Source organism: Klebsiella oxytoca NBRC 105695, assembly GCF_001598695.1.
Classification (GTDB): Bacteria; Pseudomonadota; Gammaproteobacteria; order Enterobacterales; family Enterobacteriaceae; genus Klebsiella; species Klebsiella oxytoca.
Map to the genome: position 1 here is coordinate 288,121 of NZ_BCZK01000002.1, position 115,343 is coordinate 403,463.

The following is a 115,343-nucleotide window of genomic DNA, read 5'->3' on the forward strand; positions in this document are numbered from 1 at the left end:
CCGTCCGCTCCGGCAAAGCGATCCGCGAACCGCTTCCCTGACGGCTGTAGAGATAGCCTTCTTCCCGTAGCTGTCCAAGCGCGCTGGCAACCGTAGTACGGCTGATATTCAGCGCCGCCGCCAGCTCCCGTTCGCCGGGCAAACGGGTTTCCAGCGCAAGGCGGCCATCGAGAATCAGCAGGCGCAGCGCTTCCGCCAGCTGACGCCAGAGCGGCATGCGGGAACCGGATTCCTGCCAGTGACCGAGCAGGCGCACCAGCGATTGTGAACCAAAGCGACGAGATGACATAGCAATCCACTTTTTTAAAACTGGCCATTAATTATCAATCCATTTTTACTGATGATGAGGGGAATCGCAATTGTCCTGAGGTGGAAAATGGTACGTCGCTTGCTGCAACTTTATATTGGTCTGGTCCTGTACGGCGTGTCGACCGCGCTGTTTGTTCATGCCAATCTGGGGGCCGATCCGTGGGATGTTTTTCATCTGGGGATCGGCAACCAGTTCAATCTTGATTTCGGAACGGTGATGATTCTGACGGGCGCGGCGGTGCTGCTGCTGTGGATCCCGCTACGACAAATGCCGGGGCTGGGCACGGTAAGCAATGTGATTGTGCTGGGCCTGGCGGCAAACGCCACTCTGGCTATCCTGCCGCCGTTAGAATCGCTGGTGGCGCGTAGCCTGCTGTTGGCCGGGGCTATCGTACTGAATGCGCTGGCGACGGGAATGTATATTGGCGCAGGTTTCGGCCCTGGTCCGCGCGATGGGCTGATGACCGGACTGCATGCACGTACCGGATGGTCGCTGCGCGGCATTCGCACGGCGATTGAACTTTCCGTTCTGCTGATTGGCTGGATGATGGGCGGCAAATTTGGCGTGGGAACCGTACTCTATGCGATAACCATTGGGCCGTTGATTCAGCTCTGCCTGCCGTGGTTTCATCAGTCGGCTGCACGTAAGGCGCTGGCGAAACCGGGCGAGGCCATCTCCTGATATTAAGCCTGCTATCCGCGCTGGAGACTAAACTTATCACTGCAGATACGGCCGGATTGTCCGGCGGTACTGTTCACTTCGGAGAGCATACTCATGAAGTACGTTGATGGTTTTGTTGTTGCCGTACCGGCGGAAAATAAGGAGGCATACCGTGCGATGGCGGCAAAGGCGCTGCCGCTATTTAAAGAGTTTGGCGCCATACGCGTGGTCGAGTGCTGGGCGGATGATGTCCCGGATGGCAAGCTGACCGATTTTCGTCTGGCGGTAAAAGCTGAAGATAATGAGGAGGTGGTATTCAGCTGGATTGAATACCCCTCTAAAGAGGCGCGCGATGCCGCCAACGCTAAAATGATGGCTGACCCGCGGATGAAAGAGTTTGGCGAAAATATGCCATTTGATGGAAAACGAATGATATACGGCGGGTTTTCCCCGCTCCTCGATGAGTAATTCATCTTTGCCATCCCCATAGTCGGTGGGGATGGCGATAGAAGCCCTACAGATTACGCCAGCCGTGCAGCAGCATATAGCAACCCACCACAATAATCAGCGCACCGGAAATCCACGGCGCTTTCCGTGAGAGATCGTTTAGTCCCGGCCAGCGGTTGGCGACGTGCTTCAGGCTCAGGGCGGCAATTGCGCCTGAAGCCACTAAGGTGAGCGCCAGCCCAACGCTAAAACTCAGCACCAGCGTGGCTCCCAGCGAAACCTTTTTCAACTGGAGGCAAATAAGCAATACGGTAATTGATGCCGGGCAGGGGATTAGCCCGCCCGTCAGCCCAAACAAAACGATCTGTCCGGTGGTGACCCGCTGTCCGTTAAAGCGGCGGTTGATCTCCTCCGCATGCGCGCGCTGATGGGCGTCCTGCCACTCTGCGGTGGCCACCAGCGGATGCGCGTGAGGATGGTGTTGATGCGGATGATGGTGTGCATGATGGTGTGCATGATGGTGGTCGTGGTTATGGTTATGGTTATGGTTATGGTTATGATCACGATCGCGTTGGTGTGTACGAGATTCGAGCCAGGTACGCCGCAGCATCCAGCAGGCAATCAGCACAATAAGGATCCCTGAGATCAGCTGAAACCAGGGTTCTGACGTTTGCGCATCCCAACCGCGGCCAAACCACAGGCCTGCCATCGCTACCAGCCAGACCACGGCCGTATGCGATACCGTCGCCGCTAGCCCCAGTAGTACAGCCTGCTTCAACGTTCCGCGCACTGCCACAATAAATGCCGCCATCATGGTTTTCGAGTGTCCGGGCTCCAGACCGTGCAGCGCGCCGAGCAGGATCGCGCTGGGAATGAATAGCCAGGCATTCCCCTGTTGCAGCAGTGAAGTGAAATCGTTCATAACGTGGTCCCTTGCCAAAAGTGATCTCATGCTACTCCCCCCTAGTATATAAATACTACCCCCTGGTAGAAAAATACTCCCGGGGAGTAGAGCATGGTATGCTGGCCTTGTTACATACGGGGGTCGTTAATAGAAACGATCGAGTCATCAAAGAGTGGAGCGCGTAATGTCACATACTGTTCGTCACAAGAAGATGTTATTGACACGACTGAAGAAAATTCAGGGGCAGAGCGCTGCGCTGGAAAAAATGCTCAACCGCGAACATGAATGCGCAGAGGTTCTCCAGCAGCTGGCCGCCATTCGCGGTGCGGTAAACGGCATGATGATGCAGGTTATTCAGGGGCATTTAACGGATCATGTCGTCAAAGAGCCGGAAGAAGGCCAGCGTGAAGCTGACCTTGAAGTGGTCATGCAGGTGATTAAATCTTATCTGAAATAGGCTCAGTAGGTATTTTTCGCAGGCGGCGTTGAATACGCTTTCAGGTTGTTTTCAGCCCACAGGATAAATTTCTCCTTTGGCAGCGCTTTGCTATAAAGCCAACCCTGGGCGTACTGCACGCCGTGAACGCGCAGCCAGTCGCGCTGGCTTTCGGTTTCGACGCCTTCGGCGACGGTCGCCAGATTAAGCGCTTTCGCCATTTCAATAATATGCGGCGTCAGCGGTTTGTACTCCAACGTATCGACAAACGATTTATCGATTTTCAGAGTGTCGACGTCCAGTTTTTGTAAATAGCTCAGGCTGGAGTAGCCGGTGCCGAAGTCATCAATTGATATACGGTGTCCGGCCTGACGATAGCCGGCGATGACGGGCAGAGTGGTTTGCGGGTCAACGAAGCCGCGCTCGGTAATTTCAAGGATGATCTGCTGAGCGCTGATACCCCAGTGCTGGAGCTGCTCCTGCAGGAGTATCGGCAGCGTTGGCGAACGCAAATCATCGACAGATAAATTGATCGAAATATGCACTTCCGGGCGCTGGCGCAGCCAGGTTCCGAGATCGGCGAAAATTTTCCGCACGATATCTTCGGTTAACCGGGTTATCAGCCGGGTCTGTTCGGCAAGCGGGATAAAAATATCCGGCGATAAATAACTACCGTCAGGCTGCCTCCAGCGGGCAAGTGCTTCCGCGCCGGCGATTTTGCCAGTCTGTAGCGAAATAATAGGCTGATAATAGACCTGTATAGCATTGGAGTTCAGCGCGTCCAGCATCCCGTAACGCGGAGAGCGCAGCCTTCGCAGCAGGCGAAGAAGCAGGAATGAGGCCAGCAGGCTGGTGCATAAACCAATCGGCAACCACAGCATTAGCTGTTGATGTAATTTTTGCTGTAGCGGTAATGTTGATGACCAGGCCGCGATCGCCAGCCCTAGTTCAGGGATGCGGCGGAGGCGATAAACGGTGCTATCAAGCGTCAAGGTTTCGACATCCAGACGCTTGATGTGCTCCCAGGCGGCGGCCTCGAGCGGTTTACTGCTGATGATAATTTGATCGCGCTTCGTGCCAAACAAGAGAGTGTGAATCTCTTCCTGGCCTGACGGAATCACATCAATAAATGAAACCGGATCGATCATCACCACATGATGTTCGCTGCCCATTGCCGTCATTTTATGCTGTAGCCCGAGATCGCTAACCGAGGTGAGCCAGGTACGATAGCCGTCGGCAGTAATATGGTCGGGAGCAGGAAACGTTACTGATACCCGATGATCTTCAAGAGAAGAGCATTGCGGAATACCTCCATGTAACCACAACACTTCCTGCACGTAGCGGTGGGTGTAGGCAATCCGCCGCATATTAAGCAGATGCTGCGGACTGCAGGTCGCGGCGGTATCGGCATCCGCTTCGTTCAGCGCCTCTCTTGCCTGATCGGCTACCTGCTGAACGCGAGCCAGTACCCGAACGGAAAAGTTGTCCAGTCCGGTATAAAACTGCGCTTTGGCCTGCTGCATTGCCAACCAAATACTCAGCGCCACCGGCAAAATAATGGCCAGTATCAGTACCCCTGTAACCAGGCTCACCTGATGCCGGGTCGTCATGAGCATTTCCTAAATTTATTAAGGGGTGCGATGAGTATACGCGAAAGATAAAAAGGACGATTAGGTAAACGGGATAAAAAGGCCCGAACCGCGAGAGAGCAGCGAATTCGGGCTAACAGTGGATGATCCGCGACGCCCGAAGCTGTAAACGGCGCGGAGAAAAACGAGGGCTGGTATGCTGGCGGCCAATAAGCATCGCCAGCACAGGTTCATATTCTAAAGCGCAATCATGACAGCCAGATGTTGCGTTTAGTGGGCATCCGGCGCGGCGATGTCGGCGCTAATCCGCAGGTCGTTTTCGTCGAACACCATGCAGTAGCGATCGTCGAAGGCAACGCTGATTTTCTGCCAGGGGCGAAAGTGAACGTCGCCTGGCAGCAGAATTTTGACGTTATCGTGGCCGTAGCACTGGCCAAATAGATAGGTGTTATTACCCAGTCTCTCGACCACTTCACATTGAAACTCAACCACGGTACCGATATTCACATCGGTAGAGAGATGTTCAGGACGAATACCGAGGGTGACGGCAGCGCCGGGCTGCAGCGGTGAGGTGGTGATATTGAGCGTCAGATTATGATCTTGCGCCATCTTCACGCTAAGCTGGCCCGGCTGCCATGCGGTAACCGTCGCGGGAAGGAAGTTCATTTTCGGCGAACCGATAAATCCCGCGACGAATTTATTCACCGGGTTGTAATACAGCGACATCGGCGATCCCATCTGCTCAACTTTGCCGTAGTTCATCACCACGATTTTATCGGCGAGAGTCATCGCTTCAACCTGGTCATGAGTAACATAAACCATGGTCGTTTTGAGCTCGTGATGGAGTTTGGCGATATGCAGGCGCATCTCAACGCGCAGTTCGGCATCGAGGTTAGAAAGGGGTTCATCAAACATAAACACCCGTGGATTACGTACAATAGCGCGGCCGATGGCAACGCGCTGACGTTGACCGCCAGAAAGTTGCTTAGGCTTACGATCCAGCAGATGAGAGAGCTGCAGCGTTTTCGCCACCATTTCAACCTGACGGCGAATTTCATCTTTTGGTACTTTGTTCACTTTCAGGCCATAGCCCATATTTTCCGCCACCGTCATATGCGGATAGAGCGCATAGGACTGGAATACCATAGCGACGCCGCGATGGGCAGGAACGACATCATTCATCACCTCATCGCCAATTAGCACTTCACCTTCGCTGACCTCTTCAAGACCGGCAATCATCCTCAGTAGCGTCGATTTACCGCAGCCGGACGGGCCGACGAACACCGCAAATTCACCATCTTCAATATCAAGATTTACCTGATGCAGCGTCACCGTACTGCCGAACCGTTTGGTGACATTCCTCAGTCGTATATTGGACATCAACACTCCCCGGATTGTTAGCCATTTTTGCCGTTGGGATTTGGGCTGCGATGCGGAATTTGTATAACGTGTAACAATTCAGCCGAACGATGCTCAACGACACTAAAATCATGCAGCGACTATAACTTCCACGGTTTTAGCGCCATACAACGATGTTTCATTTCTGCAATGATGATCACACAACGAGTAGCTTCCAGTAGTTTTATCAGCCTTCAAAGCGTAGCGTATAACAAATCAAACATGACGGATGTTTTGTTTATGAACTGCCGTTAATCAACTTGCTAAGAGATTTGCTGAAGTCACATTACTTAATAAAAACCATTAAATTGTTATACCTTCACATGAGGTTGATAATGAAAAAGAACACTCTTGCTGCACTGATCCTTACCACTCTGGCTGCCGGGCAGCTAACGAGCCTGCAGGCGCACGCGGCCGGGCAGCTCAACGTTTGGGAAGACATCAAAAAATCCGCCGGCATCAAAGCCGCAGTCGGTGATTTTGAAAAGCAGTTCAACGTTAAGGTGAACGTGCAGGAGATGCCGTACGCCCAACAGCTGGAAAAGCTGCGTCTTGATGGTCCGGCGGGCATCGGCCCGGATGTCCTGGTGATCCCTAATGATCAGCTAGGCGGAGCGGTTGTCCAGGGATTGCTATCTCCATTGACTCTGGATCAGGAGAAGCAGGAGGCGTTTACGCCTGCGTCAATCAGCGCTTTCCATATGGATAACGTGCTTTACGGCGTACCTAAAGCGGTGGAAACCCTGGTACTGATTTACAACAAAGATCTGATCGACCAGCCGCTGGATAGCCTGCAGGCGTGGTTCGACTATTCGAAGAAGCAGCGCGAAGAGGGGAAATACGGTCTGCTGGCGAAGTTCGACCAGATTTATTACAGCTGGGGCGCTATCGGTCCAATGGGCGGCTATATCTTTGGCAAAAACGATAAAGGGGGCTTCAACCCGCAGGATGTCGGTCTCAACAAACCCGGCGCAGTGGAAGCAGTCACTTTCCTGAAAAAATTCTATACCGATAAGGTTTTCCCGGCAGGGATCCTCGGTGACAACGGGTTGAACGCCATCGATTCCCTGTTCACCGAGAAGAAAGCGGCGGCGGTGATTAACGGCCCGTGGGCTTTCCAGCCATACGAAGCGGCAGGCATTAATTATGGTGTTGCGCCTCTGCCGACGCTGCCGGACGGCAAACCGATGAGCTCCTTCCTCGGCGTGAAGGGCTACGTGGTTTCGACGTGGAGTAAAGATAAAGCGCTGGCGCAGCAGTTTATTGAGTTTATTAACCAGCCTCAGTATGTGAAAGCACGCTATGTGGCGACCGGCGAAATCCCGCCGCTGAAGGCAATGATTGACGATCCGCTGATTAAGAATGACGAGAAGGCCAGCGCGGTGGCGGTGCAGTCAGCACGGGCGACGGCAATGCCAGGAATACCGGAAATGGGGGAGGTATGGGGCCCGGCGAACGCAGCCCTGGAGCTGAGCCTGACCGATAAACAGGAGCCGAAGGCGGCGCTGGATAACGCCGAGAAGCAGATCAAGATGCAGATCGAAGCCATGCAGGCCAGCAATCAGTAATCAGGTGAAGTAACAGAACGGGAGGAGGCCCTCCCGTTTTCAGAAGGAGTCGTGTGTGATTATCAATCCCAGCGAAAATATTGCCGAAGCGCGTGGCGCAGGACGCCACGCGTGGTGCGGCCTGCTGCTGGCTATCGTGCCGGGTTTTGGTCAGTTTTATCACCGCCAGTGGTTGAAGGGGATTGTCTTCCTGGTGCTGCTGAGCAGTTTTATGAGCATTTTCTATGACTTTCTCAGCGAAGGCCTGTGGGGGTTATACACCTTAGGCGAAGAAGTCCCGCGGGATAACTCTATCTTCCTGCTGGCGGAAGGAATAATCAGCGTGCTGATTATCGCTTTTGGTTTGTTAGTCTATTTCCTCTCGCTGCGCGATGCCTGGATTAACGGTAAAAAGCGCGATGAGGGTATGGCGCTGAACAGCGTACGCAAGCAATATCAGATGCTGCTCAGCGACGGTTTTCCCTATTTGATGATTACGCCGGGCTTTATTCTGCTGGTGTTTGTGGTCATCTTCCCGATTCTGTTTGGCTTTGCGATCGCCTTTACTAACTACAACCTTTACCACACGCCGCCCGCGAAGCTGGTCGATTGGGTGGGGTTCAAAAACTTCATCAACATCTTCACATTATCCATCTGGCGCTCGACCTTTTTTGATGTCCTGCAGTGGACGGTGGTGTGGACGCTGCTGGCGACAACCCTGCAATGCACCGTTGGTGTGTTGCTGGCGATTCTGGTTAACCAGAAGGATTTGCGTTTCAAGCCAATGATCCGCACGATTTTTATTCTGCCGTGGGCGGTGCCGGGGTTTGTGACGATTCTGGTTTTTGCCGGGATGTTCAATGATTCATTCGGGGTCATTAACAACGCCATTTTGTCTTTCTTCGGCATCAGTCCGAAGGCCTGGCTGACCGACCCGTTCTGGACTAAGACGGCGCTGATCATGATGCAAACCTGGCTGGGCTTCCCGTTTGTTTTCGCCATGACCACCGGCGTACTGCAGGCGATTCCGGACGATCTCTATGAAGCGGCCACGATGGATGGCGCCAGCGCGTTTACCCGGCTGCGGACCATTACTCTGCCGCTGGTGCTGTACTCGATTGCGCCAATTATTATTACTCAGTACACCTTCAATTTTAATAACTTCAATATCATCTATCTGTTCAACAACGGCGGGCCTGCGGTGGCGGGGTCGAATGCCGGCGGTACGGATATTCTGGTGTCGTGGATCTACAAACTCACCATGTCGTCTTCGCAATACGCTATCGCGGCCACTATTACGATCCTGCTATCGATTTTCGTCGTCGGCCTGGCGTTGTGGCAGTTCCGCGCCACAAAATCCTTTAAAAATGACGATATGGCGTAAGGGAAGCAACATGGCTAAATCACCGAGTATTAAACGCGAAAAGTGGATTCGCCTGTCACTCACCTGGCTGGTGGTCATCTTTGTCTCGACGATCATTATTTACCCGCTGGTCTGGACGGTAGGGGCGTCGCTGAACGCCGGGAACAGTCTGCTGAGTACGTCGATTATTCCTGAAAACCTGTCGTTCCAGCATTACGCGGATTTGTTCAACGGCAATGTGAATTATCTCACCTGGTACTGGAACTCGATGAAAATCAGCTTCATGACCATGCTTCTGACCCTAGTCAGCGTGAGCTTCACCGCCTATGCGTTCTCCCGCTTTCGTTTCAAAGGGCGGCAGAACGGACTGATGCTGTTCCTGCTGTTGCAGATGATTCCGCAGTTCTCGGCGCTGATTGCGATCTTTGTCCTTTCTCAGCTGCTGGGGCTAATCAACAGTCATCTGGCGCTGGTACTGATCTACGTGGGCGGCATGATCCCGATGAATACCTGGCTCATGAAGGGGTATCTGGACGCGATCCCCAAAGATCTGGATGAATCCGCGCGGATGGATGGTGCCAGCAGCTTCCGTATCTTTTTCGAGATCATTATGCCGTTGTCGAAGCCTATTCTGGCGGTGGTGGCGCTGTTTTCATTTACCGGTCCGCTGGGGGATTTCATTCTCTCCAGCACCATATTGCGTACCCCGGATAAGTACACGCTGCCGATTGGCCTGTATAACCTGGTCGCACAGAAGATGGGCGCCAGCTACACCACCTACGCGGCGGGAGCGGTATTGATTGCCGTCCCGGTGGCGATTCTCTATCTGGCGCTACAAAAATACTTTGTTTCCGGCCTCACCTCAGGCAGTACAAAAGGATAACCCCATGAAAAGATTAACACCCGCGTGGCTTGCTGTTTCTCTGGCATGCTGTTTTTCCGCCGGTACGCTGGCGGCAGATGCGCTGCAAACGCAGGCGTTTAGCAATATGCCCGCTGATTTTATTAAAGGCGCGGATATCTCTACGCTGCTGGATGCGGAAAAACACGGCGCGAAGTTCTTTAATCACAACAATCAGCAGCAGGATCCGATCGCGATCCTCAAGGCCGATGGCGTGAACTACGTTCGTCTGCGCCTGTGGGTGGATCCCAAAGATGCTAAAGGCCAGCGCTACGGCGGCGGCGATAACGATCTGGCGACGACGCTGGCGCTGGCGAAGCGGGCAAAAGCGCAGGGGATGAAGCTGCTGCTTGATTTCCACTACAGCGATTTCTGGACCGATCCGGGTAAGCAGTTCAAACCGAAAGCCTGGGAGAAGCTGGACTATCCGCAGCTGAAAACCACGATCCACGATTATACCCGCGACACGATTGCCCGCTTTAAGCAGGAGGGCGTGCTGCCGGATATGGTGCAGATCGGCAACGAAATCAACGGCGGTATGCTGTGGCCGGAAGGTAAAAGCTGGGGGCAGGGCGGCGGCGAGTTCGATCGTCTTGCTGGGCTGCTGAATGCCGCCATCGATGGACTGAAGGAAAATCTCACCGGCGGTGAGCAGGTTAAAATTATGCTTCATCTGGCCGAAGGCACGAAAAACGACACCTTCCGCTGGTGGTTTGATGAAATCAGCAAGCGTAACGTCCCTTACGACATCATTGGTTTGTCGATGTACACCTACTGGAATGGCCCGATTAGCGCGCTGAAAGCCAATATGGACGATATCAGCCAACGCTATAACAAAGACGTGATAGTGGTGGAGGCCGCTTACGCTTATACCCTGGATAACTGCGACAATGCGGAAAATAGCTTCCAGGCGAAAGAAGAAAAAGATGGTGGTTACCCCGCCACCGTCCAGGGACAATATAATTATATTCACGACTTAATGCAGGCCGTTGCCGATGTTCCGCAGCATCGCGGTAAAGGTATTTTTTATTGGGAGCCGACGTGGATTGCCGTGCCGGGAAATACCTGGGCGACGCCTGCCGGAATGAAATATATCCACGATGAGTGGAAAGAGGGTAATGCCCGGGAAAATCAGGCGCTGTTTGATTGCCAGGGAAAAGCATTGCCGTCGATGAAGGTATTTAATTAATTATTCAGTTTTACACTTCAGGATGTTTATTATGAAAAAATTTGCGCCTTTGAGTCCGAAGGTTAATACGCTATTGCATGGCGCCGACTATAACCCGGAGCAATGGGAGAATTATCCGGATATTATCGACAAAGATATTGCCATGATGCAGCAGGCAAAATGCAATGTGATGTCGGTAGGGATATTCAGCTGGGCGAAGCTTGAACCTCAGGAGGGCGTATTTGAGTTTGGCTGGTTGGACAGTATTCTGGAAAAACTGTATACCGCCGGAATTCATGTCTTTCTTGCTACGCCAAGCGGTGCGCGCCCGGCGTGGATGTCGCAGAAATATCCTGAGGTGCTGCGCGTTGGTCGCGATCGGGTGCCAGCCCTGCACGGCGGACGGCATAACCACTGTATGTCGTCGCCGGTCTATCGTGAGAAAACCCTGAAGATTAATACCCTGCTGGCGGAACGTTACGCGCAGCATCCGGCGGTGCTGGGCTGGCATATCTCCAACGAATACGGCGGGGAGTGTCACTGTAGCCTGTGTCAGGAGCGTTTCCGCGACTGGCTGAAAGCGCGCTATGAAACGCTGGATAATCTCAATCACGCCTGGTGGAGTACCTTCTGGAGCCACACCTATAGCGACTGGTCGCAGATCGAATCTCCGGCGCCGCAGGGAGAAGTCTCAATTCATGGTCTCAACCTTGACTGGCATCGCTTTAATACCGCCCAGGTGACCGACTTCTGCCGCCATGAGATTGCTCCGCTGAAAGCGGCGAATGCCGAACTGCCGGTGACCACCAACTTCATGGAGTATTTCTACGATTACGACTACTGGCAGCTGGCGCAGACGCTGGACTTTATCTCGTGGGACAGCTACCCCATGTGGCATCGCGATAGAGATGAAACCACGCTGGCCTGCTATACCGCGATGTATCACGACATGATGCGCAGCCTGAAGGGCGGTAAGCCGTTTGTATTAATGGAATCCACTCCCAGTGCGACTAACTGGCAGCCAACCAGTAAGCTTAAGAAGCCGGGAATGCATATTCTCTCCTCTTTGCAGGCGGTGGCGCACGGCGCGGATTCGGTGCAGTATTTTCAGTGGCGTAAAAGCCGCGGTTCGGTGGAGAAGTTCCATGGCGCGATTATCGATCATGTCGGTCATCTGGATACGCGCGTGGGCCGCGAAGTGACGAAGCTCGGCGAGATGTTAAGCCAGCTGCCTGGCGTCGTGGGCTGCCGGACGGATGCGAAAGTGGCGATTATCTTCGATCAGCAAAATCGCTGGGCGCTGGATGATGCTCAGGGGCCGCGTAATCTCGGCATGGAGTATGAAAATACCGTCAACGAACATTACCGTCAGTTCTGGGAGCAGGGGATTGCGGTTGATGTTATCGATGCTGACGTTGACCTGAGTCCTTATCAACTGGTCATTGCGCCAATGCTGTATATGGTTCGTGAGGGATTTGCCGAACGCGCCGAAGCGTTTGTGGCTAACGGCGGTCATTTAGTTACAACATACTGGACAGGGATAGTGAACGAGTCCGACCTCTGCCATCTCGGCGGTTTCCCGGGCCCGCTGCGTAAACTGCTGGGCATTTGGGCGGAAGAAATTGACTGCCTGAACGACGGCGAACGCAACCTGGTACAGGGGCTGGCGGGTAATGAAGCTGGCTTGCAGGGGCCGTACCAGGTACGCCATTTGTGTGAACTGATTCATGCTGAAAGCGCGCAGCCGCTGGCTACCTATCGCGATGATTTTTATGCAGGAAGACCGGCGGTCACCGTCAATCACTTTGGTAATGGCAAGGCATGGCACGTTGCGTCGCGCAACGATCTGGCCTTCCAGCGGGACTTCTTCTGCAGCCTGATGAAAGAACTCTCTCTGCCGCGCGCGGTTGAGGCTGATTTCCCGCCGGGCGTAGTAGCGACCGCACGCACGGACGGTGAAACCGCCTACGTTTTCCTGCAAAACTACAGCGCGCAGCAGCATAGCGTGGTTTTGCCGCAAGGCTATCTGGACTGTCTCACCGGTACGGCGCTGAATACGCCGCTGGTCTTAAATGCATGGGATTGCCGTATCCTCAGTCGTCGCGCGTAATTTTTCTCTCCCCGCGCCTGCTCCTGCGAGCAGGCGTTTTTTTATCTGCTAATCAGGAGTCTGGTATGGTGAGTTTAAAATCCTTTCTGAATTACTTCTCGCAGCCTCGTGCGGCGGTACCTTTAAGTCATGCGGAGCAACAACAGATTGATTATTTAATTCAGGCGTTTGGTGGTGAAGGCAATATTATTAACGTTGACGCCTGCATTACCCGCTTACGCGTCACGGTGAATAATCTATCGATAGTTGATTCTCAGGCCTTACAGCAGCAGGGAGCGCTTGGGGTTATTATCCTGGGGCAGCAGGTGCATGCTATTTTCGGTAAGCAGTCGGATGCTTTACGGCAATTACTTGATGAGCACTTTGCCAGCCGGAAATAAAATAAAACGGGATAACGCAATAATGAGTTATCCCGAAAATATAACAGGCATTCAATGGCAATAATCATTACCGGAGGGTAATTAACAACTTTACAGTTGGCGATAAAACAGTTAAACGGCTATTACCACCAGGCTTCGACCTGTACACCAAAGTTCCATGTATTATTGGCGGTCCGATCTTCGAACGGCTTACCATTTTCGGAATCATTCAGGTATGAAGCGAAAATTCGTAGTTCCGGGCGCGACATAAAGTCAGGTCCATCGGCCAGGCCCAGCGCAATGGTGTATTTCTCACCGGCTTGTTTGTAATCGGTATTATTTTTGTAGCTATCTTTTTGGTAGAAGCCGCCCACTTCGCCAATCAGGCGCACATATTCGGTGAACTGATACTGCCCGCGCGCCACCAGCGACAGCATGCGTGTTTTATCCGTGTAATCGGTGATGTTATCCGCGGAGCCCCAGGTCAGGACGTGGTTAATAGAGAACTTTTCAGTAATCGGAATTAAACCGGTATTGATAACGCGGTAGCCGGTGGCGTCATTGACGTAGTTCCACATGTCATACCAGCCGCCCCCCTGGGACACCATGTTCTGCGCCAGTCCTTTGTTTGCGTATTGCAGAACCGTTTTGTTGTAACCGCCCAGCATATCCTGGCTGATTTCACCGGTTAGCATGACGCCGTTTTCAGCATCATAGAGTCCGCCGTAGGTATCCTGCTTTTTAGTGGTATTCGGCATCGCGTAGTCGATACCAAATTCGGTCCAGGATCCGGCCCACGGCTTCCAGCCCGCATAGCGCAAATCAAGATAGTTAATATTGACGTTGCTATCGCCATCGACGCGGTAGTCGACGTCATTGGCATCCCCGCGGATCCAGGCAAATGAAACGGCGCCCGGACCGAGCGTATAGTTTTCGATCCCGGCGCCGGATCCGGAAATATTCCAGTATTTCGTATCGATAATGTGCAGATCGTGGCGCTGATAGTAGCGTTTGCCGCCCCAGATGACTGCATTTGGATCGCCGGGGATCAGACCTTTAATTTGCAGGTTTAGCTGCCGCAGGCCGAACTGCGCATCGTCATCAAGCGTGGTTTCATTATCGTTTGAGCCGTCAGATACCATGCTGACCATACTATCGAGGTAGAAGCTAACGTCATTCTTCTTGTAGACCTCCGATCCCAGCTCCAGCTCGCCGTAGGTATCAGATTCGTTACCCAGACGGCCAATTTTATTTTTTTGCCATTCGGCCTGGCTACCGTCGCCGGAGACCCCAACCCCGGCGCGCATATAGCCATGAAAGTCGATACCCGGGAGGGTGGCGGAAGCAGCAAACACGGATGGTGAAATCAGCGCAGCGGCCAACGCAACGGAAAGTGTGCGCAGCGTAGTGTTCATGTCTATCCTCTTATTGTTTTGTATTACGTTCACATAACCGATGTCATAAAATGCCTAAACCTGAAATCAGGCAATTGAATGATCGCCATAGTGTGATTAACTGCAAATAAAAAGGCGGGTTTTGTTACGCAAAGTGAGTCCATTCACAATTTGTAGTATTGTGAGCGTAATACTTTTTATGGCTATGGTTGGAGGAGGAATACGGCAATGAGCGTTTTTTCACATTGCCCCTGTTACAATTCAGGGATAACAACACAAGGAACCGGACCATGAAGTCTAAAAGCGCGACCTTAGAAGACGTTGCACGCCATGCGGGCGTCTCCTATCAGACCGTGTCCAGGGTACTGAACAAATCTGCTAATGTATCCAAAGCCACGCGCAGCAAGGTGGAGAAATCCATTGAGGAGCTGCGCTATGTCCCGAACCGCCTGGCGCAACAGCTGGTAGGTAAGCAAAGTCGTACCGTGGGCCTGGTCACAATTTCCCTTGCATTGCATGCCCCATCCCAGGTGGCTGCGGCGGTAAAACGCTATGCGAACGTGGAAGGTTATCAGGTGCTCATCTCCATGATTGATGAGAGCGTCAACCAAAGTATCCAGGACTCTATTAATGAACTGAAGTCTCAACTGGTGGATAAGGTCATCATCAACGTGCCGCTGGAGACTGAACAGGCCCAAAAAATAGCCGCTGATAACGATGACATCGTCTGTCTTTTTTTAGATGTCGACCCCTACAGCTCGGTGTTTAACGTTTCGTTTAATCCGGCGGACGGTACACGGGCCAGCGTCAAGTATCTCTATGAGATGGGCCATCGGGAAATCGCGTTGCTGGCCGGCCCTGAAAGTTCGGTATCGGCCAAACTGCGTTTGAAAAGCTGGATAGAAACCCTGGAGGGTTACGGGCTGGAGCCGGTAACGGTGATTCGCGGCAACTGGGACGCGCAAAGCGGCTACGCTGGCGCGCTGCAAATGCTGCGGGAGACGCCAAACTTTACCGCCGTTTTGGTAGGTAACGATCAGATGGCATTGGGCGTACTGAGCGCATTTCACCAGCACCAGGTACCGATTCCGGGAGAAAAGTCGGTTATTGGTTATGATGACACTTATGAGAGTTCGTTCTTCTACCCGGCGCTAACCACGGTTTCGCTGGATCTTGATCTGCAAGGGAAGGAGGCCGTTCGGCGCATTCTCGACAGCGGCGATAACGAAACATCACATACGTCTTCTATCCTTCCGGCTCGTCTGGTTGTACGCCATTCTACCGGGCCAAAAACGGAGCCTGGCAAAAATCTGCAGTCTATTGCTGAGCAACTCCGGGCTCTGGCGCATCAGCTAAGTCCTTAATCTGCAAAGGGCGCTCTCGCCGCCCTTTCATCCTTCTCATTCTCAGGGTTGATCTTTGTCTTTACACGGTGTACGGTATTGTTATGTTATAACATAATGATTGAGGTCGCTATGAAACCCAATATTCATCCGCATTATCGTACGGTGGTTTTTCACGATACCAGCGCCAACGAATACTTCAAGGTCGGTTCTACTATCAGAACCGAGCGTGAGATCGAACTGGAGGGCGAGACGTACCCCTACGTGACGCTTGATGTATCGTCCAAATCGCATCCGTATTACACCGGTAAGCAGAAGGCCTTCAACAATGAAGGTAGTACCGCGCGTTTCCGTCAGCGCTTTGGCGGCTTTATTGATGCGAAGAGGGACAAATAATGCAGGTGCTAAACTCATTGCGTAGCGCGAAACAACGCCACCCGGATTGCCAGATCGTGAAGCGCAAGGGGCGGCTATACGTGATTTGCAAAAGCAATCCCCGCTTTAAAGCCGTGCAGGGACGCAAGAAAAGACGTTAACGAAAGCTCCCCAGCGTACGTAACTGCTGGCCGTCGGCGCTGAAGTTGTCGGCGGCCAGCCATTGCTGCATTGCCCTGTCTATCTGTGGCCACTCGGAATCAATAATGGAAAACCAGTCGGTATCGCGGTTGTGGCCCTTTATCACCAGCGCCTGACGAAATTGCCCCTCATACTGAAATCCCAACCGCAGCGCCGCCCGGCGTGACGGTTCGTTGAGACTGTTACATTTCCACTCGTAGCGCCGATAGCCGAGCGTATCAAAGACGTAATCCATCAGCAGCCAGTGGGCCTCGGTGGCCATTGCAGTCCGGCTCAGTAAAGGCGAGAAGTGAACGTGGCCGACTTCAACAACGCCGTTGTTAGCGTCAATTCTCATCAGCGCCAGTGAGCCCACGGGCTGGTCTGTTTGCTTATCGATCACCGCGAAGTGAATGGGGTCGTTCTGCCCGGAAACGCTCTCAATCCATGCGCGGTACTCCTCTACGCTGCTGTCCGGTTCGCGCAGCAGCCATGTCCAGCTTCGGGTATCCGGGGCTAAGCGGTGGGCGTCAAACAGCGCGCCGGCATGCGTGGAGCGCAAAGGCTCTAGCCGACAAAAGCGGCCCTGCAGGTTCACCCTTTCAGGATGTGGACAGGGCTGCCAGTCGGGCAGGGCGGTGCCAACGGGCTGATCGTATTGATTAAGATGGCTCATCAGGATTTCCTTCTATGGACGAATGCTGTGAGATTAAGCGCTTATTGGTTCCATAAAAAAGGGCCATAAGAGTATATTTTCGTAGTACCACGAGGAGCCAAAATGAATATTCCTGATGATGCTTTTTTTACTCTGTTGGAGCAGGCGCTGTGCGACAGAGGGCGTGAAACCCTGCAGCGCACGCTCTATCTCCGTCTGCGAGCGGCCATTTTGCAAGGTACGCTGGCGGGCGGTAGCCGCCTGCCAGGTTCACGGGCTATAGCGCAGCGTCTGAAGCTATCGCGCAATACCGTCAACGGCGCGCTGGAGCAGCTGGCGATGGAGGGGTATCTGCTGCGTAGCCGCCAGGGGACATACGCCGCGCTTTTGAAGTCGCAGGGTGAAGAGGAGGTTGCGGCGCGCGTGATTGTGCTCCCTGAGTACCTTCAGGGATTACCCGCCGCCACGCGTCGTGATTCGCCCACGCTGCTCTTTACGCCGGGAATGCCTGCGGTTAACTACTTTCCTCTTGCTATCTGGCGTCGACTCCTTGACCGGGTATTGCGCGAGGAGAGAAGCGCATTGCTGGGCTACGGCGATGCGCAGGGGGAACTTGCATTGCGCAAAGCGATTGCCCGTCATCTGGCGCTCTCCCGGGGCATTCGCTGCGAAGCCGGGCAAATTGTGATTACGGAAGGAGCGCTGGAAGCCGTTGATTTATGTACGCATCTGCTGAGCGTTGCCGGGGAGACGGCATGGGTGGAAGAACCCGGCTATTTAGGGGCAAAAAGCATGTTTCTTAAAGCCGGGCTTCACATCAAGGGTATACCCGTCGATCGAGAGGGTATGCGGTTCGATACCGATGATGATAGCGCAGCACCGCGATTAATCTTTACTTCACCGTCCCATCAATACCCCTGCGGTTCGGTGATGAGCGCCGGGCGGCGACTGGCTTTACTGGAATATGCCCGCCGTCATGATGCCTGGCTTATCGAGGATGATTACGATAGTGAATTTCGTTATAGCGGCGAACCGATTCCCGCCATGCTGGGAATGGTCAGGCAGGCGCCGGTAGTTTATCTGGGGACATTCAGCAAAACGCTTTTTCCCGCGCTGCGTATTGGCTTTATGGTGATGCCGGAGGGGCTGGCGGATGCCGCAAGAGGCGCGATTGGTTCACTGTTACGCGGCGGTCATCGTGCTGAACAGCGGGCGCTGGCGCTGTTTATCGAAGAGGGGCACTACGCGCGTCATCTTGCCGCTATGCGCCGCTTGTATCGCAAACGCCAGCAGCAGCTGCGGGAAACGCTGGCGGCAGAGCTTACTCACCCTTATGAAATATCAGGCGGCGAGGGGGGGTTACACCTGACTGTCGTCGTCGAAGACGTTGATGATGAAGCTATTGTGCAGCAGGCCCGGCGGTTTCAGCTCGCGCCCGGCGCATTAAGCCGTTTTTATCTGAATGAAAAAAAGGCGAGAAGCGGCTTTGTTCTGGGCTACGGTAATACGTCCGCATCACGCTTTCCTTCTGCGATACGGACGCTGGATCGCCTTATTGCGCAGCACCGATGCGGGTAAGGGAAAAGACATCGTAAAATGAGAGTTCGCCTTTGGTGGCGATCATTTTTTGCAACTGAGCTTTCTGCTCGCCATCGACGCGCGGCGACTGCAGGATTCGGTCGATGAGCTGACCGGGAACAAATCGAGTGTTGTACCACTCCCCGTTATAACAAACGCGGAAGTCCAGAACATCAATGTCTTCATAGCGATAGCGCGGGTAAACGTCAAAGAAAAAGAAGCCGTTCAGCAGAACAAATAGTACGATTAATAGCCAGACCGAATCTACCAGCGTTTCAGAACGCAGCATCACGATGAGTGTTGCCAGGAAAGCCGCATACATCGCGACAAAAAGCCATGGATGGTTGCGAATAAAGCTTATGCTAAAGCGCGGACGGTTATCGCGCTTCTCTTGCACATTAAGCTCATCAATGGTGCTTTTCAGCAGCCGCTGTATTTCTGTCATTTTATTCCCCAAATTCTGCCATGAGCCCCTATGCAGACGCGACGAACAGATGCGCGTTGGGCTCAGCCTGAAGGCTATTTTATGTTGCGTAAATCCGTGGGAAAAGTAACAGATTGGTTGCGGAAAAGCATAACAGTTACCGTTTTTCGCTCTCCACCATTTTTATGATTTGAGCCGGGTTTCCGCCGACGACGGCGTTGGCTGGCACATTTTTCACCACTACGGAACCGGAAGCCACGATGGCATTGTCGCCGATAGTCACGCCAGGATTAATTACGGCCCGGCCGCCAATCCATACATTGTGGCCAATAGTGACGGGTTTTCCGTACTCTTTACCGCTATTTCGTTCAACAGGGTCAAGGGGATGCGTTGCGGTATAAATATGCACACCCGGCGCCAGCATGCAGTTTTCGCCAATATGTATCGGACACACATCCAGCATCACGCAATCAAAGTTGGCGTAGAAATTTTTCCCGAGGAAGATATTGTAGCCGTAATCGCAGCGAAAAGTGGGTTCGATATAAGCGTCGCCTGCGTGGCCTAGCAGTTCCGTCAGTAATGCTTTTCTTAATTCACGCTCTTCAGGCGCTGAATGATTGTAACGATGCAACAGTTGTCTGGCCAGTAGACGGTCGGCCTTTAGCTCAGCGTCACCTGACACATACAGTTCACCGGCAATCATTTTTTGTTTTTCTTCACTCATGGAGGCTTCCCTTATTTCCTCATTGTAGGCCGCCACAGTATAAAAAAGAAACCGGTTTCATATAGGTACGGAAACAGCTTCTGTGACCGGTGTCGCATTTATTAGCAGCATGAGGGAAGGGCGTTTTCGGCACAAGAGTTCGGGCTTTCATTTGAAATAATTAGCGGATGAATTTCCAGACCGATGGCGGGATCTTGTCATACAGTTTATTCATCGTCAGTTCAGCAAGACGATGATCGGCTGCTGAGTAAAATACCGCCAGTTCATTATCAGAAAGTTCATATTTATTTTTTTCAATTACGCGCTCCAGCGTATCAATTGTCTGACAACGTCGTAAGCGCATCAAATAGTCTATTTTGGTTAATGTTTTATCAGACATAAATTCACCTTTTGATTGTAATAATATTAACAAGAAAGACTGGCCGGGTTTTCCCGACTGGCGTTCACAAAGCAGCGGAATAACCTGTTGCCTGATTTACGCCATTTCTGCAGATCTGCAGTGTTAATGCCGTAGTTGCTGAACAACACGAAAGTGTCATCCAGATATTCGTCAAGCTGAGTCACCAGCTTATTATCCTCAGCATACTTAATTTTATAATTAAGTGCGAACGCGGCAATGTGCTCGATCAATTCATTAAGCTGAAGATTGACAGCAGAGGTTGGGTCATTAACCCAGCCATGGTTGCTCTCTTCCAGGTTTGCAAGACAGTCATGATACAGGGTTTCGCAGAGAAATTTAAGCTGCGCAATATCATGTCTTTTTGGCGAGTATTCGTCCATAACGCATCCCCCTTTTTAGTGGTTTAACGACGACTATCGACACCGTTGTGGGATGAACACGACTAACAGACCTGACACATACATTGTAATCTTGCTCTTTAACTATAATCCACTCTTAAAAAGATTTCATCGTGCTATTACGAAAAATTACAATTAACGCGGTCAATTTATCTTAAATGCCTCGGTCTTTATTATATCGTGCCTTTAACTACAACGGAAAAATCGAAGACTGACCTTATATATCATCGGGTTAGCCCGTGCGTTTAGCTGATACGTTGATACAACCATACATAATGTCAGTGATTGAGAATATTCTTAGTGTGGAGTTGAGGGAGTAAAGTCAGTGAAAAAAGGTCATAGATAAGCAGCGGTAATCATCATTAAATATTATATCTCAGGTTATAAAATAAACAATCACAATCCGTGCGTTTTAAAGTGAGACAAAGTGAAAGGGCCGCGAATGCGGCCCTTAATGGAGAGATTAATGATGCTCAACCGGATGGCTGTGCTCAATATCCTCATTTTTCCTACTGAAGCGGCGACGCACGACCACGAAGAATACCGGCACGAAGAAAATCGCCAGAACCGTCGCGGTAATCATCCCGCCCATTACGCCAGTACCTACGGCATTCTGCGCGCCGGAGCCTGCGCCGGAGCTGATAACCAGCGGCATTACGCCGAGGATAAACGCCAGGGAGGTCATCAGAATCGGACGCAGACGCATACGAACGGCTTCAAGCGTTGCCTCAATCAGGCCTTTGCCTTCTTTATCCATCAGGTCTTTGGCGAATTCAACGATCAGTATCGCGTTCTTCGCCGACAGGCCGATAGTGGTCAACAGACCAACCTGGAAGTAAACGTCGTTAGTCAATCCTCGGAAGGTGGCAGCCAGCAGCGCCCCCACAACACCGAGCGGAACGACCAGCATGACCGAGAATGGAATTGACCAGCTCTCGTACAGCGCCGCCAGACACAGGAAGACGACGATCAGCGAGATAGCGTACAGCGCTGGCGCCTGGTTACCTGACAAACGTTCCTGATATGACATACCCGTCCAGTCATAGCCGATACCGGCAGGCAGTTTACCCGCCAGCTCTTCCATCAGGTTCATCGCTTCACCGGTACTCTTACCCGGTGTCGCCTGGCCGAGGATTTCCATCGATGGCAGACCGTTGTAGCGCTCCAGACGCGGCGAGCCGTATTCCCAGCGCGAGGTTGAGAAGGCGGAGAACGGTACCATCTGTCCATCGCTACCGCGTACGTACCAGTTGCCAATGTCTTCCGGCAGCATGCGGTATTTCGCTTCGGACATGATATACACTTTCTTCACGCGGCCACGGTCAATGAAGTCGTTGACGTAGCTACCACCCCATGCCGCGCCAAGCGTCGTGTTGATGTCGCTGATAGACACGCCAAGCGCCTGCGCTTTTTCCTGATCGATATCCACTTTGAACTGCGGAGTATCTTCCAGGCCGTTTGGACGAACCCCGCTCAATACGTCAGGGTGCTGCGCAACCATTCCAAAAAGCTGGTTACGTGCCTGGGTCAGTTTTTCATGGCCCAGGCCAGCCTGGTCGATCAGCTGGAAGTCAAAGCCCGTTGCGGTACCGAGTTCAACAATTGCCGGCAGGTTAAAGGCGAAGACCATTGCATCTTTGATCTGCGAGAAATAGCCCATCGCGCGGCCGGTAATCGCCTCAACTTTGTTCTCTTCGCCTGGACGCTGGCTCCAGTCCTTCAGAGAGACGAACGCGATACCGGTGTTTTGTCCACGACCAGCGAAACCAAAACCGTTTACGGCGAATACCGATTCAACGTTATCTTTCTCTTTGGTGAGATAGTAATTGGTCATCTCATCCAGTACTTTCTGTGTACGCTCCTGAGTTGCGCCTGCAGGGAGCTGGGCCATGCTCAGGAATACGCCCTGGTCTTCGTCTGGCAGGAACGAACTTGGCAGACGAACGAACAGCCAGGCCATTCCCACAACGATGATCAGGTACAGCACCAGATAGCGACCGGTACTACGCAGGATGTTGCCTACGCTGTCGGTATAGTGATGCGTGCTCTTATCAAACATGCGGTTAAACCAACCGAAGAAGCCAGTGGTTGCGCCATGGCTGCCTTTTTGGATTGGCTTCAGCATCGTGGCGCAAAGCGCCGGGGTGAGAATCAGAGCGACCAGCACCGACAGCGCCATCGCGGAGACGATGGTGATCGAGAACTGGCGGTAAATCGCACCGGTGGAACCACCAAAGAAGGCCATCGGGATAAACACCGCAGAAAGCACCATCGCGATGCCTACCAGCGCGCCCTGAATCTGGCCCATCGATTTACGCGTGGCTTCCTTCGGCGGTAGCCCTTCCTCTGCCATTACACGTTCGACGTTTTCCACCACCACGATGGCGTCATCCACAAGCAAGCCTATGGCGAGCACCATACCAAACATGGTGAGCGTGTTTATCGAGAAACCGAACAGCGCGAGGATGGCGAACGTCCCCAGCAGTACGACCGGCACGGCAATCGTCGGAATCAAGGTGGCGCGGAAGTTCTGCAGGAACAGATACATTACCAGGAACACCAGGATGATGGCTTCAACCAGCGTTTTTACCACTTCGTGAATGGAGATCTGCACGAATGGAGTGGTGTCATACGGATAAACAATCTTCAGGCCAGAAGGGAAGAAAGGCTCCATTTTCTTCAGTTCGGCGCGAATGGCGTTTGCGGTATCCAGCGCGTTCGCGCCGGTCGCCAGTTTAATACCCAGACCAGAAGCTGGCTGACCGTTAAACTTCGCGATAACGTCATAGTTTTCACCACCCAGCTCAATGCGCGCGACATCGCGCAGACGAACCTGGGAGCCATCCTGGTTAACCTTCAGCAGAATGTTGCCAAACTCTTCAGTATTGGTCAGACGAGTCTGCGCCACGATGGAGGCATTCAGCTGCTGGCCTTTCACCGGGGGCGTACCGCCTAACTGTCCTGCTGCAACCTGGGCGTTCTGCGCTTTCAGGGCGCTGATAACGTCAACTGGCGTCAACTGGAAGTTATTAAGTTTGTTTGGGTCCATCCAGATACGCATAGCGTACTGGGAACCAAACAACTGCACGTCACCAACGCCGCTGGTTCGGCTAATCGCATCTTTCATGTTGGCGGCAACATAGTCAGAAATGTCATCCTGATTCATGGTGCCGTTAGTATTAATAACGCCGACAACCATCAGGAAGCTGCTGGATGCCTTTTCAACGCTAATACCCTGCTGCTGTACTTCCTGCGGCAGCAGCGGTGTCGCCAGCGCCAGTTTGTTTTGAACCTGTACCTGAGCAATATCCGGATCGGTACCGGATTCAAAGGTCAGAGTGATGGTTGCTGTACCGGTGGAGTCGCCATTTGAAGACATGTACATCAGGTGATCGATACCGTTCATGTTCTGTTCGATAACCTGAGTCACGGTGTTCTGCACGGTTTCTGCGTCGGCACCGGGGTACATGGCCGTGATGGAAATTGCCGGCGGCGCAATCGTCGGATATTGCGCTATTGGCAACTTGAGGATCGAGAGCCCCCCAGCCAGCATAATGATGATGGCGATCACCCAGGCAAAGATGGGGCGATCGATAAAGAAATTAGGCATGTCTTAACGGCTCCTGTTTAAGTTAAGACTTGGTTTGTTCTGACTGAGCGTTGCCTGCGGCTTGCTGTTTTTCATCAGAAACGACTTCCTGCGCTTTTACCTGTACGCCTGGTTTGACTTTCTGCAGACCGCTAATAATGACGCGATCGCCAGTTTTCAGCCCTTCGGTGACCAGCCATTTATCGCCAATCGCCTGAGTGGCGGTAATCTGGCGAACTTCGACTTTATCGCCTTCGCCGACAACCATCGCGCTGGCATCGCCGCGCGGGGTACGGGTTACGCCCTGCTGCGGAACCAGAATCGCATCAGGATTTACGCCTTCTTCCAGGCGCGCGCGAACGAACATGCCGGGCAGCAGAGTGTGATCCGGGTTCGGGAAAATCGCGCGCAGCGTGATAGAACCGGTAGTCTGATCAACGGTAACGTCGGAGAACTCCAGCGTACCGTTCTGCGGATATTTCAAACCGTCGTTAGTGACCAGTTCAACCTTCGCTTTACCGTTCTCCTGCTGCAGTTTGCCGTTAGCCAGCTCTTGTTTCAGACGCAGAAAATCGTTGCTCGATTGAGTCACATCCACGTAGATAGGATCAAGCTGTTGCACGGTCGCCAGGGCAGTAGTCTGGCCGTTCTGCACCAGCGCGCCTTCCGTGACCGCGGATTTACCAATGCGGCCGCTGATCGGGGAGGTCACCTTAGTGTAGGCCAGATTGATGCGCGCGGTTTCAACCGCGGCTTTAGCGGCGACGACGGCAGCGTTGCTCTGCTGAGCCGTGGCTACGGCAGTATCGTAATCCTGTTGGCTAATGTACTTAGTGCCTAACAGTTTCTGGTAACGTTTAACCGTCAGCTGATCCATATTGGCGGCAGCCTGCGCTTTTGCTAAATCGCCTTTCGCGCTTTCATAGGTGGCTTGATAGGTTGCCGGATCGATTTGATAAAGAGACACGCCAGCCTGGATATCGCTGCCTTCGGTGAAGTTACGTTTCAAAATAATGCCACTGACCTGAGGACGAACTTCCGCAACGCGATAGGCGCTGGTACGGCCCGGCAGTTCAGTAGTAATTTGTAGAGGAGCGGATTTGAGCGTCACAATACCGACTTCCGGCATTTGCTGGGCTCCTTGCTGAGCCGGTTTGTCGTCACATCCTGTTAGCGCTAAGCTGCCTGAGAGCATCAGAACGACCGCCAGAGGCGTTAACCCTCTGTTTTTGTTCATATGTAAACCTCGAGTGTCCAATTTCAAATTGTTCAGTGGCTCAATCGACCACAAACCCACTGCTGTGTTTCTATTATGGTCATGCTATGGTACATACATTCACAAATGTATGTAAACGTAACCTCTGTAAACTCATCGACCTATGGCACGAAAAACCAAACAACAGGCGCTTGAGACCCGGCAACATATTCTGGATGTTGCTCTGCGTTTGTTTTCGCAGCAAGGCGTATCATCCACCTCGCTGGCCGCAATTGCAAAAGCTGCCGGTGTGACGAGGGGGGCTATCTATTGGCATTTCAAAAATAAATCGGACTTATTTAATGAAATATGGGTACTGTCAGAAGCCAATATTAACGATCTCGAAGTTGAGTATCGGGCAAAATTCCCCAACGATCCACTGTCAGTTGTGCGAGAGATCTTAGTGTATATCCTTGAAGCCACTGTGACAGAAAAACGCAGACGGCTGATGATGGAAATCATCTTTCATAAATGTGAATTCGTCGGTGAGATGGTCACGCTGCAAGAAGCGCAGCGCATTCTTTGCCTTGAGAGCTACGACCGTATCGAACAAACATTAAAGGAGAGCATTGTCGCGAAGATGCTACCCGCCAATTTATTAACCCGCCGGGCGGCGATCCTCATGCGCAGCTATCTTTCCGGCCTGATGGAGAACTGGCTTTTGGCGCCGAACGCCTTTGATCTGCAAAAAGAAGCGCGGGATTATGTCGAAGTCCTGCTGGAAATGTATCAATTTTGCCCCTCTCTGCGCAGTTCTGAAGGACTGGACGCTTAACCCGGCTAGCGGACACCAGAGGAATGATTCCTGCTGTCCGCCGCTATTTTAGTGATAACAGAAGTGCTATTCTTCGCGCTGCGACGACCCCCGGTATTCTCCGGCTTTTGCAATCACTCATGTTAACACTATGCTGCATACTATCCGTTGGCGAAATGCCCTCTCTGCTGTAGTTCTTACCCTGATGCTTTTTATCGGCTGTATTAGCGTTAATTCGGCGCTGGCGGCTGATTTACCTGAACGCTCCGAGGTCCAGAGCCAGCTCACGACCCTGAACAAGCAAAAAGATTTGACTCCCCAGGACAAGCTGGTTCAGCAGGACCTGACTCAGACGCTGGAAACGCTCGATAAAATTGAGCGCATAAAGTCGGAAACGACGCAGCTGCACCAGCAGGTCGCTCAGGCGCCTGCGAAAATGAATCAGGCTATCGATAGCCTGAACGCGCTAAGCGATGTCCCCAACGACGAGGCGACGCGTAAAACGCTGAGCACCTTGTCGCTGCGCCAGCTGGAATCGCGCGTCTCTCAGACTCTGGACGATTTGCAAAACGCGCAAAACGATCTGGCGACTTATAATAGTCAGCTTGTTTCGCTACAGACGCAGCCGGAACGCGTGCAGAATGCGATGTATTCCGCCTCTCAGCAGCTGCAGCAGATCCGTAATCGTCTGAATGGCACGACTACGGGCGAAGAGGCGCTACGTCCTACCCAGCAGAATTTGCTGCTGGCGCAGCAGGCCTTGCTGAATGCACAGATAGATCAACAGCGTAAAAGCCTGGAAGGCAACACGGTGCTGCAGGATACCCTGCAAAAGCAGCGTGACTACATCACCGCTTACAGCAATCGACTGGAGCATCAGCTTCAGCTGTTGCAGGAAGCGGTGAATAGCAAGCGCCTGACGCTGACGGAAAAGACGGCTCAGGAAGCGGTTTCTCCGGACGAAACGGCCCGTATTCAGGCAAACCCGCTGGTCAAGCAGGAGCTGGACATTAATCACCAGTTGAGCGAAAGGCTCATTTCGGCAACGGAAACGGGTAATCAGCTGGTTCAGCGCAACATCAAAGTGAAGACCTGGCTCGATCGTGCTCTGCAATCCGAGCGCGATATTAAAGAGCAGATTTCCGTGCTGAAAGGCAGCCTGCTGCTGTCGCGTATCCTTTATCAGCAACAGCAAACGCTGCCCTCTGCGGAGGAGCTAAGCGACATGACCAACCGCATCGCCGACCTGCGCCTTGAGCAGTTCGAGGTCAACCAGCAGCGCGATGCGCTATTCCAGAGCGATGCGTATGTCGCGAAGCTGGAGGAGGGGCATAGCAGCGAGGTGAATCCCGAAGTGCATGATGCGCTTCTTGAGATTGTTGATATGCGCCGGGAACTGCTCGATCAGTTTAATAAACAGCTCGGCAACCAGCTGATGATGGCGATTAACCTGCAAATCAATCAGCAGCAGCTAATGAGCGTGTCAACCAACCTGAAAGCCATCCTGACGCAGCAGATTTTCTGGGTAAATAGCAACCGCCCGATGGACTGGGAGTGGTTTAAAGCCTTCCCGGAGGCGCTGAAAGGACAGTTTAAGGCGATGAAAATCACCGTAAACTGGGAAAAGGCCTGGCCTGCGGTATTTATCGCTTTTCTGGCCGGCCTGCCGCTGCTGCTGATTGCCGGTCTGATTCGCTGGCGTCTGAACTGGCTGAAAGCGTATCAGGCTAAGCTGGCGTCGCAGGTGGGGCAACTGCGCAACGATACGCAGCTCCACACGCCGAAAGCGATTCTTATCGATCTGATTCGGGCGCTGCCGGTGGTGCTGGTCATACTCGCCGTCGGTCTGATTCTGCTGACGATGCAGCTGAATATTAGCGACCTTCTGTGGGCCTATAGCAAGAAGCTGGCGCTATTCTGGCTGGTGTTTGGCCTGTGCTGGAAAGTGCTGGAAAAAGACGGCGTGGCGGTGAGCCACTTTAATATGCCGTCACAGCTGACCAGCCACTGGCGGCGGCAGATTGTTCGCGTGAGCCTTGCGCTGCTGCCGCTCAACTTCTGGTCGGTGATGTCGGAACTGTCGCCGCTGCACCTGATGGATGACGTTCTCGGGCAGTTCGTTATTTTCCTCAACCTGTTGCTGATCGCGGTGCTTGTCTTGCCGATGTGCCGCGAAAGCTGGCGTGATAAAGAATCTCACAGCCTGCGCCTTATCACCGTTACCGTGCTATCGATCGTTCCCATCGCCCTGATGGTGCTGACGGCAACCGGCTATTTCTATACGACGCTGCGTCTGGCCGGCCGCTGGATTGAAACCGTTTATCTGGTGATGCTGTGGAACCTGTTGTATCAGACCGTGCTGCGCGGCCTGAGCGTGGCCGCGCGGCGTATTGCCTGGCGCCGCGCGCTGGCGCGTCGTCAGCATCTGGTTAAAGAGGGGGCTGAAGGAGCCGAGCCGCAGGAAGAACCGACAATTGCTCTGGAGCAGGTTAACCAGCAAACGCTGCGTATTACGATGCTGGTGATGATCGCGCTGTTTGCGGTCCTGTTCTGGGCGATTTGGTCGGATCTCATCACCGTCTTCGCCTATCTCGATAGTATTACGCTGTGGCATTACAACGGTACCGAAGCCGGGGTCAGCGCCGTGAAAAGCGTTACCATGGGGAGCCTGCTGTTCGCGATTGTCGCTTCGATGGTTGCCTGGGCGTTAATTCGCAACCTGCCGGGACTGCTGGAAGTGCTGGTGCTGTCCCGACTAAATATGCGCCAGGGGGCGTCTTATGCCATTACGACAATCCTTAATTACGCCATTATCGTTATTGGCGCGATGACGGTATTTGGCGCTCTGGGCGTCTCATGGGATAAACTACAGTGGCTGGCAGCGGCGTTGTCGGTTGGTTTAGGTTTCGGCTTACAGGAAATATTCGGTAACTTTGTTTCCGGTCTGATTATTCTCTTTGAGCGCCCGGTGCGCATTGGCGATACGGTGACCATTGGCACCTTCTCCGGCACCGTCAGCAAAATCCGCATTCGCGCCACGACCATCACCGATTTTGACCGTAAAGAGGTGATTATCCCCAATAAGGCCTTCGTGACTGAGCGTCTGATTAACTGGTCGCTCTCCGATACCGTCACCCGCGTTGTCATCCGCCTTGGCGTAGCGTACGGTTCTGACCTGGATAAGGTTAAAGAAGTGCTGCTTAAGGCTGCGCACGAGCATCCGAAAGTGATGCAGGAGCCCGCGCCGTCGGTTTTCTTTACCACTTTCGGCGCCAGTACGCTCGATCATGAACTACGACTATACGTGCGCGAACTTCGCGATCGCAGCTATGCAGTGGATGAGCTTAACCGGGCGATCGATCGTTTGTGTCGTGAGAACAATATTGATATCGCCTTTAACCAGCTGGAGGTTCATCTTCGCAATGAGAAGGGCGATGAAGTCACCGAGGTGAAGCGGGATAAAGGCGACGATGCCACTCCGGCGATGAGCTAAGCATGGCGGGGCGGTAAATACCCGCCCCGCAGATTTTAATGGCTGAGCGAGGAGAGTTCTTCCTGGCTCAGACCCGTCAGCTCCATCACCATCTTAGGATCCTGCCCGCTGGCGAGCATTTTCAGCGCAATGCTGTGCGAGATTTCTTTACGGCCTTTCTGTCGACTCTCCAGTCTGCCTTCTCTTCTCCCTTTTTTACGACCTTTCTCTTCCAGCCATTCGGCAATCGCCAGCAGCGCAACCAGTATCGGTTGCAATTCGGCCAGATCGCGCTGGCGGATATGCTTTTGCAACAGTTCCAGCATCGCCATACGCTGGTGGAGGATGAATTGATTATCTGGCATAACGGTCAGGTCCATCAGTGGAAAATCACCGCCGTACAGCGCGCTGGCAAGCTCAGGATGGTTAAAGAGATGATGCCAGTTGAGCGTATGCGGCCAGGGACTGACGGCGCCGTGATAAAACAGAATGGGGACCACAAGGGGCAACGTATCGTGGCCAGCATCAAGGTGACGCTGTATGGCTACGAGCGTATAGCGCATCAGGCGAAAAGCCATGAACTTGTCCGGAGAGCTTTGATGTTCAATCAGCGCATAGATATATCCGGCGCCGTGCCGCGTTTGCAGAGAGTAAAGTATATCTGAGTAGCTGGAGCGCAGGTCTTCTTCGATAAAACTGCCTGAAGCCAGCTGCAGCGTACTAAGATCGCAGATACTTAAAAACTGCGCCGGGAGGTAAAGCTGTAAAAAATCGCGGGCGACCTCTTTCTGAGTCAACATTTGACGAAAAATGGCATCGTGCGGCGTACGTGAGAATCTTTCCATGAGCATTTATCCGTTTTGGTAAGGGCAGGCGATGACTCTGCCACCCCCAACGATCCGGCAACAGGCTACTCCGGCGCGTTTTGCGAGGCCTCTTCCGCACTTTTTACTTTGTTTTCATAATCGCGACGGATAATCTCCAGCGCAGCTAGCACGGTTTGCGCAGGGACATTATTTTCCTCAAGCAGCATGATTAAATCGACGGCCAGCTTGACCTCGTCAGGCGCATTTTCCAGCGACATCTTTCTTCCTCCACTTAACGTGTTAATCGGGCCAGCCTGTTTTCAATTTTTTCCAGCGCGTCGCGACAGCGGGCAAGGCGTGCGGCGTAGGCGTCAACTTCTTTTGCCAGCCGCTGCTGTTCATCAAGAGATGTGACTTGCGCCAGCTGTCTTTGGCGATCGTTGCGCATGGCCAGCAGACGCCGCTCATATTCCTGATGCTGGATACGCCGGCGCTGCCAGCGGCTAAGCGTCGGCGAAGCGCTATCCCAGGCGCGTAACGACCAGGTGGCCGTTTCCCGGCTAATGGCGGCGATTTGGGCCACAAGATGTTCCGCCAGCCAGGCAACCTGGGGGAGCTGCTGGCGTTCGACCGCCAGCTTTAACTCCGTTAAACGATCGCTGGCCTCATTGAGATAAGCCTGCATCTGCGTGCTGCGGGTCCGAAACAGCTGGCGATCGAAACGCGGGCTGAGGGTCGCGTGATTCGCCATTGGCGCTACCCGGACGGCCAGCTCCGCAAGCTGATTTTCCAACGAATGTAAAAGCCGGGTGGTTTTCAAATAACTCCTCCATCCCCTGATAAGCAACTGTGCTACATTAGCGTTATCTTCTTGATAACGATTCGCATTATGCCACGTATTATTTTGATCATCATTGGCTGGCTGGCGGTAGCGCTGGGAACGCTGGGCGTATTTTTACCGCTACTGCCGACGACGCCTTTTATCCTGCTTGCCGCCTGGTGCTTTGCGCGCTCGTCGCCGCGTTTTCACCACTGGCTTTTGTACCGCTCATGGTTTGGCGGTTACCTGCGTCACTGGCAGAAATACCGCGCCATGCCGCCGGGAGCGAAGCCGCGCGCGATAGCGATGATTTTGCTGACCTTTGCTATTTCCCTGTGGCTGGTTAATCTTACTTGGGTGCGCATCTTGCTGCTGATCATTCTGGCCTGTCTGCTGATATTTATGTGGCGCATTCCGGTGGTTGATGCAAAGCAACAAAAGCACTGATGCGCAATAATGATGGTTGCAATTGTCGCTGACAGCCAGTAAATTCTGGCGTTTTCGAGCGCGGGTAAGCCTGGTCAAAGGTTAAACAAATGTTTCTTTGGCCCATTTGGCATGCCCGTGAGTAATACCGTTTTAATCAGGCATACACTTATGACCGCAACAGCACAGCAGCTTGAATATCTGAAGAACAGCATCCAAAGCATCCAGGACTATCCGAAACCTGGCATCCTTTTCCGTGATGTCACCAGCTTGCTGGAAGACCCGAAGGCCTATGCGCTCAGCATTGAACTGCTGGCCGAGCGTTATAAAGACGCGGGTATTACCAAAGTGGTGGGCACCGAAGCGCGTGGCTTCTTGTTTGGCGCACCGGTTGCGCTGGCGCTGGGCGTAGGCTTTGTTCCGGTACGCAAGCCGCGTAAGCTGCCGCGTGAGACCATCGCAGAAAGCTACGAGCTTGAGTACGGCACCGATCAGCTGGAAATCCATGTCGATGCGATCAAAGAAGGCGATAAAGTCCTGGTGGTTGACGATCTGCTGGCAACCGGCGGCACCATCGACGCCACCGTGAAGCTTATCCGTCGCCTGGGCGGTGAAGTGCACGATGCGGCTTTTATTATCAATCTGTTCGATCTGGGCGGCGAGCAGCGTCTGGAAAAACTGGGAATTAACTGCTATAGCCTGGTCCCTTTCCCGGGTCACTAAGCAAATCCCTCCACATAGCCTCGCTGATTGAGCGGGGCTGTGATAGCATGACCCCCTCGTGATTTCACCTTCCAGCGTTTCAGAGCCAGCCCATGAGTTATCAGGTCTTAGCCCGTAAATGGCGCCCACAAACCTTTGCTGACGTCGTCGGCCAGGAACATGTGCTGACCGCACTGGCGAACGGCTTGTCGTTAGGGCGCATTCATCATGCCTATCTCTTTTCCGGCACCCGCGGCGTGGGTAAAACCTCTATCGCACGCCTGCTGGCAAAAGGATTAAACTGTGAAACCGGTATTACCGCCACGCCATGCGGCGTCTGCGATAACTGCCGTGAAATAGAACAGGGGCGCTTTGTCGATCTGATAGAGATCGATGCCGCTTCGCGCACCAAAGTCGAAGATACCCGCGATCTGCTGGATAACGTGCAGTACGCGCCGGCCCGCGGTCGCTTCAAGGTCTATCTGATCGATGAAGTCCATATGCTTTCGCGCCACAGCTTCAACGCGTTGTTAAAAACGCTGGAGGAGCCGCCGGCGCACGTAAAATTTCTGCTGGCGACCACCGATCCGCAGAAGCTGCCGGTGACCATTCTTTCCCGCTGCCTGCAGTTCCATCTTAAGGCGCTGGATGTCGAACAGATTCGCCATCAGCTTGAGCATATCCTCGGCGTCGAGCAGATCGCTTTCGAACCGCGCGCGCTGCAGCTGCTGTCGCGCGCGGCGGATGGCAGCCTGCGCGATGCATTAAGCCTGACCGATCAGGCTATCGCCAGCGGCGACGGCCGTCTGACGGCTGAATCCGTTAGCACCATGCTCGGTACGCTTGACGACGATCAGGCGCTCTCGCTGATTGAAGCGCTGGTGGCCGCCGATGGCGAACGCGTCATGGCCGGCGTCAATGAAGCTGCCGCTCGCGGCGTGGAGTGGGAGGCTTTGCTGGTGGAAATGCAGAGCCTGTTGCACCGCATTGCAATGGTTCAGCTGTCGCCGTCGGCGCTGGGGGCGGATATGGCCGCGATAGAGCTACGCATGCGCGAGCTGGCGCGGACGGTGCCGCCTACCGATGTTCAGCTGTACTATCAAACGTTATTAATTGGCCGTAAAGAGCTTCCATACGCGCCGGATCGCCGGATGGGCGTTGAGATGACGCTTCTGCGTGCGCTGGCGTTCCATCCGCGTATGCCGCTGCCGGAACCGGAGGCGCCGCCGGCGCAGGCTATTCAGGCCGCCCCTGCACAGCAGTCCGCCCCGGCATCCGCTCCACCGCCGCCGCCGCCGCAGAATTTGCCGCAGACCACCAGCCAGGTGCTGGCGGCACGCAGCCAACTGCAGCGCAGCCAGGGAGCGCCCACCCCAAAAAAGAGTGAACCGGCAGCCGCTTCCCGCGCGCGGCCGGTGAATAACGCTGCGCTGGAACGACTGAGTTCGATTACTGAACGCGTACAGGCGCGTCCGGCTGCTGCTGCGCTGGAAAAAGCGCCGGCGAAAAAAGAAGCTTATCGCTGGAAATCGACGACGGTTGTTGAAACCGTGAAAGAAGAAGTGGCGACGCCGAAGGCGCTGAAAAAAGCGCTGGAGCATGAAAAAACGCCGGAACTGGCGGCAAAACTGGCTATTGAAGCGGTCGAGCGCGATAGCTGGGCGGCGGAAGTCAGCCGGCTTGCGGTGCCAAAGCTGGTGGAGCAGGTCGCCCTCAATGCCTGGAAAGAGCAGGAGGGCAACCGCGTCTGCCTGCATCTTCGCCCGAACCAGCGGCACCTGAATTCGGCGGGCGCGCAGCAAAAGCTGGCGGAAGCGCTCGGTATTTTGTACGGTACGCCGGTTGAATTGACCATCGTGGAAGATGATAATCCCGCGATGCGCACGCCGCTTGAGTGGCGGCAGGCAATTTATGAAGAAAAGCTCGCGCAGGCGCGTGAAGCGATTATTGCGGATAATAACATTCAGACGCTGCGTCGATTTTTCGATGCGGACCTGGATGAAGAGAGTATTCGCCCCATTTGATTGCAAGTCTGACTTGCGGTCAGCATCCTTAACGATGACCTACTGAGAGAGAAGCCTATGTTTGGTGGAAAAGGCGGTCTGGGTAACCTGATGAAGCAGGCCCAGCAGATGCAAGAAAAAATGCAGCAGATGCAGGAAGAAGTCGCTCGACTGGAAGTGACCGGTGAATCCGGCGCAGGCCTGGTCAAAGTCACCATCAACGGTGCGCATAACTGCCGCCGCGTTGAGATCGACCCGAGCCTGCTGGAAGACGACAAAGAGATGCTGGAAGATCTGGTGGCCGCTGCGTTTAACGATGCCGCCCGCCGCATCGAAGAGACGCAGAAAGAAAAAATGGCGTCTGTGTCCGCCGGTATGCAGCTGCCGCCAGGCTTTAAGATGCCGTTCTGATGCAAACCAGTCCGCTGTTAACGCAGCTTATGGAAGCACTGCGCTGCCTGCCGGGCGTCGGCCCGAAGTCGGCGCAGCGCATGGCGTTTACCCTGCTGCAGCGCGATCGCAGCGGCGGGATGCGCCTGGCGCAAGCGCTGACGCGCGCGATGTCGGAAATCGGCCACTGCGCCGATTGCCGCACATTCACCGAGCAGGAGGTATGCAATATTTGCAGCAACCCTCGGCGGAAGGAAAACGGCCAGATCTGCGTGGTAGAGAGCCCAGCGGATATCTACGCTATCGAGCAGACCGGGCAGTTTTCCGGTCGTTATTTTGTGCTGATGGGCCATCTGTCGCCGCTTGACGGCATCGGGCCGGATGACATTGGGCTCGATCGCCTGGAGCAGCGTCTGCGTGACGAATCGATGCAGGAAGTGATCCTCGCAACCAACCCAACGGTTGAAGGGGAGGCGACCGCGAACTATATCGCCGAGCTTTGCGCGCAGTATGGCGTAGAGGCGAGCCGTATCGCTCATGGCGTACCGGTCGGCGGCGAGCTGGAAATGGTTGACGGCACAACGCTGTCACACTCTCTTGCCGGACGGCATAAGATTCGTTTTTAATCAAACGGAGGCGCTTTTCGGGGCCTCCGCTTGAAAACGTCTTCCTCTGTCCCCATCTCACCCTCAACGGTTTTTTTACCATTAACAATGGCATTGTTGAGGTTGATTTAGATGAAAGGACAAGAAACTCGTGGTTTTCAGTCAGAGGTTAAGCAGCTTCTGCACCTGATGATCCATTCTCTTTATTCCAACAAAGAAATTTTCCTGCGTGAGCTGATTTCCAACGCCTCCGATGCGGCCGACAAGCTGCGCTTCCGCGCCCTGTCCCAGCCGGATCTGTATGAAGGCGACGGCGAACTGCGCGTGCGTGTTTCATTTGATAAAGACAACCGCACCCTGACCATTGCCGATAACGGCATTGGTATGAACCGCGATGAAGTGATTGACCATCTCGGCACCATCGCCAAGTCCGGCACCAAAGCATTCCTTGAGTCCATGGGCTCTGACCAGGCGAAAGACAGCCAGCTGATTGGCCAGTTCGGCGTGGGCTTCTATTCAGCGTTTATTGTCGCCGATAAAGTCACCGTACGTACCCGCGCGGCGGGAGACAGCGCAGAAAATGGCGTATTCTGGGAGTCCGCCGGCGAAGGCGAATATACCGTTGCCGACATTAACAAAGCCGATCGCGGTACCGAGATCACGCTGCACCTGCGCGAAGGCGAGGATGATTTCCTCAACGACTGGCGCGTGCGTTCGATCATCAGCAAATACTCCGATCACATCGCGCTGCCGGTGGAAATTGAAAAACGCGAAGAAGTGGACGGTGAAACCGTCATTACCTGGGAGAAAATTAACAAAGCCCAGGCGCTGTGGACGCGCAATAAGTCGGAAATCAAAGACGACGAGTACAACGAGTTTTATAAGCATATTGCCCATGACTACAGCGATCCGCTGACCTGGAGCCACAACCGCGTTGAAGGCAAGCAGGAGTACACCAGCCTGCTGTATATCCCGTCGCAGGCGCCATGGGATATGTGGAATCGCGACCATAAACACGGCCTGAAGCTGTACGTACAGCGCGTTTTCATCATGGATGACGCTGAGCAGTTTATGCCGAACTACCTGCGCTTCGTCCGCGGCCTGGTCGACTCCAACGATCTGCCGCTGAATGTGTCGCGTGAAATCCTTCAGGACAGCAGCGTGACCCGCAATCTGCGCACTGCGCTGAGCAAGCGCGCCCTGCAGATGCTGGAAAAACTGGCGAAAGACGACGCGGAAAAATATCAGACCTTCTGGCAGCAGTTTGGCCTGGTGCTGAAAGAAGGCCCGGCGGAAGATCACGCTAACCAGCAGACCATTGCTAAACTGCTGCGTTTCGCCAGTACCCATACCGATTCCGCCGCGCAGACCGTGTCGCTGGAAGAGTACGTCTCCCGCATGAAAGAAGGGCAGGAGAAGATTTACTACATTACCGCCGACAGCTACGCCGCCGCGAAGAGCAGCCCGCATCTGGAACTGCTGCGTAAGAAAGGCATTGAAGTGCTGCTGCTTTCCGATCGCATCGACGAGTGGATGATGAGCTATCTGACCGAGTTCGACGGTAAGCCGTTCCAGTCGGTGGCGAAAGCCGATGAGTCGCTGGATAAGCTGACGGACGAAGTGGATGAAACCACAAAAGAAGCTGAGAAGGCGCTGGAGCCGTTCGTTGAGCGAGCCAAAACGCTGCTCGGCGACCGGGTGAAAGAGGTTCGCCTGACCCATCGTCTGACCGATACGCCGGCCATCGTTACCACCGACGCGGATGAAATGAGCACCCAAATGGCGAAACTGTTTGCCGCTGCGGGCCAGGCCGCGCCGGAAGTGAAGTACATCTTCGAACTGAACCCGCTGCATCCGCTGGTAAAACGCGCGGCGGACACTCAGGATGATGCGCAATTCGGCGAGTGGGTTGAGCTGCTTCTCGATCAGGCGCTGCTGGCCGAGCGCGGTACGCTGGAAGATCCGAACCAGTTTATTCGCCGCATGAACCAGCTGCTGGCGTCGTAATCTTTCCCCTCAGCCTCACCCTCTCCCTGTCAGGGGAGAGGGGACTTGCCCGGCATTGACATGCTGGCGCGGAGGCTGTCATCGTTTAGCCTGCTTCTCCCTGTTCCCCTGCTGGCTCCGGCGCGTGTTTTCTTCCTTGCCCTGCGGGAGAGGAGCGGAATGAGGGCAACAAAACGCACTCTACGTAAAATATCTCACCATTAACCGTTTCAGCCGCCCCGCCTTCCTTGAGCCATCCGCGTTCTGGTGGTATGGTTTAGCGTTTTTTGAAATATTGAATCAACTTTTGAGGGGATTTTCGTAATGCGTATTATTCTGCTTGGCGCTCCGGGCGCGGGTAAAGGAACTCAGGCTCAGTTCATCATGGAGAAATACGGTATTCCGCAAATCTCCACCGGCGACATGCTGCGTGCCGCGGTGAAGTCAGGCTCCGAGCTGGGCAAAAAGGCGAAGGATATTATGGACGCCGGTAAGCTGGTCACCGACGAACTGGTTATCGCCCTGGTCAAAGAGCGTATTACTCAGGAAGATTGCCGCAACGGATTCCTGCTGGACGGCTTCCCGCGCACCATTCCCCAGGCTGACGCCATGAAAGAAGCGGGCATTGCCGTAGATTACGTACTGGAATTCGATGTTCCTGATGAACTGATCGTTGACCGCATCATCGGCCGTCGCGTTCACGCTGCTTCCGGCCGCGTTTATCACATCAAATTTAATCCGCCGAAAGTCGAAGGCAAAGACGACGTGACCGGCGAAGAGCTGACCACCCGTAAAGACGACCAGGAAGAGACCGTGCGTAAGCGTCTGGTTGAATATCATCAGATGACGGCTCCGCTGATCGGCTACTATCAGAAAGAAGCTGAAGCGGGCAATACCCAATACGCGAAAGTTGATGGCACCAAAGCGGTTGCGGACGTTCGCGCCGAACTGGAAAAAATCCTCGGTTAATTCCGTTAGTTCTCATCCCGCAGCGGCGGGGTGAGAACTCCTCTCATTTTACCTTTTTCTATGATTGGTTCCGTTTAGCGCCATTTCAGCTACAATTGTCAGCGATTCAAATGGTTAAGAGGCGGTAATGCATCAGACGAAAACAGGTATCTTATTAGCCAATTTAGGCACTCCCGATGCGCCCACGCCCGACGCGGTTAAGCGCTATCTACGACAGTTTCTTAGCGATCGGCGCGTGGTGGATACCTCCCGTCTACTGTGGTGGCCGTTGCTGCGCGGCGTGATACTGCCCCTGCGCGCCCCCAGGGTCGCTAAGCTCTATCAGTCCATCTGGATGGAAGACGGCTCGCCGCTGATGGTCTATAGCCAGCAGCAGAGGCAGGCGCTGGCCGCGCGGCTTCCGGATACGCCGGTGGCGCTGGGGATGAGCTACGGCTCGCCGTCGCTGGAGAGCGCGGTGGATGAACTGCTGGCGCAGGGTGTGGACCACATCGTGGTGCTACCGCTCTATCCGCAATACTCCTGTTCTACCGTGGCGGCGGTCTGGGATGAGCTGGGGCGTATCCTCGCCGGAAAGCGCGCGATTCCCGGCATCTCTTTTATTCGCGACTATGCCGATGATGTGGACTACATTCACGCGCTGGCCGCCAGCGTACGCGCTTCGTTTGCGGTGCACGGCGAGCCGGATTTACTGCTGCTCTCCTATCATGGGATTCCACAGCGTTACGCTCAGCAAGGGGATACCTATCCTCAGCGCTGTCGCGATACCACTCGTGAGCTGGTTTCAGCCCTTGGTCTGTCGCCTGACCGGGTCATGATGACTTTTCAGTCGCGCTTTGGTCGTGAGCCGTGGCTGACGCCCTATACTGACGAAACGCTGAAAATGCTCGGTGAGAAAGGGGTGAAGCATATTCAGGTTATCTGCCCCGGCTTTGCTGCCGATTGCCTGGAGACGCTGGAAGAGATCGCGGTGCAAAACCGGGAAATCTTCCTTGAAGCCGGCGGCCAGCAATATGAGTACATACCGGCGCTTAATGCGGACACCGCGCATATTGAAATGATGGTCAACCTGACGGCGAAATATCGCTGATCGCGCGTGCGGCGGGGAGTATGCTACTATTCCCCGCTTGTTCACTGTCAATAAATCGCCACTATGAAATTTCCCGGTAAACGCAAATCCAAACACTATTTTCCCGTCAACGCTCGCGATCCGCTGCTGCAACAAATTCAGCCGGACAATGAGTCTAACGTCGCCTGGGTCGTCGGCATCGATCAAACCCTGGTCGATATCGAAGCGAAAGTGGATGAGGCGTTTATCGTACGCTACGGCCTGAGCGCCGGGCATTCGCTGGTGATTGAGGATGATGTCGCCGAAGCGTTGTACCAGGAACTGGTCCGCAACGATCTGATTACCCACCAGTTTGCCGGTGGTACCATCGGAAACACCATGCACAACTACTCGGTGCTGGCGGATGACCGCTCGGTTCTGCTTGGCGTCATGTGCAGCAATATTGAAATCGGCGGCTACGCCTATCGCTACCTGTGCAACACCTCCAGCCGTACCGATCTGAACTACCTGCAAGGCGTGGATGGCGCGATTGGTCGCTGCTTTACCCTTATTAGCGACTCCGGCGAGCGCACCTTTGCGATCAGCCCCGGCCATATGAATAAGCTCCGCCCGGAAAGCATTCCGGAAAGCGTGATCGCCGGCGCTTCCGCGCTGGTGCTGACCTCCTACCTCGTCCGCTGCAAGCCGGGTGAGCCGATGCCGGACGCGACGATGCAGGCCATCAAATATGCGAAAAAGCACGATGTACCGGTGGTCCTGACCCTGGGGACTAAATACGTTATCGCTGATAATCCGGCGTGGTGGCAGGCGTTCCTCAAAGAACACGTTTCTATTCTGGCGATGAACGAAGAGGAGGCGGAAGCGCTGACCGGACTATCCGATCCGCTGCTGGCTTCCGACAAGGCGCTGGAGTGGGTTGACCTGGTACTGTGCACCGCCGGGCCCGCCGGGCTGTATATGGCCAGTTTTACCGAGGATGAGGCTAAGCGCAAAACGCAGCATCCGCTGCTGCCTGGCGCGATTGCCGAGTTTAACCAGTATGAATTCAGCCGCGCGATGCGCCACCAGGACTGCGAGAATCCGCTGCGTATTTATTCGCATATCGCACCCTATATGGGCGGGCCGGAGAAGATCATGAACACCAACGGCGCCGGCGACGGCGCGCTGGCGGCACTGCTGCACGACATCACCGCTAATAATTATCATCGCAATAACGTGCCGAACTCCAGCAAGCACAAATGCAAATGGCTGACCTATTCCTCGCTGGCGCAGGTGTGTAAATACGCTAACCGCGTGAGCTATCAGGTGCTGAACCAGCATTCACCGCGTCTGACCCGCGGCCTGCCGGAGCGTGAAGATAGTCTGGAAGAGGCCTACTGGGATCGTTAAGCCGGTAAATAAAGTCGGCCCCGGGGAGTCGGGGCCGGAAGCATTAACCGGTAATAAGCTCGCCGGCTGGCGGCGTTTCAAGCAGCTTAAGCATGGCGCGGGCGATTTCTCGCTCGCCCATCACTACCTGGTTGGCGCCGCGTTCAACAATATATTCCACCTCATCGTCGTAATGCGCGCGCGCGATGATCTCGATATTCGGGCACTTCTCGCGCGCTGAGGCCACGATCTCTCCGGCCTCGTAACCGTTAGGGATGGTGAGCAGTAGCCAGCGCGCGCAGTCCAGATGCGCCAGATTCATTATCTCTTCATTGGCGGCGTTACCTAAAACTGCGCGAATACCCCGCGCGCGCAGTTCGTCAACGCGGGTGCGCGATGTTTCGATAACTACCAGCGGTATCCCCTGAGCCATCAGTTTTTCACCAAGCAGGCTCCCGACGCGACCGAAACCGACCAGCAGCGCATGGTTACAGATATCAACGGGGATCTGTTTCTCATCTTCCAGCACTTCTTCCAGCGTCTGTTCGTCCAGCGTCTCCGTTTTATCGAGGTATTTTTCCAGCAGGGTAAACAGGACCGGGTTGAGCATGATGGAGATAATGGCGCCGGCAAGCACCAGGTTCTGCCCGGCCTGCGGCAGCAGATCCAGCGCCATTCCCAGACCAGCAAGAATAAAGGCGAATTCACCGATTTGCGCCAGACTGGCGGCAATGGTCAGGGCAGTGCGCGGCGAGTGGCCGAACATCCGCACCAGGAAGAAGGCGGCAGCCGATTTACCGAAAATGATGATAGCCAGCGTCGCCAGTACTGCCAGCGGCTGCTCAAGCAGAATCATCGGGTCGAACAGCATTCCGACGGAGACAAAGAACAGCACGGCGAAGGCGTCGCGCAGCGGCAGCGTATCGTGGGCCGCGCGATGGCTGAGCTCGGATTCATTGAGCACCATACCGGCGAAAAAGGCGCCGAGGGCGAAGGAGACGTCAAATAGTTCAACGGCGCCGAAAGCGATGCCGAGCGCTAACGCCAGTACCGACAGTGTAAACAGCTCGCGTGAACCGGTTGCCGCGCTGCGCGACATAATCCACGGCACCAGGCGGCGGCCGACGAGCATCATAATGGCGATGAAGGCGACGACTTTGCCGATGGTAATACTCATATCGAGGGCCAGAGAAGCCAGGCCCACGTCGCCTTTCTCGGTCATGCCGGCAACCGCCGGCAGCAGCACCAGCGTCAGAACCATCACCAGATCTTCAACAATCAGCCAGCCGATGGCGATTTGCCCCCGCTGGCTATCAATAAGCTGCCGTTCTTCCAGCGCGCGCAGCAGCACCACGGTACTGGCGGTAGAAAGACACAGACCAAAAACGATACCGGTCATTAACGACCAGCCCAGCATGGCAGAGAGCGCCATACCCAACAGGGTCGCTACGGCTATCTGGGCGATAGCGCCCGGGATGGCGATGGCCTTAACCGCCATCAGATCTTTTAAGGAGAAATGCAGACCCACGCCGAACATCAGCAGGATCACGCCGAGCTCGGCCAGTTCCGGTGCCAGCTTGGTATCAGCAACAAAACCTGGGGTAAAAGGTCCGGCCAGCACGCCCGCTAATAGATATCCCACCAGAGGAGAAATACGTAGCTTATTGGCAATCATGCCGAGAATAAAGGCGAGCACAAGGCCGCCGACAATGGTGGTGATTAGCGGTGTTGCGTGGTGCATTCCGTCTCCTTGCAGTGGTGAGCTGATCCATTTTCGGTACATACCCGTCATGCTTCAATTTGCATGGGCGTAGGCTTTATTACTTAGCTCATCCATGAGCCTCGCCCTTGGGGGCCAGCGCCAGCGCTGTTCAAGGCACAAGTGGCTTGTCCTGCAACTTGAATGAATTAGGGTATAAAACCAAAAAACCGAATAATAGTTTATGACACTTTCAGCGGTTTTGTTTATGAATAATCGTTGAATTTTGCAGAAAAATGCAATTGACGTGCAAAAAAGCACGGAGCGCAAAATGGCAGCAGCTTATGCGGGGTAATGCTGGTGGGGTAAGGGATTGTGGTAGCCAAAGTTACACTTTGGCTACCGAAGAATCATGACTTTTGATGGTTGTTAGGTAGAAATATCGTCAGGATGCCGATTAGAGGCAGGAAAGCGCAGATTTTATAGACCAGTTCGATGCTGGTATGGTCAGCTAAGAGCCCCAGTACCGCGGCGCCAAGGCCACCCATGCCAAAAGCAAAACCGAAGAACAAACCAGAAACCATGCCGATCCGCCCCGGTAATAGCTCCTGGGCATAGACCAGAATGGCGGAAAAGGCTGAGGCAAGGATAAAACCAATTATCACCGTTAAAATCCCGGTCCATTCCAGGGATGCATAGGGTAAAACAAGGGTGAACGGCGCTACGCCAAGGATAGAGCCCCAAATAACATATTTGCGCCCAATCTTATCGCCGACAGGCCCGCCAATCACCGTTCCTGCCGCGACGGCAAAAAGAAAGGCAAACAGATGAAACTGGGCATTTTGCACCGACAATCCGAATTTTTGCATCAGATAAAAGGTGTAATAGCTGCTGATGCTCGCCATATAGAAGTATTTCGAGAAAATCAGCAGTAACAGGATACTGACCGCCAGAATAACTTTGTTTTTTGGCAACGGATTTACAATCAGCGCCTTCGGTTTACCTTTATTCATCCGATGCTGAGCGGCATACCAGCGGCTGATTTGCGCCAGCACGACGATCGCCAACAGCGCTGCCAGGACAAACCAGCCAACGTTACCTTTACCGTAAGGAGCGATAATCAGGGCCGCAAGCAGCGGGCCTAACGAGCTGCCAAAGTTACCGCCGACCTGAAATATCGACTGCGCCAGGCCATGGCGACCGCCGGAAGCCATACGCGCCACGCGTGAAGACTCCGGATGAAAGACCGAAGACCCGGTGCCGACCAGCGCGGCTGCCAGCAGAACCATACCAAAGCTCCCCGAGATCGCCAGCAGCACCAGACCGCTCAGGGTAAAGCACATGCCTATCGGCAGCGACCACGGCATCGGATGTTTGTCGGTCAGATAGCCGACGACCGGCTGCAATAGCGATGAGGCCAGCTGGAAGGTGAGGGTAATCATACCTATCTGCACAAAGGTCAGCGAAAACTCGGCCTGCAGCAGCGGGTAGATAGCCAGAATAAGCGATTGGATCATATCGTTTAGCAAATGGGAGAGGCTGATGGCGCCGAGAATGCGAAACGAGGTGCGTGCTTTTTGCTGCGCAGCAGCAGGGCCGGATAAGGGTTGTGCGGTCTGATTCATTGCCATAGGTTCACTTAAGTGTTTTTTATAGAGGATGCAGGTGGAATTATTATCTGCCTAACATACCTGCCCCTAAGGTTTGAAGGAAGTCGCAATTCTGAAAACATATTTGTCTAATCGGCCAACTCGCTATACTTTCGGCAGTTGTTACTTCGTCAGGGAGAGAAATATGCACTTTATGAAGCAAGGCGTTGCGCTGGCGCTATTTACGGCGCTATCGCTGGGGAGCCTGTCAGCGCAGGCTTATGAGCAGGATAAAACTTACAAAATAACCATCCTGCATACTAACGATCATCATGGCCACTTCTGGCGTAGCGACTACGGCGAATATGGGCTATCCGCACAAAAAACGCTGGTTGACGGTATTCGCAAAGAGGTGGCGGCAGAAGGCGGCAGCGTGCTGCTGTTATCCGGCGGCGATATCAACACCGGCGTGCCGGAATCCGATTTACAGGACGCGGAACCTGATTTCCGCGGGATGAACCTGATTGGCTACGATGCAATGGCGGTGGGGAATCATGAATTTGATAATCCGCTTAGCGTACTGCGTCAGCAGGAAAAATGGGCGAAGTTCCCTTTCCTTTCGGCGAATATTTATCAGAAAAGCACCGGCGAGCGTCTGTTTAAGCCGTGGGCGCTGTTCAAACGCGGCGGGCTGAATATTGCGGTTATCGGTCTGACGACCGACGATACGGCTAAAATTGGTAATCCCGAGTTCTTTACCGATATCGAGTTCCGTAAACCGGCGGAAGAGGCCAAACTCGTTATCCAGGAGCTGCAGCAGAATGAAAAGCCGGACGTGATTCTGGCTACTACCCACATGGGCCATTATGACAATGGCGCTCACGGTTCGAACGCGCCGGGCGATGTTGAGATGGCACGCAGCCTGCCTGCGGGAGCGCTGGCGATGATCGTCGGCGGTCACTCGCAGGACCCGGTATGCATGGCGTCGGAGAACAAGAAGCAGGTGGATTACGTTCCGGGTAGCCCGTGCGCGCCGGACAAGCAGAACGGTATCTGGATTGTGCAGGCCCATGAGTGGGGTAAATATGTTGGCCGCGCCGATTTTGAATTCCGCAACGGCGACATGAAGCTGGTGCGCTATCAGCTGATCCCGGTCAACCTGAAGAAAAAGGTCACCTGGGACAACGGCGAGAGCGAGCGCGTGCTCTATACGCCGCAAATCCCCGAAAATCCGCAGATGCTCTCCCTGCTGACGCCGTTCCAGAATAAAGGCAAAGCGCAGCTACAGGTGAAAATCGGTAGCGTAAACGCGCATCTGGAGGGCGATCGCAGCAAAGTTCGTTTCGTGCAAACCAATATGGGACGTTTGCTGCTGGCGGCGCAGATGGCGCGCAGCAATGCTGATTTCGCGGTGATGAGCGGCGGCGGAGTGCGTGATTCGATTGAAGCGGGTGATATCACCTATAAAGATGTGATGAAGGTCCAACCCTTCGGCAACGTGCTGGTCTATGTCGATATGAGCGGTAAGGAAGTGACCGAGTATCTGACCGCCGTGGCGCAGATGAAGCCCGATTCCGGCGCCTATCCGCAGTTTGCCAACGTCGGTTTTGTGGCTAAAGACGGCAAGCTCAATAATTTGACTATCAAAGGCGAACCGGTCGATCCGGCAAAGACCTATCGTATGGCGACCCTGAGCTTTAACGCCACCGGCGGCGACGGCTATCCGCATATCGATACGAAGCCCGGCTATGTTAATACCGGCTTTATCGATGCCGAAGTGCTGAAAGAGTATATCCAGAAAAACTCACCGTTGGATGCGGCAGCTTATGAACCGAAAGGCGAGGTAAGCTGGCAGTAACGTTTGAGCCAAACCCCGGTTGCGTAGCTACCGGGGCTACAGGTCTCAGCGGTTTTGGATTTTGTAGCCCGGACAAGGCGCGTCAGCGCCGCCTCCGGGATAATCCTCTGACGCAAAACCGTCAATTAATCGCGCCGCGCGATATCGGCGAATTTTGCCTCAAGGATCTTCGCCAGATCGCTGGCCGCCAGCTCAATATCCAGCCCGCGTTTGCCGCCGGAAATATAGATGGTGGCAAACGCCTGGGCCGGTGCGTCAATCACCGTCGGCAGACGTTTTTTTTGCCCGAGCGGGCTGATACCCCCCACCAGATAGCCGGTAACCCGCTGCGCGACCATCGGGTCTGCCATATCCACTTTTTTTGCGCCTAAGGCCTTCGCCACTTTTTTCAGATCCAACTGACCCGCAACCGGGGTCACTGCAACGGCCAGATGCTTCATGTCGCCGTTAACGGCAACCAGCAGCGTTTTGTAGACCTGGTCGGCGTTCAGTCCCAGCTTACGCACCACTTCGTCACCAAAATTGGTTTCGTTCGGATCGTGATCGTAGCTGTGGATTTGAAAACTAATTTTGTTTTTTTCGAGTAATTTTACGGCGGGAGTCATCGTTATCCTTCTTACCAACCGATTAAATGTGACATAAGCATACGCCCGACGGCTGTCTAAAAAATAGTATCATCTTGCGCAATAGTATTGGCAGTGATGGTCACTTTGAGCGACAATCAGACGATCCGGGGCGCGAACCCCGGAATAATAATAATGATGAAATTCCTCTTTGACGGGCCAATAGCAATATTGGCCATTTTTTTACGTCAGCATGTCCGGCAGATTCCCTTCGCCGTATAAATGCAGCGCCCCGACGGCAACCACGTAGCGTCCCGGCGGCAGCGCCAGCAGCGTTTCCCGCCAGGCGAGGTTGCGCTGGTGCATCAGAACGTCATACAGCGACTGGCTAAAGGTTGTCGGCAGCGAGGTAGCCCCTCTTGACGGCGGCTGATCGAGCCACCAACCGATCATCACCTGCAGCAGACGCGCATTTGTGCGCCAGTGGGTGAGGGTATCCTCCAGCAGCGCCAGACCGCCATCGGGCAGATCCCGCAGCAGCGCAATCTGGCTGTCGGCTCCCTCCAGCTCCATCACGCGGATATGGCTCTCGCGCGCCGCCATCAGCAGTTGATAATCAATGCCGTAATCCGCCCTGAGCCCCAGTTTTTGCGCCTGAGTTGCCTGCAGTACCATCGCTACCTGCCACAGCGGTTGACTGTCGAACAGCGCGACAGACAGGCCCATTTCTGCCGCTCGCTCTTGCAGTGCAGCAAGCTGGGGGGCGTTCAGGCGTTCCGCCAGCGGCGGACAGGAGGGGAGGTTGCTGAATGGCGTTTCGCTGCCGCTAATATCCGCTTCCACAATCAGCGCATCGGCCTGACGGATCTTTTTTAACAGCCGGGCGGGCGGCGGCGACATATCGCGGGTGCCCATATGAATACTGCCGACCAGGTGCAGATGGCGTTCCCCGGGAAGGGTGATATCCAGCGCGGGCCAGGAATAAGACGAGCCGAGGGCGGCTTGCCACAGCATTTTTATTCGGTTTAACAGGCCCATACGTGCTCCGTAGTGTGAAGCTTTCATGCTAGCGCCTGGGGAAGAACGGCGCAAGGAAAGTCCTGGGAAAGCGTCTGCGCGCAGGCACTGGTTTATCGGCTGGAGCACTCACCGGAACGAGCAGAATGACTGAACGTCGGCGTCTGGTTATTTTCTCGCACGGGTACACGGTCATCTGCGGTTGTGCTCCCGGCTAAGGCGTTGACGCCGCCAGCCGGGAATCCAACCGCACGGCGGCTGAAACGACAGGAGCTTAGGCTTCCGGCTTAGGATTTTGGCTTAAAGCGCAGCAGGCGGTTGGCGTTGCTCACGACGGTAATCGAAGAGAGCGCCATGGCTGCGCCCGCCACCACCGGATTGAGCAGCGTTCCGGTTAGCGGCCACAGGATCCCGGCGGCAATCGGAATGCCCAGCGAGTTATAAACAAATGCCCCCAGCAGGTTCTGCTTCATGTTGCGCAGCGTGGCTTTGGCGATCTCCAGCGCATCGGCGACGCCGTTCAGGCTATGGCGCATCAGGGTAATCGCCGCTGTCTCAATGGCGACATCGCTGCCGCCGCCCATGGCGATCCCCACATCGGCCTGCGCCAGCGCGGGCGCATCGTTGATACCGTCGCCGATCATCGCCACCTGATGTCCCTGGCCTTGCAGGCGCTTAATCGCATCGGCTTTACCGTCCGGCAGAACCCCGGCAATCACCTCATCAATGCCCGCCTCTTTAGCGATAGCGTTGGCGGTGGTTGGGTTATCGCCGGTCAGCATGACCAGACGATAACCCTGGCGGTGCAGCCTGGCTAATGCCGCCACGCTATCTTCACGCAGCGGATCGCGGATGGCGAACAGCGCCGCCGCCTGACCATCTACCGCCAGTAGCACCGGCGTCGCGCCCTGCGACGCCTGGGCGTTCATTTCGCCTTCTATTTCAGCCGTTGCTATCTTTTGCTCATTAAGCAGCGCCTGGTTGCCGAGCAGCAGACGGTGGCCTTCGGCTTCACCGCTGACCCCCAGTCCGCGTAGGGTGCGGAAATTATCTACCGCAGGCAGGCGTTGATCTGCGGCTTTGTCGAGGATGGCGCGCGCCAGCGGGTGGCTGGAGCCTTGCTCCAGTGACGCCGCCAGACGCAGTGCGGTGGTTTCATCGATGGCGGCAAAGGTTTTTATCGCCACCACCTGCGGTTTACCCTCGGTGAGGGTACCCGTTTTATCAAAGACCAGCGTATCCAGGGTGCTGGCGCGCTGCAGCGCATCGGCATCGCGCACCAGAACTCCGTACTCCGCCGCGCGGCCCACGCCGGAGATAATCGACATCGGCGTTGCCAGCCCCAGGGCGCACGGACAGGCGATAATCAGCACCGTGGTGGCGATCACCAGGGTATAGACAATTTGCGGCGCCGGACCGAAAAAGTACCAGATCGCGGCGCTGAACAGGGCTATCGCCACGACCGCCGGGACGAACACGGCGGAGATTTTGTCCGCCAACTGGCCGATTTCAGGTTTACTGCTCTGCGCCTGACGCACCATGCGGATAATACGCGCCAGGGTGGTCTGGCTGCCGACGGCGCTGGCGGTAAACAGTACGCTGCCGTCCTGCACTACGGTCCCGGCATGCACGGCGTCACCGTCGCCTTTTTGCTGCGGCACCGGCTCACCGGTGAGCATCGCTTCATCGAACCAGGCCTCGCCCTGGCTAATGATGCCATCGACCGGAACGCGATCGCCGGTGGTCAAACGCAGGGTCATTCCCGCCTGAACTTCCGCCAGCGGCAGATCTTTTTCGCCTTCGTCGGTGACCACCCGCGCTGACGGTGGGGTTAAATCGAGTAGTTTTTCCAGCGCTTTCGAGGAGCGCTGACGTGCACGGGCTTCCAGCATATGGCCGAGGTTAATCAGACCGATAATCATCGCGCTGGCTTCATAATAAAGGTGGCGGGCTTCCAGCGGAAACCACTGCGGCCACAGATTGACGCTCATCGAATAGAGCCAGGCGACGCCGGTACCCAGCGCCACCAGCGTATCCATCGTCGCGGTGCCGTTTTTCAGGCTTTTCCACGCGCTGCGGTAAAAATGGCCGCCGGCAAATACCATCACCGCCAGCGTGACAAGGCCGATAACCAGCCACAGGGTACGGTTATCATCGCTGACCATCATGTTGTCGCCGATCATCCCCCAACCCATCACCGGGATCCCGACCAGCAGGGCGACGATAGCCTGCCAGCGGAAGCGCTTCATTGTGGCGATGGCGGTTTCCTGCTGACGCTCGCGGCGTTCGAGGTCGTCTTCGATAGCCTCCGCGCCGTAGCCCGCTTTCTCTACGGCCTGGACTAATTCTGCGGCGGACGCGCTGCCCAATACCAGCGCAGTGCGTTCCGCCAGGTTGACCCGCGCCTGCGAGACGCCCGGCACCGCGGCGAGCGCGTTTTGTACCCGGGATACGCAGCTGGCGCAGCTCATGCCGTTGATTAACAGCTGCTGGCTGTCATCTACGTCACGGGCTGCCGGAAGCTCAGTGGTGGCCGCTGTCAGTGCTTCCGGCGGGATTGATGATTCTGCCAGCGGTTTAGCCTTTGGGTGGCTGAGCTCCGCGCCGTATCCGGCTTGTTTAATGGTCTCAATCAGCGCTTCCGCGCTGGCGCTGCCCGTGACGTGGGCTTCGGTAACGGTAACTTCCGCCTGCTCAACGTCGGGACGCTGCTCCAGGCTCTCTTTCACCCGTTTAACGCAGTGGCCGCAGGAGAGGCCATCAAGCGCGAGGTCGATAGTGTTAGACATAAATAACTCCTGAATAAATTTCCGGTTAATGATTGACCGAACACACTCTTTCATCGAGTATTAGCAAGGTTAAACCTTCCAGCAAGGGGAAGGTCAAGGGGGAAACATGAATATTAGCGATGTGGCGAAAAAAACCGGCTTAACCAGTAAAGCGATCCGTTTTTACGAAGAGAAGGGACTGGTAACGCCGCCGCTGCGTAGCGAAAACGGCTACCGCAGCTACAGCCAACAGCATCTGGATGAACTGACCCTGCTGCGCCAGGCGCGTCAGGTGGGGTTCAATCTGGAAGAGTGTCGCGAGCTGATATTCCTGTTCAACGATCCGTCGCGGCACAGCGCCGACGTGAAGCGCCGGACGCTGGAGAAAGTCGCGGAAATTGAGCGCCACATCAGCGAACTGCAGGGGATGCGTACGCAGCTGCTGGCGCTGGCGGACTCCTGTCCCGGCGATGACAGCGCGGACTGCCCGATCATCGATAATCTCTCGGGCTGCTGTCACCGCAAAGTCCAGGCCTAGCGGCCGTTAGGGAGCTCCCTGACCCGCAGCGTAATCCCCTCGACGGCGACGACTTCAACCTTACTGCCCGCCATGAGGTCGTCATCGGCTATTACCGGCCATGAACTGTCGCCCACGCGGACGTGTCCTCGGCCGTTAACCAGCGCCGTTTCCAGCGTAAAGCGGCGGCCAAGCAGCTGCTGTCCCCGCTGATTAAGCTGAGCGTCCGTCGGCTTCTGGCGTTTTACGCGGTTACGCAGCCAGCGCGACCACAGCCAGGCCGCCAGCAGGGTCAGCACGGCGAACAGCGTGCCCTGCCACTCCCAGCTAAACGGTAGCATCCAGACCAGCAGCCCGGTTACGACGCCGGCAATGCCGCTCCACAGCAGATAGCCGTTGCCGCCGAGCATTTCCGCCGCCAGCAGCAGCCCGCCAAGGCTGAGCCAGAAAATATGTGGGTGGGTGAGAATCAGCGCGATCATGATTTTTTCTGGGCGCCAGCCCCTTCCTTAATCAGTTCGCTGATCCCGGCGATGGAGCCCATCAGGCTGCTGGCATCCAGCGGCATCAGCACCACTTTACTGTTGTTCGCCGCGCCAATTTGCTGCAGCGCATCGGTATATTTCTGCGCGACAAAGTAGTTGATGGCCTGAATGTCGCCGGAGGCGATAGCGGACGACACCATCTGGGTAGCGCGCGCTTCCGCTTCCGCAGAACGTTCGCGCGCCTCTGCCTGTAAAAATGCCGACTGGCGTTCGCCCTCGGCTTTGAGGATCTGCGACTGTTTCTCGCCTTCGGCTTTGAGAATTTCCGCCTGACGTATCCCTTCGGCTTCCAGAATATAGGCGCGCTTAGTTCGTTCGGCTTTCATCTGGGCGTTCATTGAGGCGATCAGCTCCGCCGGCGGGCGTACGTCGCGGATCTCGACGCGGGTAATTTTGATGCCCCACGGGTTGGTCGCTTCATCGACAATATGCAGCAGACGGGTGTTGATGCTGTCGCGCTGGGAGAGCATTTCATCCAGTTCCATGGAGCCCAGCACGGTACGAATGTTGGTCATGGTCAGGTTGATGATCGCCAGCTCGAGGTTGCTGACTTCATAGGCGGCTTTCGGCGCATCGATAACCTGAATAAAGCACACCGCATCAATGGTGACGTTGGCGTTATCGCGCGAAATCACCTCCTGTGAAGGGATATCGAGCACCTGCTCCATCATATTAATTTTGCGCCCGATCCGATCCATAAAGGGAACCACAAGGCTCATACCCGGCTGCAGCGTTTGCGTATAGCGGCCAAAGCGCTCTACCGTCCACTGGTAGCCCTGAGGAACAATTTTTACCGACGCTCCGACGATAACCAGCGCGACGAAAATAAGAATGGGGATAAAAATCAGCATCAAAAACCTCCTGTCTTGTTGCCTGTTGATGCGCCGGGAGAGTGGCGCGCGTTTAACCAGAGTATATCTTTCCGCGCATCCGGGTGAAAGGAAAGTGGAGTAAACTAGAGGCGTTGTTGAAAAACTGGGAATAATAATGACCGAAAGTAACGCTATTTTGCGCCTGGAGAACGTGGGGTTTCAGGCCGATGATGTCACCATCCTTAATGAGATAAGTTTTCAGCTCAGGGCAGGGGAATTTAAGCTAATTACCGGCCCTTCCGGGTGCGGGAAAAGCACCTTATTAAAAATAATCGCTTCGCTGCTGAGCCCGACGTCGGGAAAAATTCTCTTCGCGGGTAAAGATATCAACACGTTGACGCCGGAAACCTATCGCCAGCAGGTTTCCTACTGCGCGCAAACCCCGGCGCTGTTTGGCGATTCGGTGTATGACAATCTGATCTTCCCGTGGCAGATTCGTAATAAACAGCCTGAACCCAAAGCGCTGGTCGCCGATCTGCTGCGCTTTGGGCTGGCGGAAAATACGCTGGAAAAGTCAATCAATGAACTTTCGGGCGGGGAAAAGCAGCGCGTTTCGTTGATACGCAATCTGCAGTTTTTGCCGCAGGTGCTGCTGCTGGATGAAATTACCAGCGCGCTGGATGAAAGCAATAAAACCAATGTGAATGAGATTATTCATCGCTACACCAGCGAAAAAAACATCGCCGTTCTGTGGGTCACTCACGATAGCAATGAAATTGCCCATGCGGATGAAGTGATTACGCTAAAGCCTGCTGGCGGAAGAGCGCAGGAGGAGAAAAAAAATGAACGGGCATAATATTACCAATGAGTCGCTGGCGTTATCTATGGTTCTGGTACTGGTAGCGATCGTGGTTAGCTACCGGGAAAAGCTGGCGCTGGAAAAAGAGATTATCTGGAGCATTTGTCGGGCAATAGTGCAGCTGATTATTGTCGGCTATGTGCTGAAATATATCTTTAACGTTAATCACGCCGTGCTGACGCTGCTGATGGTGCTGTTTATCTGCTTTAACGCCGCGTGGAATGCGAAAAAGCGTAGCAAATATATCGACAAAGCCTTTGTCTCCTCGTTTATCGCGATAACGACCGGCGCTGGGTTAACCCTGGCGGTGCTGGTTGTTTCCGGATCGATTGCTTTTGTGCCGATGCAGGTGATTCCGATTGCCGGGATGGTAGCCGGCAACGCGATGGTGGCGGTTGGACTTTGCTACAACAATATGGGGCAGCGTTTTAGCAGCGAGCAGCAGCAGATTCAGGAAAAGCTGAGCCTGGGCGCAACGCCGAAGATGGCGTCTGCAAGGCTTATACGCGATAGCATTCGCGCCGCGCTGATCCCAACGGTAGATTCGGCGAAAACGGTGGGGCTGGTGAGCCTGCCGGGGATGATGTCGGGGCTGATTTTCGCCGGGATTGATCCGGTAAAAGCGATTAAGTATCAGATTATGGTGACGTTTATGCTGCTATCGACCGCCAGCCTGTCAACGATCATCGCCGGGTATCTGACCTATCGGAAGTTCTTCAATGCGCGCCATCAACTGGTGGTGACGCAGCTGAAAAAACGCGCGTGAGATTTTTTCCCGGATGCGGCGCTGAACGCGCCTGTCCGGGCCACGAGAACAGCCATCCTGTAGCCCGGCTACGCGCAGCGCGAGCCGGGTGATTATCATTAATAAAGCAGAGAATAGAGCTGGCGTCGGTACTTCGCGGCCAGCGCGTCGCCGGTGCCGAGTGCGGAAAGGATCTCTTGCAGCAGTTTGCGAACCTCGCCGTTTCCGGCGCCTAAATCTTTTTGCAGATGGCTGAACAGCAGCGCCAGGGCTTCTTCGTTACGCCCCACCTGATGCAGCTGTAATGCCAGCTGGGAGGCCAGCGCCGCATCTTCCGGGTTCTGCTCAACCTGCTGCTGCAGCTGCTGAATTTCCGGCGTGTCGGCGGCTTTTTTCAGCAGCTCGATCTGCGCCACCAGCCCCTGATAGCGGGTATCCTGATCCTGCAGCGGCACGGTTTTCAGTACCGTTTCCGCTTCATCGGAACGATGGAGGGCAATCAGCGTTTCCGCCAGCAGCAGGCCGATCTGGCTCTCCTGATTCGACATCTGCCAGGCGTCTTTCAGCAGCGGCAGCGCTTCGGCGTAGTTCTCTTCCTCCATCAGCGCCAGCGCCTGCTGCGCTTTGAGCTCCTCTTCACGTGGCAGGAACTTATCCAGCAGCGCGCGAACCGCTTCTTCCGGCTGCGGGCCTTCGAAGCCGTCGACCGGCTGACCGTTCTGGAACAGGTAAACCGTAGGGATAGCGCGCAGGCCAAACTGCGAAGCCAGCATTTGTTCGGCATCGCAGTCAACTTTAGCGAGGGTAAACAGGCCGTTGTACTGGGTGGCGAGGCTCTCCAGTACCGGCGTCAGCTGCTCGCAATGCTGGCTGCGCGCGGACCAGAAATAAAACAGCACCGGCGTTGTCGCGGATTGCTGCAGCGTCTGGTGTAGATTAGCTTCGGTAATATTGACGATATTCTGTGCGGACATGAGCAAGTCTCTTTAATCGATATTTGTATAGATATATGGGGACGGCGGCAGGTGCTTCAACTCAGCCCTGGATAATTTTGTCCATCGCGCGGGTCGGCAGCAGCCGCTTAAGCAAGGCGACCGCGTGCGTCACCAGGGTTACCGGATAGCGTAGTTTCGGTTTATCGCTGACAAAAGCGTGACGCACTTTTTCCACCACCGCTTCCGGTCCGAGCGTGAAGCGGGCGGCGATACCGGGATTTTCCACCGGCTTATCGGCCTGAGTCTGGTTGACATTGTTGGTGAAGCGGGTGCGGATGGGGCCCGGCTCAATCAGGCTGACCTTAATGCCGCTGTGGCGCAGCTCCATACGCAGCGCATCGGACCAGGCTTCCAGCGCATATTTGCTGGCGGCATAGGCGCCGCGGCCCGGGCTGGAGATAATCCCCATAACCGATGAGGTCATCACGATACGCCCTTCTCCGTGCGGCTCCATGGCCGGAAGCAGTAGCATCGTTAGCTGATGAGCGCCAAAAAAGTTGGCGGAAAACTGCTGCTCCATCTGCCGGCGGCTGACGGTCGGCAGCGGGCCGTAGACGCCGTAGCCCGCGTTGTTAAACAGGCCGTACAGACGGTTGTCGGTCAGGGCAATCACCTCGGCGGCGGCACGTTCAACGCTCTGCGGATCGTCAAGATCCAGCAACACACCGGTCAGCCCCAGCGCCTGCATCCGTGCGACATCTTCCGCTTTGCGGCAGGCGGCCAGCACGTTAAAGCCCTGGCGCTTTAAATCCAGGGCGCTTTCAAGACCAATTCCGCTGGAACATCCTGTAACTAAAACCGATTTTTGCATAACTTTACCTGCAAATGACTCGCTGTTATCAGGAGTCATGATTAACTAAGGGAGCCAGGCGCGTCGCCATCCAGTCGGCAATAAACGGCTGAGCGTCGCGATTCGGGTGAATTCCATCATCCTGCATCCACTGCGGTTTCAGATAAACCTCTTCCATAAAAAAGGGCAGCAGAGGAATATCAAACTCTTTGGCCAGTGCCGGATAAATAGCGCTAAAGGCTTCATTATAACGGCGGCCATAGTTGGCGGGCAGGCGAATTTGCATCAGTAGCGGCTGGGCGTCCGCCGCTTTGATATGCTCAATAATGGTACGCAGCGTCTGTTCCGTCTGCTGAGGCGGGAAACCGCGCAGCCCGTCATTACCGCCGAGCTCAACCAGCACCCAGCGCGGCTGATGCTGCTTAAGCAGGGCCGGCAGCCTTGCCAGCCCCTGCTGCGAGGTATCGCCGCTGATACTGGCGTTAACTACCGGCGTTTTTGTCTGCCACTTATCGTTTAGCAGCGCAGGCCAGGCGGTATTGCCTGCCATACGATAACCGGCGCTCAGACTGTCGCCGAGAACCAACAGCGTGTCGGCCGCCATGGCGCGGCAGGTAAACAGGACCAGAAACAGGAAAGGCAAATGCCAGCGGAAAACATACTTGAAGTTCATCATCTTAAGAAATCCGTCGGTCAGGGTGAGCATCAGCTTTCCATCCTTACCGGAGTTGAGCTGGTTGTCAAACAGGGGCAGACCATCGCCCTGATTGGCGAGTCGGGGTCCGGTAAATCGACGCTGCTGGCGATCCTCGCCGGGCTGGACGATGGCAGCAGCGGGGAGGTTTCGCTGCTCGGACAACCGCTGCACCAGATGGACGAAGAGGCGCGGGCGAAGCTGCGCGCTAAGCACGTCGGCTTTGTGTTTCAATCTTTTATGCTGATACCCACCCTCAATGCGCTGGAAAATGTCGAGCTTCCGGCGCTGCTGCGCGGCGAAAGCGATAGCCAGAGCCGCGGCAGCGCCCGGGCACTGCTGGAGCAACTGGGGCTGGGTAAGCGCCTGCATCATCTGCCGGTACAGCTTTCCGGCGGCGAGCAGCAGCGGGTCGCGCTGGCGCGCGCGTTCAACGGCCGCCCGGAGCTGCTGTTTGCCGATGAACCCACCGGCAATCTCGACCGTCACACCGGGGATAAAATCGCTGACCTGCTGTTTTCGCTGAACCGCGAGCACGGCACCACGCTGATCCTCGTCACCCACGATCCGCTGCTGGCGGCGCGCTGCGACCGACGGCTGCGGCTGGTTGATGGCCAGCTGCGGGAGGAAGCATGATTGCCCGCTGGTTCTGGCGCGAATGGCGCTCGCCGTCGCTGCTGATCGTCTGGCTGGCGCTGAGCCTGGCGGTGGCCTGCGTGCTGGCGCTGGGCTCGATAAGCGACCGCATGGAGAAAGGACTTAGCCAGCAAAGCCGGGAATTTATGGCCGGCGACCGCACGCTGCGCAGTTCGCGCGACGTCCCTGGCGCATGGATTGATGAAGCGCGCCGCCTTGGTTTAACCGTCGGCGAGCAGCTGAGCTTTGCCACCATGACGTTTTCCGGCGATACGCCGCAGCTGGCGGATGTCAAAGCGGTTGACGACACCTATCCGCTATATGGCCAGCTGCAAACTCAGCCGCCCGGACTGAAGCCGCACGCCGGCACCGTGCTGCTGGCGCCGCGATTAATGGCGCTGCTGAATCTGAAAACCGGCGACACCATCGACGTGGGCGACGCCACGCTGCGCATTGCCGGCGAGGTAATACAGGAGCCGGATGCCGGTTTTAATCCTTTCCAGATGGCGCCGCGGCTGATGATGAACACCGCCGATGTGGCGAAAACCGGCGCGGTGCAGCCCGGGAGCCGCGTCTCCTGGCGCTATAAGTATGCCGGAACCCCGCAGCAGCTGGCGGACTACGAAAAGTGGCTGCTGCCGAAGCTGGGGCCTGAGCACCGCTGGATTGGCATAGAGCAGGACGACAGCGCGCTGGGTAAATCGCTGCAACGTTCGCAGCAGTTTTTGCTGCTGTCGGCGCTGTTAACGCTGCTGTTAGCGGTCGCCGCGGTGGCGGTGGCGATGAGCCATTACTGCCGCAGTCGTTACGATCTGGTGGCGATCCTCAAAACCCTCGGCGCCGGACGGGAGCAGCTGCGCAAACTGATTGTCGGCCAGTGGTTGATGCTGCTGGCGCTGGCGGTGGTCGCCGGCGGGGCGATGGGCGTCGGGCTGGAGCATATTCTGCTGGCGATGCTTAAGCCGGTGCTCCCGGCGGCGCTGCCGGCGGCGAGCGGCTGGCCGTGGCTGTGGGCGATCGGCGCGATGGTGGTGATTTCCCTGCTGGTCGGGCTGCGTCCTTATAGACTGCTGCTGGCGACGCTGCCGCTGCGGGTGCTGCGCCAGGACGTCGTCGCCAACGTCTGGCCGCTGAAGCTCTACATCCCGATCGTGTGCGCGGTGGTGGTGACGCTGCTGGCGCTGCTGATGGGCGGCAGCCCCCTGCTGTGGGCGGTTCTGGCGGGTGCCGTAGTGCTGGCGCTGCTGTGCGGCCTGGCGGGATGGGGCGTCCTGTGGTTACTGAAGCGTTTGACGTTAAAAGCGCTGCCGCTGCGCCTGGCGGTGAACCGTCTGCTGCGCCAGCCGTGGTCGACCCTGAGCCAGCTGGCGGCCTTTTCGCTGTCGTTTATGCTGCTGGCTCTGCTGCTGGTGCTGCGCGGCGATCTGCTTGACCGCTGGCAGCAGCAGCTGCCTCCAGAAAGTCCTAACTATTTCCTGATTAACATCGCACCGGAGCAGGTGGTGCCGGTAAAAACCTTCCTCGCCGAGCATCAGACCCGCGCCACCGAGTTCTATCCCATCGTGCGCGCCCGCCTGACGCAAATTAACGGCCAGGCAACGGAGGGCAATAAAGATGAAGCCCTGAACCGGGAGCTTAACCTCACCTGGAGCCGCGAGCGTCCGGATCATAATCCGCTGGTTGCCGGTAGCTGGCCGCCAAAAGCGGGTGAGGTGTCGATTGAAGAGGGGCTGGCGCAGCGTCTGGGCGTCAAGCTCGGCGATAGCGTGACCTTTACCGGGGATACTCAGGACTTTAGCGCGAAGGTGTCCAGCGTGCGTAAAGTCGACTGGGAAAGTCTGCGGCCGAACTTCTTCTTTATCTTCCCGCAGGGGGCGCTCGACGGCCAGCCGCAAAGCTGGCTGACCAGCTTCCGCTGGGATAATGGCAACGGGATGCTCACGCAGCTCAACCGCGAATTCCCCACCGTCAGCCTGCTGGATATCGGCGCGATTTTGCAGCAGATTGGCCAGGTGCTGACCCAGGTGAGCCGCGCGCTTGAGGTGATGGTGATTCTGGTCACCGCCTGCGGCGTTTTACTGCTGCTGGCGCAGGTGCAGGTCGGGATGCGTCAGCGTTACCAGGAGCTGGTGGTCTGGCGCACGCTGGGTGCCGGTAAGTCTCTGCTGCGCACCACGCTGTGGGCGGAGTTCGCGCTGCTGGGCGTGGTATCCGGCGTCGTGGCGGCGATTGGTGCAGAGGTTGCGCTGGCGCTGCTGCAAAGCAAAATCTTTGACTTCCCGTGGTCTCCGGACTGGCGCCTGTGGGTGATGCTGCCGCTGTGCGGGGCGATACTGCTGTCGCTGTGCGGCGGCTGGCTGGGGCTGCGTCTGCTGAAAGGTAAAGCGCTGTTCCGCCAGTTTAGCCAGGGATAGAGTGAGTTATATAGCCCGGGTAAGGCGTCAGCCGCAACCCGGGGTTTTCACCCGGCTCGCGCTGCGCTTAGCCGGGCTACCGTTTCTCAGCCGTCTGCGGGAAAGTCGCCCGGGTAAGGCGATAGCCGCAACCCGGGAGGGCTTCGGGCCACGGATGCGAGTTGCTATTACAAATGGCCGTGGTTCAGCGCGGTGAGCGGCTCATTAACGTCGAAAACTTTACAGATAACCTCGTTTACGCCAAGCGATTTGAGGCGCGCGGTGTGCTTGTTGAGGTAAGCGAGCGCAGTTTCTTCATTCTCAAAAAGGTAGATCCCGCCCGCTTCCTGATTTTTTTCGTTTTCTGTCCAGACCTTCCAGATAAACCCTGGTTCCTGATTGATGGACTCGGCCAGCTCCACGAGCTGACGGGACATCTCGCTGCCGAAGGGACCGTTAAAAGCAAAGTGCAGCTGCAGTAGTTTTTTCGACATATTTCCTCCATGGATGATGTTTGCGCGGTAATAGACCATTTTAATGACATGGCGATGAAAAGATAACCACAGATTCTTTAAGGGCACAAAATGATAAGTTGCTGATTTTTAACCGCACAAAACATTAAAAACTCAGCAACACGCCATACTCAATCGCAGTTAATATTCAGCTGGAAAATATAAGGTTGCTTATTAATCAAGGAAAAAGTATGGCACATAAAATAAAAGCGCTGGCGATAACGATCGGCGCAGCCCTGGCGTTAACCTCTTTTGCATCCCAGGCGGAAATTACGCTTTTAAAACAAGATCCGCAGGCGGGCGATCCGTTAAGCCGGCTTAATTTTACCGTCGGCGGGAGTATCCGTCCCCAGTTCAACATGATGTCCGGCGATGGCGACAAAGGCTCATATAAACGTAACGGTTTCGATGGCGGAACCCGTTTCCGCTTCGCGGCCGACTACTATCTGTTTGATGATATTAGCTGGATCAGCTATTACGAGCTGGGCGTCAATATTCCGGCACTTTTCGACTGGGATAACCACTATGCCGAAGTCGCGAATAACACCAGCCGCCGTATGCTCTATACCGGCCTGAAAAGCGATATCTGGGGGACGTTAACCTACGGTCAGCAGAACAGCGTTTATTACGACGTGGTCGGGGTAAAAACCGATATCTGGGATTATGACATGATTGGCCAGGCGCCGGGTAACGGCATTAACGGCGACTACGATGGCTCCTATCGCTCACGTAATATGCTGAAATATAAGAAAACCGTTGGCGATGTCGATCTCTATGCCTCTTATCTGTTTGAGGACAGCGAATATCTGCCGGGTAACGGTCTGCGCTATAAACGTAAAGGCGGCGGTTCCATCGGCGCGGATTACCACATTATGAAAGATCTGACCTGGGGCGCCGCGTGGAACTATACCCGCGCCGATATGCGTAACCCGTCCAGTTCTGACAGCAAATCATACGATCAGAATATCGTCGGTACCGCGCTAAGCTGGACGCCGGATAACTGGACCTTCTCCTTGGGCGGCGGTTGGTATCAGAACTTCCTGACCACCAAAAAAACCGATGTCCATAACTACTTCGCGGGCGATGCCTGGGGGATTGAGTACTTTGCCGGTTATAAATTCCCGATTGGTCAGTATGCGGTGAAATCTATTCAGCCATACTTTATGGGCGACCGCCTGCAGTACGTGAACGGCCGCAACTATCAGCGTATCGATAACGGCGTCGGCGTGAGTTTCCAGCTGGATTATGGTTTCCGCGTTGACTATGAACACGTCTTCACGTCGAGCACCGACAACCTGGGCGATATGAACCTGGTGCGTCTGCGCTACGACTTCTAAGCGGTAACCATTCCCCGGTGACGCTGCGCTTACCGGGGCTACAGGTTCACCGCCGTCTGCGGACCCGTAGCCCGGCTAAGGCGTTTACGCCGCAAGCCGGGACAAGAGAGGATGTGATTACTCCGCCAGCCAGGCGGCAACTTCCTGCCAGCTGCCGCGGAAAATAATTTTCTCCGCTTTTTTGCCGAGCTGGTAGCGGTACATCGGATCGTAATACTCATTCAGCAGGGGAACCAGCCAGCTGAAATGCGCTTCGGTGTCGGTGGTTTGCTGCTGTTCAAGCAGCGCTTCATCAAGCCTGGCGGTGAGCTGGGCAAAACGCTGTAGCCCGAGGCGGCGGCGGATTGCGAACAGGCCATGATGCAGATATTCGCTATACGCCTGCCAGCCTTGTTCTTCGCCGTAGGCCGCCAGGAAATCGCGATGCATGCGCGCAAAATACTCTTCCCGCAGTCGTTCAAGACGGATAGCAAACGGATCTTCCACCACCGCCAGCGGCGACTGCGCCATGCGAAGACGCATACACTCCGGCAGGTGATTGGCGCCGATCATATGCCCCTCATCCTCCAGCACCCAGCGCGTCTGCTGCCCGGACTTTTTAAGCATCGCCACGGCCAGATGATTTTCAAAGGTAGCCTGCTGATACTGCTCCTGGAGGGTGCGACCGAATGAAGAGCCGCGGTGATGGGCAAGCCCTTCGAGATCGATACCGTCAGGTTGAGCGCAGACCAGCTGAGTTTTGCCATTGCCGGTACAGCCGCCGATCAGCACGATAGGGCGCTGTACCAGCTCTTCGGTAAGCTGTATGGCGGCCTGGCGCAGCGCTTTATAGCCCCCGACGATCAGAGGGTAATCCACGCCAGCTTCTTTCAGCCACTGCTGGACGATATGCGAACGCTGGCCGCCGCGAGCGCAGCACAGGTAGCCTTCTGGATAACGCGCGCAGGCCTCTTTCCAGGCGGCGAGGCGGCCGGCGCGAATCTTACCATTCACCAGCTGATGGCCCAGTGCGAGAGCGGCTTCCGGCCCTTGACGCTTATAGCAGGTACCGACGGCAGCGCGCTCGTCATCGTTCATCAGCGGCAGGTTGATCGCTGCGGGCATGGCGCTTTGCCTGAATTCAACCGGGGCACGTACGTCAATCAGCGGCGTATCGCTGGCAAGAATCTGCCGAATATTTTGTGGGACTAATTCCATCATTTAAACCGTTAAGCCATTCAGACGCGTCGCTCGACGCGATAATCCTCCTATTGTACGCGGTGAGCGGCAGGCTGGATTGATTTTTCACGGTGTATCGCTGAATAGCGTCAGGAATCCCTGGATTTCCGGGGCGGAGTGACCGAATAGCGAGGTGATATCCTGCACCGCTTTACCATGATGATCTTTACGCCAGGCGAGGCTCAGAGGAGAGGGGGGACGCATGGTCGGTATCTGCCGGGAAACCAGCTCGCCGCGCGCGATAAGCGGCTGGCACAGCGGCTCGGGTAAAAAGCCGATGCCGACGCCGGCGATATGGGCGGCGACTTTGGTTTCGATATCGGGAACCACGATCTCTTTTTGTCCCGGCAGGCGCCAGGCAACACGTTTGGTCAATCTCCGCGCGCTGTCTTCAATGTTGACCGCAGGATAGCGGCGTAGCTGGGCCTCCGACAGGGGGTCGGTTTGCTGGCTTAGCGGATGATTCGGCGACATCACGAACAGCCAGGTGACTTCACCCAGCGGGGCGACGGCAATATTCTCCGCTAACGGTTCGGTGCCGGTGACGCCGATGGCCAGCGAAAAGTCATCGTGCAGGAGCGTATCCCAGACGCCCATGTAAATTTGTCGTGAAAAATGAAATTGCGTAAAAGGGTAACGCTGGGTGAGCCAGGCCAGCAGCCGCGCAATGGCCTGAGGGTCATACATCAGGTTATTCACCACAATATTCACCTGGCGCTCCACGCCGTCGTTAATCTGCTGCAGCTCGCCGGGCATACTGTCAATCCAGCCCAGCCACTCTCTGGCCTGCGCCAGGAGATGCATTCCGGCAGGAGTCAGCAGGACGCTGCGCGTAGTGCGCGAAAAGAGCGCGACGCCGGTGTTGTCTTCCAGCAGTTTGATGCGATAGCTAATCGTGGCGGTCGTTTTATAGAGTTTTTCCGCTGCTCTGGAGAAGCTGCCGGTCTCCGCGACGCTGACAAAGGTACGTAGTGTTTCGGGGTCTAGCATCGCCTTATTCCTCGTAATTTAATAATTCGCCCATGATTTTTAAGTATTTTTTCATAATAACCCTCTCAATTATGTGGCTTAAATCAGGTTTTGGAAAATTATTCCAACTTATAGTTGATACCACTTTGAGATGGCCATGAATTGACCGGTACATCGATCACCCTCAAGGTATGAGGAGGGCGACGGTTTTTAATGACTAAGGAATATTGCAATGAAGCTAGAGGTATTGCCGCTGACGCGCGAAGCATTCCGTCCCTATGGGGACGTTATCGAAACGGAAGGGCAGGATTTTTTTCATATTAATGATGGCAAAGTGCAGCGTTTTCACGATCTGGCCATGGTGGAGACCCTGCAGCAGGATCGCACGCTAATCAGCATTAATCGGGCCCAGCCGGCGGTATTGCCGATTGTCGTCACCGAGCTGGAACGTCATCCGCTGGGCACCCAGGCGTTCGTGCCGATGAACGGCGAAGCCTTTGTGGTGGTGGTTGCGTCAGGAGGCGATGAGCCGGACATGACCACGCTGCGCGCGTTTATCTCCAATGGCCGCCAGGGGGTAAATTATCATCGCAATGTCTGGCATCACCCGCTGTTTGCCTGGCAGAGCGAAACCGATTTTTTAACCGTCGATCGCGGTGGAAAAGATAACTGCGATGTCGTGGAGATCCCGACCGTGGAGCTGAGCTTTGCGTGAGGTTGCACGTGACGCTGTCGATTATCTTGCATAACATGTGGGCGCTTACACACTATTTATGCTCAGGTTTTGAGCCGGAGATAATCGAGGTATGACAGAAGTGAGAAGGCGGGGAAGGCCGGGCCAGCAGGAGCCTTCCGCGCAAAAAGGCGCACAGGCGCTGGAGAGAGGGATCGCGATACTGCAATACCTTGAAAAGAGCGGCGGCAGCTCGTCGGTCAGCGATATTTCCCTGAATCTGGACTTACCGTTATCGACCACTTTTCGCCTGCTTAAAGTGCTGGAGGGCGCGGATTTTGTCTATCAGGACGCGCAGCTAGGCTGGTGGCACATCGGGCTTGGCGCATTCAATGTCGGCTCGGCGTACATCCATAACCGGGATGTTTTATCCGTCGGCGGACCTTTTATGCGGCGGCTGATGCTGATGTCAGGGGAAACGGTAAACGTGGCGATTCGTAACGGCAACGAAGCGGTGTTGATTGGCCAGCAGGAGTGCAAATCGATGGTAAGGATGTGCGCGCCGCTCGGCAGCCGGCTGCCGCTGCATGCTTCTGGGGCCGGAAAGGCGCTGCTGTACCCGCTGTCCCCGGATGAGTTGGTGGATGTGATTGTGAAGACCGGGCTGCAGCGCTTTACGCCATCGACGATCGTCGATTTACCGGTCCTGCAGCGAAACCTGGATGAGGCGCGCGACCGCGGCTACAGCATTGACCAGGAGGAGCACGTGACAGGATTAAACTGTATTGCTTCAGCGGTTTACGATGATGTCGGATCCGTAGTGGCGGCAATTTCGATTTCCGGGCCAGCGTCCCGCTTAACCCCGGACCGTTTTGTCAGCCAGGGAGAGCTGGTGAGGGAGACGGCAAGGAATATCAGCACCGCGCTGGGACTGAAGCCCCAGGCAGAGTGATCGCCGAACCGACCCGCTCGGAGGAGCGGGAATTTTTAGGCTTTGTTCAAGTTTGGAAAAATTTTCCAATATAGTGAGGTAGTAAAAAATGGCAAAAATGAGAGCCGTCGACGCGGCAATGTATGTACTCGAAAAAGAAGGGATTACCACCGCATTCGGCGTGCCTGGCGCAGCGATTAACCCCTTTTATTCCGCCATGCGTAAGCACGGCGGGATCCGCCATATTCTGGCTCGCCACGTGGAAGGCGCGTCCCATATGGCCGAAGGCTATACGCGTGCCGCAGCCGGTAATATCGGCGTATGCCTGGGGACATCGGGCCCGGCGGGAACGGATATGATCACCGCGCTCTATTCTGCCTCCGCGGACTCGATACCGATTTTGTGCATCACCGGCCAGGCGCCGCGCGCGCGTCTGCATAAAGAAGATTTCCAGGCGGTCGATATTGAATCCATTGCTAAGCCCGTGACCAAGATGGCGGTTACCGTGCGCGAAGCGGCGCTGGTACCGGGCGTGCTGCAGCAGGCTTTCCATCTGATGCGTTCCGGCAGACCGGGACCGGTATTGATCGACCTGCCTTATGATGTTCAGGTGGCGGAAATCGAATTTGACCCCGAGCTGTACGCGCCGCTCCCGGCTTATAAACCCGTGGCGACTCGTCCGCAGATCGAACGCGCGCTGGCGATGCTGCTGATGGCGGAGCGTCCGGTGATTGTCGCCGGCGGCGGGGTGATTAATGCCGATGCCGCAGCGCTGCTGCAGCAATTAGCTGAGATTACGCAAGTTCCGGTCATCCCAACGCTGATGGGCTGGGGCTGTATCCCGGATGACCACGAATTGATGGCCGGGATGGTCGGCCTACAAACCGCGCATCGCTACGGTAACGCCACGCTGCTGGCCTCCGACCTGGTATTCGGCATCGGTAACCGCTTTGCTAACCGTCATACCGGTTCCGTTGAGAAGTACACCGCAGGTCGCAAAATCATCCACATCGATATCGAACCGACGCAGATTGGCCGCGTGCTGTGCCCGGATTTAGGCATTGTGTCCGATGCGAAAGCGGCGCTGGCTCAACTGGTAGATATCGCGCAGCAGATGCAAAAAGAGGGCCGCCTGCCGCGTCGCGAGCGCTGGGTTGCCGAGTGTCAGGAGCGCAAGCGTACGCTGCTGCGTAAAACCCACTTCGATAACGTGCCGGTCAAACCGCAGCGCGTTTATGAAGAGATGAATAAAGCCTTTGGTCGCGACGTGTGCTACGTCACCACCATCGGGCTGTCGCAAATCGCCGCCGCGCAGATGCTGCACGTATTTAAAGATCGCCACTGGATCAACTGCGGCCAGGCCGGGCCGCTGGGCTGGACGCTTCCTGCCGCGCTGGGCGTTTGCACCGCCGATCCGGAGCGTAACGTGGTGGCCATCTCCGGCGACTTTGACTTCCAGTTCCTGATTGAAGAGCTGGCGGTGGGCGCGCAGTTCAATATTCCTTACATCCACGTGCTGGTAAACAACGCCTATCTGGGCCTGATTCGTCAGTCGCAGCGCGCGTTCGATATGGATTACTGCGTCCAGCTGGCGTTCGAAAACATCAACTCCAGCGAAGTGAACGGTTACGGCGTCGATCACGTCAAGGTTGCCGAGGGTCTCGGCTGTAAAGCGATTCGCGTCTTCAAGCCGGAGGATATCGCGCCCGCCCTGGCGCAGGCGAAAGTCTGGATGAAAGAGTATCGCGTACCGGTTGTTGTGGAAGTGATCCTTGAGCGGGTCACCAATATCTCCATGGGTAGCGAGCTGGATAACGTGATGGAGTTTGAAGATGTTGCCGATAGCGCCATCGATGCGCCAACCGAAACCTGCTTTATGAAATATGAATAAATGAGGTGAACCTATGTTGCGCTTTTCAGCCAACCTTTCGATGTTATTTCTGGAATATGATTTTCTGGATCGTTTTGAGAAAGCGGCGGCCTGCGGTTTTCGCGCCGTTGAGTTTATGTTCCCGTATGATTATGCGCCCGAGGTATTAAAGCAAAAGCTGAGCGACAACCGGCTGGAGCATACCTTACATAACTTACCCGCCGGCGACTGGGCGGCGGGAGAGCGCGGCATAGCCTGTATTCCCGGTCGCGAAGCGGAGTTCCGCGAAGGCGTGGATGCCGCAATCCGCTATGCCAAAGCGCTGGGCAATCGCAAAATCAACTGCCTGGTGGGTAAAACCCCGCCTGGCTACCGCGAGGATCATATTCGTTCCACGCTGGTGGCGAATTTACGTTTTGCCGCTGCCGCGCTGGCGCAGGAAGGTATTCTGCTGCTGATCGAACCGATTAATTACTTCGATATGCCGGGCTTTTATCTGAATACCACTCATCAGGCGCTGGCGCTTATTGATGAGGTCGGCAGCGATAATCTGAAAATTCAGTACGATATTTATCATATGCAGCGGATGGAGGGGGAGTTAACCCATACGATGCAAACTTATGCTAACCGTATTGGTCATTTACAGATTGCTGATAATCCGAATCGCGGTGAGCCGGGGACCGGTGAAATTAATTACGATTATCTTTTTAAATTTATTGATAGATCAAGCTATGACGGCTGGGTGGGCTGCGAATATAAACCGCTGACCACCACCGAAGCGGGTTTGACATGGTTTAATCACTACCGCTAATTTTTAATTTATCTTTGGGCAGTATTTATTATTCCAGACGCAGGGGTTTTATTTCCTGACAACAGGAAGGGATAACTATTGCCCGGGTAAATCGAAACAGAAATTCTGAGAGGAAACTTATGAAACTGGGATTTATTGGTCTGGGTATTATGGGCACCCCGATGGCGCTCCGACTTGCCAGGGCAGGCCACGTTCTGCACGTTACTACCATCGGCCCGGTTGCTGACGACCTGCTCAAGCAAGGCGCGCAGCATCTGGCTACCGCCGAGCAGGTTGCGGCGCAGTCGGAGATTATTTTCATCATGGTTCCGGATACCCCACAGGTTGCCGACGTTCTGTTTGGCGAGCGCGGCTGCGCCAAAGCGGCGCTAAAGGGAAAAACCATCGTGGATATGAGCTCTATCTCGCCGATTGAAACCAAGCGGTTTGCGCAGCAGGTGCGCGACCTGGGGGCGGATTATCTGGATGCTCCGGTATCCGGCGGCGAAATCGGCGCGCGTGAAGGCACGCTCTCAATTATGGTCGGCGGCGATGAAAACGTCTTTGCCCGCGTGAAACCGCTGTTTGATATTCTGGGTAAAAACATCACCCTCGTAGGCGGTAATGGCGACGGTCAGACCTGTAAAGTCGCCAATCAGATTATCGTCGCGCTGAATATTGAAGCAGTGTCCGAGGCGCTGGTTTTCGCGTCTAAAGCCGGAGCCGATCCCGCTCGCGTGCGTCAGGCGCTGATGGGCGGCTTTGCCTCCTCGCGTATTCTGGAAGTGCATGGCGAAAGAATGTTGAACCGGACGTTTAATCCCGGCTTTAAAATTTCCCTGCACCAGAAGGATCTTAATCTGGCATTGCAGAGCGCGAAAGCACTGGCGCTTAATTTACCGAATACGGCAACCTGTCAGGAGTTATTTAACACTTGTGCCGCCAACGGTGGTAGTGAATTAGACCACTCGTCTTTAGTTCAGGCGCTGGAATTAATGGCGAATCATAAAATATCGTAATAAGAAAATGCTGCCGGTTCCGGCAGCGTTTTTTAAACCTCACGGGTGAATTTATGGATACTATCAATAAAACGGGTATCGACTATTGGAAGAAAATAGTCGTGGTCATGAGTCTGGGCTGGGTGGCAATATGGATTTATCGTACCGTATTAACACCTATTTATCCGGAAATTCAGGCGTCCTTAGGTAACGTCAGTAATGCTGAAATCGGCGCGATTGCCAGCTTCTATTTTCTGGCCTATTGCGGAATGCAGATCCCCTGCGGCATTCTGGTCGATAAGCTGGGACAAAAAATTATGCTGATGTGCGGTTTCTCGCTGTTTATTATTGGTACGTTGAGTATTGCTAATGCGGGAAACCTGACGCTGATTTATATCGGCTCGCTGCTGGCCGGCGCTGGCTGCGCGTCGTTTTTTAGCTCCGCCTATTCGCTCTCCTCGGCCAATGTGCCGCAGGAACGCCGGGCGCTGGCGAACGCCATCATCAACAGCGGCTCCGCCATCGGCATGGGGATTGGCCTGATTGGCTCAAGCATTCTGGTCAAAAGCATGCATATGGCGTGGCAAAATGTCTTGTTTATCGTCGCCGCGATCCTGGTGGTGATGCTCTGCGTGTTTACCCTGGTGATTCGCCGCAAGCTAAAAGAGCCCGCCGTAGCGGAGAATAAGCCTGGCGCAGCGACTGCCGCTCCGGTCGCTGAAGAGAAATCGGCGCCGCTGTTTTCGCCGCTGCTGTGCAGCGTCTACTTTCTCTATTTCTGCACCTGCTACGGCTACTACCTGATCGTCACCTGGCTGCCTTCTTATCTTCAGACCGAACGCGGCTTTGACGGCGGCGCCATTGGTTTTGCTTCCGCGCTGGTGGCGGTGGTCGGGGTGCCGGGCGCGCTGTTCTTCAGCCATCTCTCGGATAAGTTCCGCGACAGTAAAGTCAAAGTGATTCTCGGGCTGGAGATTGTCGCTGCGGCCATGCTGATGTTTACCGTTCTCTCGCCGAATACCACCATGCTGATGATTAGCCTGGTGCTGTACGGACTACTGGGCAAAATGGCCGTTGACCCGATTCTTATCTCGTTCGTTTCCGAACAGGCGTCAGCGAAAACATTAGGCCGCGCCTTTAGCTTGTTTAATTTCTTTGGCATGAGTTCGGCGGTGGTCGCACCGACGCTCACCGGTTTTATTTCCGACCTGACCGGTTCAAAAGAAATTAGTTTTGTGATGTCTGCCGGGTTGGTTATTACCGGAACGATACTGTTTGCGCTAATTACCTTGCGTAAGAACAAAATACAGTCAAAGACAATCCCAGTATAATAAAAAATAAATAATTAAAATTTGTTGTTCCACATAGCTAAACCTACAAACGTAATCCGATGCGTATTAAGAGGGAATTATGGAACAAACTCAAGATCTGTACAAAGCCAGGGGTTACAGCGACGATCTACTGCCCAAAGTAGCCTCGCAGCGTAACTGGAAAACATTTAACTATTTTACCTTATGGATGGGCTCCGTACACAACGTACCTAATTATGTAATGGTTGGTGGTTTTTTTATTCTCGGGCTATCAACGTTTAGTATAATGATGGCGATAATATTGAGTGCTTTTATTATTGCCCTGGTTATGGTGTTTAATGGTGCTGCCGGAAGTAAATACGGTGTCCCCTTCGCAATGATATTAAGAGCCTCTTATGGTGTGCGTGGTGCATTATTACCCGGCCTGCTCAGAGGCGGCATTGCGGCAATTATGTGGTTTGGTTTGCAATGCTATGCCGGCTCGCTGGCATTCCTGATCTTATTAGGCAAACTGTGGCCCGAGTTTCTGACGCTCGGCGGTGATTTTAAGCTGCTGGGACTGTCGTTGCCGGGGATGATCGCCTTTCTGGTTTTCTGGCTGATTAATGTGGCGATTGGTTTCGGCGGCGGAAAAGTTCTCAATAAATTTACCGCAATCCTCAATCCCTGCATCTATATTGTCTTCGGCGGCATGGCTATCTGGGCTATCTCGCTGGTCGGGATCGGTCCGATCCTTGACTATCTGCCGACCGGGGTGGCGAAAGCGGAGCATACCGGCTTCCTGTTCCTGGTCGTTATCAATGCGGTCGTTGCCGTCTGGGCCGCGCCGGCGGTGAGCGCCTCGGACTTTACCCAGAACGCGCGTTCGTTTCGCGAGCAGGCCGTTGGGCAAACCCTTGGCTTAGTGGTGGCCTATATTCTGTTCGCGGTGGCCGGAGTGTGCATTATCGCCGGCGCCAGTATCCATTACGGTATGGATACCTGGAACGTACTGGATATTGTGCAGAAATGGGACAGCCTGTTTGCCTCGTTCTTTGCGGTGCTGGTGATATTAATGACCACGATCTCCACCAACGCCACCGGTAATATTATTCCTGCGGGCTACCAAATTGCGGCGATTGCTCCCACGAAACTGACCTATAAAAACGGCGTGCTGATTGCCAGTATTATTAGCCTGCTGATCTGCCCCTGGAAATTAATGGAAAATCAGGACAGTATTTATCTTTTTCTCGATATTATCGGCGGCATGCTGGGTCCGGTTATTGGCGTAATGATGGCGCACTATTTTATCGTCATGCGTGGGCAAATTAATCTTGATGAACTTTACACCGCGCCTGGAGATTATAAATATTTCGATAATGGATTTAACGTTACCGCATTCCTGGTAACGATTGTGGCGGTTATTTTATCGCTCGGCGGAAAATTTATCCCGCTGCTCGAACCGTTCTCCCGCGTGTCGTGGTTTGTTGGTGTTATTGTCGCTTTTGCCGCCTACGCCTTGCTGAAAAAACGGGCCCAGCCGAATAACCTGGCGCGCCCCAATGCTGTGAATTGATTTTATTACAACCAGGAAAGTTTATTTCATGGATGAAGCTTCAAGAGCCAAAGCCATTGGTATTGCGGTGTACGTGGCTGCAAACAGAAGTATGGCGGCTTAATCGTCTGTACACATACAAGGAGTTTTATATGTCTTTTGATTTAATCATTAAAAACGGCACCGTCATTCTGGAAAACGAATCCCGGGTGGTCGATATCGCGGTTGCTGACGGCAAAATTGCCGCTATCGGTGAAAACCTGGGGGACGCGAAGCAGATCATGGATGCCACGGGGCTGATCGTTTCGCCGGGGATGGTCGATGCGCATACGCACATCTCTGAGCCGGGTCGTACCCACTGGGAAGGATACGAAACGGGTACCCGCGCGGCGGCAAAAGGGGGCATCACTACGATGATCGAAATGCCGCTGAACCAGCTGCCGGCCACCGTCGATCGAGAGACCATTGAGCTGAAATTCGACGCCGCGAAAGGCAAGTTGACCATCGATGCCGCGCAGCTTGGCGGCCTGGTCTCCTATAACCTTGACCGGCTGCACGAGCTGGATGAAGTGGGCGTGGTGGGGTTCAAATGCTTCGTCGCGACCTGCGGCGATCGCGGGATTGACAATGACTTCCGCGACGTTAACGACTGGCAGTTCTTCAAAGGCGTACAAAAGCTGGCCGAGATGAAGCAGACGGTACTGGTGCACTGCGAAAACGCGCTGATCTGCGATGAGCTGGGCGAAGAGGCGAAAAGAGAAGGGCGCGTGACCGCCCATGATTACGTCGCCTCCCGTCCGGTATTCACCGAAGTTGAGGCGATCCGCCGCGTTCTGTATCTGGCGAAGGTCGCCGGTTGCCGCCTGCACGTGTGCCACGTCAGCAGCCCGGAAGGGGTCGCCGAAGTGACGCGCGCCCGTCAGGAAGGTCAGGATGTCACCTGCGAATCCTGCCCGCACTACTTTGTACTGGATACCGAACAGTTTGAAAAGATTGGCACCCTGGCGAAATGCTCTCCGCCGATCCGCGACGCGGAAAATCAGAAAGGGCTGTGGGAAAAGCTATTCAACGGTGAGATCGACTGCCTGGTGTCCGACCACTCTCCGTGCCCGCCGGAAATGAAGGCGGGCAATATCATGCAGGCCTGGGGCGGGATTGCCGGTTTGCAAAACTGTATGGACGTCATGTTCGATGAAGCGGTCCAGAAGCGCGGTATGCCTTTGCCGCAGTTTGCTCGCCTGATGGCGACCAACGCCGCGGATATTTTCGGCCTGAAGCATAAGGGCCGCATCGCGCCGGGCAAAGACGCCGACCTGGTGTTTATTCAGCCGAACAGCAGCTACGTTCTGCAGGCGGAAGACCTTGAATATCGCCATAAAGTCAGCCCTTACGTAGGCCGTACGATTGGCGCGCGGATCGCCAGAACCCTCCTGCGCGGCGATGTGATCTATGACAGCGAGCAGGGCTTCCCGCACGCGCCGAAGGGGAAATTTATCCTTAAGCATCAGCAGTAACGGGGATCCGGTGAATTCCCGGCTTGCGGCGTAAACGCCTTCTCCGGGCTACGAGCCGATTTGTCGCCCGGATAAGGCGCAAGCCGCGACCCGGGGAATCACTTGCCCCATTCCATGCTCAGCGCCTGTTTAACGGCAGGCGCTTTTTCAGGATTCAATCATGGTGGTATTTCCGCTCAATAAACGAAACACCCTGGCGGGATTTCAATGGTTCTTCTTTATTTTCTGCAACACCGTCGTGGTACCGCCGACATTACAGTCTGCTTTTCAGCTGCCCGCCAGCGCGCTGATTACGCTGACTCAGTACGGTTTTATCACCACCGGGCTGGCCTGCCTGGCGCAGGCGCTGCTGGGCCATCGTCGGGCGATTATGGAAGGGCCTACGGGACTATGGTGGAGCACTATCCTGACCGTCACCGTCGGTGAAGCCGCGCGCGGCACTCCATTTGCCAGCATTGCGTCAAGCCTGGCGGTTGGCATCTCTCTGTCGGCGATATTCACCATCATCATCGGCGTGAGCGGCATCGGTCACCGCCTGGCGAAGCTCTTCAGCCCGACGGTCATGGTCTTTTTTATGCTGCTGCTCGGCGCGCAGCTCACCACGATCTTTTTTAAAGGCATGCTCGGGCTGCCTTTCAGTTCGACCCAGGCTAACGTGGGCGTTCAGCTGGCGCCGTTTAGCCTGGCGCTGGCGGTGATGCTGTTGGTGCTGGGGATGATCATTTTTCTTCCGGATGGCATTGCTCGCTATGCCCTGCTGTTTGGCACCCTCGTAGGCTGGGCTGGCTGGTACCTGCTGTTTCGCACTCCGCCCGCCACGATGGCATCCGGGCCGATTCACTGGCAGTGGTTTCCACTTGGCTACGGCGGGGAGCTACGCCCCGGCATTATTTTGACGGCGCTGCTGGCGGGGCTGGTGAATATTACGAATACCTACGGCGCAATTCGCGGTAGCGACGTTTTTTATCCCCAGCAGGGCGCCAGCAATACCCGCTACCGACGAAGCTTTATTATCTCCGGCCTGATGACCTTAATAACGGTTCCGCTCAGCGTGGTGCCGTTTTCGCCTTTTGTTTCATCGATAGGTTTATTAACCCAAACTGGAGAGACTTCTCGCCAGCCGTTTATTATCGGCTGCCTGTGCTGCCTGCTGGTGGGACTATTTACGCCGCTGACCCACTTTTTTACCACGCTGCCTTTGCCGATTAGCAGCGCGGTCATGCTGGTCTCCTATCTTCCGTTGTTATATTCCAGCTTATCTTTCAGTAAACAAATCACCTTCACCGCACGAAATATCTACCGGCTGGCGCTGCCGTTATTTATCGGCATCTTTTTAATGGGCCTGCCGCCGGTCTATCTCCAGACGCTGCCCCTGACAATTCGACCGCTATTAGGCAACGGCTTATTAATCGGCGTGCTGCTGGCGGTGGTGATGGAAAATCTCATTCCCTGGGATCGTATTAAGTAATGACATTAAAAAGGATGAACCATGAAAATAATTATTGCACCGGACTCTTTCAAAGAAAGCGTAAGCGCCAGCCGCTGCGCCCAGGCGATTAAGGCGGGCTTTACCTCTATTTTCCCGCAGGCAGAGTGCATCTGTCTGCCGATCGCCGACGGCGGCGAGGGGACGGTGGAGGCAATGGTTGAGGCCACCGAGGGTAAAATGGTGATGCTGCCGGTCATGGGGCCGATGGGCGATTTTGTCGGCGCTTTCTATGGCCTGAGCGGCGACGGACACACCGCGTTTATTGAGATGGCGGCGGCCAGCGGACTCATGCTGGTTCCCCCCGACGAACGCAACCCCCTGCAGGCCACCAGCTACGGCACCGGTGAGCTGATTCGCCATGCGCTGGACGCCGGCGTCCGTCACATAATTCTCGGTATTGGCGGCAGCGCCACGGTGGACGGCGGAATGGGGATGGCTCAGGCGCTGGGAGCACGCTTTGTTGATGAACGCGGCGAGAGCGTCGGCCTCGGCGGCGGAGCGTTAGAGCGGCTGGTCAACGTTGATTTACGCGATCTCGACCCGCGGCTTCGCGAGTGCCGGATTGACGTAGCCTGCGATGTGGATAATCCGCTGCTCGGCGAACGCGGCGCGGCGGCGGTCTTTGGCCCGCAAAAAGGGGCCTGCGCAGGCATGGTCGCCGTTCTGGAGCGCGGTTTAGAAAATTACGCTCAGGTGCTGCTGGCGGCAACCGGTCAGGATGTGACGGCGATGGTCGGCGGCGGCGCGGCCGGCGGGATGGGCGCGGCGGCTCGCGTATTCCTTAACGCCACGCTGAAATCGGGCATTGATATTGTGCTGGAGGCGGTTCATCTGGAGGAGGCGCTGCGCGATGCGGACCTGGTGATCACCGGCGAAGGGCGTATGGATTCGCAAACCGTCGGCGGCAAAGCGCCGGTTGGCGTGGCGCGGATCGCCAAAAAGCACGGCATTCCGGTTATCGGCATCGCCGGCGTGCTGGGTGACGGCGTCGAAGCGGTGCATCAGCATGGTATTGATGCGGTCTTTAGCATTCTTCCCGCGCTGGCGCCGCTGGCCGAGGTGCTGGATCGCGGCGAGCAGAATCTTTACGCCTGCGCGCGCAATATCGCCTGCGCCATCAAGCTTGGCCAGACGCTGCCTGCTTGAATAAAAAATGCCACGGTTCACACCGTGGCAAAATCCAACATAGCTAAACAAAAAAGTGAATTCTGGGCGTTTGATAACCAACCTGTTTTGAACACTGCGCCCGCTTTTTAGCGGCTGGCGCCTTACCCGGCCTACGAAATTGACGATAGCAAAAAGTTGTACTGAATCCGTAGGCCCGCGCCAGCGGGCAATAGTAACGTTTGCAGCTTGTCAGCCATCAGATCTCAACGTCGCGGTTGCAGTCTTTTGAATAGATGTAGCTGAACGTTTCCCGTCCGACGCCGTATCCCGCCTGCAGGGAGTAAGCGCCCATAAAGATATAATCGCCTTGCTTGACCGGAACCCAGCTGTTGTCGAGGTTATACACTCCCTGGCCGGAGAGAATATAGGCGCCATGCTCCTGGACGTGGGTTTCAATGTAGCCGTGGCTGGCCCCCGGTGCGAAAGAGAGAATATGCATATTCATATCGAAGCCCAGCTCTTTTGGCAGGAAATCGATCAGAATAACGTCTTCCATTCCTTCATAATGAATACGCTCCAGCTGGCTGACGTTGCCGGTGACCAGATAAGGCGCATGGCCCTCTGTCGGAATATAGCGGCGCTTATAGAGGAAGAGCTGGCTATCGGCTGAATGGTTATTACTGAAAGTCATCCGCTCACCCGGCGGGCAGTAAAGATAACCGCCTTCGGCCAGCGCGAAGGATTTACCCTGAGCCCCGGCGATGATTTCTCCCTTAATCACATACAGGAAGGTTTCGATGCCTTCGCCGCCAAAACCGCTTTGATGACCGCCGTTTTCATGCAGCGTGACCAGATAATCAACAAAGGTGGCGCCTAATTTCGGCGTTGACAAAATAGTCACATCGCAATGTTCAAAACCCGGAATAACGTTCTTGACCAGACCGTCCGGCGTCAGCAGCGCGTAATTGCCGTGGCGCACGATGGAACGGCTGGCCAGTAAATCATCGCGATAGCCAAGCACATTATTTAAATAACCCATGATCGTTTCCTTATTCAGTCCAGGCCAGTTGATGCAACATTAAGGCGAGCGTTTTTACGCCTTCCGCCAGATCCTCGATATGCGTGCTTTCCGCCGGGTTATGGCTGATGCCTTTGATGCTCGGCATAAAGATCATGCAGGTCGGGAAGCAGGGAGCGAATATCTGCGCGTCGTGTCCCGCGCCGCTGTGCATCACGCGGAAATTCACCTTCTCTTTTTCACAAAGCGCGGTGAGCTGGGCCACCAGCTTCTTATCCATGGGAACCGGAGCCTCATCCATCCACAGGTCGATCTCAATGCCGATATCCATCTCCTGACAGATCCGCCGCATATCGGCCTCAATGACCTCAGTAAATGCCGTTAACTCCAGAGCATCGGTATGGCGGCAGTCCATAGTGAAGACGGTTTTGCCCGGCACCACGTTGACGGTATTCGGCTGCGGGTCGACTTTACCGAAGGTGAGCACCAGCGGGTCACCGTGGGCTTTTGCTTTGGCGATAGATTCGCAGCAGATACGGCTAAAGGCGTGGACGGTATCGCGACGGTAGCCCATTGGCGTCGTGCCGGCATGGTTAGACTCGCCGGTGAGGGTGATGGTGTAGCGACGCTGTCCGACTATGGCGTTGACCACGCCGATAGACTGCTTGTTGGTTTCCAGCACGCGACCCTGCTCAATATGCAGCTCTACGAAGGCTTTAATATCCCGGCGCGGCGCCAGCGGAGCGGCAGGTAGGCTGAAACCGCACTGCTTCATGGCATCGATAAACGCCACGCCTTTAGCGTCTTTAATTTCGCGTACGTCCGCTGGATTAGCGATGCCGACGATATTTTTGCTGCCCCAGAAGACGTAAGGGAAGCGGCTACCTTCTTCTTCCGCTAACGCCAGCACTTCCACGGTGCGCAGCGGCGCCCCGTAGGTCTCTTTTAGCCAGCGAACCGCCAGCCAGGCCGCCAGCGCGCCGAACTGGCCGTCAAGATTGCCGCCGTTAACGACGCTATCAATATGCGAACCGCTGAGGATAACCTCATCGGGAAAGCGCGTGCCGGGCAGGCGACCATAGAGATTGCCCACTTCATCAAAGCGCGTTTCCAGTCCGCTTTCGCTCATTCTTTGTTTGAATGCCTGCTGCGCCTGCAGCCATTCTGGCGAATAGAGCAGGCGGGTTATGCCCCCGGTCGGGTCGGCGCCGAAAGAGGAAAGCCAGGGCAATGTCTCTTCTATTGCCTGTCGAAAATAATGAGCCATACGCAACTCCTGTATTTTAATTTATTGAGCAAACGGGGAATTGGTTTCATAAGAGCGGTTATATAAAGCGTCCGAAACCAGATAGTCATAAATCTCATCAACGATCTCGATACCGTTGACGGCGCTGTTTTTCTCATTGATATCCAGGTTCTGCCCGGGGTAATACACTTGGTTAAATCCGGGCGCTGGCGTAATGGCGTTTAATTCACGCATGGTGTCGCTGATATGCTGGCGGAATAGCGCGCTGGAGGAGAAAAATGCCGGGTTGATGACGATATGCAGCTGGCCCAGCTCGCGTCCCTGGCTCAGGTTGTCGTACATAGAGCTGACCTGGCGGCCGAAGGGGAGATTGAGCAAAATGCCGGAGAGGACGTCGATCATCATCATCAGGCCGTAGCCTTTCGGGCCGGCTGCCGGAAGCAGGGCGTGAACGGCAAAAGGATCGCGGGTCGGCGCGCCGTTTTTATCCACCGCCCAGCTATCGGGAATGGTTTCATGGCGCGAGCGGGCGTCGAGAATTTTCCCCCATGCCTGCACCGTGGTGGCCATGTCGAAGGTGATGATATCATCGCCCTCGCCGGGCGCGGCAAAGGCCAGCGGGTTGGTTCCGTAATAGATTTCCGCCCCGCCAAAAGGCACGACCATCGGGTCTGACTGGCACAGCGAAATCCCGATTAGCCCGGCGCGGGCGGCCTGCCGGGTGAAGTAAGAGATCGCTCCGCTGTGGCCCATACGCCGGATGCCGACCACGGCCACGCCGTTTTCCCTGGCCAATTCTATCGCGTGCTCCATGCCCATTTTGGCGGCCACCTGACCGGCGGCATTATCGGCATGCAAAATACCGCTGCAGGGGCCGTTCTTTTCAAAGGTGAAGGTGGGATGACGATTGGTTCCGCCTTTTGAAATACGTTCCGCATAATATTCAACGCGAACCGCGCCGTGCGAATGAATACCCCTGGCATCGGCATAAACCAGTACATCGGCAATGATATCCGCATGATTGCGAGTAAGCCCTGCTGTATTCAGCTTATTGGCAATAAGCTGATGAAGTGTTTCCCGACTGACTTTCATCTGTCTTCCTTTTAACGACGGTGTAGAGCCTGACTGCCAAATAAAATACGGGGAAAATAAACTTAAATTGTGATCTGTATTGGTAAAAATAGTTAGTTAGATTTTATTTAATAATCACCGTGGGTTTGTCAGAAGGGACCCGGTTAATCTATTCATTAAAAAACTCGGGCTAATGCCTTCGGCTTTATTTGAAAGCGTCTTGTAATAATTCTCATGTGATTCCGGTCACGCCGTCGATAATTTTATCCCGTTAGCCTGATGGCAGATTAACCATGCTCATTCAATTGCAATGGGTGCAATTATTGGGGAGTTATTATGATCCATGCCTTTATTAAAAAGGGCTGTTTCCAGGATTCGGTCAGCTTAATGATTATTTCACGCAAGCTGAGCGAGTCGGAAAATGTCGATGATGTTTCAGTCATGATGGGCACACCGGCAAATAAATCGCTGTTGGAAACGACCGGGTTCTGGCACGACGATTTTGCCAGCGCGACGCCAAATGACATTTGCGTGGCGATCCGCACCGATTGCGCGGATGCGTCGGTTACGCAAATGATCGCCGCCCGTCTTGATGAGGCCCTTACCGCCCTGGCGCAGGGGAGCGGGCAAAGTCAGAGCCTGAGCGTGGTTCGCCGCTGGCAAAGCGCAACGCAGAAGCTACCGCAGGCCAATATGACCTTAATTTCCGTTGCCGGGGAGTACGCCGCGGAGCTTGCCCATCAGGCGCTCAGCAGCGAGAAAAACGTCATGATCTTCTCCGACAACGTCACGCTGGAAGATGAAATCGCGCTCAAAACCCGCGCCCGCGACAAAGGGCTGCTGGTCATGGGGCCGGACTGCGGCACCGCCATGATTGCCGGCACGCCGCTGGCTTTCGCCAACGTTACGCCGGAAGGCAACATCGGCGTTATTGGCGCGTCCGGCACCGGTATTCAGGAGCTGGTCTCGCAGATTGTCCTCGGCGGCGAAGGGATCAGCCATGCGATCGGTCTCGGCGGCCGCGATCTGAGCGCCGAAGTGGGCGGCATCAGCGCGCAAACGGCGCTGGAAATGCTGACCCAGGATGCGCAGAGCCAGGTGCTGGCCTTTGTTTCTAAACCTCCCGCCGAAGCGGTGCGTCTGAAGATCATCGCCGCCATGAAGCGCAGCGCGAAACCGGTGGTGGCGCTATTTCTCGGCTATACGCCGCCGATCGCCCGCGATGAAAACGTCTGGTTCGCCCGCACGCTTGACGAGGCCGGGCGTCTGGCCTGCCTGCTGGCGCGAGTGGGGCGGCGTCAGGCAAGCCTTCCCGCGGTGGCGGGCAAGCAGATTCGCGGCTTATACACCGGCGGTACGCTGGCTGCTGAATCCGCAGGATTGCTGGCAGAACGGCTGAACATTACCCCTGATGCGCATCACCCGCAGGGCATGATGCTCGACGCGCAGGGGCACCGGGTCGTCGATCTTGGTGACGATTTTTACACTGTCGGCCGTCCGCATCCGATGATCGACCCCTCCCTGCGCAACCAGCTGATTGCCGAACTTGGCGCGGAAACTCAGGTTGGCGTACTACTGCTGGACGTGGTGATTGGCTACGGCGCCACCGCCGATCCGGCCGGCTCGCTGGTCGAAGCATGCCAGCGGGCGTGGGCGACCAGAGCCGACGATAGTCCGCTGCACGTTATCGCGACGGTGACCGGAACCGAAAGCGATCCGCAGTGCCGCTCCCGTCAGATTTCAGTCCTTGAAGATGCGGGGATCGCCGTGGTCGATAGCCTGCCTGAAGCCACCTTGCTTGCCGCCGCGCTGATTAGCCCGCCGCGGAAAGCCGCTCCTGCCCCGCGCGCCGGCCTGCTGGACGGCGTGTCGGTGATTAATGCTGGCCTGCGCAGCTTTGCGCTCGATTTACAGACCGCCGGAACGCCGGTTGTTCACTATCAGTGGGCGCCGATTGCCGGTGGGAATAAGAAACTGGCTCGTTTATTAGAACGTTTGCAATAAGAGGTCTCTATGTTTACATCAGTGGCGCAGGCCAATGACGCAGTAATAGAACGAATTCGTAATGCACGTCCGCACTGGCTGGATGTGAAGCCGGCGGGTTCTTTAATCGGGGCGCTGAATCAAAACAAAACGCTGCTCCACGCCGGGCCGCCGATGCGCTGGCAGGAGATGACCGGTCCGATGAAAGGGGCCTGCATTGGCGCCTGCCTGTTCGAAGGCTGGGCGCAGGATGAGAAAACGGCCCACGCGATGCTGGAAAACGGCGAGATTACCTTTATTCCCTGCCACCACGTTAATGCCGTAGGGCCGATGGGCGGTATTACTTCGCCGAATATGCCGATGCTGGTCGTGGAGAACATCGCCGAAGGTAACCGCGCGTATTGCAACCTGAACGAAGGCATTGGCAAGGTGATGCGTTTCGGCGCCTACGGCGAAGATGTGCAGCAGCGCCTGCGCTGGATGCGCGATGTGCTGATGCCCGTTCTCAGTGCGGCGCTGAAACAGATGACGCGCGGCATTGATCTCACCGCGATGATGGCGCAGGGCATCACCATGGGCGATGAGTTCCACCAGCGCAATATCGCCACCTCCGCGCTGCTGATGCGCACGCTGGCACCGCATCTGGCGCGACTCGACCACGACAAACAACAGATCGCCGAAGTGATGGATTTTCTCGCCATCACCGATCAGTTCTTCCTCAACCTGGCGATGGCCTACTGCAAATCAGCGATGGATGCCGGGGCGCAGATCCGCGCCGGCAGTATTGTCACCGCGATGACCCGCAATGGCGATATGTTCGGTATTCGCGTTAGCGGACTGGGCGACCGCTGGTTTACCGCACCGGTGAATACGCCGCAGGGGCTGTTCTTTACCGGTTTCTCTCAGGAACAGGCCAACCCGGATATGGGCGACAGCGCCATTACCGAAACCTTCGGCATCGGCGGCGCGGCGATGATTGCGGCGCCGGGGGTGACCCGCTTTGTCGGCGCTGGCGGAATGGAGGCGGCAAAATCCGTTTCGGAGGAGATGGCGGAAATCTTCCTTGAGCGCAATATGCAGCTGCAGATTCCTGGCTGGGATTTCCAGGGCGCCTGTCTCGGACTGGATATTCGCCGGGTGGTTGAAACCGGCATTACGCCGCTCATTAACACCGGGATCGCCCATAAAGAAGCGGGGATCGGCCAGATTGGCGCCGGAACCGTCAGAGCGCCGCTGGCCTGTTTCGAGCAGGCGCTGGAAGCGCTGGCGGACGAACTGGGCGTGAGCTGAGGTAGCGCGATGGAGAGGATTCGTCCGCTGATAGGCAGCGTCGATGCGCCGGATCATCGCCAACCGTGGCGAACCGGCGGCCTCTGGCGGCGCACCATTAACCTCTACGTTGCAGGCGGCGCGCTGCTGACGCTGCATCATCGGGGGCAGGGCGTGAGCCCCGGCGGATGGGTTGTTCGTCATCGCGATTTTATCCGGCTGCACGCGGCGCTGCGGACGGGGGCGTCGCCGATAGCGCGGAATGACGGTATTCAGGTCGGCGATCTTTTGCTGATGCCGCCGCGCAGGCGCTGCTCCCTGCGGCTCCGCTGTCAATCCGTAAACGCTTATCTCCCGCCAGCGCTGATGAGTCGACCGGAGGAGACCGGGCTGTTCGGGCCGCTGTCGCAGGCTATTGAGCTGCGGCAGCATCCCGAGCTGCGCCAGCTTCGCCACTGTTTTGCCTCCGCGCTGGCCGGCAACGCCGTCGACTGGCGGCTGTGGCTGGGCAAGGGGCCGGGCCTGACGCCCAGCCTGGACGACATGCTGATCGGCATGATGCTGGCGGCGTGGCGCTCGGGGCGTATGTCACCCTGCGGCGGAAGGGCATTTTTTCGCGCCTCCGGCGATCTGCGCGCGGCCACCACTCAGGTGAGCGTCAACTATTTACGCTATGCCAGCGAGGGGCGCTTCGCTTCGCCGCTGATGCATTTTGCCTGCGCCCTGCAACGTGGACGACGTCTCGAGCCCGCCGTCGAAGCGCTGCTGGCGATGGGGCATACCTCCGGCGCCGACACGCTTCTGGGATTCTGGCTGGCGCAACATCTTATCTAAGGACTTTTTATGAAAACGCTGGTTGTTGCCCTTGGCGGCAACGCTTTATTACAGCGCGGGGAAGCGCTGACCGTAGAAAATCAGTACCGCAATATCGATAGCGCGGTTCCCGCGCTGGCGCGTCTGGCGCAGACGTATCGGCTGGCCATTGTGCACGGCAACGGGCCGCAGGTGGGTCTGCTGGCGCTGCAAAATCTGGCCTACGGCGACGTTGAGCCCTATCCGCTGGACGTGCTGGTCGCGGAGAGCCAGGGCATGATTGGCTATATGCTGGCCCAGCGCCTGGCGCAGGAATCACTCATGCCGCCGGTATCGACGGTGATGACCCGCATTACAGTCTCGTCAAACGATCCGGCCTTTTCGGCGCCGGAGAAGTTTATTGGTCCGGTTTACGATCCGGAGCTGCAAAAACGGCTGGAAGATGAGTACGGCTGGAGGATGAAGCGCGACGGTAAATATGTGCGTCGGGTGGTTCCTTCGCCGACGCCGGTGAGGATTGAGGAGAGCGAGTCGATTGAGCGTCTGCTGGGTGAGGGGCACGTGGTGATATGCTGCGGCGGCGGCGGAATTCCGGTGCTTGAGAGCGGGCATGGCGCAGAGGCGGTGATTGATAAAGACCTCGCTGCCGCGCTGCTGGCGGAGCAGATTGATGCCGATGGCCTGGCGATCCTGACCGACGCGGATGCGGTATATGAACATTGGGGCACCCCCATGCAGCGACCGATCCGCGAAGCGACGCCGGAAGAGCTGGCGCCTTTTGTCCGCGACGACGGCGCGATGGGGCCGAAAATCGCGGCGGTAAGCGGCTACGTGCGCCGTCGGGGCAAGCGGGCGTGGATTGGGGCGCTGTCGCGTATCGATGACACCCTTGCCGGGCTGGCGGGAACCTGCATTAAGCCCTGATGCACAGATAAAATCACGCGGCGAAGCAGACGCTGAAATATCCTGCGCTCTTTCCCCGGGGGCGGCGCTCGACGCGCCTTGCCCGGGCTACATGTTCGTGCGGTTTGCGGATTTGGTTGAATGGCTACGGGGCAAATGATGGTTGGTCTGGTAGCCCGGCTAAGGCGAAGCGCGCCGCAAGCCGGGATTCTGGCGAAGGATTATGCCAGAGAGGTAGCCCGGACAGGTGCGCAGCACCGCCTCCGGGACTATGGAGAGCTGGATTACGCCAGCTGCGCCTGCGCCCAGAATACACCGCTGGCGTATTCCGGCGGCAGCAGCGGCTTCAGCGCTTCCAGCGTCGCGCTCAGGCGATCGGTATCGCTGTCGGTCAGGTTCAGGTGACCGACTTTACGTCCCGGACGCACCTCTTTGTCGTACCAGTGCAGATGCACCAGCGGTAGCTTCAGCCAGTCATAGTTGAGATCGGTACCGATCAGGTTGATCATCACCGACGGGCTGTTCACTACCGGCGGCGGCAGCGGCAGATCGGTAATCGCCCGCAGATGAAGCTCAAACTGGCTGATGGACGCGCCGTTCTGCGTCCAGTGGCCGCTATTGTGCACGCGCGGCGCCAGTTCGTTAATCAGCAGACCATCAGCGGTGACAAAACACTCCATCGCCATCACGCCAACGTAGCCCAGCTCATTCATGATCGCCGACAGCATCTGCTCGGCCTGCGCCTGCTGACGGGCGTTGGCCTGCGGAAAGGCGACGCTGGCGCGTAAAATACCGTCCTGATGCAGGTTGCGGGTCAGCGGATAGAAGACCGTGCTGCCGTCCCGGGCGCGTGCGCCGACCAGCGACACTTCGGCGGAGAAGTTAATCCCCTGCTCAACGATACACTCGCCGTAGTTATCATCCGGCAGCTGCGCGGTTTCATTTTCCCGCAAACGCCACTGACCGCGGCCATCATAGCCGCCGACGCGGCGCTTAACGATAGCCAGCTCGCCGAGACGGGCGAATACCGTCGGCCATTCGCTTTTCTCCGCCAGAAGCTGCCACGGCGCGGTAGCGAGCTCCAGCTTATCGAACAGCTGCTTTTGCGTCAGACGGTCGGCGATAACCGGAAAAACGTCGCGGTTGACGAAGGCGGAATGACGCGCCAGCTCGCGGGTCAGCGCCGTTTCCGGCCAGCGTTCAATCTCTGCGGTAATCACGCTTTGCTGTACCGGCACCGCTTCCGGGTCGGCTTCGAGACCGACCGGCCAGACCGCAATACCCAGCGGTTCGCCAGCCTGGCGCAGCATTCGGCCTAGCTGGCCGTTACCGAGAACGCAAACTTGTTTCATGCCGCACCCCGCGGATCCGGGTTATCCAGCACTTCATCGGTTTGCGCCTGGCGCCAGGCGCTGAGGCGCTGGTGCAGTTCCGCATCGTGCTGGGCGAGGATCTGCGCCGCCAGCAGGGCGGCGTTGGCGGCACCGGCTTTACCGATAGCCAGCGTACCAACCGGGATACCGCGCGGCATCTGAACGATGGAGTAGAGGCTGTCTACGCCGCTCAGCGCTGCGCTCTGCACCGGCACGCCCAACACCGGCACCAGCGTTTTCGCCGCAATCATGCCCGGCAGATGCGCCGCGCCGCCCGCACCGGCAATAATCACCTGAAAACCATTGCCTTGCGCGCCTTCGGCGAAGCTGAACAGTTTATCGGGGGTGCGGTGGGCGGAGACCACTTCGACATGGTACGGAACGTTCAGGGCATCAAGGATTTCTGCGGTAAACTGCATGGTAGCCCAGTCGCTTTTGGACCCCATCACGATGGCGATACGCGCCGAATTATTGCGGGAAGACATGCGTCTTAAAACTCCTGTGGGTGTGTTGCACACTGCTTTAGAGGCCACAGAGAATAGCATGAACTCCCGGCAAGGAAAACGGTTGCGTGCGCATGGCTAGCCCTCTTTTGTCTCGTCGTGACTGGGGGCAACGCGCCGGTTATGGGCGGTGGTCGCGCTGGCAAAAAAGGTAAAAACCAGCACCACTCCCCAGGGCAGCATAAGAATGCTCATGACCAGCATGTAGATTTGCACAAAGCGCTCATCGTGCGGCCGCGTACAAAGCAGATAAATTGCGTAAAAATAGAGGATCCAAAGTAGCGCTGCGATTCCCAGCACGGTCAGCGAACCGAAGTAGATAAACACCAGACCAAAATAGCTGGCGGTAATCGGGCCGATGACGGCGATAACCATGCCCCAAATTAGGGGCTGACTCCATTTTTGCATGCTCGTTCCTTGAGTGTGGTTTGCTGGAAAATTAACCTGGGGTTAAACGTCAGGACAGCCATTCTGCTGCCTGAAGAGTATTTTCGGAATAGTGCTTGCTGGAACTCAGAAGGGGAACTGAATCAGTTCGACCTTTTCGGCCGTCACTTTGACCATGGAGCCTTCGTGATGCCATGCGCCCAGAACCACGCGATATGCGGATTGACCGTTGGCTTCTAGCGGATGGACGGCAGGACGGTGCGTATGCCCGTGAATTAGCCATTGAACGTGATGTTTTTCCATAACGTCAACGACCGCCTGCGGATTCACATCCATAATTTCCATCGACTTGCTGCTGTTAGCCGCTTTGCTGTCGGCGCGCATTCTGGCAGCGATACGGCGGCGGATAAACAGCGGTAGGGCCAGAAACAGGCGTTGGATCCAGGGATTGTGCACTTTCGCGCGAAACGCCAGATAGCCTGCATCGTCGGTGCAGAGGGTGTCGCCGTGCATAATCAGCACCTTGCGCCCGTAGAGGTCGAGAAGCTTCTCTTCCGGCAGCAGGGTCATGGCGCTTTCGCGGGCAAAGCGCTGACCGACGAGAAAATCGCGGTTGCCGTGAAGGAAGTAGCAGGGGACGCCGGAATCGACCAGCGCTTTCAGCGCTGAAGCGATTTGCCGATGCAGCGGGTTGGGATCGTCATCGCCGATCCAGGCTTCAAACAGGTCGCCGAGGATATACAGGGCGTCCGCCTTGCGGGCTTCCCCCTGTAAAAAGCGCAGAAAACCGGCGGTAATCGCCGGTTCTTCCGTTTGCAGATGTAAATCCGCAATAAAAAGTGTCGCCACGAATTATTCGCTGACGGTGACGCTTTTGATCACAACATCTTCTTTCGGCACATCCTGATGCATGCCGCTGCGGCCGGTGGCGACCGCTTTGATTTTGTCGACCACGTCCATACCCTCAACGACTTCTGCGAATACGCAGTAGCCCCAACCCTGCAGGCTTTCGCCGGAGAAGTTCAGGAAGTCGTTATCGGCGACGTTGATGAAGAACTGCGCGGTGGCGGAGTGAGGCGCCTGAGTACGGGCCATTGCCAGGGTGCCGCGGGTGTTTTTCAGACCGTTGTTAGCTTCGTTCTGAATAGGAGATTTGGTGGTTTTCTGATTCATGCCCGGCTCAAAACCGCCGCCCTGAATCATAAAACCGTTGATGACACGGTGGAAAATGGTGTTGTCGTAGAAACCTTCACGACAGTAGTCCAGGAAGTTTTTAACTGTTTCCGGCGCTTTGTCGTCAAACGTCTTGATTACGATATCGCCATGATTGGTGTGGAAAGTAACCATTTTTGCATCCTGTTCCGATGATTGTGGTGCCTGCACCCGGTGTCGGGTGAGATATAGGGGGCTGTTATAGCATAACCGCGAGGTTGGATCACCTTGCAATGTGTGCTGCTTCGGGGTTGAATTAAGGTTAGAATACGCGACTTATATCCACACACGTCTACACGGAATCTTCGATGTTAAAAATTTTTAATACACTGACGCGCCAAAAAGAAGAATTTAAACCTATCCATGCCGGGGAAGTTGGCATGTACGTGTGTGGTATTACCGTTTACGACCTCTGTCACATCGGCCATGGCCGTACCTTCGTCTCCTTCGACGTGGTTGCGCGTTATCTGCGTTTTTTAGGCTACAAGCTAAAGTATGTGCGCAACATCACCGACATTGACGACAAAATCATCAAGCGTGCCAATGAAAACGGCGAGAGCTTTGTTGCGCTGGTGGACCGCATGATTGCCGAGATGCACAAAGACTTCGACGCGCTGAATATCCTGCGCCCGGATATGGAGCCGCGAGCGACTCATCACATTGCGGAAATTATTGAGATTACCGAGCAGCTGATCGCTAAAGGCCACGCGTATGTTGCCGACAACGGCGACGTTATGTTCGATGTCCCAACCGATCCGAACTATGGCCAGCTGTCGCGTCAGGATCTCGACCAGCTGCAGGCCGGCGCGCGCGTTGATGTCGTTGACGTCAAGCATAATCCAATGGACTTTGTGCTGTGGAAAATGTCGAAAGAGGGCGAGCCAAGCTGGCCGTCGCCGTGGGGCGCGGGCCGTCCAGGCTGGCACATTGAGTGTTCAGCGATGAACTGCAAACAGCTGGGCAACCATTTTGATATTCACGGCGGTGGTTCGGATCTGATGTTTCCGCACCATGAAAACGAAATCGCCCAGTCCACCTGCGCCCACGACGGCGAGTACGTGAACTACTGGATGCACTCCGGGATGGTGATGGTTGACCGCGAGAAGATGTCAAAATCGCTGGGCAACTTCTTTACCGTGCGCGACGTCCTGAAGTTCTATGACGCGGAAACCATTCGCTACTTCCTGATGTCCGGCCACTATCGCAGTCAGCTGAACTACAGCGAAGAGAACTTAAAACAGGCGCGTTCCGCGCTGGAGCGTCTGTATACCGCGCTGCGCGGAACCGATAAAACCGCAGCGCCGGCCGGCGGCGAAGCGTTTGAAGCGCGCTTCATTGAAGCGATGGACGACGATTTTAATACTCCGGAGGCTTATTCCGTGCTGTTTGATATGGCGCGTGAGGTTAACCGCCTGAAAACCGAAGATGCCGCCGCGGCCAACGCGATGGCGGCGCATATGCGTAAGCTCTCTGCGGTGCTCGGTCTGCTCGAACAGGAGCCGGATGCCTTCCTGCAGAGCGGCGCGCAGGCGGACGACGGGGAAGTGGCGGAAATCGAGTCTTTGATTCAGCAACGTCTGGACGCGCGTAAAGCGAAAGATTGGGCGGCGGCGGATGCCGCGCGTGACCGTCTCAATGAGATGGGCATCGTGCTGGAAGATGGCCCGCAGGGTACCACCTGGCGCCGTAAGTAGTCTCATTCTCTCTTTTTAGCCGGGGCCATCCCCGGCATTTTTTTGCCCTGACTCAGGCTAAGAAACGAAGCGCGGTCCTGATTTCGCCTTCGCACGCTCCCAACCAGCGGCTGAAGCGTTCGTCGGGGAGAAGTGGTGTCAGGCGGAAGTGCAGGTTGCCGGAGGCCGCCAGGGGACCGGCTGTGCTACAAAGGACGTGGTATCGGAAGATGGCGGCGCTGACTGAAGTGCAGGAAAACGAGAGACCATCTGTCGGGATGGGGGGACAGGCGCCGGTTGCGGCGCCTGAACGTTTTACTCGGTAACGGTAACGCTCTGACCTTCAAAGCTGACCGTCTGACCGGCGACGATTTTACAGCGTTTACGGGTTTCCACCGCACCGTCGACTTTGACCAGACCGTCGGCGATAGCGATTTTAGCCTGCGCGCCGCTTTCGCTCCAGCCTTCCAGCTTCAGCAGATCGCACAGTTCAACGTGCGGGTGTTTGCCTAAAGAAAAATTCGCCATCTCAGGCCTCCTGAATATCGTGATACTCTTCACACGCCTGCAGCGTGTTCTGAATGAGCGTGGCTACGGTCATCGGGCCGACGCCGCCGGGAACCGGCGTAATGTACGACGCGCGCGCGGCGGCATCTTCATAAACGACATCGCCAACCACTTTGCCGCTTTCCAGGCGGTTAATCCCGACATCGATCACGATCGCGCCTTCTTTAATCCACTCGCCCGGAATAAAGCCCGGTTTACCTACAGCCACAATCAGCAGATCGGCGTTTTCAACGTGATGACGCAGGTTTTTGGTAAAACGGTGGGTTACGGTGGTAGTACAGCCTGCCAGCAGCAGCTCCATGCTCATCGGGCGTCCGACGATGTTGGAGGCGCCAATGACCACCGCGTTCAGGCCGTAGGTATCAATGTTGTAACGCTCGAGCAGCGTGACGATCCCGCGCGGCGTGCATGGACGCAGGCGCGGGGCGCGCTGGCACAGGCGGCCAACGTTATACGGGTGGAAACCGTCAACGTCTTTGTCCGGCGAAATGCGCTCCAGCACTTTGACATTATCAATGCCGGCGGGCAGCGGCAGCTGAACCAGGATGCCGTCGATAGCGCTATCCGCATTCAGGGTGTCGATAAGTTCCAGCAGCTCTGCTTCGCTGGTGGTTTCCGGGAGATCGTACGAGCGGGAGACGAAGCCTACCTCTTCACACGCTTTGCGCTTGCTGCCGACATAAATCTGCGATGCCGGGTTGCTGCCGACCAGCACGACGGCCAGGCCTGGTGCTCGAAATCCGGCCGCCACGCGAGCCTTCACTTTTTCCGCAACCTCAGAGCGTACCTGCTGCGCAATCGTTTTACCGTCAATAATTTTTGCTGCCATCAGAGAGAGGATTCCATCTGTATCTTTACGAAAGGGGGATGGCGATATTTTGTCAGAAGCCAGCCTCGCTGTCAGTCTTCGTTTAAGATTTTATCTTGCTTTGGTAAGGCGACCGCTGCAATCCCTGCATAATCCTGCCGCGAGCGGAGCCAAAAAGCGCATGGAGTCGAAAGCAAAGTTACCGTGCATAAACATAAGGTTGAATAAACTTTATACTCCTTTCGCAGCTAAACCAGGCAGGTTGCACAGACAACCGCAGTTTCGCGGCAAAATACATTGACTCATCAGGCGTGGACCGTATAATTCCGGCGATTGCACATCACGAAGCTCCCGCTTCTCAATGCGCCCTTAGCTCAGCTGGATAGAGCAACGGCCTTCTAAGCCGTAGGTCACAGGTTCGAACCCTGTAGGGCGTACCATTTTGCAGTAAACAGACGTTATTCTACGTCTTTTTTTATGCCCTAAATTCAGTAGGTTGGCTGATTTCTGTGCGATAAGGTCGTTTATTATTCTGCCTGCTTAGCCATTATTCAGCCCTATCTGCTGGCGGAACACTACGTTGTTTTGACCAGCACAAAAATCTTTTACTTTAAATCTCCCCCCTGTATTCTGTGCAGCTGGATTTCTCCCAGCGACAATTCGCAGAGATACCCATGGCCCGCAATCATGTTCTCTTCACCTCACTTTCGCGCCGTAAACGTCGGAGCGCGACTCTCAAAATCAAAAATCTTATCTACAAAGAGCGTGCTGTCTGGGGCGGCGTCTTCTATGACGAATGCGAACATGATGCGGCAGTTGCCAGCGGGGGCTGGACCTGGAGCGATATAGTTTTTCTCGGTCGTGACCCAGCCGTTTTCTGGAATGCGGAGATCATCACGGCGAATGTGGCTTTTAGCGATGAGATAGAAGAGGCTGCTTTCAATGAGGCGCTATTGCGGCTTGACGCTGCCAGCCAGCGTCAGGCAATGCATCTCGATTTCATACCAGATATTAATCGCGATGGAAAAACGATTAGCTATACATGGGGACGAAAGCCTCAACGGAATGACTCGCAGCTTGAGGGATTATCCATAAGTGATTTTGCCGATAAACGTGCGCGAGAAATTGCGCGTACTAATCCACCGCCAGTTTATTGCGGTTACCGCATATTGCCGGGCTACGCAGCAGGAATCGGCTTGAAAATGGTGGTTGACGCTGAAGTGCTCAGTCGGAGTGTAATTGAAAGCGCTATTGCTGATTTTCTCGCTCGCGGAGAACAAAACTGGTTTTCTGACGTGCCTGCCCTTGTCCACTACATTGACAATATCTACTGCAAACCGCTTAACGAGGCATCCTGAGCGAGTCAATATGGCCCCATTGAACGCCAAAATGACTTTCTTCATATCCACGCGGTTGATGACCGCGCTCAATATGAGGAAGAACCATGGCAAGAACCCGTGCGGAACGACGCCATCACATGCGTCGCATGAGGCATAAACGGCGAAACGACAACGCTGTGCGTAACGGCAGTCCAAAAGATCAGGGGCGCCACTATACCACTCCATGTTGTTGTTCCTGTTGGATGTGTGGGCACAAGCGTGACTGGTACGGACCAGGCATACAGGAGCAGCGCGCGCAGGCAAAATATAAGGAGGACATATGAGGTAACTATCCATAGCAGGAACCTTTAATGTCTGTTTTTAATTCACGAAGAGACCGCGATCGTAACGGTAAACCCAAACCACATTGCCATGTTGGCTATCCAGGGTTCGAAGGAAAGATGATGCACCATCGTCATCGCGCTTCCTGGCTTTGGCCCGACTTTAACACTTGTCATTGCCCGTCGACCTGGACGCGTATGTTTATGACCAGACCCCGTCGGGCGAAGGAGTTCGTAGCGCTCCGGCGAATCATGAAAGGAGGCGATCCTGACGGGATCTTATTTCCTCATCGCTCCAGGCCCTACGTGTACTATTACTGAGTCCGGTTTTTTTCCTTAAGGACGCAGAGTGCTGACAAAGCCCTGGCAGAAAAGCCGGGGCTTTCATCTTATTATTATTCTGAATCCGGACGTTATTATAGCGCTGTGGGCCACGCTTCATTATTCCCTGGCGTAAATCTCAAGGGAGTAGAAGGAGGGCTTCGTATCGAGAATAACAATCGTTTCAGAACGTCCCCGGATCTATGTAGCAAAAGGAGCTGTCTTTTCCGAATATGCGGATGCGTCTTTTTATTATTTGTAAAGCCGGGATATTCGTGCCGCTTAAAAGAATAACTCTCAAAAATGAGAAGCCGATCGTTTGAGCAGGACTTTTGTCCTCCGTACCTGACTTACCGCAGGATACACTTTCAGCATATCTTCACTAATAAAATTCTGGAGCTGTTATGACTGCACATATTAATGCCAAATCCGGCGATTTTGCTTCAACTGTTATTATGCCTGGCGATCCCTTGCGCGCTAAATTTATCGCTGAAAATTATCTGCTGGACTATCGGGAAGTGACGAACGTTCGCAATATGCTGGGATACACAGGTTATTATTTCGGGCAGCCTGTATCGGTGATGGGACATGGAATGGGAATACCATCAATGACGCTTTATGCCCATGAACTGGTTAATGACTTTGGCGTTAAGAGAATCATTCGCGTAGGCAGCCTGGGGGCGACTCAGCAGCATGTTAAAATGCGTGACATTATATTGGCTGTTGCCGCCGGAACAGATTCTATCACCAACCTGAAACGCAGTTCAGGTTATTCAATGGCGACATCCGCTGATTTTAAACTGTTGCATCAGGCATGGTTGATTGCGCAAAAAAGTGGCATTGATATAAAAGTTGGCAACGTCTTTAGCGGCGATCTCTATTACGACCCGGATGAAAATCTGATCCCTGCGCTGGAGAAGTTTGGAGTGCTGGGGATTGATATGGAAGTTGCCGGTCTTTATGCCTTAGCTCATCAGTTTGCAATTGAAGCTCTTGCCATTTTAACGGTCTCCGATCATTGCCTCACCGGAGAAGAGACCACAGCTGAAGAGCGGCAGTTAACTTTCAATAATATGATCGAGCTGGCTCTGAATACGGCGATTACAGCTTAGCTCTTGTTCAATTGACACCAGTAGGGGTGTTTTATATGAAAAATAAACTCTCACTTACCCTAATTAGCTTTCTGGCGAACTTTATTATGGCGGGGTTTGCCAGCCAGTTTGGCATGCTGATTGAGCCCATTGCAGAGCATTATAATGCGGATATCAACGCGGTTGCGTCTATTTTCTCTTTACTCAACGGAGGAGCCCTGGCAGGGACGATAGCGGCATTTTTCCTTATTGAAAAAATCGGCGTAAAACGCATGACGCTGATGATCTACTCCGTGGTTTTCCTTTGCGCGCTGGCGATGCATGTAAGCAGTGAACTGTGGTCTGTTATGGTGGCGATGACCCTGGTGGGGCTCTGCGGCGGCATTGGCCTGTGCGTAGCGGGTACCATCGTGGTTTCCGTTTGGCAGGACCGTATCCAGAGCACGATGCTGGTGGTCCAGGATGCCACCTTCAACGTTGCGGGCGTGATCTTCCCGCTGATCACCACCTTTGCCCTGACGCACAACATGTCATGGAGCTACAGTTACCTGAGCGTCGGTATGGTGGCGCTTGTCACGCTGGGGATTGTGGCCCTGACCCGCTTCAATGCCTGTGAAGCAGCGCCCTCTTCGGGCCCCTCAGACGCGGTAAAATCCGAATGGAACCCTGGAATTATCAGCGGCGGGATTGGCCTGTTTCTTGGCATGCTGGCGCTTTATACCTTCCTGACATGGGCGCCGCTGTTTGTGAAAAACAAATTTGGCATTCCCTTTGAAGAGGCTGGAAACATCATTACTCAATATTGGGGAGCTGCGCTGGTGGGGGCATTAGTTTCAACCGGTATTGTCGCCCGGGTGAAGATACACTATTTTTTGTTGAGCATTATTTTACTGGCCTGCGTCATTACGACGATTATCGTCACTAAAGAAACGCTTTCTGGCTTAGATTACCTGGCTTACAGCTATGGCTTTGTATGTGCAGCGCTTTACAACTCGTTTATTGCCTATGGCGTATCCTTTGTTAAACGCGCCAGCAGTCAAAATGTATCTTATATATTAATTAGCGGAAGCGCGGGCGCCATGTTTAGCCCGGCGATCAGCGCGTTAATGGAAAAAACGATGGGACTGCAGAAAATCATGTATGCGATACCTGTTTTATATTTCATTATTTTTGTCATGCTGGTGGCTACCCTTAAATTAAAACGTAAAGTAGTACAATAAAACCATCTCTCTTTTCAGTTTAACTTTGCGGAATTGCTCCATTGCAGGAGTAATAAGGCTCAGGTTTTATCAAAGGAATGGAATATGTTTAATGCCAAAAAAACATTATTAGCAATGATAATTAGCGTTGGCTGTTCTCAGGCAATAGCAGCTGACTATCGTGACGGCAATATCAGAAAGAATGACTTTAGCTGGATGCAAATGAATCTTATGCAGAGCGTGGATGCTAAAGTCCCATACGGAATTCGCAACGATACCTATCTTGAACTTGAGTTTGGCGCGCGCTCGGGTATTGTCGATCTTTACGGCTATGTTGATATTTTTGACATCTTTGACAGTAAACATGACGATCGCCATGGCGGAGATAACTTTTTTGCTAAGATATCGCCGCGTTTTTCACTGGATGCCATTTTCAACAAAGATTTATCCGTCGGCCCATTCAACGAGTTTTATATCGCAACGGTCAATAACATTGGCGATCGCGAATTATTTGAGCACTATATAGGGCTTGGTACGGATGTGAAAGTCCCGTGGTTCGGGATGGTAGGGATGAACGTCTATGCTCACTATGTACGGGAAAACTATGGCGCCGAAAACGAAGGCAAGTGGGACGGATATATGTTCTCCACGAACTGGTCAACCCCCTTTTACCAGTTTGCCAATGGTAGCTATTTAAATTACCAGGGGTATTTCGATTATCAGTTTGCGGCGAATAAAAATAGCGATCGGTCGCTTTACAGTAACAATGCGATTGAATGGTATAACGGTATCTACTGGCATACGGAAAATTATGCCGTAGGTTACGGCTTGAAATATTTCCGCAATATGGCGTTGATGCAAAACCACGGCGGCGCAGGCCGTACAACCGGGCTTGGGCACTACTTTAGTCTCACCTGGAAGTTTTAATTGGATATGAATGGCGCGCCGTCTCCGGCGCGTCATTCAGCAATATCGTTGCCGAGAAACTTCCGCAACCCATCAAGATCCTGAATTGCAATGCCTTGTTTAGTTCGTACTACCAGTCCGGCATCAATCAGCGCTTTAACCGCGCGGCGATAAACGCGGTCGGTGGTGCCGAATCTTTCCGCTTCCTGATAATTCTTACTGAATCCATCCATTGGCTGTTTGTTCAGGTGCTGCCGGTAGAGGTCATAGGCAACATTATGAACGATGGGGTAGAGCATGCGATGCAAGAAGATTTCCAGCATATCCTGGTAGTCTACCGCCATGGCGCTGGCAAAAAATATCGCCAGTTTAGGATGTTGATTCAATGCTTCTTCGAGCCGCTCGCAGCTGCATACCGCAACGGTAAGTGGTTCCTCTGCTACGATATCCAGCTGACAGCGATAGCCTGTGAAAAACTCCATTTCACCAAAGAGTTGCTCATCGCATTCCATTGCACCCAGCTGGAAGCGACGGCCGTTTTCCGCGCTGTAACGCAGAGATATTCTGCCCGATTCGACCATGATTAAGCGGTCAACAACCTGGCCCTGATGATAAAGATGCTCATTTTCGGCAATAAGCTGCTTATCTGAGAGTAGCTCGCGAAACGTTCTCTCGATAAATGCATCATCCTGTTGCCAAATGCTATGAAAACGACCTTTGGTGAGTGGTTTAAGCTGCATATTTTGCTATCTGTAAAGAAGCGAATCCCTGCTTTTGAATGATATTAGTATAGGCTGATGACATGACGTTAATGGCGCATTCTACTCAATCGCCGTGTTAAAAAATATCAATAACTGGATGTCGCGCCTGCGCTGCAGAGAGAGCATCCTGGAAGTGGATTGACACGCTATCCATGCGGTTGCGCTTCGTCTCGGGCGCAGCCGCAGCTAAAACAGCATTTTGCCAGGACACCGGGGCACGCCTGAAGAAAAACGGTGAATGGCACGCTCGCTTTCCTGGCCTCAGGCGCCGGTTTCATTTTTTATTCGCCTGTTAATGTATTCCACGGCCTGAGAGACATCCATAATCCCATTTATCGCGTTCGTCACGCCCTGGCCGATAATAATTTCTGCCTGGCGCAGGTTGAAAGGCTTACCCTGCGTACCCTGCGACTCTCTTATCCCGACCATGCCCTTTTCATTCAATAAATTAAACCATGGATAGAGGTTAAGGACGTTCTGATCGTGACAAACCCCTGACCAGGCGCAGTTTCCTCCGAGCAGAACCAGATGACGCGCAATTTCATCGGAATAAAGCCAGTTGAAGAACTGCTCAACCTGTTTTTTCTTTTTGCTGTAGCGGGACATCCCAATGGATCCCCCTCCCAACTGTGGAAGCTGTCCCGGGACTGAAGCATAGCCGATAGTGGGGGCGATAGGGCTATGCGCGACGTCATTGAACAAATTGAGATACATGATCAACATGGCGAGGTTGCCGCGCTCAAACTGCTTAACGGCGTCACTCCACCATTCTCCTGAGAGATTCACGGCGACGGAGAGCTGTTGCAGGTACTGTTCAAGCGCCGTAGCGGCAAGCGAAGTCTCCAGTTGAACCGGTTCGCCTTCGCGAACCAGACGTCCGCCGAGCGCGTAGTAACGCAGCAGATATTCCGTGGCGATAAGCCCTGAGCTGCCTAAGGTCACCGCCGTGCCCATCGGGCGCAGTCTGTTATCCGGCTGATGCTGGCGACTGAAGAAAGCCGCTAACTCATCAAATTGCGCAAAGTTTTCGGGTAGCGTTAACTCTTTTCCCGTCGTTTCGTAGAACATCCGTTTTATCGTCGCATCTTCAAAGAGATCGCGTCGGTAAAACAGGAGCTGCATACTGGCATCAAAGGGGATGGCCCACGCGGTGCCATTCACCATGCTGAAGTGCTGTCGAATCTGGTCAGAAAAATGAGTCAGCAGCTGCGGCAGCGCAGGGGAAATCGACTCCAGCGGCAATAACGCTTTTTCTGCAAACCAGGGAAAACAGGCCATATCGATGCGCAGGAGATCGTAATAGGGATGCAGATGAAGATGGGAAAGAATTTCAAACACTTCATCATAAGGATAAACCGCAAGATTTACCTTGATACCGGTCTGACGATAAAAGTGAGGTAACAGTTTTTTCAGCGCATCGGTTGAGGGGCTGGGCAAAATTAACATATTCAGCGTCGCCTCGGTCTCAGGCGGCTGGACGGATTGGCCATCTAATGAAAATCCGCTATTTGTCAGAATTCGATGCGTTACCTGTTTTTTAGGCTGGCGAATATGGGAAGCGATGGCGGTACCCAGGCGACCATAGTCCATCTGGTAGTTTGTGACGCCGTCGAAGGCTGCCGGAAGATTATCACTTAACTGCAGTATCGGCGGACAGGACTGCGCGCTACCAAACCAGGCTGCCTGCGTCACGGCTCGCGTTTTATCACTATCCTGAGTGATGAAAATATCGGGGGGAACGCCGCGGAAAAAATCAAACGCTACGGTGTTAGACTCGCCCGCCTGCGAGGATAAAACGGTGAGCTTAGTCTGCGGACTGACTGTCCGGCAGGTCTCCTGTATCGCCTGAATAAAACATGCGCTATGAGCATATTCAAGCGGTTCGCAAAAGATACCGATATGGCCCGGCCGCTGTGCGAGCGCTCTTCTCGCAAGGTGTTCACCCGCAGTGACGTAATCGAGGCTGAAATAGTTGTCAGCTCCGGCAGGTTGTCGGTACGCAAAAAGGATCTGTTCCGCGGGCAGCTTGAGCATTTCATAATAAGGTTGGCTATTGCTCAGGCAGCTGACGGTAACAATGGTCTGGTAAGATTTTGCCGCCAGCGTTTGCAGAATCTCCAGTTCCAGGTTGGGCAGATCGTTGGTCAGGTAAAGATCCAGCGGTTCGCTTAATGATGGCTGACAGACCTGATGTAAGCCCCGGTAAAGCTGGTAATACTGCTCCGCATTAATGTCTGGCAGCAGCAGCGCCACCCCCTGGCTTTTACTGGCTCTTAACGATTGCGCCTGCGCATTTAACTGATAGCCCACTTCCTTAGCCGCTCGTTGAACCGCTTCAATCTTCTCAACGCTGACATTTCCTCTGCCATTAAGTACGTTCGAGACAGTGCCGTGTGACACACCGGCTATCTTTGCTATGTCTTTGATTGTTGGCATATTTTAATCCTTACCCTCATGCGTTGATGCTAGCACGGCATACCGCTGAAAACTATCGTTACCGGTGTTATTTGAACGTTACAAAATAATTTTGTGTGATTTATAGACATTAAAAATATTAATCTTTTCCGGCTTGAGACGAGTAACCATGTAGTAAAAATGACAATTTGTTGAAATTTAAGATAAATACAATAAGTTTTTGAAGGGGATCACTTCTGGGAAAAAAGATCGTTGTTCCTGTTAAACGGCAGAATCATAATTGACACGTTCCAATTACGTTTGATTACATTTCTGATGATAAAAACAGCAACCTGTTAGTGATAAGAGGAAATCATGAAGATCCATTTTCTGGGAACGGCAGCGTCTGAAGGGATACCTAACCCGTTTTGCCGCTGCGAGCATTGTCAGCAAGCCCGTATACGTAAGGGAAAAGACATTCGTACACACTCTTCCGCGATTATTGATGATCAACTGTTGATTGACGTCGCGCCGGAATTTAGCCAGCAGCTGCTGCGCGACGACATGGACGCAACTGAAATCAGGTCGCTTCTGTTTACCCATACTCATCCCGATCATTTCAACGTCGGCGATCTTTTCAGCCGAATGGAGGGTTACGGATTTGAGATTACCCATCCGCTGAATATCTTTGGTAACGATCGTGCGATTAACGGTGCGGCAGAGGTTTTGCCGGGCTTTAGCGCAGAGCGCTTTGCCTTTCATTGCCTGGTGCCCTTCGTCACCGTAGAAACCCGTGGTTATCGGATAACTCCGCTGCTGGCTAACCATGCTAAATGGGAGCTTTGTTATACCTGGTTTATCGAAAAAGAGGGCCAGTCAATATTTTACGGTCATGACTCTGGCTGGTTTCCTGAGCTCACCTGGCAGTGGCTGGAAGGCAAAAAAATCGATCTGGCCGTTCTGGAGTGTACTTACGGCTTTAATGGAGAAAATCGTACCAATAACCATATGAGTCTGGAAACGGTGTTCGCTGCCAGAGACAGACTGGCGGAACTGGGCTGCCTGAAGAAAACAAGTCAACTTATCGTCTCGCATATTTCACACAGCGGCGGTCTCCTGCACGATGAGCTAGTAGCAGCATGCGATAAAGAGAACATTCTTGTCGCCTGGGACGGGCTTAACCTGAGCATTAACCAATAAAGGATATGCAATATGGACCTTAATAAAACACCACGCCTGTTAATTATGATGTTCATACAGTACTTTATGCAGGGCGCCTGGAATATGACCATGGGGCTGGTATTAAGTACCTATGGAATGGCGACCATAATCGGCTCATCCTATGCCTTGCTCGGATTAGCGACAATTATTTCACCGTTATTTATTGGTATGGTGGCCGATCGCTTCTTTGCGTCACAAAAGGTCATGGCGATCCTGCACTTAGTCAATGCTGGCGTTCTGCTGTTTGTTCCGCAATTTATTGAAGCGCAAAATACCGGCATGACGCTGACCATGATTTTCTTGGTCGGTCTGCTGTTTTATCCGACAACGGCGCTGGCTAACAGTATCAGTTTCAGCCATATCAATGGGGTTAAATATTTCCCATTCATCCGCGTTTTTGGCACCTTCGGCTTTATGGCAATCGGCTTTATCATTGGTGAAATGGGCTATTCCGGCAACACCGTTACCTGGTATATTGCGGCAGCTTCCGGCGTCGTCCTGGGCTTATATTGCTTCACATTGCCGAATACGCCGCCAAAAGCAAAAGGAAACGCTTTTGTGCTGCGCGATCTGTTATGTCTCGATGCTCTGGCACTCTTCAAAGATCGTAGCTTCAGCGTGCTGATGCTGAGTATCTTTGTCTTAATGATCCCCAAAACCGCATATTCCGCCTATATTCCGGTCTTTTTGAAAGCGCTGGGGTTCGAAAATGCCGCATCAATGATGCAGATCGGGATTGCCTGCGAAGTGATTTTCATGTTCCTGCTTTCGTTCTTCTTACTAAAAGCCGGCTTTAAAATCACGCTGATGCTGGGGGCCGTTTGCTGGATCATCCGCACGCTGTTGTTTGCTCATGCCTCGCTGGATGCCAACATGATGTTTGTGCTGATTGGCCTGATGTTACAGGGATTCTGCTGGGACTTTTTCTTTACCGTCGGCGATATTTATGTTGACCGCAAAGCCGCGCCAGAGATCAAAGCGCAGGCGCAAAGCTTGAGGTTTATCGTCTCCAACGGCGTCGGGCTGCTGTTTGCTTCTACCGTTTGCGGGCAGATTTTTAACAGTACCGTGACAGAGCAAGGGCCGGAAGCGTTACCGCAATGGGAAACATTCTGGTTAGTTTCAGCCGGTGTCGCCGCGGTAGTGAGCGTCTTCTTCCTGATTTTCTTCCGCGACGATCTGTCAAAACGCAAAACGGATCTCGCATTGAAGAAAGCGAACTCCTGATTGATAACGGATCTTTCATTAAGGTAATGATATGAATAATCTGGCCGCCACGATCGTCGATCACGGATGGTTTCCGTTATTGACCATCGTCAAAATCAGCATTGCGTTTATTCTGGGAGGCATCATTGGCCTGGAAAGAGAATCGAAAGGGAAACCTGTCGGATTCAAAACCTGCGTCATTTTGTCTGTCGCCAGCTGTGTGTTAACCATCGTTTCAATACAGTCGGCGGAATACTATGCTGAAATTTCGATGAACATTCGTAGCGATCCGATGCGCCTGGCGGCCCAGATTATCAGCGGCGTCGGTTTTCTGGGGGCGGGAGTGATTCTGCATCGACACGACGATGCTATTTCAGGCCTGACGACGGCGGCCATTGTCTGGGCATCAGCCGGGGTTGGAATTACCTGCGGCGCCGGTTTTTATTTTCATGCTTTTTTCGCCACGGGTTTGTTCTTATTGGCGATAAAATTAAGCCCGTTCATTATATTCCTGCAAACTAAAAATCAGTTCCCCGGAAAAGTGAAAGTACGGGTGGTTCTTGATGAACGAGGGGCCCTTGAAAAGCTGATAAGCCGTATCCATCAGCAAAAAAATATTATCGAGAATATTACGATTAGAGACCTTAAAAAGGGAAAGATTGAGGTTAATTTGAAAATGGTTATTCGCCAGAAAATGACCTTACCTGACTTATACCACGATCTGTCTCATGTTGAGCATGTCTGCGCGCTTGCCCTTGAACATTGATTAGTATAAAAATGTAAATTATGTGGCCGCTGGTTCTCTTTCACGTTGGCGGTACCAATACACCCGATATCGGGTGTATTGGTAAGCGTAATGATAGTGAAAATGAGGAATTAAAATGATTAATGCGCTAATTTAGCGTCAGCCCAGTACGTTACAATTCTCTGATGATGATCTCCTCAAGTTGTTCGATGCTTATCTTCCTGATTTGCTCACATGAGAGAGAGGGTCTGATAAGTCGGAGATGCATACTGTCGTTAACAATTATTATCAATGGTTTCTCATTGCTACTGCGAATAATATCCAGAATCGAACATATTTTCCACATTGTCATTATACCTGTAGTTGATAAAACAAGTTTTTCATTTATATCATACAGCCTTGAGTAAAATGATAGCCTATATCATCGCCGGGATGAGGAGAGGGATTCGTCCTAATATAATATCTACCAGCAACTTGGTTGAGAATTATTCTATCCTTCTTTTCCCATTTATTATTGTTTTGATTTAAAGTAAATAAAGTAGAACCATTAACTAATTGGCTTAATACCCATTGTCTGTTTCTGCAAATGCCTGGTTTAATGACGCCATCGAGTTCGTGATGAATATAAAACTCTACCAGCAGGAAATGACTGTCATTATATTTTGCGCCAGCAACCAGGAATTTGGCCCAACGATAGCTGTACATGATATGCCTCTTATTACTTATTGTTTAATCATTAAATTAAAATCTACATATTATTCGCTTTGAGTGCCGGGAAACTACTTTTTAAAATATATAAGGAGGCAAGGATTACTGCAATGGAAGATTTACTAATCAATAATTATAAACATATCAGGCGTAAGAAATTAATTATCATTTTCTTATAACCATTGTTTTAACTTTAAAAGCGATTTTTGTGCGAGATTTAAAGTTTTTTTAAATAAATTTAATAGGTATCGGGCATGGTTAATTAATGCATGATGTAATTTTTTGTTATAGATTATTTCTAGTTCATTCAAAAGTATTGGTTGTTGTTTCATTTGGCGCAAAGAATTTGAAACGGCACACAGAATCCAATTAAATAAAAAATGGTGATAACATTTATTATGTTTTTGTTGTTACTATTGGTTTACTGCTAAAGAGTAGTTTTGTGATGTATGCGCCGTTAGCAGGGATGAGCGGGTGTCGAAGAGCGAACATCAGGGCTCCACTGATGAGCTATAAGCCTCTAAAAAGCTGGCACAACGTGTTGACAATACTTCACTTTCTCCGGGATGCTGTAGGGCCCAATAGCTCCTTGCCTTTTATCAGCATACCCTGCTATTCACAGGATGCAGATAACATATGAAGTACTTAATTGAAAGCAAATTGTTTTATAACGCTGAGTCTGGTGAGCTTATTTATATTGATATCGGTGTAACGGAGAAACACCAGTTAACCAAAACGGCTAACCATATTCTGGCTATACTGATGGCGTCACATGGGAAGGTCGTTTCTCGACAAAGTTTCTTAGAGCAAGTCTGGGAATCCCGTGGACACGAGGCATCAAATTCATCTTTAAACCAATATATTAGTATCCTCAGAAAGAAATTATCATTCCTGATAAGAAAAGATAATATTATATTGACAAGCCCCGGCGTTGGTTTTTATCTCTCGAAAGACATCAAGGTCAAACGGTATGATGACGCAAGCCAGGAAGGACTACCTTCAGAAAAATTACGTCAGCAACGATTTCGTTACCTAAAACACGGAGGCGTGGTAGCTTTGATAGCCAGTTTGATTATTGTTTTTTTTGCCAGGTATGAAGTGGCCGCAACATCGATTCTGGCTAAGAGTTCAAATAACCTGGAAGAAATCGGTAAGTGTCAAATAAGATCTTATGTTCAGATCCCTGAAAGTATGCAGGAAAAATTACTTAATATTTTGGTTAGGCACCATCCTGGGTTACTTGAACATTGCCAAAGCAGTCCAGCCAGGTTGATAATATATGCACAAAGAAACGTTTTGCAGGGTAAGTCTGGGGGGATATTTTCATCTTTTTGCCCTATGGATAGTGTAAATAAGAAAATAATTTATTGTAATAACGTTTATGTAAGTCAATGGAGGCAGCATGACTAACAACGTGCTCTACCGTTCCTGCGGTTTATTAGGCTGCGCTATCATTGTTCTGATTATTTATGTGTTGTGCTTATTCAGTAAGAAAAGCAAAATGAAAACATGTGAGGCCAATGTATACTATAATATATCATCCTTAAATGATTCATATACATTTGATGGTCATGTTTTATTTGATATGAATAATAACACTGGTTATGTTTCCTTGTCCGGAAAAATAGTCGATGGCGATGAGACTTACTATCTGTCACAGGACATCAACTTTGACTACATGGCGGTGGGTGAGGGCCGGTATAAATTATTGCCAGGTAAACAAGGTACTAATAAATATGGAGATGTTCCTGATGATCTTGTAATGCCACTTTATGATATCATGGGCTTATCCGGGAAATCACCCATTTTTATCTTTGCTAAAAATCGGGATTATATAGTCTGGGGAACGCTGAATACGCCGGTTATGACCTGCGTCTTTACTTTGGATCACTGAGCGACAGATCTCTGTCGAGGCAGAAGCGCTGATAAAACCCGGCGACTGACGCCGCCGGGAACGCCATTACTTTATTGCCCCCTCAAGGATAAGTTTGTCCTTTTCTCCCCGGGTGATGCTCTGCTGATGCAGGCTGTCAGCGAGCGTCACGTCATTGACGGCGAAAAACGCCCAGGCCTGCGGTGTATTAGCGAACGTTACCTCATCAAACTGGCTGTCGCGCAGGAAGGAGATACTGGTCGCTTTGGTGTTACGGAAACTGACGTTGGAAAAACGCAGATTCTGGTGGTAGGCATCGCGAGAATAGGTCAGTCCAAATGATTCTGCCATTTCGGCTACCGTCATGCCGTCAATCAGGATGCTGTGCTTAGCCGAAGTACCATCGACGGTGAGGTCCTGCACCTGAACGTCGCGGAACTGAGCGGGCTCGTCGGCAGGGGTCGTATCATTCACGTCGGCGCTGTATTTGATAGTAAAAACGAACGGCTCTTTGGCGATATCTTTCATCGCATTATGGCGGAACAGCACATCCCTTACGCCACCGCCGTAGTAAGGGCGGCTTTTCATGCGCAGGCCGACATCGGTCATATACATGACGTTATCCTCGGCGCGAACTTTTTCGATCCATGCTCCGGTATGGCTACCGGTCACCACGGCGCCGTGGCCTTTACGGAAATAGTTATTAAAGATCCACGCCCCGCTTTGCGGCTGTTGATGAAAAGTTTCCGCGCCTTTACCAAACCCGGCGGCGAAATTGACGCAATCATCCCCGGTATCAAAGAAGTTGTTGAAAACCAGCGCATTCTGGCTATTGCCGAACTCCACGCCGTCGGCGTTATTGCCGTCAAAGGTCTGGTGAACCAGGCCATTGAGCGTGATATTTTTTGACTCCAGCGCCATTACCCCGTGGAACGCGGGGTTGCGGATTGTCAGCCCGGCAAGATAGAGGTTGTGCACGCCGCGCAGAGTCATCAGGCTGGAGCGGCGATTTTTATAGGCGCTATTGCTTTCGATGCCTTCCGCAATAGCCGCTTCGGTCTGATGCTTTGCCAGAATACCGTCTGCGCCAACTTTATTGGCATTACTGGCCCGGTACTGCGGCAGTTCATTGCCCATTTCATCGATAATTGTGGCCTCGCCGCCGCTTTTGACGCCCCGGGTCCAGCCGTTGCCGTCAATCGTACCTTGACCGACGAGGCGAATATTGCGAAACGTCCCGGCCGGAGACTCGCCCTTATCGTCCGCTTCCAGCACGTTAATTAATGATGGCGGGCGACGGGGCTGCGGATGATCGCTGTAGGGATAGAGGTAATAGCCTTTTTCCAGCGGATACTGGGCCGGATCGTCTGAACCCAGCAGGGTGGCGTCAGCCGCAATCTCCAGGGTCATATCGCTGTGCAGGAACAGCGCGCCGCTCTTGAATATGCCGCCGGAAATCAGCACCTTGCAGCCCTGAGGATAGTGCGAGACCGTACAGTTATCGATCGCCTGCTGCAGCGCCTGGGTATTCAGCGTGGTGCCATCACCCTTTGCACCAAAGGTTCTGGCTTCGATGACGTGCGGCGTTTTGCGGGTTTGCGCTTTAACCACCGCGCTGTCCGGAGATTCCTGGCCATCGGCGTAGACCGCGCGCACCGTAAAGGCATATTCCGTATCCGGCTGCAGGTGAGTGACCGTAAAGGTACGCAAATCGATTGGCTGCTGCCAGCCGTCGCTGGCAATCCGCTGATAGAAGTTATCAATATAGGGTTTGGCCGGTGAAAAATGGTTTTGATTTTCGCGCGCCAGACCCAGCCGCTCGCCCTGGCGGTAAATCGCGTAGTCCACCACCTGCTGCGTCTCTGATTCCGGCTTTTCCCAAACCAGCACCAGGCTATTTTCATCAGCAGACAGGACGGGAACCATGACGTTCTGCGGCGCGGAGGCGGGCGCTTCCGCCGGGTTATCGCGGTTTACGCCGCTGTCATTACAGCCGCCTGCGAGTCCGGCCAGGGCGATAGTCAGCGCCAGCATAGGGCATGAAGGTCGGAAGGTATTGCGCATATATTTTCCTTAATGTCATATCTCATGGGAAAACAAAACAATAATTTATTTATAGTGAAATGCTATTTTATATTTGCTTTGGAAAATAAACGCGAGTCAGCTCAATCTTTCAGCAGGTGCTAAATAAATGTGGGTTGGATAAGAGAAACGCGGCCAGAAGTAAACCTCGCTGGCCAGATTTCCTGTTACTGCGCGGCATAATCGAGACGATAGCCGCAGGAGGTCGGTAGCACATGTGCAAATCCCGAGCCGCCAAGATGCATACCGGCGACGAGCAGGTTTTCGCTTGCGGCCCGGGCGAGGAGCGCTTCCCGCGTCGCTCTGGCCTGCGCGGGGTCGCTATCAAAAGCGATGGCAGCGGCGGGCCGGGCGGTCTGAACATGCGGAAAATGGACAATATCCCCCCAAATCAGCAGGCTTTGCGGAGCGGAGTCGATGCGAAACCCGCAATGGCCCGGCGTGTGTCCGGGTAGCCAAAGCGGGCGGATACCCGGGACGACCTCTCTCTCATCGAGAAAGCTGAGGCGGCGGGCCCACGCGCCCAGGGTTCGGCGGGCGAGGGCGAAGTTGCGCTGTCCCCGCTCATTTGCCCGATTCAACATACCGTCATCCTGCCAGTACTCCGCTTCCAGAGGATGCAGATGAAGACGGGCGTTGGGAAAGCATGGCGCGCCGTGAGCATCCAACAGGCCGCCAATGTGATCCGGGTGGCCGTGGGTCAGTAGTACGGTATCGATCTCTTCTGCTCCAACCCCCGCCGCTTGCAAACTCGCGGCAAGCGTGCCGCCTCCTGTACCTGCATCGACCAGAATCGTCCTTCCCTGGCCGCGAATAAGATAGGTATTAATGTCGATATCATCCGGCGCAATGATGCCGGCATGGCGCTGGATTTCCAGAGCATCATCGCTATTGATACCGGACAGCAGCGTCAGGCTGGCGGCCATACTGCCGTCGCTAAGGGCCATCACCTGAAAGTCGCCAATCTGGCGGGAGATAAAAGCGGGATTGCGCATTATGGCCTCTTAGCGTGCATCAGGTTGAATATCAAGAGAGCTGAGCAGCTGAGCGCCCATGGTCTCGTAGATGCGGTATTTTTCCTGTCCCGCAAGCAGCCTGGCCTCCCGGCGCGGCAGAATGTAGGCCACGCGCTGCGGCGGATTGTTATCCAGCCCGGCAGCGTGCAGTATGGTCGGCGGATACCCCAGTTCTGCGTCAATGAAGTCCAGCGGCGCCGGGCTGAGTAACAGAACCTCATCCTGTGAGACCTGCGGAAATACATCGTCGTACCGATACAGGTTGCGGCGCCAGTCGCAAATATGCGCCTGCCAACGCGAAAAGTTGCCGCCGCCTTTAAGCCGATACTCTTCGCTGGCGATAACGGCTGCATCGGTAATGGTATGAATCGCCAGATACAGCGGGCTGCGGGAGGAAAGGGCGCGAAAGCGCTGCGAGGCGCGGAAACCGCCGACGGAAACCAGCGCCGGCAGCTTGTGCTGGCTGTAAAACGTATTCCAGCTGGCTTCGCTTTCCGGATCGGCGTAACTGCACTCAACGATATATAGCATGGGCAAGCCTCTGCATGATTGAAGGGTGATATTGACGTTTAATCATCCTACGTGCTGCACTGAGCGGCCTGAAACGATATTATTTCATCCTTCAATGATCTTTTGTCATCAATGCACCGCGTAAACCGGATACCCGTATGCGAAAAAAACTCCCCAGCAGCGCCTCTCTGCAGGCCTTTGAGGCCGCCGCCAGGCACGGTAATTTTGCCCGCGCGGCGGAAGAGCTGTCGCTTACCGAAGGGGCGATAAGTCGGCAAATCGCCCGCCTGGAATCGCTGCTGAACTGCAAACTGTTTGAACGGACGGGAAGCCGGGTGCGGCTGAATCCTAACGGCGCGCGCTATGCGCACCATGTGCGCGAGACGCTGGAGCGGCTGGAACGCGACGCTCAGTATCTGATGGGCGTCGCGGACGGCAGCCGAAGCCTGGAAATCGCCTCCCCCCCGACCTTTGCCAGCCGTTGGTTGATTCCCCGTCTGGGGGATTTTCATCGCCGCTACCCGGACATCATGCTGAACATCGCGGTCAGAACCGAGCCGTTTATTCTTACCGGCAGTGGTTTTGATGCGGCGGTGCACTTTGAGCATCCCGCATGGGCCGGAATGCGCCGGCAATTTCTGTTTGAGGAGCGGCTGGTGCCGGTATGCCATTCTGCGTTGTTCACGGGAGGCGAAGCCTTGAGCCAGTTGAACCTGTTACCGCGCATTCACCGACGGCAAAACCCCGACGCCTGGCCGCGCTATGCTGAAGAGTGTGGGATCGCGCTGGATCATCCGGCGCGGGGCGTGCGCTACGATCTGCATGAGATGGCGATAGCCGCCGCGCTGGCCGGGCAGGGCGTTGCGCTGGTACCGCACGTGTACGTTGAAAAAGAGCTTGAAAACGGGACGCTGGTTGCGCCCTGGCCTTTGGCTCGCAGCCTGAGCAAGCGCTTTTGTCTGGTTAAACCGCTGGAGCCCGGGATCAATGAATCGGCGCTACAGGCGTTTGAACAGTGGCTACTGGCGCAATAAGGCCCGAACGCGGGCCCTGGTCTCGGTCAGGCGTGGGATAAAAGCGGGAACATCAGCTTATGCGCTTTGAAGATATTTTGTTTTTGTCCGTAGATAAACAGAAGATCTTCGCCTTCAATTTTTTCATACTCACCAACCCGGTTCTCTTTGGGAGTAAAGCCCAGCACGGCCTGATAGGTATTTTCATCGGCGAGCTCATTAATAATGGCCGACAAAGAACGGCCGTTGTCGCAAAAAATATCAAAACAGATCAGCGCCGGTCCGTTTTGCATCGCGATGGCGATAGCCTGATTTTTCTCGGAATAAAAGACGAAGTGCTTCATAAACGCGGAACAGTAAAACATCAATAAACCGAAGTTATTCTGTACGCGCAGCTGCGAAAAGGGATTCGATTTTTCATAATACCGCTGTAATAGCGCGACATCCTCCGGCCGATCCATATCGAGCTTGCGGAAGTCGCCCGCCGCCGGCATTACCGGCAGGATAGCCTGATGCTCCTCGGTGCGCTCGAAGCCGAATTTTGGATAAAAATCAACGGTGTTTGGGTTAGCGAACAGAAAGAAAGCATCGGCTTTATCCTGCCAGTCCGCCAGAATGGCATTCACGAGCTGACCGGCGAGGCCCTTATTACGATGATCGACATCGGTCATCACGGTACCGATTTGAATATAGCGGCGGGGTTCATCCTGCCAGACCAGATCGATAATATTGGCGGAGGCGTTAGCAATCACTTTATTGTTGCTGACGAGGGCGTAGGGAATATAGGCGTCGGTCCAGTATCCTTTGCGGTACCACTCTTTAAAGGAGAGATCGAAGGTTTTAATCGCAAGATCAATGAAGCTATTTCTTAAAACGTCATTGTGCACAATTTGCTTATCTAATTTGTAGTTCATCGTCGACATTCCTTTACGCTGCGGGTGAGGCGCTGTTTTTCGGCCATCTGTTCGGCGGTCCGATCTGTGCCGGGCGACCTAAAAATAGCATATCCCCACGGTTGGGCGACGATTGTCGTGCCTAAGCTTTGCTCAGGTCACACATTCGGCGAAAATAAGGTCAAAAAGGGCAGACTTTCGTCTCCTCAAGGAACATCGCGGTGAATCAAAGAAAAGTCTTTAGCAAATGAAAGTTTGTCACGCTTCGAAAACGGAGAAGAATATATTGCGTTCATGGTCATGACCCCTATCATTAATAGGTAGGGGAAATGTGTTATCATCCCGCCTTTCCCTTTTCGTCCTGGGGCTCTTTTTTATGCAACAACCTGTTGTTCGCGTTGGAGAATGGCTGGTTACTCCCTCTGTTAACCAAATTAGCCGCAAGGGGCGTCAGCTAACTCTCGAACCGCGCTTAATCGATCTTCTGGTTTTCTTTGCCCGCCATCCTGATGAAGTACTGAGTCGGGATGAGCTTATCGACAACGTCTGGACCCGCAACGTTGTGACCAGTCACGTCGTCACGCAAAGCGTTTCTGAGCTACGTAAGTCGCTGAAAGATGGCGACGATAGCAGCATGGAATATATCGCTACCGTTCCTAAACGCGGCTATAAGCTAACGGTGCCGGTGATTTGGTGTACGGAAGAGGGGGAGGAACTGACGCCGGTTATTCCTGCAGAAACGCCGACGGTCGCCGTGGACGCGCCATCGGTTTCCCCGCAGCCTGAGGCGGCTGCGCCAGAGATGGCGCCGGTGGCGAAGCCGGAAAAACGTAAGCGGCTGAGTACCTTTATCGTCTGGGGCCTGTTTTTGCTGGCGCTCGCAAGCTGCGTGGCGCTGGTGGCATTATCCACCCTGGAGTCGCGCCCGCCGGTCACAAAAACCCGCATACTGCTCAACCCGCGGGATGTTGATATCCACCTGCTCAGCGGCAATACCTGTAACAACTGGTCATCGCAGCACTCCTATGCCATCGGCCTGGGGAGCCTGATTACCACCTCGCTGAACACGTTCTCCACCTTTATGGTGCATGATAAAACCAACTACAACATCAATGAGCCGAGCAGTTCCGGAAAAACCCTGACCATTGAGTTCGTCAACCAGCGGCACTATCGCGCGCAGCAGTGCTTTATGTCGGTCAAAGTGGTGGATAATGCCGACGGATCGACGATGATGGACAAGCGCTACTTCGTGACCAGCGACAACCAGCTGTCGATTCAAAACGACCTGCTGAGTAGCCTGTCGGACGCGCTTAAGCAGCCATGGCCGGCGCGAATGCAGGAGATGCTTAAGCAGTATCAGCCGTCGCAAAGTATCGCGCTCACGCATTTCTATCAGGCACATCAGTTATTAATGAACGGAGACGTCGATTCGCTGGGCAAAGCCAGTAGCCTGCTTGCCGATGTGAATAAGCAGTCGCCGGACTTTACCTACGCCTGGGCGGAAAAGGCGCTGGTGGACGTATTACGCCATTCCCAACAGCCGTTAGATGATAAACAACTGGCCGATCTTTACAGCGAAATAACCCGGGTGGGTAATATGCCGGGGATTAAAGATATGGCAATATTTTATCAAATTAAAACGGTAGACATGCTGGGTAAAGGCAAAGTCGATGAAGCCTACAGCGCGATTAATTCCGGGATTGATCTGGAAATGTCGTGGATGAACTATGTGCTGCTGGGCAAAGTGTACGAAATGAAAGGACAGAACCGGGAAGCTGCCGATGCCTATCTGACGGCGTTTAATTTACGGCCGGGAGAAAATACGTTTTACTGGATTGAAAACGCGGTATTCCAGACCTCCGTAACCCGAGTGGTACCGTATCTCGATAATTTCCTCGCTTCAGAATAAGTAAACCCTCATCACGGCCATGGTTTTGGCCGTGATGAGGTTAAAATTATGTTTCTCATGAGCCGCCAGATTGTTATATCTTATAACCAGTCCGGTCCCGCATGTAACACCTTTTCAACACAATTTAGAGTTCACAACTTATTGAAAAATAACTTCATTTATCTTTTCCTGATATCAACATGTCATCCTGATATGTTGCGCGAAAAAGGTCAAAATATCATTTGTCTGATGTTTGCAGTTATTTCACTTTATCTTTAGGACTTATCTCGTACTAATCCGTAATCTTGTTGGCAGTTGGTCGGGTCAATAAAAGGTTCATCATCATGATCTGTACCTCCCAAATAAACTTAGGAGAAAAGCAAACATGAGTTCTGCCAAGAAGATCGGGCTATTTGCCTGTACCGGCGTCGTCGCCGGTAATATGATGGGGAGCGGTATCGCATTATTACCTGCAAACCTCGCTAGCATCGGTGGTATTGCCATCTGGGGTTGGGTGATTTCTATTATTGGCGCGATGTCTCTGGCTTATGTTTATGCCCGACTGGCGACCAAGAACCCGCAGCAGGGCGGCCCTATTGCCTACGCCGGTGAAATATCTCCGGCGTTCGGTTTCCAGACCGGTGTGCTTTATTATCACGCCAACTGGATCGGTAATCTGGCAATCGGCATTACCGCCGTCTCTTATTTATCAACGTTCTTCCCAATTTTAAATAACCCGGTGCCGGCAGGTATTGCCTGTATTGCCATCGTATGGATATTCACCTTCGTGAATATGCTCGGCGGGACCTGGGTTAGCCGCTTGACAACCATTGGCCTGGTGCTGGTACTTATTCCGGTAGTTATGACCGCCGTGGTCGGCTGGCACTGGTTTGATGCCGCAACCTATCAGGCAAACTGGAACACCTCCAGCACTACTGACAGTCATGCGGTAATCAAAAGTATTCTGCTCTGCCTGTGGGCCTTTGTCGGGGTGGAATCCGCCGCCGTCAGTACCGGAATGGTGAAAAACCCGAAACGCACCGTGCCGCTGGCTACCATGCTGGGCACTGCGATGGCCGGTATCGTCTACATCGCAGCGACTCAGGTTATTGCGGGTATGTATCCTGCTTCTCAGATGGCCGCATCCGGTGCGCCGTTTGCAGTGAGCGCCTCCACTATTCTCGGCGGCTGGGCTGCGCCGATGGTTTCCGCCTTCACCGCCTTTGCGTGCCTGACTTCGCTCGGTTCGTGGATGATGCTGGTGGGTCAGGCCGGCGTACGTGCCGCCAATGACGGTAACTTCCCGAAAGTGTATGGCGAAGTCGACAGCAACGGGATCCCGAAAAAAGGCCTGCTGCTGGCCGCGGTGAAAATGACCGCGCTGATGGTACTGATTACCCTGATGAACTCTACCGGCGGCAAAGCTTCTGACCTGTTCGGCGAGTTGACCGGTATCGCGGTACTGCTGACTATGCTGCCTTACTTCTACTCCTGCGTTGACCTGATTCGCTTCGAAGGCATCAATGTACGCAACTTCGTCAGCCTGATTTGCTCCGTACTCGGCTGCGCGTTCTGCTTCATCGCCCTGATGGGGGCAAGCTCCTTCGAACTGGCCGGTACCTTTATCGTCAGCCTGATTATCCTGATGTTCTACGGTCGCAAAATGCACCAGCGCCAGAACAACGACAACTCAGCAGATAGCAACACCGCCAGCGCGCATTAATCAGCAACCCTATTCCTGAGGCTCCTTCCATCACCTGTCACGACGTGGCGGGAGGGGCTTTCTTTATCTGGAGATTTGACTATGAACGTTATCGCAATCATGAATCACATGGGTGTCTACTTCAAAGAAGAACCCATCCGTGAACTGCATCGCGCCCTCGAACGCCTGGACTTCCGTATTGTCTACCCGAACGACCGTGAAGACTTATTAAAACTTATCGAAAACAATGCGCGTCTGTGCGGCGTTATCTTCGACTGGGATAAATACAATCTCGAACTGTGCGAAGACATCAGCAAAATGAACGAATATATGCCGCTGTATGCCTTTGCAAATACTTACTCAACGCTGGACGTCAGTCTCAACGATCTGCGGATGCAGGTTCGCTTCTTCGAATATGCGCTGGGCGCCGCGGAAGATATTGCGAACAAAATCAAACAGAATACTGACGAGTATATCGACACCATTCTGCCGCCGCTGACCAAAGCGCTGTTTAAATACGTACGTGAAGGCAAATATACCTTCTGTACGCCAGGCCATATGGGCGGTACCGCGTTCCAGAAAAGCCCGGTCGGCAGCATCTTCTACGATTTCTTTGGTTCCAATACCATGAAATCCGATATCTCCATTTCGGTATCTGAACTTGGTTCTCTGTTGGACCACAGCGGCCCGCACAAAGAAGCGGAAGAGTACATCGCTCGCGTCTTCAACGCGGAACGCAGCTACATGGTGACGAACGGGACCTCTACCGCTAACAAAATCGTCGGGATGTACTCTGCGCCAGCAGGTAGCACCGTACTGATTGACCGTAACTGCCATAAATCGCTGACCCATCTGATGATGATGAGCGACATTACGCCAATCTACTTCCGCCCGACGCGTAACGCCTACGGTATCCTCGGCGGTATTCCGCAGAGCGAATTCCAGCATGCGACCATCGCGAAGCGCGTAAAAGAAACCCCGAACGCGACCTGGCCGGTGCACGCGGTGATCACCAACTCCACCTATGATGGTCTGCTGTACAACACGGACTACATCAAGAAAACCCTGGATGTGAAATCCATCCACTTTGACTCCGCGTGGGTGCCTTACACCAACTTCTCGCCGATTTATGAAGGCAAATGCGGGATGAGCGGCGGCCGCGTTGAAGGCAAAGTGATTTATGAAACCCAGTCCACGCACAAATTGCTGGCGGCGTTCTCTCAGGCTTCGATGATCCACGTCAAAGGCGACGTTAACGAAGAAACCTTTAACGAAGCCTACATGATGCACACCACAACGTCTCCGCACTACGGCGTGGTGGCTTCTACGGAAACCGCGGCGGCGATGATGAAAGGCAACGCCGGTAAGCGCCTGATCGACGGCTCTATCGAACGTTCTATCAAGTTCCGTAAAGAGATCAAACGTCTGAAAGGCGAGTCCGACGGCTGGTTCTTCGACGTCTGGCAGCCGGAACATATCGATGGTCCTGAATGCTGGCCGCTGCGTTCCGACAGCGCATGGCACGGTTTCAAAAACATCGACAACGAGCACATGTATCTCGACCCGATTAAAGTCACCTTGCTGACCCCGGGGATGAAGAAAGACGGCACCATGGATGAGTTCGGTATTCCGGCCAGCATCGTGGCGAAGTATCTCGACGAGCACGGTATCGTGGTCGAAAAAACCGGCCCGTACAACCTGCTGTTCCTGTTCAGTATC

General features: G+C 54.2%; 106 protein-coding genes, 1 tRNA gene and 1 other annotated feature (2 of these 108 only partly in view). Of the genes, 61 read left to right on the forward strand and 46 right to left on the reverse strand.

Translation table 11 applies throughout. From position 1 onward, the window contains the following. On the reverse strand, positions 1–289 hold the 5' portion of the coding sequence (yczR, locus tag KO1_RS04985) for a MocR-like transcription factor YczR (RefSeq protein WP_023320453.1). 1,139 nt of this gene lie to the left of the window's left edge; only the first 289 of its 1,428 coding nucleotides appear in the window; the start codon lies at positions 287–289; its stop codon lies off the left edge, out of view. An 87-nt stretch (positions 290–376) separates the two neighbouring features. Between yczR and yczE the strand changes: the two genes are divergently transcribed. Next, positions 377–991, forward strand: coding sequence for a membrane protein YczE (yczE, locus tag KO1_RS04990; protein ID WP_004099600.1), 615 nt, complete (start codon positions 377–379; stop codon positions 989–991). Positions 992–1,084: 93 nt separating this feature from the next. Next, positions 1,085–1,438 carry a DUF1428 domain-containing protein gene (locus KO1_RS04995; protein WP_016808691.1) on the forward strand — a complete coding sequence of 118 codons (354 nt, stop codon included), beginning with the start codon at positions 1,085–1,087 and terminating at the stop codon, positions 1,436–1,438. Positions 1,439–1,484: 46 nt separating this feature from the next. Here the strand turns inward: KO1_RS04995 and KO1_RS05000 are convergent, their stop codons facing one another. After that, positions 1,485–2,339: a nickel/cobalt efflux protein RcnA gene (locus KO1_RS05000; protein WP_024273849.1), complete on the reverse strand. Its 855-nt coding sequence runs from the start codon at positions 2,337–2,339 to the stop codon at positions 1,485–1,487. 166 nt (positions 2,340–2,505) lie between these two features. On the opposite strand from KO1_RS05000, the gene KO1_RS05005 reads away from it, so the two are divergent. Then, on the forward strand, positions 2,506–2,778 hold the full coding sequence (locus KO1_RS05005) for a metal/formaldehyde-sensitive transcriptional repressor (protein WP_004099606.1): 273 nt from the start codon (positions 2,506–2,508) through the stop codon (positions 2,776–2,778). Positions 2,779–2,780: 2 nt separating this feature from the next. On the opposite strand, the gene pdeB is transcribed toward KO1_RS05005, so the two are convergent. Both pdeB and KO1_RS05015 read right to left on the reverse strand, forming a co-directional pair. After that, entirely contained in the window at positions 2,781–4,367 is a 1,587-nt protein-coding gene (gene pdeB / locus KO1_RS05010) for a cyclic di-3',5'-guanosine monophosphate phosphodiesterase PdeB (protein ID WP_023320455.1), read from the reverse strand. 249 nt (positions 4,368–4,616) lie between these two features. After that, the gene (locus KO1_RS05015) at positions 4,617–5,726 is read right to left on the reverse strand and encodes an ABC transporter ATP-binding protein (RefSeq protein ID WP_004099610.1); all 1,110 of its coding nucleotides are present in this window, start codon (positions 5,724–5,726) and stop codon (positions 4,617–4,619) included. 353 nt (positions 5,727–6,079) lie between these two features. On the opposite strand from KO1_RS05015, the gene KO1_RS05020 reads away from it, so the two are divergent. The 6 genes from KO1_RS05020 to KO1_RS05045 all read left to right on the forward strand — a co-directional run bounded on the left by KO1_RS05020 (position 6,080) and on the right by KO1_RS05045 (position 13,213). Next, a complete protein-coding gene (locus KO1_RS05020) occupies positions 6,080–7,312 on the forward strand; it encodes a maltodextrin ABC transporter substrate-binding protein (RefSeq protein WP_004099612.1) in 1,233 nt (410 codons plus the stop codon). Positions 7,313–7,367: 55 nt separating this feature from the next. After that, on the forward strand, positions 7,368–8,675 hold the full coding sequence (locus KO1_RS05025; protein ID WP_004099614.1) for a carbohydrate ABC transporter permease: 1,308 nt from the start codon (positions 7,368–7,370) through the stop codon (positions 8,673–8,675). A 10-nt stretch (positions 8,676–8,685) separates the two neighbouring features. Next, complete coding sequence (locus KO1_RS05030; RefSeq protein WP_024273851.1) at positions 8,686–9,537, forward strand: sugar ABC transporter permease; 852 nt, start codon at positions 8,686–8,688, stop codon at positions 9,535–9,537. A gap of 4 nt (positions 9,538–9,541) precedes the next feature. After that, positions 9,542–10,744, forward strand: a complete 1,203-nt coding sequence (locus tag KO1_RS05035) for a glycoside hydrolase family 53 protein (protein ID WP_004099623.1) — start codon at positions 9,542–9,544, stop codon at positions 10,742–10,744. A gap of 31 nt (positions 10,745–10,775) precedes the next feature. Beyond that, positions 10,776–12,833 carry a beta-galactosidase gene (locus KO1_RS05040; RefSeq protein ID WP_064406850.1) on the forward strand — a complete coding sequence of 686 codons (2,058 nt, stop codon included), beginning with the start codon at positions 10,776–10,778 and terminating at the stop codon, positions 12,831–12,833. 65 nt (positions 12,834–12,898) lie between these two features. Then, positions 12,899–13,213 (forward strand): PTS sugar transporter subunit IIB, encoded by a 315-nt coding sequence (locus tag KO1_RS05045; protein ID WP_004099629.1) that lies wholly within the window; start codon positions 12,899–12,901, stop codon positions 13,211–13,213. Between the two features lie 122 nt (positions 13,214–13,335). Here the strand turns inward: KO1_RS05045 and KO1_RS05050 are convergent, their stop codons facing one another. Then, positions 13,336–14,607: a maltoporin gene (locus KO1_RS05050; protein ID WP_004099631.1), complete on the reverse strand. Its 1,272-nt coding sequence runs from the start codon at positions 14,605–14,607 to the stop codon at positions 13,336–13,338. A gap of 269 nt (positions 14,608–14,876) precedes the next feature. Between KO1_RS05050 and KO1_RS05055 the strand changes: the two genes are divergently transcribed. The 3 genes from KO1_RS05055 (at position 14,877) to ykgO (ending at position 16,465) form a co-directional block, all read left to right on the forward strand. Beyond that, complete coding sequence (locus KO1_RS05055) at positions 14,877–15,950, forward strand: LacI family DNA-binding transcriptional regulator (protein WP_004099636.1); 1,074 nt, start codon at positions 14,877–14,879, stop codon at positions 15,948–15,950. Between the two features lie 111 nt (positions 15,951–16,061). Continuing rightward, positions 16,062–16,325 carry a type B 50S ribosomal protein L31 gene (locus KO1_RS05060; protein ID WP_004099638.1) on the forward strand — a complete coding sequence of 88 codons (264 nt, stop codon included), beginning with the start codon at positions 16,062–16,064 and terminating at the stop codon, positions 16,323–16,325. Continuing rightward, positions 16,325–16,465, forward strand: coding sequence for a type B 50S ribosomal protein L36 (gene ykgO, locus KO1_RS26855; RefSeq protein WP_003859006.1), 141 nt, complete (start codon positions 16,325–16,327; stop codon positions 16,463–16,465). The genes KO1_RS05060 and ykgO overlap by 1 nt, the downstream gene beginning before the upstream one ends. On the opposite strand, the gene KO1_RS05065 is transcribed toward ykgO, so the two are convergent. Further along, complete coding sequence (locus KO1_RS05065; protein WP_004099639.1) at positions 16,462–17,160, reverse strand: GNAT family N-acetyltransferase; 699 nt, start codon at positions 17,158–17,160, stop codon at positions 16,462–16,464. The genes ykgO and KO1_RS05065 overlap by 4 nt on opposite strands. 102 nt (positions 17,161–17,262) lie before the next feature. Here KO1_RS05065 and pdxR point away from each other — a divergent pair, with 102 nt between their 5' ends. Further along, on the forward strand, positions 17,263–18,717 hold the full coding sequence (gene pdxR, locus KO1_RS05070) for a MocR-like pyridoxine biosynthesis transcription factor PdxR (RefSeq protein WP_024273853.1): 1,455 nt from the start codon (positions 17,263–17,265) through the stop codon (positions 18,715–18,717). On the opposite strand, the gene KO1_RS05075 is transcribed toward pdxR, so the two are convergent. Continuing rightward, on the reverse strand, positions 18,692–19,162 hold the full coding sequence (locus tag KO1_RS05075) for a YlaC family protein (RefSeq protein WP_004111038.1): 471 nt from the start codon (positions 19,160–19,162) through the stop codon (positions 18,692–18,694). The two genes, pdxR and KO1_RS05075, sit on opposite strands and share 26 nt — an antisense overlap. 30 nt (positions 19,163–19,192) lie before the next feature. Here KO1_RS05075 and KO1_RS28690 point away from each other — a divergent pair, with 30 nt between their 5' ends. Then, positions 19,193–19,330, forward strand: coding sequence for a hypothetical protein (locus tag KO1_RS28690; RefSeq protein WP_224226720.1), 138 nt, complete (start codon positions 19,193–19,195; stop codon positions 19,328–19,330). On the opposite strand, the gene maa is transcribed toward KO1_RS28690, so the two are convergent. The 5 genes from maa to acrA form a co-directional block, all read right to left on the reverse strand. Further along, positions 19,299–19,865 (reverse strand): maltose O-acetyltransferase, encoded by a 567-nt coding sequence (gene maa, locus KO1_RS05080; protein WP_004099644.1) that lies wholly within the window; start codon positions 19,863–19,865, stop codon positions 19,299–19,301. The two genes, KO1_RS28690 and maa, sit on opposite strands and share 32 nt — an antisense overlap. A gap of 160 nt (positions 19,866–20,025) precedes the next feature. After that, a complete protein-coding gene (gene hha / locus KO1_RS05085; RefSeq protein ID WP_004099646.1) occupies positions 20,026–20,244 on the reverse strand; it encodes a hemolysin expression-modulating protein Hha in 219 nt (72 codons plus the stop codon). A gap of 26 nt (positions 20,245–20,270) precedes the next feature. Continuing rightward, positions 20,271–20,645: an Hha toxicity modulator TomB gene (tomB, locus tag KO1_RS05090; protein ID WP_004099648.1), complete on the reverse strand. Its 375-nt coding sequence runs from the start codon at positions 20,643–20,645 to the stop codon at positions 20,271–20,273. Between the two features lie 481 nt (positions 20,646–21,126). Continuing rightward, positions 21,127–24,273: a multidrug efflux RND transporter permease subunit AcrB gene (acrB, locus tag KO1_RS05095; protein WP_004099650.1), complete on the reverse strand. Its 3,147-nt coding sequence runs from the start codon at positions 24,271–24,273 to the stop codon at positions 21,127–21,129. 22 nt (positions 24,274–24,295) lie between these two features. Then, complete coding sequence (gene acrA / locus KO1_RS05100; protein ID WP_004111040.1) at positions 24,296–25,489, reverse strand: multidrug efflux RND transporter periplasmic adaptor subunit AcrA; 1,194 nt, start codon at positions 25,487–25,489, stop codon at positions 24,296–24,298. Between the two features lie 142 nt (positions 25,490–25,631). Here acrA and acrR point away from each other — a divergent pair, with 142 nt between their 5' ends. Further along, on the forward strand, positions 25,632–26,282 hold the full coding sequence (acrR, locus tag KO1_RS05105) for a multidrug efflux transporter transcriptional repressor AcrR (RefSeq protein WP_064406851.1): 651 nt from the start codon (positions 25,632–25,634) through the stop codon (positions 26,280–26,282). 130 nt (positions 26,283–26,412) lie between these two features. After that, a complete protein-coding gene (gene mscK, locus KO1_RS05110; protein ID WP_024273854.1) occupies positions 26,413–29,754 on the forward strand; it encodes a mechanosensitive channel MscK in 3,342 nt (1,113 codons plus the stop codon). Between the two features lie 35 nt (positions 29,755–29,789). Here mscK and KO1_RS05115 read toward each other — a convergent pair whose 3' ends face one another. The 3 genes from KO1_RS05115 to priC all read right to left on the reverse strand — a co-directional run bounded on the left by KO1_RS05115 (position 29,790) and on the right by priC (position 31,359). After that, positions 29,790–30,578, reverse strand: coding sequence for an Rpn family recombination-promoting nuclease/putative transposase (locus KO1_RS05115; protein ID WP_023329379.1), 789 nt, complete (start codon positions 30,576–30,578; stop codon positions 29,790–29,792). A gap of 65 nt (positions 30,579–30,643) precedes the next feature. After that, the gene (rsmS, locus tag KO1_RS26860; RefSeq protein ID WP_004099661.1) at positions 30,644–30,817 is read right to left on the reverse strand and encodes a pleiotropic regulatory protein RsmS; all 174 of its coding nucleotides are present in this window, start codon (positions 30,815–30,817) and stop codon (positions 30,644–30,646) included. Between the two features lie 14 nt (positions 30,818–30,831). Continuing rightward, positions 30,832–31,359, reverse strand: coding sequence for a primosomal replication protein N'' (priC, locus tag KO1_RS05120; protein WP_023329380.1), 528 nt, complete (start codon positions 31,357–31,359; stop codon positions 30,832–30,834). A 69-nt stretch (positions 31,360–31,428) separates the two neighbouring features. Between priC and KO1_RS05125 the strand changes: the two genes are divergently transcribed. The 9 genes from KO1_RS05125 to KO1_RS05165 all read left to right on the forward strand — a co-directional run bounded on the left by KO1_RS05125 (position 31,429) and on the right by KO1_RS05165 (position 40,898). Then, a complete protein-coding gene (locus KO1_RS05125) occupies positions 31,429–31,806 on the forward strand; it encodes a DUF454 family protein (protein ID WP_004099668.1) in 378 nt (125 codons plus the stop codon). A gap of 150 nt (positions 31,807–31,956) precedes the next feature. Further along, positions 31,957–32,508, forward strand: a complete 552-nt coding sequence (gene apt, locus KO1_RS05130) for an adenine phosphoribosyltransferase (protein ID WP_004099669.1) — start codon at positions 31,957–31,959, stop codon at positions 32,506–32,508. Positions 32,509–32,600: 92 nt separating this feature from the next. Then, a complete protein-coding gene (gene dnaX / locus KO1_RS05135) occupies positions 32,601–34,511 on the forward strand; it encodes a DNA polymerase III subunit gamma/tau (protein WP_064406852.1) in 1,911 nt (636 codons plus the stop codon). Beyond that, positions 33,844–33,908 (forward strand) — a sequence feature (DnaX frameshifting element). (Overlaps the previous gene by 65 nt.) 57 nt (positions 34,512–34,568) lie before the next feature. Continuing rightward, positions 34,569–34,901, forward strand: coding sequence for a YbaB/EbfC family nucleoid-associated protein (locus KO1_RS05140; protein ID WP_004099673.1), 333 nt, complete (start codon positions 34,569–34,571; stop codon positions 34,899–34,901). Continuing rightward, the gene (recR, locus tag KO1_RS05145; RefSeq protein ID WP_004099675.1) at positions 34,901–35,506 is read left to right on the forward strand and encodes a recombination mediator RecR; all 606 of its coding nucleotides are present in this window, start codon (positions 34,901–34,903) and stop codon (positions 35,504–35,506) included. The genes KO1_RS05140 and recR overlap by 1 nt, the downstream gene beginning before the upstream one ends. A 111-nt stretch (positions 35,507–35,617) precedes the next feature. Further along, positions 35,618–37,492: a molecular chaperone HtpG gene (htpG, locus tag KO1_RS05150; protein ID WP_004099677.1), complete on the forward strand. Its 1,875-nt coding sequence runs from the start codon at positions 35,618–35,620 to the stop codon at positions 37,490–37,492. A gap of 303 nt (positions 37,493–37,795) precedes the next feature. Continuing rightward, on the forward strand, positions 37,796–38,440 hold the full coding sequence (gene adk, locus KO1_RS05155) for an adenylate kinase (RefSeq protein WP_004099679.1): 645 nt from the start codon (positions 37,796–37,798) through the stop codon (positions 38,438–38,440). Positions 38,441–38,567: 127 nt separating this feature from the next. Further along, positions 38,568–39,530, forward strand: coding sequence for a ferrochelatase (gene hemH, locus KO1_RS05160; protein ID WP_024273855.1), 963 nt, complete (start codon positions 38,568–38,570; stop codon positions 39,528–39,530). 63 nt (positions 39,531–39,593) lie between these two features. After that, positions 39,594–40,898: an inosine/guanosine kinase gene (locus KO1_RS05165; protein WP_004099683.1), complete on the forward strand. Its 1,305-nt coding sequence runs from the start codon at positions 39,594–39,596 to the stop codon at positions 40,896–40,898. Positions 40,899–40,941: 43 nt separating this feature from the next. Here the strand turns inward: KO1_RS05165 and ybaL are convergent, their stop codons facing one another. Together ybaL and KO1_RS05175 are read right to left on the reverse strand one after the other, a co-directional pair. Then, entirely contained in the window at positions 40,942–42,618 is a 1,677-nt protein-coding gene (ybaL, locus tag KO1_RS05170) for a YbaL family putative K(+) efflux transporter (RefSeq protein WP_004099684.1), read from the reverse strand. A gap of 368 nt (positions 42,619–42,986) precedes the next feature. Further along, complete coding sequence (locus KO1_RS05175; protein WP_024273856.1) at positions 42,987–44,207, reverse strand: MFS transporter; 1,221 nt, start codon at positions 44,205–44,207, stop codon at positions 42,987–42,989. A gap of 163 nt (positions 44,208–44,370) precedes the next feature. Here KO1_RS05175 and ushA point away from each other — a divergent pair, with 163 nt between their 5' ends. After that, a complete protein-coding gene (gene ushA / locus KO1_RS05180) occupies positions 44,371–46,023 on the forward strand; it encodes a bifunctional UDP-sugar hydrolase/5'-nucleotidase UshA (RefSeq protein WP_004099686.1) in 1,653 nt (550 codons plus the stop codon). A 125-nt stretch (positions 46,024–46,148) separates the two neighbouring features. On the opposite strand, the gene ybaK is transcribed toward ushA, so the two are convergent. From ybaK to copA, 3 genes are all read right to left on the reverse strand, one after another. Continuing rightward, complete coding sequence (gene ybaK / locus KO1_RS05185) at positions 46,149–46,628, reverse strand: Cys-tRNA(Pro)/Cys-tRNA(Cys) deacylase YbaK (RefSeq protein WP_004099690.1); 480 nt, start codon at positions 46,626–46,628, stop codon at positions 46,149–46,151. 201 nt (positions 46,629–46,829) lie between these two features. Further along, a complete protein-coding gene (locus KO1_RS05190; RefSeq protein ID WP_004099693.1) occupies positions 46,830–47,624 on the reverse strand; it encodes a TraB/GumN family protein in 795 nt (264 codons plus the stop codon). 266 nt (positions 47,625–47,890) lie between these two features. After that, positions 47,891–50,392 carry a copper-exporting P-type ATPase CopA gene (gene copA / locus KO1_RS05195; protein ID WP_004099694.1) on the reverse strand — a complete coding sequence of 834 codons (2,502 nt, stop codon included), beginning with the start codon at positions 50,390–50,392 and terminating at the stop codon, positions 47,891–47,893. A gap of 106 nt (positions 50,393–50,498) precedes the next feature. Between copA and cueR the strand changes: the two genes are divergently transcribed. Continuing rightward, positions 50,499–50,909, forward strand: coding sequence for a Cu(I)-responsive transcriptional regulator (cueR, locus tag KO1_RS05200; RefSeq protein WP_004099697.1), 411 nt, complete (start codon positions 50,499–50,501; stop codon positions 50,907–50,909). Here cueR and KO1_RS05205 read toward each other — a convergent pair. Next, complete coding sequence (locus KO1_RS05205; protein WP_004099700.1) at positions 50,906–51,370, reverse strand: NfeD family protein; 465 nt, start codon at positions 51,368–51,370, stop codon at positions 50,906–50,908. The genes cueR and KO1_RS05205 overlap by 4 nt on opposite strands. Then, complete coding sequence (locus KO1_RS05210) at positions 51,367–52,284, reverse strand: SPFH domain-containing protein (protein WP_004099702.1); 918 nt, start codon at positions 52,282–52,284, stop codon at positions 51,367–51,369. Before KO1_RS05210 ends, KO1_RS05205 begins: the two co-directional genes overlap by 4 nt. Before the next feature lie 136 nt (positions 52,285–52,420). Here KO1_RS05210 and fetA point away from each other — a divergent pair, with 136 nt between their 5' ends. Together fetA and fetB are read left to right on the forward strand one after the other, a co-directional pair. Next, positions 52,421–53,101, forward strand: a complete 681-nt coding sequence (gene fetA / locus KO1_RS05215; RefSeq protein WP_004099706.1) for an iron efflux ABC transporter ATP-binding subunit FetA — start codon at positions 52,421–52,423, stop codon at positions 53,099–53,101. Beyond that, the gene (gene fetB / locus KO1_RS05220; RefSeq protein WP_004099712.1) at positions 53,088–53,870 is read left to right on the forward strand and encodes an iron efflux ABC transporter permease subunit FetB; all 783 of its coding nucleotides are present in this window, start codon (positions 53,088–53,090) and stop codon (positions 53,868–53,870) included. The genes fetA and fetB overlap by 14 nt, the downstream gene beginning before the upstream one ends. Before the next feature lie 98 nt (positions 53,871–53,968). Here fetB and KO1_RS05225 read toward each other — a convergent pair whose 3' ends face one another. The 3 genes from KO1_RS05225 to tesA all read right to left on the reverse strand — a co-directional run bounded on the left by KO1_RS05225 (position 53,969) and on the right by tesA (position 56,307). Beyond that, positions 53,969–54,823 (reverse strand): co-chaperone YbbN, encoded by an 855-nt coding sequence (locus KO1_RS05225; RefSeq protein WP_004099714.1) that lies wholly within the window; start codon positions 54,821–54,823, stop codon positions 53,969–53,971. Positions 54,824–54,884: 61 nt separating this feature from the next. Then, entirely contained in the window at positions 54,885–55,694 is an 810-nt protein-coding gene (locus tag KO1_RS05230; RefSeq protein WP_016808714.1) for an SDR family oxidoreductase, read from the reverse strand. Further along, a complete protein-coding gene (gene tesA, locus KO1_RS05235; protein ID WP_032692296.1) occupies positions 55,684–56,307 on the reverse strand; it encodes a multifunctional acyl-CoA thioesterase I/protease I/lysophospholipase L1 in 624 nt (207 codons plus the stop codon). The genes KO1_RS05230 and tesA overlap by 11 nt, the downstream gene beginning before the upstream one ends. Here tesA and ybbA point away from each other — a divergent pair. After that, positions 56,278–56,964: a putative ABC transporter ATP-binding protein YbbA gene (gene ybbA / locus KO1_RS05240; RefSeq protein ID WP_004099723.1), complete on the forward strand. Its 687-nt coding sequence runs from the start codon at positions 56,278–56,280 to the stop codon at positions 56,962–56,964. The genes tesA and ybbA overlap by 30 nt on opposite strands. Then, the gene (ybbP, locus tag KO1_RS05245) at positions 56,961–59,378 is read left to right on the forward strand and encodes a putative ABC transporter permease subunit YbbP (RefSeq protein WP_004099725.1); all 2,418 of its coding nucleotides are present in this window, start codon (positions 56,961–56,963) and stop codon (positions 59,376–59,378) included. Before ybbA ends, ybbP begins: the two co-directional genes overlap by 4 nt. 167 nt (positions 59,379–59,545) lie before the next feature. Here the strand turns inward: ybbP and KO1_RS05250 are convergent, their stop codons facing one another. Continuing rightward, positions 59,546–59,851 carry a monooxygenase gene (locus KO1_RS05250; protein WP_004099728.1) on the reverse strand — a complete coding sequence of 102 codons (306 nt, stop codon included), beginning with the start codon at positions 59,849–59,851 and terminating at the stop codon, positions 59,546–59,548. Positions 59,852–60,060: 209 nt separating this feature from the next. On the opposite strand from KO1_RS05250, the gene KO1_RS05255 reads away from it, so the two are divergent. Then, complete coding sequence (locus KO1_RS05255) at positions 60,061–61,206, forward strand: porin (RefSeq protein WP_004099731.1); 1,146 nt, start codon at positions 60,061–60,063, stop codon at positions 61,204–61,206. 117 nt (positions 61,207–61,323) lie between these two features. Here KO1_RS05255 and mnmH read toward each other — a convergent pair whose 3' ends face one another. Further along, positions 61,324–62,403: a tRNA 2-selenouridine(34) synthase MnmH gene (mnmH, locus tag KO1_RS05260; protein WP_004099733.1), complete on the reverse strand. Its 1,080-nt coding sequence runs from the start codon at positions 62,401–62,403 to the stop codon at positions 61,324–61,326. Between the two features lie 87 nt (positions 62,404–62,490). Continuing rightward, positions 62,491–63,414: an HTH-type transcriptional activator AllS gene (allS, locus tag KO1_RS05265; RefSeq protein WP_004111061.1), complete on the reverse strand. Its 924-nt coding sequence runs from the start codon at positions 63,412–63,414 to the stop codon at positions 62,491–62,493. 211 nt (positions 63,415–63,625) lie between these two features. On the opposite strand from allS, the gene allA reads away from it, so the two are divergent. From allA to glxK, 10 genes are all read left to right on the forward strand, one after another. Further along, positions 63,626–64,108 carry an ureidoglycolate lyase gene (gene allA / locus KO1_RS05270; protein ID WP_017146474.1) on the forward strand — a complete coding sequence of 161 codons (483 nt, stop codon included), beginning with the start codon at positions 63,626–63,628 and terminating at the stop codon, positions 64,106–64,108. A gap of 91 nt (positions 64,109–64,199) precedes the next feature. Beyond that, entirely contained in the window at positions 64,200–65,018 is an 819-nt protein-coding gene (allR, locus tag KO1_RS05275) for an HTH-type transcriptional repressor AllR (protein WP_004099742.1), read from the forward strand. Between the two features lie 88 nt (positions 65,019–65,106). Then, positions 65,107–66,888, forward strand: a complete 1,782-nt coding sequence (gene gcl, locus KO1_RS05280; RefSeq protein WP_017146473.1) for a glyoxylate carboligase — start codon at positions 65,107–65,109, stop codon at positions 66,886–66,888. Between the two features lie 13 nt (positions 66,889–66,901). Continuing rightward, positions 66,902–67,678, forward strand: coding sequence for a hydroxypyruvate isomerase (hyi, locus tag KO1_RS05285; protein WP_004099744.1), 777 nt, complete (start codon positions 66,902–66,904; stop codon positions 67,676–67,678). A 119-nt stretch (positions 67,679–67,797) separates the two neighbouring features. Beyond that, the gene (gene glxR / locus KO1_RS05290) at positions 67,798–68,676 is read left to right on the forward strand and encodes a 2-hydroxy-3-oxopropionate reductase (RefSeq protein WP_004099746.1); all 879 of its coding nucleotides are present in this window, start codon (positions 67,798–67,800) and stop codon (positions 68,674–68,676) included. A 53-nt stretch (positions 68,677–68,729) separates the two neighbouring features. Then, a complete protein-coding gene (locus KO1_RS05295) occupies positions 68,730–69,986 on the forward strand; it encodes an MFS transporter (RefSeq protein WP_004099748.1) in 1,257 nt (418 codons plus the stop codon). 79 nt (positions 69,987–70,065) lie between these two features. Beyond that, positions 70,066–71,520 (forward strand): allantoin transporter, encoded by a 1,455-nt coding sequence (locus KO1_RS05300; protein WP_004099750.1) that lies wholly within the window; start codon positions 70,066–70,068, stop codon positions 71,518–71,520. A gap of 131 nt (positions 71,521–71,651) precedes the next feature. Beyond that, positions 71,652–73,013, forward strand: a complete 1,362-nt coding sequence (gene allB / locus KO1_RS05305) for an allantoinase AllB (protein ID WP_004099754.1) — start codon at positions 71,652–71,654, stop codon at positions 73,011–73,013. A gap of 160 nt (positions 73,014–73,173) precedes the next feature. Then, complete coding sequence (locus tag KO1_RS05310; RefSeq protein WP_004099755.1) at positions 73,174–74,481, forward strand: uracil/xanthine transporter; 1,308 nt, start codon at positions 73,174–73,176, stop codon at positions 74,479–74,481. A gap of 21 nt (positions 74,482–74,502) precedes the next feature. Further along, a complete protein-coding gene (gene glxK, locus KO1_RS05315) occupies positions 74,503–75,648 on the forward strand; it encodes a glycerate 3-kinase (protein WP_004099756.1) in 1,146 nt (381 codons plus the stop codon). A gap of 217 nt (positions 75,649–75,865) precedes the next feature. Here glxK and allE read toward each other — a convergent pair whose 3' ends face one another. From allE to allD, 3 genes are read right to left on the reverse strand one after another with little or no spacing between them, the layout of a single operon-like run. After that, the gene (gene allE, locus KO1_RS05320; protein ID WP_023320471.1) at positions 75,866–76,648 is read right to left on the reverse strand and encodes a (S)-ureidoglycine aminohydrolase; all 783 of its coding nucleotides are present in this window, start codon (positions 76,646–76,648) and stop codon (positions 75,866–75,868) included. Positions 76,649–76,658: 10 nt separating this feature from the next. Beyond that, positions 76,659–77,894 (reverse strand): allantoate deiminase, encoded by a 1,236-nt coding sequence (gene allC, locus KO1_RS05325; protein WP_004099758.1) that lies wholly within the window; start codon positions 77,892–77,894, stop codon positions 76,659–76,661. Positions 77,895–77,915: 21 nt separating this feature from the next. After that, complete coding sequence (gene allD / locus KO1_RS05330) at positions 77,916–78,965, reverse strand: ureidoglycolate dehydrogenase (protein ID WP_004099759.1); 1,050 nt, start codon at positions 78,963–78,965, stop codon at positions 77,916–77,918. Positions 78,966–79,280: 315 nt separating this feature from the next. On the opposite strand from allD, the gene KO1_RS05335 reads away from it, so the two are divergent. From KO1_RS05335 to KO1_RS05350, 4 genes are read left to right on the forward strand one after another with little or no spacing between them, the layout of a single operon-like run. Beyond that, a complete protein-coding gene (locus KO1_RS05335) occupies positions 79,281–80,948 on the forward strand; it encodes an acyl-CoA synthetase FdrA (protein WP_004099761.1) in 1,668 nt (555 codons plus the stop codon). 9 nt (positions 80,949–80,957) lie between these two features. Beyond that, positions 80,958–82,217: a YlbE family protein gene (locus tag KO1_RS05340; RefSeq protein ID WP_004099762.1), complete on the forward strand. Its 1,260-nt coding sequence runs from the start codon at positions 80,958–80,960 to the stop codon at positions 82,215–82,217. A 9-nt stretch (positions 82,218–82,226) separates the two neighbouring features. After that, positions 82,227–83,030: an oxamate carbamoyltransferase subunit AllH family protein gene (locus KO1_RS05345; protein ID WP_004099764.1), complete on the forward strand. Its 804-nt coding sequence runs from the start codon at positions 82,227–82,229 to the stop codon at positions 83,028–83,030. 9 nt (positions 83,031–83,039) lie between these two features. Then, positions 83,040–83,933, forward strand: a complete 894-nt coding sequence (locus tag KO1_RS05350; protein ID WP_004099766.1) for a carbamate kinase — start codon at positions 83,040–83,042, stop codon at positions 83,931–83,933. A 263-nt stretch (positions 83,934–84,196) separates the two neighbouring features. Here the strand turns inward: KO1_RS05350 and purK are convergent, their stop codons facing one another. The 5 genes from purK to ppiB form a co-directional block, all read right to left on the reverse strand. Continuing rightward, positions 84,197–85,264: a 5-(carboxyamino)imidazole ribonucleotide synthase gene (purK, locus tag KO1_RS05355; RefSeq protein ID WP_004111076.1), complete on the reverse strand. Its 1,068-nt coding sequence runs from the start codon at positions 85,262–85,264 to the stop codon at positions 84,197–84,199. Further along, complete coding sequence (gene purE, locus KO1_RS05360) at positions 85,261–85,770, reverse strand: 5-(carboxyamino)imidazole ribonucleotide mutase (protein ID WP_024273859.1); 510 nt, start codon at positions 85,768–85,770, stop codon at positions 85,261–85,263. The genes purK and purE overlap by 4 nt, the downstream gene beginning before the upstream one ends. Before the next feature lie 96 nt (positions 85,771–85,866). Further along, positions 85,867–86,196 carry a hypothetical protein gene (locus tag KO1_RS05365; RefSeq protein ID WP_004099771.1) on the reverse strand — a complete coding sequence of 110 codons (330 nt, stop codon included), beginning with the start codon at positions 86,194–86,196 and terminating at the stop codon, positions 85,867–85,869. Positions 86,197–86,301: 105 nt separating this feature from the next. Beyond that, positions 86,302–87,024, reverse strand: a complete 723-nt coding sequence (lpxH, locus tag KO1_RS05370) for a UDP-2,3-diacylglucosamine diphosphatase (RefSeq protein WP_024273860.1) — start codon at positions 87,022–87,024, stop codon at positions 86,302–86,304. A 3-nt stretch (positions 87,025–87,027) separates the two neighbouring features. Next, positions 87,028–87,522: a peptidylprolyl isomerase B gene (ppiB, locus tag KO1_RS05375; RefSeq protein WP_004099775.1), complete on the reverse strand. Its 495-nt coding sequence runs from the start codon at positions 87,520–87,522 to the stop codon at positions 87,028–87,030. A gap of 173 nt (positions 87,523–87,695) precedes the next feature. Between ppiB and cysS the strand changes: the two genes are divergently transcribed. Continuing rightward, positions 87,696–89,081, forward strand: a complete 1,386-nt coding sequence (gene cysS / locus KO1_RS05380; RefSeq protein ID WP_004099777.1) for a cysteine--tRNA ligase — start codon at positions 87,696–87,698, stop codon at positions 89,079–89,081. A gap of 294 nt (positions 89,082–89,375) precedes the next feature. Here cysS and ybcJ read toward each other — a convergent pair whose 3' ends face one another. Together ybcJ and folD are read right to left on the reverse strand one after the other, a co-directional pair. Next, entirely contained in the window at positions 89,376–89,588 is a 213-nt protein-coding gene (gene ybcJ / locus KO1_RS05385; protein ID WP_004099787.1) for a ribosome-associated protein YbcJ, read from the reverse strand. Between the two features lies 1 nt (position 89,589). After that, the gene (gene folD, locus KO1_RS05390) at positions 89,590–90,456 is read right to left on the reverse strand and encodes a bifunctional methylenetetrahydrofolate dehydrogenase/methenyltetrahydrofolate cyclohydrolase FolD (protein ID WP_004099791.1); all 867 of its coding nucleotides are present in this window, start codon (positions 90,454–90,456) and stop codon (positions 89,590–89,592) included. A 342-nt stretch (positions 90,457–90,798) separates the two neighbouring features. Here folD and KO1_RS05395 point away from each other — a divergent pair. Together KO1_RS05395 and KO1_RS05400 are read left to right on the forward strand one after the other, a co-directional pair. Beyond that, positions 90,799–90,875 (forward strand) — tRNA-Arg (locus tag KO1_RS05395). A gap of 234 nt (positions 90,876–91,109) precedes the next feature. Then, positions 91,110–91,793 (forward strand): hypothetical protein, encoded by a 684-nt coding sequence (locus tag KO1_RS05400; protein ID WP_004099802.1) that lies wholly within the window; start codon positions 91,110–91,112, stop codon positions 91,791–91,793. Between the two features lie 347 nt (positions 91,794–92,140). On the opposite strand, the gene KO1_RS28830 is transcribed toward KO1_RS05400, so the two are convergent. Further along, positions 92,141–92,272 carry a hypothetical protein gene (locus KO1_RS28830; RefSeq protein ID WP_257020572.1) on the reverse strand — a complete coding sequence of 44 codons (132 nt, stop codon included), beginning with the start codon at positions 92,270–92,272 and terminating at the stop codon, positions 92,141–92,143. Between the two features lie 548 nt (positions 92,273–92,820). Here KO1_RS28830 and deoD point away from each other — a divergent pair. The 3 genes from deoD to KO1_RS05415 all read left to right on the forward strand — a co-directional run bounded on the left by deoD (position 92,821) and on the right by KO1_RS05415 (position 95,633). Further along, positions 92,821–93,528, forward strand: a complete 708-nt coding sequence (gene deoD / locus KO1_RS05405; protein ID WP_016808742.1) for a purine-nucleoside phosphorylase — start codon at positions 92,821–92,823, stop codon at positions 93,526–93,528. A 35-nt stretch (positions 93,529–93,563) separates the two neighbouring features. After that, a complete protein-coding gene (gene tsgA / locus KO1_RS05410; protein ID WP_004099812.1) occupies positions 93,564–94,727 on the forward strand; it encodes an MFS transporter TsgA in 1,164 nt (387 codons plus the stop codon). A gap of 84 nt (positions 94,728–94,811) precedes the next feature. Next, positions 94,812–95,633, forward strand: a complete 822-nt coding sequence (locus tag KO1_RS05415; RefSeq protein ID WP_004099814.1) for a nucleoside-specific channel-forming Tsx family protein — start codon at positions 94,812–94,814, stop codon at positions 95,631–95,633. Positions 95,634–95,665: 32 nt separating this feature from the next. Here KO1_RS05415 and KO1_RS05420 read toward each other — a convergent pair whose 3' ends face one another. Together KO1_RS05420 and KO1_RS05425 are read right to left on the reverse strand one after the other, a co-directional pair. Next, positions 95,666–96,352: a Crp/Fnr family transcriptional regulator gene (locus KO1_RS05420; RefSeq protein ID WP_004099815.1), complete on the reverse strand. Its 687-nt coding sequence runs from the start codon at positions 96,350–96,352 to the stop codon at positions 95,666–95,668. A gap of 282 nt (positions 96,353–96,634) precedes the next feature. Further along, complete coding sequence (locus KO1_RS05425) at positions 96,635–98,809, reverse strand: extracellular solute-binding protein (RefSeq protein ID WP_024273861.1); 2,175 nt, start codon at positions 98,807–98,809, stop codon at positions 96,635–96,637. A 333-nt stretch (positions 98,810–99,142) separates the two neighbouring features. Between KO1_RS05425 and KO1_RS05430 the strand changes: the two genes are divergently transcribed. The 3 genes from KO1_RS05430 to KO1_RS05440 are packed head-to-tail and all read left to right on the forward strand — an operon-like array spanning position 99,143 to position 101,960. Further along, positions 99,143–99,967: an MBL fold metallo-hydrolase gene (locus KO1_RS05430; protein WP_004099819.1), complete on the forward strand. Its 825-nt coding sequence runs from the start codon at positions 99,143–99,145 to the stop codon at positions 99,965–99,967. 12 nt (positions 99,968–99,979) lie between these two features. Further along, complete coding sequence (locus tag KO1_RS05435) at positions 99,980–101,215, forward strand: MFS transporter (protein ID WP_004099821.1); 1,236 nt, start codon at positions 99,980–99,982, stop codon at positions 101,213–101,215. Between the two features lie 31 nt (positions 101,216–101,246). After that, a complete protein-coding gene (locus tag KO1_RS05440) occupies positions 101,247–101,960 on the forward strand; it encodes an MgtC/SapB family protein (protein WP_004099822.1) in 714 nt (237 codons plus the stop codon). A 363-nt stretch (positions 101,961–102,323) separates the two neighbouring features. Here KO1_RS05440 and KO1_RS26890 read toward each other — a convergent pair whose 3' ends face one another. Next, a complete protein-coding gene (locus KO1_RS26890; protein ID WP_004099830.1) occupies positions 102,324–102,644 on the reverse strand; it encodes a hypothetical protein in 321 nt (106 codons plus the stop codon). 639 nt (positions 102,645–103,283) lie between these two features. Here KO1_RS26890 and KO1_RS05445 point away from each other — a divergent pair. Beyond that, a complete protein-coding gene (locus KO1_RS05445) occupies positions 103,284–104,057 on the forward strand; it encodes a winged helix-turn-helix domain-containing protein (RefSeq protein ID WP_004099833.1) in 774 nt (257 codons plus the stop codon). Beyond that, positions 104,050–104,541, forward strand: a complete 492-nt coding sequence (locus KO1_RS05450) for a hypothetical protein (protein WP_024273862.1) — start codon at positions 104,050–104,052, stop codon at positions 104,539–104,541. Before KO1_RS05445 ends, KO1_RS05450 begins: the two co-directional genes overlap by 8 nt. Before the next feature lie 66 nt (positions 104,542–104,607). Here the strand turns inward: KO1_RS05450 and KO1_RS05455 are convergent, their stop codons facing one another. The 3 genes from KO1_RS05455 to KO1_RS05465 all read right to left on the reverse strand — a co-directional run bounded on the left by KO1_RS05455 (position 104,608) and on the right by KO1_RS05465 (position 108,149). Next, a complete protein-coding gene (locus KO1_RS05455; protein ID WP_024273863.1) occupies positions 104,608–106,584 on the reverse strand; it encodes a glycosyl hydrolase family 28 protein in 1,977 nt (658 codons plus the stop codon). 185 nt (positions 106,585–106,769) lie between these two features. Then, on the reverse strand, positions 106,770–107,597 hold the full coding sequence (locus KO1_RS05460) for an MBL fold metallo-hydrolase (RefSeq protein ID WP_024273864.1): 828 nt from the start codon (positions 107,595–107,597) through the stop codon (positions 106,770–106,772). 9 nt (positions 107,598–107,606) lie between these two features. Beyond that, entirely contained in the window at positions 107,607–108,149 is a 543-nt protein-coding gene (locus KO1_RS05465; protein WP_004099838.1) for a hypothetical protein, read from the reverse strand. A gap of 137 nt (positions 108,150–108,286) precedes the next feature. Between KO1_RS05465 and KO1_RS05470 the strand changes: the two genes are divergently transcribed. Then, positions 108,287–109,162, forward strand: a complete 876-nt coding sequence (locus KO1_RS05470) for a LysR substrate-binding domain-containing protein (RefSeq protein WP_004099840.1) — start codon at positions 108,287–108,289, stop codon at positions 109,160–109,162. Between the two features lie 26 nt (positions 109,163–109,188). On the opposite strand, the gene KO1_RS05475 is transcribed toward KO1_RS05470, so the two are convergent. Next, positions 109,189–110,055: a GNAT family N-acetyltransferase gene (locus KO1_RS05475; RefSeq protein WP_024273865.1), complete on the reverse strand. Its 867-nt coding sequence runs from the start codon at positions 110,053–110,055 to the stop codon at positions 109,189–109,191. A 355-nt stretch (positions 110,056–110,410) separates the two neighbouring features. On the opposite strand from KO1_RS05475, the gene cadC reads away from it, so the two are divergent. The 3 genes from cadC to cadA all read left to right on the forward strand — a co-directional run. Next, the gene (cadC, locus tag KO1_RS05480; protein ID WP_016808755.1) at positions 110,411–111,943 is read left to right on the forward strand and encodes a lysine decarboxylation/transport transcriptional activator CadC; all 1,533 of its coding nucleotides are present in this window, start codon (positions 110,411–110,413) and stop codon (positions 111,941–111,943) included. Between the two features lie 364 nt (positions 111,944–112,307). Beyond that, positions 112,308–113,645, forward strand: coding sequence for a cadaverine/lysine antiporter (gene cadB, locus KO1_RS05485; RefSeq protein WP_004099844.1), 1,338 nt, complete (start codon positions 112,308–112,310; stop codon positions 113,643–113,645). Positions 113,646–113,726: 81 nt separating this feature from the next. Beyond that, on the forward strand, positions 113,727–115,343 hold the 5' portion of the coding sequence (cadA, locus tag KO1_RS05490; RefSeq protein WP_004099846.1) for a lysine decarboxylase CadA. Its footprint extends 531 nt past the window's final position; the window shows 1,617 of its 2,148 coding nt (coding positions 1–1,617); the start codon lies at positions 113,727–113,729; its stop codon lies off the right edge, out of view.

Bases quoted from the DNA above. Each gene is read 5' to 3' on its own strand.
- cadB (WP_004099844.1), top strand. From the start codon at position 112,308: ATGAGTTCTGCCAAGAAGATCGGGCTATTTGCCTGTACCGGCGTCGTC.
- deoD (WP_016808742.1), top strand. From the start codon at position 92,821: ATGACTGCACATATTAATGCCAAATCCGGCGATTTTGCTTCAACTGTT.
- allA (WP_017146474.1), top strand. From the start codon at position 63,626: ATGAAGCTAGAGGTATTGCCGCTGACGCGCGAAGCATTCCGTCCCTAT.
- recR (WP_004099675.1), top strand. From the start codon at position 34,901: ATGCAAACCAGTCCGCTGTTAACGCAGCTTATGGAAGCACTGCGCTGC.
- tesA (WP_032692296.1), bottom strand. From the start codon at position 56,307: ATGAACTTCAAGTATGTTTTCCGCTGGCATTTGCCTTTCCTGTTTCTG.
- KO1_RS05295 (WP_004099748.1), top strand. From the start codon at position 68,730: ATGGATACTATCAATAAAACGGGTATCGACTATTGGAAGAAAATAGTC.
- KO1_RS05465 (WP_004099838.1), bottom strand. From the start codon at position 108,149: ATGCTATATATCGTTGAGTGCAGTTACGCCGATCCGGAAAGCGAAGCC.
- ybaK (WP_004099690.1), bottom strand. From the start codon at position 46,628: ATGACTCCCGCCGTAAAATTACTCGAAAAAAACAAAATTAGTTTTCAA.
- KO1_RS26890 (WP_004099830.1), bottom strand. From the start codon at position 102,644: ATGTACAGCTATCGTTGGGCCAAATTCCTGGTTGCTGGCGCAAAATAT.
- cadC (WP_016808755.1), top strand. From the start codon at position 110,411: ATGCAACAACCTGTTGTTCGCGTTGGAGAATGGCTGGTTACTCCCTCT.
- allS (WP_004111061.1), bottom strand. From the start codon at position 63,414: ATGCTAGACCCCGAAACACTACGTACCTTTGTCAGCGTCGCGGAGACC.
- copA (WP_004099694.1), bottom strand. From the start codon at position 50,392: ATGTCTAACACTATCGACCTCGCGCTTGATGGCCTCTCCTGCGGCCAC.
- glxR (WP_004099746.1), top strand. From the start codon at position 67,798: ATGAAACTGGGATTTATTGGTCTGGGTATTATGGGCACCCCGATGGCG.
- KO1_RS05455 (WP_024273863.1), bottom strand. From the start codon at position 106,584: ATGCGCAATACCTTCCGACCTTCATGCCCTATGCTGGCGCTGACTATC.
- gcl (WP_017146473.1), top strand. From the start codon at position 65,107: ATGGCAAAAATGAGAGCCGTCGACGCGGCAATGTATGTACTCGAAAAA.
- KO1_RS05460 (WP_024273864.1), bottom strand. From the start codon at position 107,597: ATGCGCAATCCCGCTTTTATCTCCCGCCAGATTGGCGACTTTCAGGTG.
- KO1_RS05310 (WP_004099755.1), top strand. From the start codon at position 73,174: ATGGTGGTATTTCCGCTCAATAAACGAAACACCCTGGCGGGATTTCAA.
- cueR (WP_004099697.1), top strand. From the start codon at position 50,499: ATGAATATTAGCGATGTGGCGAAAAAAACCGGCTTAACCAGTAAAGCG.
- KO1_RS05400 (WP_004099802.1), top strand. From the start codon at position 91,110: ATGGCCCGCAATCATGTTCTCTTCACCTCACTTTCGCGCCGTAAACGT.
- maa (WP_004099644.1), bottom strand. From the start codon at position 19,865: ATGAGTGAAGAAAAACAAAAAATGATTGCCGGTGAACTGTATGTGTCA.
- KO1_RS05255 (WP_004099731.1), top strand. From the start codon at position 60,061: ATGGCACATAAAATAAAAGCGCTGGCGATAACGATCGGCGCAGCCCTG.
- KO1_RS05060 (WP_004099638.1), top strand. From the start codon at position 16,062: ATGAAACCCAATATTCATCCGCATTATCGTACGGTGGTTTTTCACGAT.
- yczE (WP_004099600.1), top strand. From the start codon at position 377: ATGGTACGTCGCTTGCTGCAACTTTATATTGGTCTGGTCCTGTACGGC.
- allB (WP_004099754.1), top strand. From the start codon at position 71,652: ATGTCTTTTGATTTAATCATTAAAAACGGCACCGTCATTCTGGAAAAC.
- KO1_RS05075 (WP_004111038.1), bottom strand. From the start codon at position 19,162: ATGACAGAAATACAGCGGCTGCTGAAAAGCACCATTGATGAGCTTAAT.
- KO1_RS05020 (WP_004099612.1), top strand. From the start codon at position 6,080: ATGAAAAAGAACACTCTTGCTGCACTGATCCTTACCACTCTGGCTGCC.
- KO1_RS05470 (WP_004099840.1), top strand. From the start codon at position 108,287: ATGCGAAAAAAACTCCCCAGCAGCGCCTCTCTGCAGGCCTTTGAGGCC.
- KO1_RS05445 (WP_004099833.1), top strand. From the start codon at position 103,284: ATGAAGTACTTAATTGAAAGCAAATTGTTTTATAACGCTGAGTCTGGT.
- fetA (WP_004099706.1), top strand. From the start codon at position 52,421: ATGACCGAAAGTAACGCTATTTTGCGCCTGGAGAACGTGGGGTTTCAG.
- hha (WP_004099646.1), bottom strand. From the start codon at position 20,244: ATGTCTGATAAAACATTAACCAAAATAGACTATTTGATGCGCTTACGA.
- KO1_RS05045 (WP_004099629.1), top strand. From the start codon at position 12,899: ATGGTGAGTTTAAAATCCTTTCTGAATTACTTCTCGCAGCCTCGTGCG.
- KO1_RS05030 (WP_024273851.1), top strand. From the start codon at position 8,686: ATGGCTAAATCACCGAGTATTAAACGCGAAAAGTGGATTCGCCTGTCA.
- allC (WP_004099758.1), bottom strand. From the start codon at position 77,894: ATGGCTCATTATTTTCGACAGGCAATAGAAGAGACATTGCCCTGGCTT.
- ybbA (WP_004099723.1), top strand. From the start codon at position 56,278: ATGCCAGCGGAAAACATACTTGAAGTTCATCATCTTAAGAAATCCGTC.
- KO1_RS05435 (WP_004099821.1), top strand. From the start codon at position 99,980: ATGGACCTTAATAAAACACCACGCCTGTTAATTATGATGTTCATACAG.
- KO1_RS05365 (WP_004099771.1), bottom strand. From the start codon at position 86,196: ATGCAAAAATGGAGTCAGCCCCTAATTTGGGGCATGGTTATCGCCGTC.
- KO1_RS05165 (WP_004099683.1), top strand. From the start codon at position 39,594: ATGAAATTTCCCGGTAAACGCAAATCCAAACACTATTTTCCCGTCAAC.
- KO1_RS05230 (WP_016808714.1), bottom strand. From the start codon at position 55,694: ATGACTCCTGATAACAGCGAGTCATTTGCAGGTAAAGTTATGCAAAAA.
- KO1_RS28830 (WP_257020572.1), bottom strand. From the start codon at position 92,272: ATGACAAGTGTTAAAGTCGGGCCAAAGCCAGGAAGCGCGATGACGATG.
- mnmH (WP_004099733.1), bottom strand. From the start codon at position 62,403: ATGGAATTAGTCCCACAAAATATTCGGCAGATTCTTGCCAGCGATACG.
- KO1_RS05040 (WP_064406850.1), top strand. From the start codon at position 10,776: ATGAAAAAATTTGCGCCTTTGAGTCCGAAGGTTAATACGCTATTGCAT.
- ybcJ (WP_004099787.1), bottom strand. From the start codon at position 89,588: ATGGCGAATTTTTCTTTAGGCAAACACCCGCACGTTGAACTGTGCGAT.
- htpG (WP_004099677.1), top strand. From the start codon at position 35,618: ATGAAAGGACAAGAAACTCGTGGTTTTCAGTCAGAGGTTAAGCAGCTT.
- KO1_RS05450 (WP_024273862.1), top strand. From the start codon at position 104,050: ATGACTAACAACGTGCTCTACCGTTCCTGCGGTTTATTAGGCTGCGCT.
- rsmS (WP_004099661.1), bottom strand. From the start codon at position 30,817: ATGTCGCTGGAAAATGCGCCTGACGAGGTCAAGCTGGCCGTCGATTTA.
- allD (WP_004099759.1), bottom strand. From the start codon at position 78,965: ATGAAAGTCAGTCGGGAAACACTTCATCAGCTTATTGCCAATAAGCTG.
- purE (WP_024273859.1), bottom strand. From the start codon at position 85,770: ATGTCTTCCCGCAATAATTCGGCGCGTATCGCCATCGTGATGGGGTCC.
- acrB (WP_004099650.1), bottom strand. From the start codon at position 24,273: ATGCCTAATTTCTTTATCGATCGCCCCATCTTTGCCTGGGTGATCGCC.
- acrR (WP_064406851.1), top strand. From the start codon at position 25,632: ATGGCACGAAAAACCAAACAACAGGCGCTTGAGACCCGGCAACATATT.
- fetB (WP_004099712.1), top strand. From the start codon at position 53,088: ATGAACGGGCATAATATTACCAATGAGTCGCTGGCGTTATCTATGGTT.
- KO1_RS05175 (WP_024273856.1), bottom strand. From the start codon at position 44,207: ATGGCAATGAATCAGACCGCACAACCCTTATCCGGCCCTGCTGCTGCG.
- KO1_RS05005 (WP_004099606.1), top strand. From the start codon at position 2,506: ATGTCACATACTGTTCGTCACAAGAAGATGTTATTGACACGACTGAAG.
- KO1_RS05475 (WP_024273865.1), bottom strand. From the start codon at position 110,055: ATGAACTACAAATTAGATAAGCAAATTGTGCACAATGACGTTTTAAGA.
- KO1_RS05035 (WP_004099623.1), top strand. From the start codon at position 9,542: ATGAAAAGATTAACACCCGCGTGGCTTGCTGTTTCTCTGGCATGCTGT.
- pdxR (WP_024273853.1), top strand. From the start codon at position 17,263: ATGAATATTCCTGATGATGCTTTTTTTACTCTGTTGGAGCAGGCGCTG.
- KO1_RS05415 (WP_004099814.1), top strand. From the start codon at position 94,812: ATGTTTAATGCCAAAAAAACATTATTAGCAATGATAATTAGCGTTGGC.
- apt (WP_004099669.1), top strand. From the start codon at position 31,957: ATGACCGCAACAGCACAGCAGCTTGAATATCTGAAGAACAGCATCCAA.
- hyi (WP_004099744.1), top strand. From the start codon at position 66,902: ATGTTGCGCTTTTCAGCCAACCTTTCGATGTTATTTCTGGAATATGAT.
- KO1_RS05115 (WP_023329379.1), bottom strand. From the start codon at position 30,578: ATGGAAAGATTCTCACGTACGCCGCACGATGCCATTTTTCGTCAAATG.
- KO1_RS05015 (WP_004099610.1), bottom strand. From the start codon at position 5,726: ATGTCCAATATACGACTGAGGAATGTCACCAAACGGTTCGGCAGTACG.
- KO1_RS28690 (WP_224226720.1), top strand. From the start codon at position 19,193: ATGCAGACGCGACGAACAGATGCGCGTTGGGCTCAGCCTGAAGGCTAT.
- KO1_RS05430 (WP_004099819.1), top strand. From the start codon at position 99,143: ATGAAGATCCATTTTCTGGGAACGGCAGCGTCTGAAGGGATACCTAAC.
- KO1_RS05250 (WP_004099728.1), bottom strand. From the start codon at position 59,851: ATGTCGAAAAAACTACTGCAGCTGCACTTTGCTTTTAACGGTCCCTTC.
- KO1_RS05335 (WP_004099761.1), top strand. From the start codon at position 79,281: ATGATCCATGCCTTTATTAAAAAGGGCTGTTTCCAGGATTCGGTCAGC.
- tsgA (WP_004099812.1), top strand. From the start codon at position 93,564: ATGAAAAATAAACTCTCACTTACCCTAATTAGCTTTCTGGCGAACTTT.
- dnaX (WP_064406852.1), top strand. From the start codon at position 32,601: ATGAGTTATCAGGTCTTAGCCCGTAAATGGCGCCCACAAACCTTTGCT.
- allE (WP_023320471.1), bottom strand. From the start codon at position 76,648: ATGGGTTATTTAAATAATGTGCTTGGCTATCGCGATGATTTACTGGCC.
- pdeB (WP_023320455.1), bottom strand. From the start codon at position 4,367: ATGACGACCCGGCATCAGGTGAGCCTGGTTACAGGGGTACTGATACTG.
- KO1_RS05225 (WP_004099714.1), bottom strand. From the start codon at position 54,823: ATGTCCGCACAGAATATCGTCAATATTACCGAAGCTAATCTACACCAG.
- KO1_RS05190 (WP_004099693.1), bottom strand. From the start codon at position 47,624: ATGGGCCTGTTAAACCGAATAAAAATGCTGTGGCAAGCCGCCCTCGGC.
- allR (WP_004099742.1), top strand. From the start codon at position 64,200: ATGACAGAAGTGAGAAGGCGGGGAAGGCCGGGCCAGCAGGAGCCTTCC.
- KO1_RS05345 (WP_004099764.1), top strand. From the start codon at position 82,227: ATGGAGAGGATTCGTCCGCTGATAGGCAGCGTCGATGCGCCGGATCAT.
- purK (WP_004111076.1), bottom strand. From the start codon at position 85,264: ATGAAACAAGTTTGCGTTCTCGGTAACGGCCAGCTAGGCCGAATGCTG.
- KO1_RS04995 (WP_016808691.1), top strand. From the start codon at position 1,085: ATGAAGTACGTTGATGGTTTTGTTGTTGCCGTACCGGCGGAAAATAAG.
- KO1_RS05340 (WP_004099762.1), top strand. From the start codon at position 80,958: ATGTTTACATCAGTGGCGCAGGCCAATGACGCAGTAATAGAACGAATT.
- ybbP (WP_004099725.1), top strand. From the start codon at position 56,961: ATGATTGCCCGCTGGTTCTGGCGCGAATGGCGCTCGCCGTCGCTGCTG.
- hemH (WP_024273855.1), top strand. From the start codon at position 38,568: ATGCATCAGACGAAAACAGGTATCTTATTAGCCAATTTAGGCACTCCC.
- ushA (WP_004099686.1), top strand. From the start codon at position 44,371: ATGCACTTTATGAAGCAAGGCGTTGCGCTGGCGCTATTTACGGCGCTA.
- mscK (WP_024273854.1), top strand. From the start codon at position 26,413: ATGCTGCATACTATCCGTTGGCGAAATGCCCTCTCTGCTGTAGTTCTT.
- KO1_RS05000 (WP_024273849.1), bottom strand. From the start codon at position 2,339: ATGAACGATTTCACTTCACTGCTGCAACAGGGGAATGCCTGGCTATTC.
- ykgO (WP_003859006.1), top strand. From the start codon at position 16,325: ATGCAGGTGCTAAACTCATTGCGTAGCGCGAAACAACGCCACCCGGAT.
- folD (WP_004099791.1), bottom strand. From the start codon at position 90,456: ATGGCAGCAAAAATTATTGACGGTAAAACGATTGCGCAGCAGGTACGC.
- ppiB (WP_004099775.1), bottom strand. From the start codon at position 87,522: ATGGTTACTTTCCACACCAATCATGGCGATATCGTAATCAAGACGTTT.
- adk (WP_004099679.1), top strand. From the start codon at position 37,796: ATGCGTATTATTCTGCTTGGCGCTCCGGGCGCGGGTAAAGGAACTCAG.
- ybaL (WP_004099684.1), bottom strand. From the start codon at position 42,618: ATGCACCACGCAACACCGCTAATCACCACCATTGTCGGCGGCCTTGTG.
- KO1_RS05050 (WP_004099631.1), bottom strand. From the start codon at position 14,607: ATGAACACTACGCTGCGCACACTTTCCGTTGCGTTGGCCGCTGCGCTG.
- KO1_RS05425 (WP_024273861.1), bottom strand. From the start codon at position 98,809: ATGCCAACAATCAAAGACATAGCAAAGATAGCCGGTGTGTCACACGGC.
- acrA (WP_004111040.1), bottom strand. From the start codon at position 25,489: ATGAACAAAAACAGAGGGTTAACGCCTCTGGCGGTCGTTCTGATGCTC.
- KO1_RS05350 (WP_004099766.1), top strand. From the start codon at position 83,040: ATGAAAACGCTGGTTGTTGCCCTTGGCGGCAACGCTTTATTACAGCGC.
- KO1_RS05440 (WP_004099822.1), top strand. From the start codon at position 101,247: ATGAATAATCTGGCCGCCACGATCGTCGATCACGGATGGTTTCCGTTA.
- glxK (WP_004099756.1), top strand. From the start codon at position 74,503: ATGAAAATAATTATTGCACCGGACTCTTTCAAAGAAAGCGTAAGCGCC.
- tomB (WP_004099648.1), bottom strand. From the start codon at position 20,645: ATGGACGAATACTCGCCAAAAAGACATGATATTGCGCAGCTTAAATTT.
- KO1_RS05210 (WP_004099702.1), bottom strand. From the start codon at position 52,284: ATGCTGATTTTTATCCCCATTCTTATTTTCGTCGCGCTGGTTATCGTC.
- KO1_RS05065 (WP_004099639.1), bottom strand. From the start codon at position 17,160: ATGAGCCATCTTAATCAATACGATCAGCCCGTTGGCACCGCCCTGCCC.
- cysS (WP_004099777.1), top strand. From the start codon at position 87,696: ATGTTAAAAATTTTTAATACACTGACGCGCCAAAAAGAAGAATTTAAA.
- KO1_RS05420 (WP_004099815.1), bottom strand. From the start codon at position 96,352: ATGCAGCTTAAACCACTCACCAAAGGTCGTTTTCATAGCATTTGGCAA.
- KO1_RS05300 (WP_004099750.1), top strand. From the start codon at position 70,066: ATGGAACAAACTCAAGATCTGTACAAAGCCAGGGGTTACAGCGACGAT.
- KO1_RS05125 (WP_004099668.1), top strand. From the start codon at position 31,429: ATGCCACGTATTATTTTGATCATCATTGGCTGGCTGGCGGTAGCGCTG.
- KO1_RS05140 (WP_004099673.1), top strand. From the start codon at position 34,569: ATGTTTGGTGGAAAAGGCGGTCTGGGTAACCTGATGAAGCAGGCCCAG.
- KO1_RS05205 (WP_004099700.1), bottom strand. From the start codon at position 51,370: ATGATCGCGCTGATTCTCACCCACCCACATATTTTCTGGCTCAGCCTT.
- KO1_RS05055 (WP_004099636.1), top strand. From the start codon at position 14,877: ATGAAGTCTAAAAGCGCGACCTTAGAAGACGTTGCACGCCATGCGGGC.